The organism is Belnapia sp. F-4-1 (genome assembly GCF_000802185.1).
Classification (GTDB): domain Bacteria; phylum Pseudomonadota; class Alphaproteobacteria; order Acetobacterales; family Acetobacteraceae; genus Belnapia.
In genome coordinates this window covers 21,716-115,481 of sequence record NZ_KN676115.1, presented here as the reverse complement: position 1 = coordinate 115,481, position 93,766 = coordinate 21,716, and the positions used below count along the sequence as shown (strand labels likewise).

72 protein-coding genes, 1 rRNA gene and 21 pseudogenes are annotated in these 93,766 nt (G+C 64.8%); 48 read left to right on the top strand and 46 right to left on the bottom strand.

The window, feature by feature from the left end; translation table 11 throughout:
• The 3 genes from LH62_RS31700 to LH62_RS26830 all read right to left on the bottom strand — a co-directional run.
• Nucleotides 1-174: ribosomal RNA gene (locus LH62_RS31700) — 16S ribosomal RNA — on the bottom strand; the annotation flags it as partial.
• Between the two features lie 831 nt (nt 175-1,005).
• On the bottom strand, nt 1,006-3,327 hold the full coding sequence (locus LH62_RS26835; RefSeq protein WP_052215137.1) for a helicase-related protein: 2,322 nt from the start codon (nt 3,325-3,327) through the stop codon (nt 1,006-1,008).
• Between the two features lie 96 nt (nt 3,328-3,423).
• On the bottom strand, nt 3,424-3,636 hold the full coding sequence (locus LH62_RS26830; RefSeq protein WP_043367241.1) for a hypothetical protein: 213 nt from the start codon (nt 3,634-3,636) through the stop codon (nt 3,424-3,426).
• Nucleotides 3,637-4,483: 847 nt separating this feature from the next.
• On the opposite strand from LH62_RS26830, the gene LH62_RS26825 reads away from it, so the two are divergent.
• The 7 genes and pseudogenes from LH62_RS26825 to LH62_RS30765 form a co-directional block, all read left to right on the top strand.
• Entirely contained in the window at nt 4,484-5,833 is a 1,350-nt protein-coding gene (locus tag LH62_RS26825) for an IS1182 family transposase (RefSeq protein ID WP_043359747.1), read from the top strand.
• A gap of 75 nt (nt 5,834-5,908) precedes the next feature.
• Nucleotides 5,909-6,070 carry a hypothetical protein gene (locus tag LH62_RS31345; RefSeq protein WP_160299911.1) on the top strand — a complete coding sequence of 54 codons (162 nt, stop codon included), beginning with the start codon at nt 5,909-5,911 and terminating at the stop codon, nt 6,068-6,070.
• 77 nt (nt 6,071-6,147) lie between these two features.
• A complete protein-coding gene (locus tag LH62_RS26820) occupies nt 6,148-8,382 on the top strand; it encodes an ATP-dependent RecD-like DNA helicase (RefSeq protein ID WP_236552707.1) in 2,235 nt (744 codons plus the stop codon).
• A 433-nt stretch (nt 8,383-8,815) separates the two neighbouring features.
• Nucleotides 8,816-10,387 (top strand): class I adenylate-forming enzyme family protein, encoded by a 1,572-nt coding sequence (locus tag LH62_RS26815; RefSeq protein WP_052215136.1) that lies wholly within the window; start codon nt 8,816-8,818, stop codon nt 10,385-10,387.
• Nucleotides 10,387-11,436 carry a tripartite tricarboxylate transporter substrate binding protein gene (locus LH62_RS26810; RefSeq protein WP_082012970.1) on the top strand — a complete coding sequence of 350 codons (1,050 nt, stop codon included), beginning with the start codon at nt 10,387-10,389 and terminating at the stop codon, nt 11,434-11,436. The genes LH62_RS26815 and LH62_RS26810 overlap by 1 nt, the downstream gene beginning before the upstream one ends.
• Nucleotides 11,437-11,449: 13 nt before the next feature.
• Nucleotides 11,450-11,620 (top strand): annotated as a pseudogene (locus LH62_RS29830) (transposase domain-containing protein); the annotation flags it as partial.
• Between the two features lie 29 nt (nt 11,621-11,649).
• A pseudogene (locus LH62_RS30765) lies at nt 11,650-11,859 on the top strand (hypothetical protein); the annotation flags it as partial.
• 1,368 nt (nt 11,860-13,227) lie between these two features.
• On the opposite strand, the pseudogene LH62_RS26800 reads toward LH62_RS30765, so the two are convergent.
• The 5 genes and pseudogenes from LH62_RS26800 to LH62_RS26790 form a co-directional block, all read right to left on the bottom strand.
• A pseudogene (locus LH62_RS26800) lies at nt 13,228-14,535 on the bottom strand (IS701 family transposase).
• A 78-nt stretch (nt 14,536-14,613) separates the two neighbouring features.
• Entirely contained in the window at nt 14,614-14,973 is a 360-nt protein-coding gene (locus LH62_RS29825; protein ID WP_236552706.1) for a DUF962 domain-containing protein, read from the bottom strand.
• 261 nt (nt 14,974-15,234) lie between these two features.
• Nucleotides 15,235-16,227, bottom strand: a complete 993-nt coding sequence (locus tag LH62_RS26795) for a tripartite tricarboxylate transporter substrate binding protein (RefSeq protein WP_043367239.1) — start codon at nt 16,225-16,227, stop codon at nt 15,235-15,237.
• A 487-nt stretch (nt 16,228-16,714) separates the two neighbouring features.
• Nucleotides 16,715-17,272 (bottom strand): hypothetical protein, encoded by a 558-nt coding sequence (locus LH62_RS30760; RefSeq protein WP_144404734.1) that lies wholly within the window; start codon nt 17,270-17,272, stop codon nt 16,715-16,717.
• Between the two features lie 260 nt (nt 17,273-17,532).
• The gene (locus tag LH62_RS26790; RefSeq protein ID WP_043367238.1) at nt 17,533-18,036 is read right to left on the bottom strand and encodes a ferritin-like domain-containing protein; all 504 of its coding nucleotides are present in this window, start codon (nt 18,034-18,036) and stop codon (nt 17,533-17,535) included.
• Between the two features lie 453 nt (nt 18,037-18,489).
• Here LH62_RS26790 and LH62_RS26785 point away from each other — a divergent pair.
• The 5 genes and pseudogenes from LH62_RS26785 to LH62_RS26765 all read left to right on the top strand — a co-directional run.
• Nucleotides 18,490-19,421 (top strand): annotated as a pseudogene (locus LH62_RS26785) (IS5 family transposase).
• Nucleotides 19,422-19,853: 432 nt separating this feature from the next.
• On the top strand, nt 19,854-21,458 hold the full coding sequence (locus tag LH62_RS26775; RefSeq protein WP_043367236.1) for a GMC family oxidoreductase: 1,605 nt from the start codon (nt 19,854-19,856) through the stop codon (nt 21,456-21,458).
• Nucleotides 21,459-21,543: 85 nt separating this feature from the next.
• Nucleotides 21,544-22,512 carry a tripartite tricarboxylate transporter substrate binding protein gene (locus tag LH62_RS26770; RefSeq protein WP_043367235.1) on the top strand — a complete coding sequence of 323 codons (969 nt, stop codon included), beginning with the start codon at nt 21,544-21,546 and terminating at the stop codon, nt 22,510-22,512.
• A 329-nt stretch (nt 22,513-22,841) separates the two neighbouring features.
• Nucleotides 22,842-23,597, top strand: coding sequence for a carbonic anhydrase (locus LH62_RS29820; RefSeq protein ID WP_082012969.1), 756 nt, complete (start codon nt 22,842-22,844; stop codon nt 23,595-23,597).
• Nucleotides 23,598-23,838: 241 nt separating this feature from the next.
• Nucleotides 23,839-24,033: pseudogene (locus LH62_RS26765) on the top strand (IS630 family transposase); the annotation flags it as partial.
• Between the two features lies 1 nt (nt 24,034).
• Here LH62_RS26765 and LH62_RS29815 read toward each other — a convergent pair.
• Nucleotides 24,035-24,154, bottom strand: a pseudogene (locus LH62_RS29815) (transposase domain-containing protein); the annotation flags it as partial.
• Nucleotides 24,155-24,246: 92 nt separating this feature from the next.
• Between LH62_RS29815 and LH62_RS29810 the strand changes: the two are divergent.
• The 5 genes and pseudogenes from LH62_RS29810 to LH62_RS28800 all read left to right on the top strand — a co-directional run bounded on the left by LH62_RS29810 (nt 24,247) and on the right by LH62_RS28800 (nt 29,063).
• Nucleotides 24,247-25,227, top strand: a pseudogene (locus LH62_RS29810) (IS5 family transposase).
• Nucleotides 25,228-25,315: 88 nt separating this feature from the next.
• A complete protein-coding gene (locus LH62_RS26745) occupies nt 25,316-25,507 on the top strand; it encodes a hypothetical protein (protein ID WP_043367230.1) in 192 nt (63 codons plus the stop codon).
• Between the two features lie 104 nt (nt 25,508-25,611).
• Complete coding sequence (locus tag LH62_RS26740) at nt 25,612-25,803, top strand: hypothetical protein (RefSeq protein WP_043367229.1); 192 nt, start codon at nt 25,612-25,614, stop codon at nt 25,801-25,803.
• A 219-nt stretch (nt 25,804-26,022) separates the two neighbouring features.
• Entirely contained in the window at nt 26,023-27,762 is a 1,740-nt protein-coding gene (locus LH62_RS29805) for a PAS domain-containing methyl-accepting chemotaxis protein (RefSeq protein ID WP_236552705.1), read from the top strand.
• Between the two features lie 319 nt (nt 27,763-28,081).
• Nucleotides 28,082-29,063: pseudogene (locus LH62_RS28800) on the top strand (IS5 family transposase).
• Nucleotides 29,064-29,675: 612 nt separating this feature from the next.
• Here the strand turns inward: LH62_RS28800 and LH62_RS26720 are convergent.
• From LH62_RS26720 to LH62_RS26710, 3 genes and pseudogenes are all read right to left on the bottom strand, one after another.
• The gene (locus LH62_RS26720) at nt 29,676-30,641 is read right to left on the bottom strand and encodes an IS5 family transposase (RefSeq protein WP_043367225.1); all 966 of its coding nucleotides are present in this window, start codon (nt 30,639-30,641) and stop codon (nt 29,676-29,678) included.
• A gap of 277 nt (nt 30,642-30,918) precedes the next feature.
• Complete coding sequence (locus tag LH62_RS26715) at nt 30,919-33,600, bottom strand: histidine kinase dimerization/phosphoacceptor domain -containing protein (RefSeq protein ID WP_052215130.1); 2,682 nt, start codon at nt 33,598-33,600, stop codon at nt 30,919-30,921.
• An 870-nt stretch (nt 33,601-34,470) separates the two neighbouring features.
• Nucleotides 34,471-35,229, bottom strand: a pseudogene (locus LH62_RS26710) (IS701 family transposase); the annotation flags it as partial.
• Nucleotides 35,230-35,288: 59 nt separating this feature from the next.
• Here LH62_RS26710 and LH62_RS26700 point away from each other — a divergent pair.
• Together LH62_RS26700 and LH62_RS26695 are read left to right on the top strand one after the other, a co-directional pair.
• A pseudogene (locus LH62_RS26700) lies at nt 35,289-36,516 on the top strand (IS3 family transposase).
• Between the two features lie 20 nt (nt 36,517-36,536).
• Nucleotides 36,537-36,758 (top strand): annotated as a pseudogene (locus LH62_RS26695) (transposase); the annotation flags it as partial.
• A gap of 370 nt (nt 36,759-37,128) precedes the next feature.
• On the opposite strand, the gene LH62_RS26690 reads toward LH62_RS26695, so the two are convergent.
• The 3 genes and pseudogenes from LH62_RS26690 to LH62_RS30750 all read right to left on the bottom strand — a co-directional run.
• Nucleotides 37,129-37,740 carry a DUF4142 domain-containing protein gene (locus tag LH62_RS26690; RefSeq protein ID WP_043367222.1) on the bottom strand — a complete coding sequence of 204 codons (612 nt, stop codon included), beginning with the start codon at nt 37,738-37,740 and terminating at the stop codon, nt 37,129-37,131.
• A gap of 359 nt (nt 37,741-38,099) precedes the next feature.
• Nucleotides 38,100-38,687 (bottom strand): hypothetical protein, encoded by a 588-nt coding sequence (locus LH62_RS30755; RefSeq protein ID WP_144404733.1) that lies wholly within the window; start codon nt 38,685-38,687, stop codon nt 38,100-38,102.
• 362 nt (nt 38,688-39,049) lie between these two features.
• Nucleotides 39,050-39,211: pseudogene (locus tag LH62_RS30750) on the bottom strand (IS630 family transposase); the annotation flags it as partial.
• 124 nt (nt 39,212-39,335) lie between these two features.
• Here LH62_RS30750 and tnpA (LH62_RS26685) point away from each other — a divergent pair.
• The 3 genes from tnpA (LH62_RS26685) to tnpC (LH62_RS26675) are packed head-to-tail and all read left to right on the top strand — an operon-like array spanning nt 39,336 to nt 41,737.
• Complete coding sequence (gene tnpA / locus LH62_RS26685; protein ID WP_043361366.1) at nt 39,336-39,725, top strand: IS66-like element accessory protein TnpA; 390 nt, start codon at nt 39,336-39,338, stop codon at nt 39,723-39,725.
• Complete coding sequence (tnpB, locus tag LH62_RS26680) at nt 39,725-40,072, top strand: IS66 family insertion sequence element accessory protein TnpB (RefSeq protein WP_043366699.1); 348 nt, start codon at nt 39,725-39,727, stop codon at nt 40,070-40,072. Before tnpA (LH62_RS26685) ends, tnpB (LH62_RS26680) begins: the two co-directional genes overlap by 1 nt.
• A 48-nt stretch (nt 40,073-40,120) precedes the next feature.
• Nucleotides 40,121-41,737 carry an IS66 family transposase gene (gene tnpC / locus LH62_RS26675; protein WP_043366697.1) on the top strand — a complete coding sequence of 539 codons (1,617 nt, stop codon included), beginning with the start codon at nt 40,121-40,123 and terminating at the stop codon, nt 41,735-41,737.
• A gap of 16 nt (nt 41,738-41,753) precedes the next feature.
• Here tnpC (LH62_RS26675) and LH62_RS26670 read toward each other — a convergent pair.
• Together LH62_RS26670 and LH62_RS26665 are read right to left on the bottom strand one after the other, a co-directional pair.
• Nucleotides 41,754-42,671, bottom strand: a pseudogene (locus tag LH62_RS26670) (IS630 family transposase); the annotation flags it as partial.
• 255 nt (nt 42,672-42,926) lie between these two features.
• The gene (locus LH62_RS26665) at nt 42,927-44,234 is read right to left on the bottom strand and encodes an IS701 family transposase (RefSeq protein WP_043367221.1); all 1,308 of its coding nucleotides are present in this window, start codon (nt 44,232-44,234) and stop codon (nt 42,927-42,929) included.
• Between the two features lie 43 nt (nt 44,235-44,277).
• Between LH62_RS26665 and LH62_RS26660 the strand changes: the two are divergent.
• Nucleotides 44,278-45,117, top strand: a pseudogene (locus tag LH62_RS26660) (IS110 family transposase); the annotation flags it as partial.
• Nucleotides 45,118-45,372: 255 nt separating this feature from the next.
• On the opposite strand, the pseudogene LH62_RS26655 reads toward LH62_RS26660, so the two are convergent.
• A pseudogene (locus tag LH62_RS26655) lies at nt 45,373-45,780 on the bottom strand (transposase); the annotation flags it as partial.
• Nucleotides 45,781-46,045: 265 nt separating this feature from the next.
• On the opposite strand from LH62_RS26655, the gene LH62_RS28795 reads away from it, so the two are divergent.
• From LH62_RS28795 to LH62_RS26630, 5 genes are all read left to right on the top strand, one after another.
• Complete coding sequence (locus LH62_RS28795) at nt 46,046-46,504, top strand: curli assembly protein CsgF (RefSeq protein WP_082012967.1); 459 nt, start codon at nt 46,046-46,048, stop codon at nt 46,502-46,504.
• 87 nt (nt 46,505-46,591) lie between these two features.
• A complete protein-coding gene (locus tag LH62_RS26645; protein WP_052215127.1) occupies nt 46,592-47,443 on the top strand; it encodes a CsgG/HfaB family protein in 852 nt (283 codons plus the stop codon).
• A 33-nt stretch (nt 47,444-47,476) separates the two neighbouring features.
• On the top strand, nt 47,477-48,763 hold the full coding sequence (locus tag LH62_RS26640; RefSeq protein WP_043367219.1) for a hypothetical protein: 1,287 nt from the start codon (nt 47,477-47,479) through the stop codon (nt 48,761-48,763).
• 106 nt (nt 48,764-48,869) lie between these two features.
• Nucleotides 48,870-49,274, top strand: coding sequence for a hypothetical protein (locus tag LH62_RS28790; RefSeq protein ID WP_052215126.1), 405 nt, complete (start codon nt 48,870-48,872; stop codon nt 49,272-49,274).
• Complete coding sequence (locus LH62_RS26630) at nt 49,255-49,887, top strand: hypothetical protein (RefSeq protein ID WP_043367218.1); 633 nt, start codon at nt 49,255-49,257, stop codon at nt 49,885-49,887. Before LH62_RS28790 ends, LH62_RS26630 begins: the two co-directional genes overlap by 20 nt.
• Before the next feature lie 203 nt (nt 49,888-50,090).
• Here the strand turns inward: LH62_RS26630 and LH62_RS26625 are convergent, their stop codons facing one another.
• Nucleotides 50,091-50,498 carry a transposase gene (locus LH62_RS26625; protein WP_369796845.1) on the bottom strand — a complete coding sequence of 136 codons (408 nt, stop codon included), beginning with the start codon at nt 50,496-50,498 and terminating at the stop codon, nt 50,091-50,093.
• Nucleotides 50,383-50,850, bottom strand: a complete 468-nt coding sequence (locus LH62_RS32815; RefSeq protein ID WP_082012964.1) for a transposase — start codon at nt 50,848-50,850, stop codon at nt 50,383-50,385. The genes LH62_RS26625 and LH62_RS32815 overlap by 116 nt, the downstream gene beginning before the upstream one ends.
• Between LH62_RS32815 and LH62_RS26620 the strand changes: the two are divergent.
• Nucleotides 50,842-51,876: pseudogene (locus tag LH62_RS26620) on the top strand (IS5 family transposase); the annotation flags it as partial. The gene LH62_RS32815 and the pseudogene LH62_RS26620 sit on opposite strands and share 9 nt — an antisense overlap.
• A gap of 202 nt (nt 51,877-52,078) precedes the next feature.
• Here the strand turns inward: LH62_RS26620 and tnpC (LH62_RS26615) are convergent.
• The 3 genes and pseudogenes from tnpC (LH62_RS26615) to LH62_RS29790 form a co-directional block, all read right to left on the bottom strand.
• Nucleotides 52,079-53,525 (bottom strand): annotated as a pseudogene (gene tnpC / locus LH62_RS26615) (IS66 family transposase); the annotation flags it as partial.
• A 60-nt stretch (nt 53,526-53,585) separates the two neighbouring features.
• On the bottom strand, nt 53,586-53,933 hold the full coding sequence (gene tnpB, locus LH62_RS29795) for an IS66 family insertion sequence element accessory protein TnpB (protein WP_082012963.1): 348 nt from the start codon (nt 53,931-53,933) through the stop codon (nt 53,586-53,588).
• A gap of 254 nt (nt 53,934-54,187) precedes the next feature.
• On the bottom strand, nt 54,188-54,328 hold the full coding sequence (locus LH62_RS29790; RefSeq protein WP_082012962.1) for a transposase: 141 nt from the start codon (nt 54,326-54,328) through the stop codon (nt 54,188-54,190).
• Between the two features lie 129 nt (nt 54,329-54,457).
• Here LH62_RS29790 and LH62_RS29785 point away from each other — a divergent pair.
• Nucleotides 54,458-55,296, top strand: a protein-coding gene (locus LH62_RS29785) for an IS5 family transposase (protein WP_144404448.1) whose coding sequence is annotated in 2 segments (ribosomal slippage) — nt 54,458-54,845 and nt 54,845-55,296 — 840 coding nt in all. Because the reading frame shifts where the segments join, the coding sequence is not laid out codon by codon here.
• Between the two features lie 19 nt (nt 55,297-55,315).
• Here LH62_RS29785 and LH62_RS30745 read toward each other — a convergent pair.
• Nucleotides 55,316-55,726, bottom strand: a complete 411-nt coding sequence (locus LH62_RS30745; protein ID WP_144404732.1) for a hypothetical protein — start codon at nt 55,724-55,726, stop codon at nt 55,316-55,318.
• A gap of 69 nt (nt 55,727-55,795) precedes the next feature.
• Between LH62_RS30745 and LH62_RS26595 the strand changes: the two genes are divergently transcribed.
• Entirely contained in the window at nt 55,796-56,512 is a 717-nt protein-coding gene (locus LH62_RS26595; protein WP_043367215.1) for an IS6 family transposase, read from the top strand.
• Between the two features lie 117 nt (nt 56,513-56,629).
• On the opposite strand, the pseudogene LH62_RS32225 reads toward LH62_RS26595, so the two are convergent.
• The 4 genes and pseudogenes from LH62_RS32225 to LH62_RS28785 all read right to left on the bottom strand — a co-directional run.
• A pseudogene (locus LH62_RS32225) lies at nt 56,630-56,842 on the bottom strand (transposase); the annotation flags it as partial.
• An 824-nt stretch (nt 56,843-57,666) separates the two neighbouring features.
• The gene (locus LH62_RS26590; protein ID WP_043367216.1) at nt 57,667-57,987 is read right to left on the bottom strand and encodes a hypothetical protein; all 321 of its coding nucleotides are present in this window, start codon (nt 57,985-57,987) and stop codon (nt 57,667-57,669) included.
• Nucleotides 57,988-58,256: 269 nt separating this feature from the next.
• Entirely contained in the window at nt 58,257-58,973 is a 717-nt protein-coding gene (locus LH62_RS26585) for an IS6 family transposase (protein WP_043367215.1), read from the bottom strand.
• A gap of 326 nt (nt 58,974-59,299) precedes the next feature.
• A pseudogene (locus LH62_RS28785) lies at nt 59,300-60,265 on the bottom strand (IS5 family transposase).
• 551 nt (nt 60,266-60,816) lie between these two features.
• Between LH62_RS28785 and LH62_RS31340 the strand changes: the two are divergent.
• Both LH62_RS31340 and LH62_RS26565 read left to right on the top strand, forming a co-directional pair.
• Nucleotides 60,817-60,969 (top strand): hypothetical protein, encoded by a 153-nt coding sequence (locus LH62_RS31340; RefSeq protein WP_160299908.1) that lies wholly within the window; start codon nt 60,817-60,819, stop codon nt 60,967-60,969.
• Nucleotides 60,970-60,975: 6 nt separating this feature from the next.
• The gene (locus LH62_RS26565) at nt 60,976-61,323 is read left to right on the top strand and encodes a hypothetical protein (RefSeq protein ID WP_043367210.1); all 348 of its coding nucleotides are present in this window, start codon (nt 60,976-60,978) and stop codon (nt 61,321-61,323) included.
• A 2-nt stretch (nt 61,324-61,325) separates the two neighbouring features.
• On the opposite strand, the gene LH62_RS26560 is transcribed toward LH62_RS26565, so the two are convergent.
• Nucleotides 61,326-62,447: an MFS transporter gene (locus LH62_RS26560; RefSeq protein ID WP_201445674.1), complete on the bottom strand. Its 1,122-nt coding sequence runs from the start codon at nt 62,445-62,447 to the stop codon at nt 61,326-61,328.
• Nucleotides 62,448-62,576: 129 nt separating this feature from the next.
• Nucleotides 62,577-63,608 carry a uroporphyrinogen decarboxylase family protein gene (locus LH62_RS26555; RefSeq protein WP_043367209.1) on the bottom strand — a complete coding sequence of 344 codons (1,032 nt, stop codon included), beginning with the start codon at nt 63,606-63,608 and terminating at the stop codon, nt 62,577-62,579.
• A 187-nt stretch (nt 63,609-63,795) separates the two neighbouring features.
• Between LH62_RS26555 and LH62_RS26550 the strand changes: the two genes are divergently transcribed.
• Genes LH62_RS26550 through LH62_RS26540 form a run of 3 tightly spaced genes read left to right on the top strand, consistent with a single transcriptional unit; the run spans nt 63,796 to nt 66,802 of the window.
• The gene (locus LH62_RS26550; RefSeq protein ID WP_043367208.1) at nt 63,796-65,115 is read left to right on the top strand and encodes an MFS transporter; all 1,320 of its coding nucleotides are present in this window, start codon (nt 63,796-63,798) and stop codon (nt 65,113-65,115) included.
• Entirely contained in the window at nt 65,115-66,029 is a 915-nt protein-coding gene (locus LH62_RS28780; RefSeq protein ID WP_052215123.1) for an ABC transporter substrate-binding protein, read from the top strand. Before LH62_RS26550 ends, LH62_RS28780 begins: the two co-directional genes overlap by 1 nt.
• Nucleotides 66,026-66,802 carry a hypothetical protein gene (locus LH62_RS26540; protein ID WP_052215122.1) on the top strand — a complete coding sequence of 259 codons (777 nt, stop codon included), beginning with the start codon at nt 66,026-66,028 and terminating at the stop codon, nt 66,800-66,802. The genes LH62_RS28780 and LH62_RS26540 overlap by 4 nt, the downstream gene beginning before the upstream one ends.
• Nucleotides 66,803-67,046: 244 nt before the next feature.
• Here the strand turns inward: LH62_RS26540 and LH62_RS26535 are convergent, their stop codons facing one another.
• Nucleotides 67,047-67,805, bottom strand: a complete 759-nt coding sequence (locus LH62_RS26535) for an IS5 family transposase (protein WP_144404731.1) — start codon at nt 67,803-67,805, stop codon at nt 67,047-67,049.
• 328 nt (nt 67,806-68,133) lie between these two features.
• Here LH62_RS26535 and LH62_RS26530 point away from each other — a divergent pair, with 328 nt between their 5' ends.
• On the top strand, nt 68,134-68,976 hold the full coding sequence (locus LH62_RS26530) for an IS5 family transposase (RefSeq protein ID WP_052215121.1): 843 nt from the start codon (nt 68,134-68,136) through the stop codon (nt 68,974-68,976).
• 43 nt (nt 68,977-69,019) lie between these two features.
• On the opposite strand, the gene LH62_RS29775 is transcribed toward LH62_RS26530, so the two are convergent.
• The 5 genes and pseudogenes from LH62_RS29775 to LH62_RS30730 form a co-directional block, all read right to left on the bottom strand.
• The gene (locus LH62_RS29775) at nt 69,020-69,574 is read right to left on the bottom strand and encodes a papain-like cysteine protease family protein (RefSeq protein ID WP_082012960.1); all 555 of its coding nucleotides are present in this window, start codon (nt 69,572-69,574) and stop codon (nt 69,020-69,022) included.
• A gap of 102 nt (nt 69,575-69,676) precedes the next feature.
• Nucleotides 69,677-69,850 (bottom strand): annotated as a pseudogene (locus LH62_RS30740) (integrase core domain-containing protein); the annotation flags it as partial.
• A gap of 133 nt (nt 69,851-69,983) precedes the next feature.
• Nucleotides 69,984-70,397: a DoxX family protein gene (locus LH62_RS26525; protein WP_043367207.1), complete on the bottom strand. Its 414-nt coding sequence runs from the start codon at nt 70,395-70,397 to the stop codon at nt 69,984-69,986.
• A 358-nt stretch (nt 70,398-70,755) separates the two neighbouring features.
• Entirely contained in the window at nt 70,756-70,944 is a 189-nt protein-coding gene (locus LH62_RS30735) for a hypothetical protein (RefSeq protein ID WP_144404730.1), read from the bottom strand.
• A gap of 115 nt (nt 70,945-71,059) precedes the next feature.
• Nucleotides 71,060-71,302: a hypothetical protein gene (locus tag LH62_RS30730; protein ID WP_144404729.1), complete on the bottom strand. Its 243-nt coding sequence runs from the start codon at nt 71,300-71,302 to the stop codon at nt 71,060-71,062.
• 278 nt (nt 71,303-71,580) lie between these two features.
• Between LH62_RS30730 and LH62_RS26515 the strand changes: the two genes are divergently transcribed.
• A complete protein-coding gene (locus tag LH62_RS26515) occupies nt 71,581-72,468 on the top strand; it encodes an AraC family transcriptional regulator (RefSeq protein ID WP_052215119.1) in 888 nt (295 codons plus the stop codon).
• A 529-nt stretch (nt 72,469-72,997) separates the two neighbouring features.
• Here LH62_RS26515 and LH62_RS29765 read toward each other — a convergent pair.
• Nucleotides 72,998-73,123: a sigma-70 domain-containing protein gene (locus LH62_RS29765; RefSeq protein ID WP_082012958.1), complete on the bottom strand. Its 126-nt coding sequence runs from the start codon at nt 73,121-73,123 to the stop codon at nt 72,998-73,000.
• Nucleotides 73,124-73,261: 138 nt separating this feature from the next.
• On the opposite strand from LH62_RS29765, the gene tnpA (LH62_RS26510) reads away from it, so the two are divergent.
• Genes tnpA (LH62_RS26510) through tnpC (LH62_RS26500) form a run of 3 tightly spaced genes read left to right on the top strand, consistent with a single transcriptional unit; the run spans nt 73,262 to nt 75,663 of the window.
• The gene (gene tnpA, locus LH62_RS26510; protein WP_043361366.1) at nt 73,262-73,651 is read left to right on the top strand and encodes an IS66-like element accessory protein TnpA; all 390 of its coding nucleotides are present in this window, start codon (nt 73,262-73,264) and stop codon (nt 73,649-73,651) included.
• The gene (gene tnpB / locus LH62_RS26505) at nt 73,651-73,998 is read left to right on the top strand and encodes an IS66 family insertion sequence element accessory protein TnpB (RefSeq protein ID WP_043366699.1); all 348 of its coding nucleotides are present in this window, start codon (nt 73,651-73,653) and stop codon (nt 73,996-73,998) included. The genes tnpA (LH62_RS26510) and tnpB (LH62_RS26505) overlap by 1 nt, the downstream gene beginning before the upstream one ends.
• Nucleotides 73,999-74,046: 48 nt before the next feature.
• Nucleotides 74,047-75,663 (top strand): IS66 family transposase, encoded by a 1,617-nt coding sequence (gene tnpC / locus LH62_RS26500; protein WP_043366697.1) that lies wholly within the window; start codon nt 74,047-74,049, stop codon nt 75,661-75,663.
• A gap of 804 nt (nt 75,664-76,467) precedes the next feature.
• Here tnpC (LH62_RS26500) and LH62_RS26495 read toward each other — a convergent pair.
• Nucleotides 76,468-76,740 carry a hypothetical protein gene (locus LH62_RS26495; RefSeq protein ID WP_043367205.1) on the bottom strand — a complete coding sequence of 91 codons (273 nt, stop codon included), beginning with the start codon at nt 76,738-76,740 and terminating at the stop codon, nt 76,468-76,470.
• A gap of 654 nt (nt 76,741-77,394) precedes the next feature.
• On the opposite strand from LH62_RS26495, the gene LH62_RS26490 reads away from it, so the two are divergent.
• Nucleotides 77,395-78,480, top strand: coding sequence for a TRAP transporter substrate-binding protein (locus LH62_RS26490; protein WP_043367204.1), 1,086 nt, complete (start codon nt 77,395-77,397; stop codon nt 78,478-78,480).
• A gap of 138 nt (nt 78,481-78,618) precedes the next feature.
• On the top strand, nt 78,619-79,329 hold the full coding sequence (locus LH62_RS26485) for an IS6 family transposase (protein WP_043367203.1): 711 nt from the start codon (nt 78,619-78,621) through the stop codon (nt 79,327-79,329).
• A gap of 292 nt (nt 79,330-79,621) precedes the next feature.
• On the opposite strand, the gene LH62_RS29760 is transcribed toward LH62_RS26485, so the two are convergent.
• The 3 genes from LH62_RS29760 to LH62_RS32810 all read right to left on the bottom strand — a co-directional run bounded on the left by LH62_RS29760 (nt 79,622) and on the right by LH62_RS32810 (nt 82,548).
• Nucleotides 79,622-80,347 carry a DUF72 domain-containing protein gene (locus tag LH62_RS29760; RefSeq protein ID WP_144404736.1) on the bottom strand — a complete coding sequence of 242 codons (726 nt, stop codon included), beginning with the start codon at nt 80,345-80,347 and terminating at the stop codon, nt 79,622-79,624.
• 639 nt (nt 80,348-80,986) lie between these two features.
• Nucleotides 80,987-82,009: a hypothetical protein gene (locus LH62_RS26480; RefSeq protein WP_144404728.1), complete on the bottom strand. Its 1,023-nt coding sequence runs from the start codon at nt 82,007-82,009 to the stop codon at nt 80,987-80,989.
• A 116-nt stretch (nt 82,010-82,125) separates the two neighbouring features.
• Nucleotides 82,126-82,548 (bottom strand): chemotaxis protein CheB, encoded by a 423-nt coding sequence (locus LH62_RS32810; protein ID WP_144404727.1) that lies wholly within the window; start codon nt 82,546-82,548, stop codon nt 82,126-82,128.
• Nucleotides 82,549-82,591: 43 nt separating this feature from the next.
• Between LH62_RS32810 and LH62_RS26475 the strand changes: the two genes are divergently transcribed.
• From LH62_RS26475 to LH62_RS29755, 3 genes are all read left to right on the top strand, one after another.
• Nucleotides 82,592-82,933, top strand: coding sequence for a hypothetical protein (locus LH62_RS26475; protein ID WP_144404726.1), 342 nt, complete (start codon nt 82,592-82,594; stop codon nt 82,931-82,933).
• A complete protein-coding gene (gene mtgA / locus LH62_RS26470) occupies nt 82,930-83,658 on the top strand; it encodes a monofunctional biosynthetic peptidoglycan transglycosylase (protein ID WP_052215118.1) in 729 nt (242 codons plus the stop codon). Before LH62_RS26475 ends, mtgA begins: the two co-directional genes overlap by 4 nt.
• 237 nt (nt 83,659-83,895) lie before the next feature.
• Nucleotides 83,896-85,209, top strand: a complete 1,314-nt coding sequence (locus LH62_RS29755) for a replication protein RepA (protein WP_082012957.1) — start codon at nt 83,896-83,898, stop codon at nt 85,207-85,209.
• Between the two features lie 260 nt (nt 85,210-85,469).
• Here LH62_RS29755 and LH62_RS26465 read toward each other — a convergent pair whose 3' ends face one another.
• Nucleotides 85,470-86,819 (bottom strand): IS1182 family transposase, encoded by a 1,350-nt coding sequence (locus tag LH62_RS26465; protein ID WP_043359747.1) that lies wholly within the window; start codon nt 86,817-86,819, stop codon nt 85,470-85,472.
• Nucleotides 86,820-87,166: 347 nt separating this feature from the next.
• Between LH62_RS26465 and LH62_RS26460 the strand changes: the two genes are divergently transcribed.
• Together LH62_RS26460 and rpoD are read left to right on the top strand one after the other, a co-directional pair.
• The gene (locus LH62_RS26460; RefSeq protein WP_144404725.1) at nt 87,167-87,979 is read left to right on the top strand and encodes a hypothetical protein; all 813 of its coding nucleotides are present in this window, start codon (nt 87,167-87,169) and stop codon (nt 87,977-87,979) included.
• Between the two features lie 698 nt (nt 87,980-88,677).
• Nucleotides 88,678-90,576 carry an RNA polymerase sigma factor RpoD gene (gene rpoD / locus LH62_RS26455; protein ID WP_052215116.1) on the top strand — a complete coding sequence of 633 codons (1,899 nt, stop codon included), beginning with the start codon at nt 88,678-88,680 and terminating at the stop codon, nt 90,574-90,576.
• A gap of 41 nt (nt 90,577-90,617) precedes the next feature.
• Here the strand turns inward: rpoD and LH62_RS29750 are convergent.
• The 4 genes and pseudogenes from LH62_RS29750 to tnpA (LH62_RS26435) form a co-directional block, all read right to left on the bottom strand.
• A pseudogene (locus tag LH62_RS29750) lies at nt 90,618-91,221 on the bottom strand (IS5 family transposase); the annotation flags it as partial.
• A 17-nt stretch (nt 91,222-91,238) separates the two neighbouring features.
• A complete protein-coding gene (tnpC, locus tag LH62_RS26445) occupies nt 91,239-92,855 on the bottom strand; it encodes an IS66 family transposase (RefSeq protein ID WP_043366697.1) in 1,617 nt (538 codons plus the stop codon).
• 48 nt (nt 92,856-92,903) lie between these two features.
• Nucleotides 92,904-93,251, bottom strand: a complete 348-nt coding sequence (gene tnpB, locus LH62_RS26440) for an IS66 family insertion sequence element accessory protein TnpB (RefSeq protein ID WP_043366699.1) — start codon at nt 93,249-93,251, stop codon at nt 92,904-92,906.
• Nucleotides 93,251-93,640: an IS66-like element accessory protein TnpA gene (gene tnpA, locus LH62_RS26435; protein ID WP_043361366.1), complete on the bottom strand. Its 390-nt coding sequence runs from the start codon at nt 93,638-93,640 to the stop codon at nt 93,251-93,253. The genes tnpB (LH62_RS26440) and tnpA (LH62_RS26435) overlap by 1 nt, the downstream gene beginning before the upstream one ends.
• Nucleotides 93,641-93,766 lie beyond the last annotated feature (126 nt).

Sequence of the window (93,766 nt, the reverse complement as noted above, 5' to 3'; positions counted from 1 at the left end):
CACAGCAGATATGCGGTATTAGCGCCAGTTTCCCAGCGTTATCCCCCACCCCAAGACACGTTCCTACGCATTACTCACCCGTCCGCCACTAGAGCCCGAAAGCCCCCGTGCGACTTGCATGTGTTAAGCATTCCGCCAGCGTTCGCTCTGAGCCAGGATCAAACTCTCAGGTTCATCTTCGCAACCCAGCCAAAGCCAAGCCACGCAGATGCCTTTCGATCAGACTCCGCTCACCACTCTCGATGCAAAGCGCTCTCCAAACCTCAAGCTCCAGTACACGCCCGATGGGACAGCACTAGCAGCAAGGCCGAAAGCGCCTGCGTACTTCCAAAAGACCGATGCAACTGTCAAAGAACCCGCCTTCACCAGCCCGACGCACCATCGCTGGCGCAGCCCAGAGCCGACAAAAACCTACCCCACATCACTGCAGGGCATAAACAGTGCCCGAAGGCACAAAGATCAAAGTTTAGCAGCCGAGCGGCCCTCGATCTCCAATCGCTGCCAGCAACACCCAAAAGCGCCACCGGCCAGCCCGGAAAGAGCAACCACCCCGCTACAAGGCACCCGACTTGGCGCCCACAAGCGCCAGTTTCAGGTCCGCTCCCGGGCTACCCCCGAAGCCTCCGCCTCAACGGCAGATCACTGAAGTAGTGCCTTTCGACACCGACTTCAAGGCCCAGTCACCCGGACCTCTTGGAAGCAACCCACATTGCGGCGGATGGTCGATATGGAGCCTCTCAGCCCCAGCGTCAAGACCTAGTTGCCTAAGCCTTCCATCCAAACCGCCTTGCGGCAGACCACTAAGATGGAGCCTTTCAGTCCCTACTTCAAGATTCAGTCGCCTGGCCTCTGGGAAAGATCTGCCTTACGGCGAGTACTTGATTTAAGGCCCCCAAGACTTGGCTTCAAGCCCCAGCAAGACACCTTCTGAAAGAGCACCGCCTCACAGCGGGGCGCCTATCTGGCAGCCCAACCAATCAAGTTCAAGCCCCAAAAAGCAGCCCATCACGCTTTTCGGGCCGACCCTCCGCGCTGGCCGAACTGGCGCCGCTTGGAATGGCCGCGTGATGCACCACCGGCCTCCCCGGCAACACCGTCCGTCAAAGCCAGCACCCGCCCCGAGGGGCGCGTCGCCAGCACCGCCTCGATCCACTCGTTGAGCCGGCCACTCTCCGCCAGGGCACCGTCGATGTCCCGAAAGACCTCCGGAAAGCGCAGCGCCATCCAGCGCCAGGCGACGAGCCGCCGATGCACCTGCTCGGCCAGCTGCAGCGCTTCCTGGCTGGCCCGGCTGGGAGGCGGCAGATGCCCCGCCCTGGGCGGCCCCACCGTGCGGCCCAGCGCATGCTCCACCACCCAGCCCGCCAGCCGCTCGATGCCCTCGTCCCGCTCATCGACCGGGCACATGGCATAGGTCCAGCGGTCCAGCAGCGACAGCTCCCGTACCCCGTCCACCGCTGCGGCGATGGCGATCTGCGTCGACAGGTCACCCAGCCGGTAGTTCGGGTCATCCCGCCGCAGCACCGACCGCTCGATCCGCCGCAGCGTGCCGAACAGACTCTCGGTGCCAATCTCGGCCGCCACCACTGCCACAATGTCCGCATCGGGGGCCACCGGCGGGCGCAGATCCCCTGGCGCTGCGGGGCCCGCCGCCGGCGCATGGGCGATCGCCGCCGGGTCACCGCCGCCCTCGAGGACAGCCACGATCCCCTCCGCATGCGCGCCGCCGAACCGCCCGGCACGGCCGCCGATCTGCTTGATCTCCTGCGCCGTCAGCGGGCGGTCCTGCTGCCCGTCCCATTTGGTCAGCGCCGAGAACACCACCCGCCGCAGAGGGCCAATGTTCAGCCCCATGCCGATCGCGTCCGTCGCAACCAGCACCTCCGCCTCGCCCTCCCGGAAGCGTCGCGCCTCGGCCCGCCGCACGGTCGGGCCGAGCGCGCCATAGACCACAGCTACGCTCCGCCCGCGCCGCAGCAAGGCCGAGCGGAGCTCGAACACCTCCCGCCGCGAGAAGGCGATCACCGCATCGCCGCGGCCGATATCATCCAGCGGCACCGGATCCGGCGCCGCGATCAGCGGCCCCATCCGCTCCAGCCGCACCTCCTCGAGGGGATCGCCACAGAGCTCGGCGATGCGCCGGATCATCGGCGCCGCATCGGGTGCGCCGAGCACGATCACCGTCCGCGCCGGCACGCCCATGATAGCCGCCGTCCAGGCCGGGCCGCGCTCGGGGTCGGCCAGCATCTGCGCCTCGTCGATCACCGCCACATCGACCGGCGTGCGGAAGGGGCACATCTCCACCGTCGCCGCCGTATGGCGGCTGCCGGGGGCGAGGATGCGCTCCTCCCCGGTCGAGAGGGCGGTGGGCACGCCGCGCGCCTCCAGCGCCTCGCGGTACTCATGCGCCAGCAGCCGCAGCGGCCCGAGCGCCAGCCCGGTCTCCGCCTCTGCCAGCCGCGTCAGCCCGAAATAGGTTTTGCCCGAGTTGGTCGGGCCGAGGCAGGCGACGATCCGCCGGTTCAGCGCCCGGGCGGTGACGAAATGCGTGGCATAGCGATCGAGGCCCGCCACGCGGGCGACAGCCGCATTGGTCGCGCCCCGTGGCTCGGCCCGGGCCTCGCATGTTGCCGGCGGCGAGGCACCGGCCTCGGCCTTCCGCCACTCCGGTAGCGAGGCTCGCAGGCCCTCCAGGACGGCAGGGTCGAACTGGGGCTCCCGCGCCGTCCTGCCGCCCTCGCGGACCGCCACCCGGCGGGCAACAGGCAGGCGGCCGGCGCGGATCCAGCGCTCCGCCTCCGCCCCGCTGCAGCCCAGCAGCGCCGGCACCGCCGCAGCGCCGATTAGGGAGGCCTCCCAGGCCTCCAGGCGGCGCTCCTCCTCGGCCCGCGTCTCGCGTGCCGCCCGTGCCGCGCTGCGCCGTTCGGCCCGGCGCTGGCGCTCGGCCTCGACCGCCCGGCGGGCGAAAGCAGCGGCATCCGCAGCGGGTAGCGCAAAGGCTTCGGCGACGAAGCGGGCACAATGCCCGACCGCCTCCAGCGTGCCCTCCCCGGCTGGCCCTTTCGGCAGCTCGTCCAGGGCGGCGGCGAGCGTCGTCTCGGGCGCGCCGTAGCCGCCAAGCCGCGCCACCACCGCCTCACGCAGTGCCGCCAGCAACTCGGCATCCCCGGCATCCGGGTCGCCGATGCCAGCCACCGCCACATCCAGGTCGTCGCGCCGCACCGGCAGGGCTTCGGCACGCCTGGCCAGGGCCTCCAGCCGCCTGCGCCACTCGGCCTGCCCGCCGGCGCCGCCACTCACGGAATGGGAGAGGTGGTCTTGGCCCATGACGGTCTCCTGCCCAGGACCTGCCCGATGCCGGGGAGGTCGTGTCGGCAGGTTAGCGTCCGGGCAACCCTGGCGTTCGATCGCCCAGACCGGAGGCTATTTGCTGTCCTCGCTGTCGGGTGCCATTGGAACGCCCTGCGCATTGCCGCCGCCGTAGCGCACGTTCCCGCCCGGGGTCAGGATGGACGGGTCCGTCTCCTCGCTGGATCGGCCGCCTTCCTTCCTCCACTCCACCGCGGCCTCGGGCCGCTCCCGGCTCGTCTGGTCCTGCCCCGCCGTGCTCGTGCCGTCGGCCTTCTTCTCGGTCATCAAATCCAACTCCTGCGCATCGCCACCGGGTGACGAACACAGGCAACGCGCGAAGATCGTAGATGGCGCCAGCATTCTATTGCCAAGCACCAACGGTTGCTCACCTTCAGCCAAAGCATACGGCAGGTAGCTTGGCGCAACCGTCCTTGTTGGCAGCTAGCCAGCTTGCATTCGTCCGAGCCGTCAGGCTCGACAGGAGTTTCTGCACCAATCCTGCTGGCGGAAAGGAGTTGTACCTTCGCGGAAAGCAGGCGTTGGCCTCCAATGCTGAACGAAGACTGTCTGAATATCCGCCTTGGCGATTACCTGGATCGCCGTCGAGATCCTCGTCCTGAGGCTGCAACCGATGCGGCCGATGATGAGGGTGACGCAGCACTGGACGACACGGAGAGTGGCGGGTAGCGCGAGGCGCGCTTGGTCCTGCCCCTGATGTGGTTTGGGACTACGCAATTCGTCGGGCTTTTTCGGCCGTATCCCAAAGTGATCCAGCGCAGGGAATAGCCTTCCGGCTTTATCGGCCGCCCTCGTCATCCAAACTCTGGCCTTCTGCCGACGGCCGCCTCGACACTGCCATTAGTCGAGCGGGTGACTTCGATAGCGCCGCCCTGATCGCCGGCATCCCGCCTGCGACTGATGTGGCCAAGCGGATCGCGCTACGCCGAGGCTCCTATCGCAAGCACCTAGCGGGTGTTATGGACCTCAACCCAACCCACTGATTTCGTTCAGTTTTTGCTCAGGAGGCTGGGTCAGAAAAGCCTTGAGTCTCAATAACTTGTCCGCGGTTCATAACAGCCTCTAGCAGCTTGTCGGATTCCCATCTGGCCTGAAATGGGCGAATCTGGCGGGCATGACAGGGTTCATTCCGTTCAGCCGCGAGCAGGCCTTTCTGCTGCCGCCGGATGCCAAGGACTGGTTGCCGGCGGACGACGTGGCGCACTTCGTAGTGGCGGCGGTGGACCGGGTGCCGCTCGGCGCCTTTGCGGTGCGGCCGATCCCGGGCGGCAAGGCGCAGTATCACCCGCGCCTGCTGCTGGCGCTGCTGATCTACTGCTATGCGAACGGCATCTTCTCCTCGCGGCGGATCGAGCGGGCGACCCACCGCGACATTGGGGTGCGCTACGTGGCGGCGAACCTGCACCCCGACCACGACACCATTGCCGCCTTCCGCCGGGCCAACCGCGCTGCCTTCGAGGCGGCCTTCCTGCAGGTGCTGCTGCTGGCGCGCGAGAGCGGCCTGCTGCGGCTCGGGACGGTTTCGATCGACGGCACCAAGCTCGACGCCAACGCCTCCAAGATCCGCTCGGTGCGGTATGACCGCGCCAAGGCGCTGCGCGTCAGGCTCGCTGCCGACATCACCGACCTGACCAACCGCGCCGAGGCGGCCGACGCTGAGGCCCAGCCCGACCCGCAGGCGCTGCCCGCTGAGATCGCCAGGCGCGAGGCGCTCAAGGCCAAGCTCGATGCCGCCTGCGCCCGGCTGGAGGCCGAGGCCCGTGCCGAAGCCGAGGCCGCCCGACCCGAGTATGACGCCAAGCGCGCCGCCTACGAGGCCAAGACGGGCCGGCGGGGCCGCCCGCCCAAGCCGCCCAAGGACGATCCGCCGCCCGAGCGGCAGTCCAACCTCACCGACCCCGACAGCGCGCTGATGCGCCGCTCCGACGCCCATGAGTACCGCCAGGCCTACAACGCCCAGGCTGTGGTCTGCGCCGAGGGCTCGCAGCTGATCCTCGCCACCGGCGTCGTCGCCACCTCGGCCGATGCGCCGAGCTTTGCCGCAACCATCCTCGGCATGGAGGGCGGCATCGGCCTGCCACAGACCGTCCTCGCCGACACCGGCTTCGCCTCAGGCGAGGCAGTTGCCGCCCTCGAGGCGCACGGGATCGAGCCGCTGGTCGCCATCGGCCGGACCCAGCCGCACCGCGCCTACGACTTCCGGCCGCCACCCCAGCCCAGGACGCCACGCCGCATCACCGAGCCCTGGCGCCTCGCCATGGTGGCCAAGCTCGAAACCCCTAATGCCAAAGCCCGCTACGCCCGTCGCAAGCAGACCGTCGAGCCCGTCTTCGGCACCATCAAGTCAGCCCTCGGCTTCACCCGCTTCCACCTCCGCGGCCTCGCCAAGGTCACCAGCGAGTGGACCCTCGTCGCCCTCGCCTACAACTGCCGCAGGCTCCACAACCTGCGGCTCGCAGCCTGATCGCGCCTCAACCCTCGGCCTGACACCAAGTGCAAATCCGACAGGCTGCTAGAGCAGTACCTATGCTCTCGGCATATGCCTATCGGTATCCATATCGACGAAGTTGTCAGCATCGCTGGCTGCCGTAGCTCAAAACTTGAGAATATCTGGCCACTCCGTTGGCAGGAAGGTCCGCTGAACCACTTTGGTGATACCGGCAACTCCGTTCTGGTCGACCTGATCAGCCAGCAGTCGTGATCTTCCACTGGGTACCGTTGCAGCAGGTGGGGCTGGCCGCTCTCGCATTAGCAGCAAAACCGAACCATCTTGGAGCCGTGTCCAGCGCCATTGCATCGTCTCCGCCTGCTACTCACGGCCCGCCAACCGAGGCGCTGGCCGGCCTCGTCGAGCGGGTCACCTACCACAACGCTGAGAACGGCTTCTGCGTGCTGCGGGTCAAGGTACGAGGGCAGCGTGACCTGGTCACGGTTGTCGGGCACGCGGCGTCGATCTCGGCTGGCGAGTGGGTGCAGCTCTCTGGCACCTGGATCAACGACCGCACCCATGGCCTGCAGTTTCGGGCAGGCTTCCTCAAGGCGACGCAGCCCACCACGCTGGATGGCATCGAGAAGTATCTCGGCTCGGGTATGATCCGCGGGATCGGTCCAGTCTATGCCAAGAAGCTGGTGCGCGCCTTCGGCACGGCTGTCTTCGAGCTGATTGAGGCCGAGCCCGACCGCTTGCGCGAGGTCACCGGCATCGGTCCCAAGCGCGCGGCTCGGATCGTTGCAGGCTGGGCAGAGCAGAAGGTGATCCGCGAGATCATGCTGTTCCTGCATGCCAACGGGGTCGGGACCTCGCGGGCGGTGCGGATCTACAAGACCTATGGCGTCAACGCCGTACAGGTCATCACCGAGAACCCCTACCGGCTGGCCCACGACATCCGCGGCATCGGCTTCCGCACCGCCGACATCGTCGCCGGCAAGCTCGGCATCGAGCCCACGGCCATGATACGGGTCCGCGCCGGCATCTCCTTTGCCTTGGCCGAGGCCACCGGCGAGGGCCATTGCGGGCTGCCGGTCGGGGAGCTGACAGCGCTTGCCGGCCAACTGCTGGACGTCCCTCCCGAGTTGATCGAGACCGCGCTCAGCCTCGAGCTTGAGGCCAGCGAGGTGGTGGCCGATACGCTAGATGGTAATCGCTGCGTGTTCCTGGCCGGCCTCTACCGAGCCGAGCAGAGCATCGCCGAGCGGCTGATGCGCCTCGCCACCGGCAAGCAGCCCTGGCTGGTGATCGATGCCGCCAAGGCCATCCCTTGGGTGGAGGGACGCACCGGCCTCGCCCTGGCCACCAGCCAGCGGGAGGCGCTGCGGCTGGCGCTGTCCTCCAAGGTGCTGGTGATTACCGGCGGCCCCGGCGTGGGCAAGACCACGCTGGTCAACTCCATCCTGCAGGTGCTCCAGGCCAAGGGGGTGGAGGTGGCCCTGTGTGCCCCAACGGGCCGGGCCGCCAAGCGCCTGACCGAGAGCACGGGCCTCGAGGCCCGGACCATTCATCGCCTGCTGGAGAGCGACCCCAAGACGGGTGGGTTCAAGCGCGACGAGGTGAGCCCGCTGGCCTGCGAGCTGCTGGTGGTGGACGAGACCTCGATGGTGGACGTGCCCCTAATGCGGGCCCTGCTCCGAGCACTGCCGGACAGCGCGGCTCTGCTGCTGGTCGGCGACGTGGATCAGCTGCCGAGCGTCGGGCCTGGGCAAGTGCTGGCCGACATCATCGCCTCGGATGCCGTGCCGGTGGTGCGGCTGACGGAGGTATTTCGCCAAGCTGCCGAGAGCCAGGTCGTGGTGAACGCGCACCGCATCAACCGCGGCCAGCTGCCCGAGCTCAAGCCGGCCGCGGGCAGCGACTTCTTTTTCGTGGAGGCCGACGAGCCGGAGGACGGCGTCCGCAAGCTGCTGGCCATGGTGCGCGAGCGCATCCCGGCCCGGTTTGGGCTCGATCCGGTCCGTGACGTCCAGGTGCTGTGCCCGATGAACCGGGGCGGACTGGGCGCGCGGGCGCTCAACATCGAGCTGCAGCAGGCGCTCAACCCACCGGGCGAGCTTCGGGTCGAACGATTTGGCTGGACCTATTGCCCCGGCGACAAGGTCATGCAGGTGGCCAACAGCTATGACCGCGAAGTGTTCAACGGCGATCTCGGCGTGATCACGGGCATGGATCCGGAGGCCGGCGAGCTCACGGTCAGCTTCGACGGCCGGTCTGTTACCTACGGCTTTGGTGAACTTGATGAGCTGGTGTTGGCCTACGCCACGACCATCCACAAGGCGCAGGGGTCGGAATACCCAGCTGTGGTGATCCCGCTCACGACGCAGCACTATGCCATGCTGGCCCGCAACCTGCTCTACACCGGCGTGACCCGAGGCAAGAGGCTGGTTGTGCTGGTCGGGCAGCGCCGGGCCTTGGCCATTGCGGTCCGAAACCAGGGCGCCCGTCGGCGCTGGTCGAAGCTGCGGGAGTGGTTGGCGCCGGGCGGGACCTCATCTCGTACCCTCATTGCAGCAAAGAGTTGAGCATACTGCGGATCGGTAGTGCGGCATCAGCTTCAGCAACGGCTGGCCTTGGCGGTGGCGCAGCTAGAGAAATCTTTCCGGCGGCACGGCAGCGCAGCTCGGCCAGAATGGCGTAGATGTTAGCGGGCGTGCAACCATAGGCCGCGGTGATCCCGGCCACCTTGTGTCTTTCAAGGTCGATCCAACGGATGAGCGTCGCATGCTCCTCACGCGGTATTCCCTGTCCTCATCGCCTGACGGATCTGGGACAAAAATGGATTGATGAGGTCTGAAGGAACCTCCGAAAACAGCGGCTTCGAATTTGAATCCGAATGCAGATCCCAAGCAAGCTTGACGTGGCTTGCCATCTCGACGGCGAGTTATGATTGATGGACCGCCTCTCCGCAGGAGTGAGCGAAAAGCCGTTCTTCGGCCGAATGGGAGGGGATGTTGCATGACGGATGTTCAGGCAAGTTACGGTCAAGTCTTACCGAGGGTCGCTGGCCTGACGGTTGGTGACCTGTTCCTGCAGCAAGTTCAGCGAAGTGGCCGCAGCATAGCCCTTGAAGGCAACGGCCGTGTGCTGACCTACGCCGCACTAGGCGAGCGTGTTGATCGACTGGCGCGGGCGCTGGCGGCGCGGGGGATTGGCCGCGGCGATCGGATCGCGTTGCTCTCGGAGAACCGGCTCGAATACGCAGAGGTGCAACTCGCGGCGGCAGTGCTCGGCGCCATCCTGGCCTGCCAGAACTGGCGGCAGTCCGACCCCGAACTGCAGCACTGTGTGCGTCTGATAGCGCCATGCCTCCTCATCGCCTCCGAACGCCAAGCAGGTCGCCTGGCGAATATCGAGTACGGCGCTGGTTCGGTGCTGCAGCTCCGCGCGGAGTACGAAGCGATGCTCCATGCAGCGCCGTCCGATAAGGTGCCGGAGGTGGTGGAGCCGGAGGATGGCCTGCTCATTCTGTACACCAGCGGCACGACAGGGTTGCCAAAGGCGGCGGTCATCAGCCATCGTGCAATGATCGCGCGCAGCATGATCGCCCGCATCGATGGTAGCTTCTTCCCGGACCGCACCTTCGTGGCCTGGACACCGCTGTTCCATATGGGAGCGACAGACAGCACCCTCGCCGCGCTCATGCATGGCGCCAAGGTGGTGGTGCTAGAAAGCTTCGATCCTCCTGCCATCGCGGATCTGCTGGAGCGGGAACCGGTCGGTTGGCTGTCGCTGATGCCTGGCATGTTCGCCCGCATGATCGAGGAGTTGCAGCGCAGGCCCCGTCGCTTGCAGCCGCTCGGGCTTTGCGGTGCCATGGCGGATCTGGTGCCCCGGCGCGAGATCGCCGAGATCACCACCCTCTTGCAAGCCCCCTTCCGCAATTCCTTCGACTCAACTGAGACCGGTCCCGCTCCTTTCAGCCGCGGCCGCATCCCCATCGGCACCGCGCCGGAGCGCCTTTCCAAGCTGCAGAGTTCCTATTGCTTGGTCCGGTTGGTCGACCCGGACGGACGCGACGTGCCAGATGGCGAGCCAGGTGAGGCTGTGTTCCGCGGCCCTAGCCTGTTCAGCGGCTACTGGGGCGACCCGGCAGCGAACGCAGAGGCGTTCCGCTCCGGCTGGTACCACATGGGCGATGTGTTGCGGCGCAACCCCGACGGAACCTACGACTTTGTCGACCGCCGTAAGTACCTGATCAAATCGGGCGGCGAAAACATCTACCCTGCGGAGATCGAACAGGTGCTGCTTACCTCGCCACGCGTGGCTGAGGCGGTGGTCGTGCGCCGCCCCGATGTACGCAGGGGCGAGGTGCCCGTCGCCTTTGTCGCACCGCGTGACCTCGATCTTACAGAGGCCGAGGTGTTGACGCTCTGTCGCGGCAGGATTGCCGGCTACAAGGTTCCGAAGGCCGTCCGCTTCATGCCAGAAGCTGAGTTCCCGCGCAGCACCAGTGGCAAGATTCAGCGCCATCTGCTGGAAGCACGGCTGAATGCGGCGGCAGATGCCAGTGCGCAGGGAGAAGCGTGATGCATCGTCGCAATCTTCTCCTGTCCTCTCTCATGCTACCAGGCGCCGTTGTACAAGCCCGCGCCCAGACGGCAGGAGGCACATCGACCCGGCCCATCACCATCGTCGTGCCATTTCCGCCTGGCGGCCTTTCGGACGTCATGACGCGGGCGTTGGGGCAGCGCCTGGGCCAGGAACTCGGCCAAACCGTTGTCGTCGACAACCGACCCGGTGCTGGCACTTCGGTTGCTTCGGCCTATGTGCTGCAGTCCCGGCCGGACGGGACGACCTTGTTGATGGGCTCCAATAGCCTTGCGACGAACCCGACCGCGCTGCCGCAGCTGCCACCGCGTGATCCGGAGCGGGAGCTAGCCCCGATCGGCCTTGCCTATATGAGCGCCTTCCTCTTGGTCGTGCGTGACGACTTTCCGGTACGCGACCTCGCCGGCTTTATTGCCTACGCCAAGGCGCATCCGGGGCGGGTCAATTTCGCCAGCTCCGGTGTCGGCGCGGTCAACCATTTGGCGCTCGAGTTGCTCAACCGCTCAGCTGGCATCGCGCTGGAGCACATTCCATTCCGCGGCGGTGCACCGGCACTGATCGAGCTGCGGGCCGGGCAGGTCGCAGCCTTCCTAGCTACTCCAGCGGATGTCGCACCGCAAATGCAGGACGGCTCGCTTCGCGCTCTCGCCACCACGACGGCGCAGCGGCTGGACCAGCTGCCAGACGTGCCGGCGATTGCGGAGCTGCTGCCAGGCTATGAGGCGGTGTACTGGCAGGCCCTGTTTGCCGCAGCCGCCACGCCGGAGCCGGTCGTGCAGCGCCTGGCGCAGGCGCTGCAGGCGGTGAAGGCGGATATGGATTTCCGGGTGAGCCTCGCTGCGCGCGGCGTCGCCCTTTTGCCAGGCGGGCCACAGGAGCTGCGCGACTACCTGCGGCGGGGGCATTGTCAACTTGCGCTAAACCGAAACGGAATTTCGCAACACTGGCTATCTGACAGGTCGCGTCTCAACTGCCGCATTGCGCGTCTTGCCACCCCCACGATGGAAAATTGCGGTCATTTCGGATGACGTTCGCCAAGTTGACAATGCCGCGGCAATCGCCTCGCTGATCGCCACCGCCAAGCTCAACGGTCTCGACCCGGAGGCCTATCTCCACCACGTATTGGAGCGCATCGCCGACCATCCCGTCAGCCGCGTCGCTGAACTCCTGCCGTGGAACCTGCCAAGCAACACTGAACCTGCAGCAATTTGACGGCCGGGCGCCGCATCACCGGACGCTTACGCTTTATCCGCACTCTGAAAGAGAACTTTCTCTGGGTGCACACCTTCGACACCATCGAAGAGCTGCGCCGCGGGCTGCAGGACTTCGTTGCCCACTACAACGCCACCTGGCTCGTCGCCCGGCACAACTACCGCACCCCGAACCAGATCCGCGCCGAGCAACGCGACCTTGCTCAGTGCCTACCCGCCAACCTACCCTTGGCCGCCTGAACAGCGCAGCCAGCTGTCTCATCATCCGGACGCACTACAGTGCTCTAATGCGTGTCGCGTTTCCCAGGCAGATCTTTGTGCGCCAAGGGATGCAGCCAGGCGGGGCTGGCGGCGACACGGAGTAGGACACGCGACTGTTGGAGACGCGCCTTGACCCGCAGGGGGCATCCACGCATGCGATAAGGACCGCGTCCGCCAAGTGAATAGATCAGTTCAGATACTGCAGCTAATGGCCTGACAGCGAAAGTTTCGTCGACATGGATACCAATAACGGGAAACCACCAAATCCAAGCGCCGCGTGTCATCGCAAAGCTAACACCGAATCCAGATCGGCATTGTCAACTTGGCGAACGTCATCCGAAATGACCACAATTTTCCATCGTCGGGGTGGCAAAACGCGCAATGCGGCAGTTGAGACGCGGCCTGTCAGATAGCCAGTGTTGCGAAATTCCGTTTCGGTTTAGCGCAAGTTGACAATGCCGTCTCAGCCGAGCTCAGACAACGCAAGTCAGCCAAAACAGTGCCCAGGTAGTGCTAGAGGCTGTTATGAACCGCGGATAAGTTATTGAGACTCAAGGCTTTTCTGACCCAGCCTCCTGAGCAAAAGCTGAACGAAATCAGTGGGTTGGGTTGAGGTCCATAACACCCTCTAAGCTGCATTCGTCATTTGGGGTGGCGTAAAGCAGGCGAAAGCGTTTTGACTATCACGCCAAGCATCATCTGCGGACGAGAATACTTTTAGCGATTTCTCGCACACACCTTCTGTCACAGCGTTGCGAATGGTCCAAGACCACCGCTTCGGAAACTGGGACCGAAGCTCAACTTTCGTGTAAAAATTGATGGATACTTGGCGGGACATGGACATGTTTGCTCTCCGGCACTGCCAGATTGATAGCGAAACTGCGTCTATAAATCTAGAGTTGTGTGATAAACTAAGCGTTAGAGACCGATGAAGTTAATTATAATATCGATGAAAACGCATATCTCGCTTAACGAGAGTCATTCCCTCATGGAGCCTCGCACAGTGGAGGAACGCAGAACCTGGACTGCTGGGTGGCTAAAGATCGTCCGCTTTCGAGTGGCGATCGGTCGTGAGTTGGATGATCGCGGTCTCAAGACCCCTACGGAAATCGGCGAAGCGCTGGGGTTAGACCTCGCAGACGTTCAAATTCTTCTAACGGGTAAACGATGGCGCGACGGCGACTTGGAGCGGCTCATAAAATTGGCCGAGCGACTGGGCATCTCTGTATCTGAGGAGGAGCCGCGATGGTGACCAAGCTCCGCGCAACTGTTTCCGGCAACCCCATCGTCACGGCGTTGATGCAGGGAGCCTAGCACTACCTGGGCAGTCTGAAGTCAGGCGGTGGCCTAAGCTTGCGCTGGCAGTGCGGACATCGGATTGGCGTGACGAGGTCGGCGAACAGTCGTGTCATAATGGCGCGGCGTAGAGCTGGCAGGCTCGGCGATGGTGGCGGTCCCGGAACCTGACCTGGCATTTTTCCCCGACCCCGCCGGGCGCTGCCTGGTGAGGCAGAGGTGCTGCAGATAGGCAAAGGCGATGCAGGTCATCAGCGCGTGTCGGTGCAGCCCGGTCCAGGACCGTCCCTCGAAGTGGCCCAAGCCCAGCTCTTGCTTGAGCTGCTGGTGCGCCTGCTCGCAAACCCAGCGCGCCTTGATGGCGGCCGCCAGGGCGCGGAGCGAGGTCCGGGGCGGCAGGTTGGAGAGGTAGTATTTGCGCTCGCCGCTTGAGCGCCACTCGCCCACCAGCCAGACCTCGTCGCCCGGCAGGTGCCGGTTGTTCGCCCAGGTCTTGCCGTCACCAACCCGCACGCGCGTGGCCGCGAACCGGGCCGCGAGAGGACCCTTGGTGCCCTGCCGCCAAGTCACTCGGCGCCAGGGTAGCCCAGCCAGCACCGCCTCAGCCTCCCGGGGCTCCTGGTCCGGCACCGGGCGCCGCTTGCGGCCGCCGGGCGGAACCAGCTGAACATCGGCACCGTAGACCTTCTGGTTGCGCGGGATGCCCACCGCCCAGGTCAGGCCGCGCTCGCTCAAGCCGACCCGAAACGCCGCGCTCGCACCGTAGCCGGCATCGGCCAGCACCATGCCGAACCGCACCCGGGCGGCGATGAGCCGGTCCAGCTCGGCCAGCGCAATCGCGCCCTTGCTGCTGGCCACCACCTGGTCTTCTGGCACACCGGCCGCCGCGCAGCGCTCCGGGTCGTCCACCCACTCCTCCGGCAGGAACAGCCGCAGGGCGACAGGCACCGGCACCTCCGCGCCCGCCAGGATCAGCGAGACCAGCACCTAGCAGTGAGCCCGCTTGCCCAGCTGGCCGCAGTACTGCCGCTCAACCCCGACCGAGAGCGCGCCCTTCTTCGGCAGCGCCGTGTCGTCCCTCACCAGCGCCGCCCGCGACCTGCCCATCAGCCGATCCGCCTGCTCGGCTAGCACCTGCCAGAGCGGGGTGTCATCCCAGGCCGGATTGGCGATGAAGTGCTGCAGTTGATCGTGCCCACTCAACCCCAGAGAAGCCGCCATCGGCTGCAGGCTCTTGCGCTCGCTCGGGCCAAGCAGCCCGCGCAGGTATAGCGGCGCCCAGTGCCGCCGCTTCTTGTGCCCGAGCGCCGCCAGGAACGGCGCCAGCCAGCTGTCCAGGTCCTGCACACCACGGCCCATTGCCTGCCTCCCGGAACCTAAACTCCTCCAACAGGTTCAGCGACAACGCAGGATGGCGTCGATAGTGCCCAGGTAGTGCTAGTGCTGCTCGCCAGCCAAACCATGCCTGCGCAATTCAGGCCCTAACCGCCCTAACACCGTAAGCCAGGCAAGGCGTAGGTCGCCGCGCAGTGACCAAGCTGGGTAGCTGAAGGTGGCTGGGCGGTTTCGCTCGATGAACAAATGCGAAACCCAAGCGCAGCCGTAGCCGGTCACCGGGGCCATCAACACCAACCACCAAGGGCCTATCGACACGCCCGCCAGCAGCACGATCGCAGCAGTCCAGGTGCCTGCAACATGCACAGCACGGGTCGCTGACCGGGTATGTTCCTGCAGATAAAAAGGCCAGAACTCATCAAAGCTGTGGAAGCGATCAGTCATCAAACGAACTTGGACCATGCGCCTGACGTATCCAAGAAGCTGGGTACGTTTTCCACGGATTTTTTTGCTTTACTAGATCGGCGGTACGGCGATGCTCATTAGGGTCTGCCAGCGGCGGCACGATCGGCTTTGCCATGGCCAGCTCTGCCGAGGCAGATGCTTGGCACATCGGCTGACACGAAGACAAAAGCTTCAGAGGCAACAGCTCAAGTCACGGGATAGGCGCAGCGCCTCCTGTAATCCCACACCATGATCTGTGGCCATCTCCGCCGCGGCGTTCTACTGAATCTCTATGCCTGCGGCCTTGATGGCCATAGCATTGCGCTCGATGTCGGCGGCAATGCGCTCACGAAACTGCGTGGGGTTCAGCACGAAGATATCGCCTTGAGTTAGCAGCGGAGGGCGCGCCGTTGGCGATTCCGCAGCCGCCTGCACCATCCCATAGAGGCTCTGCACCAGCTCGGGTGGTGTGTTGGCTGGCGCGACCAAGCCGTTCCAAAAAACGGCGGTGAAGTCCGGATATCCTGCTTCCTTGACGGTTGGCACCTCCGGCAACTCGCGCCAACGAGTCTCACCAGTGGTAGCCAACGCCGAAAAGGTGCCCGCGTGAATTAACGGCCCTCCCGTGGTGGGAGTGTCCAGTAATACGTCCACCTCACCGGCCACCATCGCGTTGGTCGCCACCGAGGAGCCGCGGTAGGGCACATGCAGCATGTGGGCGTCAGCAACTGCCAGCAGCTGCTCCATATGCAGGTGCTGCAAGTTCCCTACGCCGGCCGAGGCATAGGTGATCTGCCGCGGCTGCCGCCATGCCAGCGCGATCAGATCCTGCAGCGTACGCACACCCTGGGTGCGCGGATTGCGTGGATTGATTACCAGGATGAAGGGGCTGATCGTGATCGTGGCGATGGGCACCAGGTCGCGTAGCGGGTGGTATCTCGTGTCGCGGTAAAGCAGGTGGTTCACGGTCATGGTGCTGGTGTTGCTAACCAGCAGGGTGTGGCCATCCGTTGCCGCTGCGACGTGGGCGCCGCCAAGGGAGCCGTTGGCGCCAGTGCGGTTCTCTACCACTATGGGCTGAGGGAGGCGGGTGCGGAAGTCCTCGGCCAGGATGCGGGCACAGATATCGGTGGATCCACCGGCAGGATAGCCGACGATCAGGCGTACCGGGCGGCTTGGCCAAACAGCCGTGTCGGTCTGTGCCAGCCCGGGTCTCGCCAGTGCAGAAAGTGCTGCGACGCCCAAAGCGCGTCGACCGAGGAGTGCCTGCATGGACGCCCCTTTCCTCCCTGGCTGCTCCCACTGGGACGGCGCTAGCGGCGATCAAACCAGCTTCGCCGCCAGTCGTCCAGACGAGCGCTACCAGTGCGGTGTCTCGTGCGGCAATCAGTGTCAAAGCCGTGGCCAAGCGAAGGGGGGGGCAACCTGCCGGGGTACAAGGGAGAGCACGTCGTACCTCGAATCGGCAGCCGGCATCTGACCCGTATGCCTGTCCCGCCAGTAGGTGGCGTAGTCGGCCTTCAAAGTTGAGTCAGTTCAATTCCTTCATTTACTGCCATCCAGCCAAGGTATCCCGCGGCCTCCTTTTTGGCCAAATTGTTAAGAGTCATTGATATAGCAGCGTCCGTGTGAGCCAAGATATGCGGTCGGGAACCACCAGCAGCGCAAACCTGACCTCAGCGGCGTGGAACGTAATAGCCGACGCGAGCTAGAAAGTTGTGAAAGCACTGAAGATTTGTGTGGGCGCGGCAAAATAGTGCTATGCCAGCCAACATAGGAGAATAAGTTCAATGGCGAAATTAGAGACATCCGCTCCACGCGGCACTAACAAGGTCATCAAAGCTTTCTTCGAAACCTTGGACTCTACGCCCGACGCTGGCCGGTCGCAGGTCGCAAAGGCGGCGCTGGCCGCAATTCGGGAAAAGCTGACAGCCCGAAAGGACAAGGCAAAGGCCATCCGGGAAAAAGAAAAGGCCAAGTCTGCCCGCGGCAAGGCAGCACCCACGGCTCGCAAAGCAGCTTCGTCGCCGCGCACTGCAAACGCCCGCAAGGCCACGGCCGCTGCTACTAAACCGGCAGGGTCGGCGAAGGCACCTAAGGCTTCTGCACCAGAGGCCACAAGGCGTCCGGCGTCACGTCGTGTCGTACCTAAAGCTGCTGCGGAAGCCCCGCCGCCACGGAAGGCAGCCGCGCGTCGGCCCAGCGCTCGGAAAAAGCCTGCGCCGGAAGCCTCTCCGGCGCTCAGCCAAACAGCGCCCGATAGCGGTTCGATGAATGGTGCTTCGTCTGAGGGCACCGGCAGCGCCGAGTAAAACATGCCAGTGCGGCTTTAGGTGCCGCGCTGGCGTGGCGCAGGACGACCGCTCCTGCGGCAGGTGGGCCGGCAGGGATGTATCCTCGCCGGTTGCGCCTTTGACCCTGGCGGCGATTCCGCACCTTGCCTACAAATGCTTCTGGCGACTTGGCTTGAATGCCCTTTGTGCCGAATCACTTCACTTTCTTCAAGAGAAGCCGCAGAAGGCTTCGTAACTGCGGCAATCTCTGACACGCGCCCAGGAAGAACGCGTATTAGCAGCGTTACGCAGCTTGGCGGTTGACCCGGCTCTCGGCAAGCGCGGTGAGCTTTTGGTCGGTGGCCTTTTCCTCGTCGAGCGTCTGCTGCAACACGCTCGCGCAATCCTGCCGACCTAGCTGCTTGGCGAAGGCGATAAGCGTGCCATAGCGGGTGATCTCGTAATGCTCGACAGCTTGCGCTGAGGCCAACATCGCGGCGTCAAGTACGTCCTTGTCGTCCACGTCGCTCATGGTTTCGGTCGCCTCTTCGAGGATGCCGTCCATCGCAGCGCAGGTGACGCCCTTCGCCTCCTGGCCGTGCATTTGGAATACCTGCTCCAGGCGCTGGATTTGATTCTTCGTTTCCTCAAGGTGGGTCTCGAAGCCCTGTTTCAGCTGCGGGTCGGTCGCCTTGTTGATCATCTTGGGCAGCGACTTCGCAATCTGCTTCTCAGCGTAATAGATGTCCTGGAGGGTGTGGACGAATAGGTCGTCGAGCGTCTTGATGGGTTTCGACAGTAAGCCCATGGCCTGACTCCTGGTTTAGGAAAGTGATCGCCTGACCGAAAATACATGGGCCCTAAGCTGGCGATCTGCTTCCCGAACGCATGTCCCATCGTTAGGTTTTTAGCGGCTGGCAGGCTCGGTTTGAGCGTCATTTTTCGCAGTTGAAGTGTTGGAGCAAGAATAAAATAGACTCGAAGAACACATAAGAAACAATAACTATCGAATACGAATAAAAGCTTGCCGTAATCGGTTGACAAGGCGGCCATAACTATGCCGCGGACAGGATAATGAAGGTTGCTGGTGGCTGCGACACCTCACTAAGTATCACGACTTCTTCAGATAGCAGATCTGACAGTGGCAACTCGTACCCTGTTACCAGCCACTGGTTCCAGTCGGTTTGCCATTGAGCAGGGCTCTGTTGCGCAAATGGCCTGAGGGGACTCATCTCGTGATCCAGCGTGATAGCTGGACGGCATGAGCAGATCGATACGACCGACCTACAAGACCAGGAACTGGCACGTCTACAACGAGGGCTCAAGCGACGCGGCTCGCTGACGAGCTGGTTCGATCGAGACATGACCTGGGAAGCCGCGCCGACCGGCAAGCGGGGCCGACAGCTCATCTATAGCAATGCTGCTGTCCAGACCTGCCTGACCATGAAGGTGCTGTTCGGCCTGGCGCTGCGCCAGACGGCTGGCTTCGTCGAGAGCCTCTTGCGGCTGATCGGCCTCGATTGGACCGCGCCAAACTTCAGTACCCTGAGCCGACGCCAGAAGACCCTGAAGGTCAAAATCTCCTATCGCAGGTCGCAGGGCCCGCTGCACCTGCTGATCGGCAGCGCCGGCGTTAAGGTCGAGGGCGAAGGGGAGTGGAGCGCGCGCAAACACGGCGCCGCCAAGCGCCGGCTCTGGCGGAAGATACACATCGGAATTGACAAGCAGACGCTGGAAATCCGGGCAGCGGAGTTCACCACCAGCGATGTGGGGGACGCACCGATGTTGCCCGAGCTTCTCGGCCAGATCCCGCCTGACCAGGAGATCGCAAGCGTCACCGCTGACGGCGCCTTCGACACCCGCAAGTGCCACGGTGCCATCGCCGCCCGCGGCGCAGCCGCGATCATACCGCCCCGAAAGAACGCCAAACCCTGGAAGGCCGATAGCGCCGGGGCGATCGCACGAAATGAAGCCCTCCGTGCATCGCGGCGCTTTGGTCGGACCATCTGGCGACGATGGAGCGGCTATCACCGCCGCAGCCGCGCAGAGACCAAAATGCACTGCGTCAAACTCTTGGGCCAACGCCTGTCAGTGAGGGAGCTCGACCGTCAGGTCGCCGAGTTCCAGGTTCGAGTGGCCGTCCTGAACGGCTTCACCGCGCTCGGCATACGCGTCACTGAAGCCGAAGGATGAGGCTGTCCGGGGAAAGGGGAACCCTGACCGTCAACTCATTTGTGCAACAGAGCCTAGACATGCCGGCAGCTTGGCCACACCGAAGCCCCGTCAAAAGCCTCTAGGTGGCGCGGTCGGCCTGCCTCTTGAAGAAGTGGTCATGCAACATGCCGCTGCGGTGAAAGATGGCAGTCCCGGCAAGCGCGCTGCAGGCCTCGCTGTTGTCCCGCCCAGCATTGTCGAGGCGGCACAGGTCACGGCTTGAAGCCGGTAGGGGGTGCGGAGCATCCGCCCGCTCCATTCGTCGTCCGAAGCGCGACAGATATGCCGTCCGGAGTATGACGAAGCAGGATGACTTGACCCCTTGAATTCAAGTGACAGGATCTGTCTGCCTTGGGGGGAACAATAATGCCAGAAGGTATCGGGCCTCAGCCGGAAGCCGGAGTTGCTGCTGTGCACACCACCGATGTGCTGGTGCTCGGCGCCGGCTCGGCAGGCTCCGTCATTGCGGCACGGCTCTCAGAGCAGGCAGCCACGCAGGTGGCGCTCACCGAAGCCGGCCCCGCTGCCTGGAATGACCCCTGGATCCGCATTCCCGCCGGCTTCGCCCGGCTTTACGCGTCCGGACGCTACGACTGGCGCTTCCATACCGAGGCTGAGCCGGGCCTTGCGGGTCGTAGCATCCACTGGCCACGCGGCAAGGTGGTGGGCGGTTCCGGCGCAGTGAACGGCCTGGTCTTCCTGCGTGGCTCCCCCCGCGACTATGACCGCTGGGCCCAATCCGGCGCCCGCGGCTGGTCCCATGACGAAGTGCTGCCCTTCTTCCGTCGCATGGAGACCTGGACAGGCGAGCCCTCGGCCGAGCGCGGCACCGAGGGGCCAATCCATGCCGCCGAGGCGCGCCACACCTCGCCCGGTGCCCAGGCCTTCATCGCAGCCGCCCTTGAGATGGGCCACCAGCGAGTACGCGACTTCAACGGCGCCTGGCACGAGGGCGTCGGCCCGATGCAGATGAATGTTCGCCGCGGCTTCCGCAGCCACTCCGGCGATATGTACCTCCGCCCGGCCCGCCACCGGCCGAACCTGCGCATCATGCCGGAGCGCGCCGTGCGGCGCCTGCTCTTCGAAGGGCGACGCTGCATCGGCGCCTTGGTCCGCGGCCCGATGGGGTTTGAGCGATGGGAGGCACGGCGGCAGGTGGTGCTGTCCGCAGGCGCCATCGGCACGCCGCAGATCCTGATGCTCTCCGGCATCGGTGAAGGCGCCCATCTGCAGGAGATGAGCATACCGGTGCTCGTGGAGCAGCGCGGCGTTGGGCAGAATCTGCAGGATCATTTCCTGCAACGCATGCGCTATCGCGTACGGCCCTGTGCCACGGTGAACGAGTTGGTGCGCGGCCCCCTCGGGAAACTGCGCATGGCGGCACGCTATGCCTTCGACCGACGCGGGCCGATGAGCATTGGGGCCGCAGAGGCCAACCTGTTCGCCCGGGTGCTGCCTGGTGCCGAGGAACCGGACATGCAGTACCTCTTCGTCAACTTCACGGTGACGAGCTACGACCAGGGCCCCGACCCCTGGCCTGGCTTCATGTTCAGCGCCTGCCAGTGCCGTCCATACAGCCGCGGCACGGTCACCCTGCGCAGCCCTGACCCCGACGCCAAGCCGGTGATCCGCGCCAACTACCTCGAGCCGCCGCACGATCAGCGGCTGATGGTGGAAGGCGTTAAGTATGCCCGCCGCCTGGCGGCCCAGGGCCCCTTGGCAGCACTGATCGAGGAGGAACTCACTCCAGGGCCCAAGGAGCAGACGGACGAGCAGATCCTGGAGCACATCCGCCGTGACGGCGGCACCGTGTACCACCCCTGCGGTACAGCCCGTATGGGCGAGGATGCGCTTGCTCCGGTGGACAGCCGGCTGCGCGTGAAGGGCTTGGAGGGACTGATGGTGGCGGATGCCAGCGTCATGTCGCTGGTGCCTTCGTCCAACATCCAGCCCGCGGCCTTGATGATTGGCGAGCGGGCAGCGGATTTCCTGCGTGCGGAAGCGAAGGGCGCATGACCCGTCGCGGCCGCCTTCTCGTCGGAAACAATGCTGGAGCCTGTGGGACCATGCCGGCCAGTCGCAGAAGCAAGGGGATAGGCCCATGATGCTCCATCGCCGCGCCCTGTGGGGCCTCGCCGCGGCCGGCCTGACGGCGCGGCGGGTTGATGCTCAGGAGATGGCTTTCCCGCGCCAGCAGGTGCGCATCGTGGCGCCCTTCGCGGCCGGCGGTTCCTCCGACCTCGTGGCGCGGCTGATGGCACAGCAGATGCAGATCGCCACCGGCAAGCCCTTCGTGGTGGAGAACCTGCCCGGCGGCAACGGCGTGGTCGGCACGCTCGCTGTACTCAACGCGGCGCCGGATGGGCATACCCTCCTGCTGGGGACGACTACCACCCTCTCCGCCAATCCGCATCTGCTGAAGCAGCCCCCCTATGACGCGGCGCGCGACTTCACCCTGGCCTGCGCGATCGGCATTTCGGCTGGCTGCCTGATGGTAGCGACCGCGAGCCCATACCGCAGCTACCAAGACTTGGTTGCGGATCTCCGCGCCCATCCCGGCCGACGCAATTCAGGATGCTTCAACGCCTCCTCGCGCATCCCGGCGGCGCTGTTCAAGCGCATCGGCGGCCTGGATTTCGAGGAGGTGTCGTACAAGAATTTCGGCAACGCTATCGGTGACCTGCGCACCGGCCTGATCCACTTCGTCTTCCTAGACATGGTCGCAGCCGACCAGTACCTCGCCTCAGGAGAGTTCCGTGCACTCGCCGTGACCATGCCGCGGCGGGTTTCGCGCTGGCTTAACATCCCGGCAATGACCGAAGTGATGCAGGGTTTCGAGACGGGCGGCTACTGGGGCATCGCGGCTCGCAGCGCGACGCCCCCGGCCCTGCTGCGGCAGATCAACGGCCTGGCGACCGCCGCGGTGCAGTCAGAGGCGGTGGCGCCGCGATTGCGGGCGATGCTGGTTGAGCCGGTGGCGATGGATCTCGAGCAGACGGCCGACTATGCCACCGCCGAACGGGAGAAATGGGGCCGTCTCATCCGGCTTGCTGGGATCGAGCCGGAATAGTTGTTGTCTGCTGCTCGGGTTTCTGCGGTCGTTGCAGCTGCCGCGCGATGTAGCGCTGGCAAAAGCGTCACGCCGAGCCGAGCGCCGCTGGCTAGGGCGATGAAAGGCAGGGTGATGGCCCCAACCTGTGCGAAGCCGTCCGGTGCCGTCACCTACTGGATTGGCCAGGCGACGGTCAAGAGAGTGCCTGAGTGCAGTGCAGCGGATCTGGAGCCAGAACTCGTCTCAAATATCTCAGGCGTTGCGACCATCGAGCAACCAACGTGGCATCGTCCTGAGACACATCAGAGGCATATACGCGCCAAGTCATCATACGAAGGAGCCGCGCGATGTTTGAACGCCTCTGCCTCTGCTGTGGCAACGCATCTCACCCTGCCAAGTCTCAAAGTCGGCGCGGAATCCTAGCGAGCGGGATGGCAGCTACGTTTGCTGCTATCAGCTTGAATTGCTCAAGCTCGCAAGCAGCCCAGCCTACGACACAAACCTCACTAACGCCCGATCAGGCCTTGGCTGTGCTGAAGACCGGCAACGCCGAGTACCAGCACGGCACGCACTACATTCTTGCACACGGTCGCCAACGTCGAGCCGAGCTGGCCAAAGGCCAGGCGCCGTTTGCTGTACTGGTTGGTTGCTCCGACAGCCGTGTCCCGCCCGAGCTGCTGTTCAGTCGTGGTCTCGGAGAGCTATTTATCGTGCGCAATGCCGGAAACACGGTTGATACCACAGCACTGGGCAGCATCGAATACGGCGTTGGCGTGCTGGGCTGCCCGCTGGTGGTCGTGCTGGGTCATGAGGGTTGCGGCGCCGTCGCTGCCGCAATGCAAGTTGTCGAAGGCAACGGCACCTTTCCCGGTGTGATCGGTGAACTGGTCCAACCCATTGTCCCTGCTGTGTTGGCAGCCCGCCATGAGGATGGGAAGATATCTTTGGATGATGCGGTGGTCGCCAACGCCCGCAGGGTCGCACGCCGTTTGCACACACAAAGTCCGGTGTTGCAGGCAGCAATCAGTCAGCAAAGGCTGAAAATTGTCGCGGCGCGCTATGATCTCGACGATGGCGACGTCAAGTGGTTCGAAGACGTTTAGTCGAAGGCGGTGATGTGGTCGGAACGGCAAAATAGTCCAGTTCAGGCGTAAGTTTTGCGGACTTTCGAGGTGGCGCAGCGAAAGTGATCTGGAGGCATTGTCAACTTGCGCTAAACCGAAACGGAATTTCGCAACACTGGCTATCTGACAGGCCGCGTCTCAACTGCCGCATTGCGCGTTTTGCCACCCCGACGATGGAAAATTGTGGTCATTTCGGATGACGTTCGCCAAGTTGACAATGCCCGTCGAGGGCTTCTTCTCAGCGTTGAGCCGAAGGCGCCTGCGACAAGGCGTATTCCAATCCGTCGCCGATCTCGAGCAGGCCATCGCCCGCTACATCCGTGAGCACAACGCCACGTCGAGCCCATTCGTCTGGACCAAGCCCGCCGACCGCATCCTCGCCAAGCTCGCGCGGCTGCCTCCACCTTCCGAATGAGTCACCGCACTAGCTCGTGCAGGCGGGATGCTGGGTGGTCGGCGATGCGGGCCAGCACGTCGGCGAGCCAGGCGCGCGGGTCGACGTCGTTCAGCTTGGCAGTGGCGATCAGCGAGTACATGGCGGGGCCTTGGTGCACAAATTGCGATCTGTGGCTCCAGCGAAGCCTGGGACGGGAGTAAGGGGTCGGTTTCCCCATCTTTTGGATGATCGATGTCCTACAAGGCCAATGAAGCGCGCCGCCACAAGATCCCCCGAGCGCGCTACCGAGTGACCAACTGGCCAGAGTACGACAGGGCGCTCCAGCAACGCGGCAGCCTGACGGTGTGGGTCACGCCGGAGGTCTTGGCAGCTTGGCATCCGCCCAAAACGGGCCGGCGGGGCCGGTCGCGCACGTACTCGGATCTCGCGATTGAGACCGGGCACCTGCTGCGCCTGGCGTTTAGCCGGCCCTGGCGACAGACCGAAGGGCTGCTGCGCTCGCTGGCTACCCTGCTCGGCCTGGACGTCGGCGTTCCCGACCACACCACGTTCTCGCGGCGCAGCCCCGGCCTGTCACTCGCCAGGTCGCTTGCGGAGGCCCAGAGGAGCGGTCCTGTTTACGTCGTCATAGACGCGACGGGGCTGAAGGTGTACGGCGCCGGCGAGTGGCTGACCGAGAAGCATGGCGAGCGTAGCTAGCGAACCTGGCGCAAGTTCCATCTCGCGGTCGATCCCAACAGCGGTGAGATCCTCGCCTCCGAGCTGACCACCACCGAGGAGGGCGATGCCGCCTTGGTCGGCCCGTTGCTTGGGCAGATCACCGGCCCCATCGCCTCGGTCATCGCTGACGGTGCGTACGATGGCGAACCCATCTACCGCGCCGTGGCCGGGCACCAGCCTGACACGCCCGCGGCGGTGATCATCCCACCACGTGCCAACGCGGTGCCGAGCCAAACCGCCGGCACCACGCCCACTCAGCGCGACCAGCATATCTGGATGATCCAGAACAAGGGACGCTTGGGCTGGCAGAAGTCGGTCGGCTACAGCAGGCGCTCGCTCGGGGAAACCGCCATGTTCCGTTACAGGACCATCATCGGTCGTAGTCTTCGCGCCCGCACTCTGCCTGCCCAGAAGACCGAGAGCCTGGTCGCCTGTTCGGTGCTCAACCGAATGACACGGCTCGGCATGCCGGTATCGCAGCGGATCGCCTGACAGATGGCGAAAGCTGCCGCCCCACGGCCTTCAGTCGATTTGTGCACCAAAGCCTCTTGCCAGAGCTTACCGACGCTGCCCTCGCTCGGTGCTGATCGGGATCGAGGCGGCGATCAGGATGGCAGGCTCGGGCGCAGCGACCGTCGGCGAGCTGGAGCGGCGGCTGAAATGCCGGTGCGGCGGCCGCACTACACTGCGCATTGCAGTGGGTAACCGGATGCCGGAGTGGATCCAGCGCGAGGGCCGGTTGCCGCAGACGATGGGTGTCGTGGTCAGCTAACTCTTGCCTGCTGCCCGATTGCGATAACGCCCGTGCCGCGCCCGTCCTTGCTATCAAGGGGCAGACGTTTGTTCGGGCGGAGGGGGACTTGGATGGATAAAGGCATGGACTACCCCGACGAAGCCGCTTTTGACGCCGAACTAAACCGGCTCACAAGCATCTGCATCCGCATCGTAGTCGCTGCGAAGAAGGAGGGCATCGAGGTTGGGATGATGGCGATGCGCGCAGCCGAAACGGGGCTTTTAGCTCCTGAGGACTATGAGATCGTCAGTCGGGTGTTCCTGGCGAAGGATTGAGCCGATAACCCCCGGCAGCGACAGGTTTCTTGTAGTAGGTGGCCGAACAATCCTCACAAGGAATGGGCGCACACCCATGGGCCGGGACGGGCATTGGCCATGCACTCGAATTGAGTTTCAGAAACTCAGGCCGGTTGTTCCCCCAGGGCAGCCGGCCTTTTCCTTGCCCGCAGCCCAATTGCGGCAGCGCCAGCTCCCTTGCGGTAAACGGGATCAGGCGTGTCGGTCGAGAAATTCCATCACCAAGAGGACTGGATCAGCGCCGCCGTCCCGCCTCAATCAACTTTTTCGATAGAACCCGCCAAGCGCAACAATAGCCCTAAGCATGCCAGGATCGAATCAACCAACTCACTTCTGAGCAGAAGTGTGTATTTATTTTTGTTACTTAACGAAAAACTATTTGGTTGTCAACAATACGTAAACGAAATTGCGCCACACTGTACACCCCAGCATTTTCTGAAAATCGAGGATTTGGTTAGTATGTTTGGAGTTAAAAATAAGCGCGGTAGCTTAGAAAGCAAGCTCATGGCATTGGACATGGTGCGCGCAAAAATCATGATAGCAGATGATGATCTGAACATCATTTATATGAATTCCTCCGTCTTCGCGCTCATGCGTGAAGCTGAAGCCGACCTTAAAAAAGAACTGCCGCGCTTCAACGTCGACACTCTTATCGGCAGCAATATCGACATCTTTCACAAAGATCCCACACATCAGCGTCGCATGCTGGCGGGTTTAGAGAAGCAGCATAGTGCCACCATTAGTGTGGGCACTCACATGTTTGACCTACTTGTCAGCCCTCTTCGTGATGGAAACACACGCCTCGGCTATGTTGTAGAATGGGCAGATGCAAAAGAGCGTTTGCTTAATTTCGACTATGCGGCTCAGTTGAAAGCAATCGCTCGCTCCCAGGCCGTGATTTCGTTTAAGCCCGACGGCACCATCTTGGATGCCAATGAAAACTTTCTTCAGACAATGGGGTACTCACTCGACGAAGTCGTTGGGCAAAACCACAGCGTATTTGTTACGGCTGAACACCGTAACAGTGGTGAGTATCGTGCATTCTGGGACAAACTGAGGAAAGGTGAATATCAGGCGGCACAATTCAGGCGAGTAGCCAAAAGTGGCAAATCAGTATGGATTGAAGGCTCCTATAATCCCATCTTCGATGAGCGGGGCCGGGTTATGAAAGTGATAAAATTTGCGACCGATGTAACAGATCAAATTTCTTTGCTGGCTGACCTCAAATCTCTGATCGACATTAACTTTGGAGAGATTGATGGCGCTATCGAATCGTCAACTAGTGAAGCATCATCAGCTGCACGAGCTGCTGAAGAGACCTCCGGCAATCTTCAAATGGTTGCCGCAAGCGCGGAACAGCTTGCTGCATCGATAGCAGAAATATCCCAAAATATGGCTAAATCTCGTACAGCGACAGTGGCTGCGTCTACTCAAGCAGCGGAGAGCAGCGAAAGCACGCAACGCTTAACTGCTGCAGCCCATGCTATGACCGGCATCGTAGGCATCATTCAAAACATCGCTGGCCAAATCAATCTTCTCGCTTTGAATGCAACCATTGAAGCAGCGCGGGCAGGCGATGCGGGGAGAGGGTTCGCTGTGGTAGCCTCCGAAGTGAAAAATCTTGCTAATCAAGCAGCGAAAGCGACAGATCAAATTTCCAAAGAAATTGAGGACATACAAGCCACCTCGACGGCTGTGGCCGAGGCACTGACTGCAATTCGATCTGCGATCGACGGTGTGTGCGAACATGTCAATGTTACTGCCTCTGCAGTTGAGGAGCAGAGCGCCGTCACTTTAAGCATGTCGACAAACATGCAAAGTGCCTCAAATGCCGTTCGGACCGTCACCATGAACATGACGGGAATTGTCTCGGCTGTTTCTCAAGCCGCTGGGGCGGTTGCAAAAACAAAGGATGCAGCAGTGGTACTTGCGCGATAAGCCTCCTGACTTTACCTTCAAAGAACCCATTTAGGCAGCTTCGCCCTAAAAGTCTGAATGCGGATAAGCCGGCCTCTTCGGGTCGGCTTCGGTACGTAAGGCAGTGCGTCGGCTGAGCCTCACCATGTTGGGCCGATGTTTCGCACCGGCCTACGTGGCAGTGTCGACCTGCCTCTGCCTTCGGCTTGCCGTGCTCCCCGCCCCAGCCGTGGTGACGGCTGGAATGCCTTGGCATTTTTGTTGCGGGGTCGGCGGCTTGGGCCTCTTCGGGTAGGATAAGGCCGGGGCGCGTCCCCTTTACCCTCCGGGGGCCGGCCTCTTGCCTTTCAAAACGAACGCCGCTCGGCGCCACCATACTCCCAAGCAGAAGCACCGGGTCACCAGCTGGGCCGAGTACGATGCCGGCCTGCGCGCCCGCGGCAGTCTCACCGTCTGGTTCACGCCGGAGGCGATCGAGGCCTGGAAGGCCGAGCCACGCACCGGCCGGGGCAGGCAGCCCACCTACTCCGCGCTGGCGATCGCAACCGCCCTGACGCTGCGGGCTGTGTTCCGCCTGGCGCTGCGCCAAACCGAAGGCCTGATCGGCGTCCGGGGCAGTGCCCCGAACTCTGCAGTTGCTTGGCCTCGACCTTACCGTGCCGGACCACTCGACCCTGAGCCGTCGGGCTGAGACGCTCGAGGTAATGCGGCCGCGCTGCGGGCGTAAGCCGGTGGGCCTGTTGGTCGACAGCACCGGACTACGGCTGTGCGGTCCCGGCAGCTGGCTGGAGAAGAAGCATGGCAGCAAGCGGCGCCGAGCCTGGAAGATGCTGCACCTCGCCACCGATGCCGACACGGGCCAGATCGTCGCCTCGGTGCTGACCGACAAGGATGCTGACGACGGCTCGCAAGTCGGTCCCTTGCTCGACTAGGTCGATGGTTCGGTGGCGGCCTTCATCGGCGATGGTGCCTACGACCGGGACGATGTCTATGCCGAAGTCGCGGCGCACCATCCCGACGCGGCCGTGGTGGTCCCGCCACGCTCGAGCGCGGTGCCGAGCGTTGCGGCCGAAACCGCGCCGACGCAGAGGGATGCGCACCTGCAATGTATTGCCGAGCGCGGCCGTATGGGTTGGCAGCGCGCATCGGGCTATAACTGGCGTGCCCTGGTAGAGGCCGACATCTCCCGGTGGAAACGCGTCATCGGCGACGGGCTTCGCTTGCGAACGGATGGGCGACAGGCAACCGAGGTGGCCATCGCCAACAACGTGCTGAACCGAATGCTCGAGCTTGGGCAGCGGGAATACGTCCGCGTCGCTTGATCGCAAGCGCGGGCAGGGACGAATGCGTCCAGGCCCCTGACCCATGCAAAACGCTACCGCAGGTACGAAAAAGCCCGCCTTCCCCAAAGGCGAAGGCGGGCTTGAACGAGACCATACCGGCAAGAGTGTTCTACTTCCCCCACGTTATTCAACCTAAAATAGGGCGCGCGGTTGCATGGCTCTGCTGGTTGATTTTGCCGAACAAGAAGATGCCCGCCCCCTGATGGCAGGGGACGGGCACAAGGCATTGTGGATCCAAGGGCGTGAGGTCGCTGCCTAGACCTCACAATCATACAACTCAAAATAATCCATTGCGTTTCATGTACCCGTTTAAGTTGCAAGAAAATGCAATGTCTTGCTTGTCGCGGGTGAGCCAGCGGCATCGTCACCGAGCTGCGTCAGTAGCCTCCTCCTTGTTGTGCAAGGTGCGGGAGCTGGTCAGTCCGGATAGGTCGGGGTGGGCACCGGTAGCCTAACAGGGCGCCAAGCTGGCGGAGGATCAGGGCTGCGGCTTCCAGCCCGCAGTACTGATCCTCTGCCAATGCCGCACCTGCACCATCTTGTTGCATGGGTCAGCGGCCTGAACACACTGAGCCCTGCTTGCACTTGCGATCATGCGATCCGGATGTACTCCGGCCGCCCGAGCTCGAGCATGTGGTTCAGCACCTTGGCAGCGATGGCCACCTCGGTCGCTTGCCGCCCATCCGTCTGAGAGCGCAGCCCGTCACCGATGACCCGCTTCCATCTCGAGATGTCTGCCTCCACCAGAGCGCGCCAGTTGTATCCCGACGCACGCTGCCAGCCTATGCGCCCGCCCGCCGCAATACATCGTAGATGTGCATCCCTTTGCGTTGGCGCGGTTTCGACGGTGCCGCTCGGCACCGCATTCGCGCGCGGCGGGACGATAACAGCGGCATCGGGATGTCGCGCCGCGACCTCGGCGTAGACGTCGTCCCGGTCAAAGGCACCATCGCCGATGAGGGATGCAACGGGACCGTCAACCCGCTCAAGCAAGGGGCCGACCTGCGAGCCGTCATCGGCATCCCTGCTGGTCAACACCGAGGCGACAACTTGGCCTGTGTCAGCGTCCGTGGCGAGGTGCAGCATCTTCCAGGCTCGGCGCCGCTTGCTGCCGTGCTTCTCCTCCAGCCATCCGCCGGGACCGCACAGCCGCAGCCCGGTGCTGTCCACCAGCAGGTGCATAGGCTCGCGCCAGCAGCGCGGCCGCGCCACCTCCAGCGTCTCGGCTCGACGGCTGAGGGCGGAGTGGTCCGGCACCGCGAGGTCGAGGCCCAGCAGCTGCAGAATGGAGCCGATCAACCCTTCGGTCTGGCGCAGCGCCAGGCGGAATACGACACGCAGCGTCAGCGCAGTTGCAATCGCAAGGTCCGAATACTTCGCTTGGCCACCCCGGCCAATGCGTGCTTCGGCGCGCCACCCGTCGATCGCCTCGGCCGTGAACCACACCGTGAGACTGCCGCGGGCGCGCAGGCCGGCGTCGTACTCAGCCCAGTTGATGACCTTTTGGCGCTGTTTGGGGATGTGGTGCCGGCGATCGGCATTGGCCTTGAACGGCATGGCAGGCGTCCCTCACGGCTCGAGGGCTCGCCTCTACGTCAGCCTACTCCAAGGCACCCGACCCGACGACACATGCAACAAGATGGACCGGCTACGCGACGGATGCGGCGGAGCTCGCGATGGGCGGTGCGCTCAGCGGCACCTTCTCGCTTTTACGCAAGCCGATCGACGCGAGAGCGCTGTCTGATCGGGTGGCAGTGCTGCTGGAAGCGAGGCAGGCAGATAGGAAGGTGCGAAACGTCGTGCCTGAGTGACGCTGCTGGACAAGCAAAACTACCTAGACGAGCACGGTGAAGCACGTTCCGGGTCCCTTGGCGGAGCCCACCTCCAGCTCGGCCCCGATCCGCTCGAGCATGGCCCGGATCACTCGCATCCCGAGCCCGCCATCGCCGCTCCGCGGCCGAGTGGCCCAATCCGATGGCAGCCCGCGCCCGAAGTCGCACACTCGTACCGCCACCCCCCCGTTCGGGCGCGACCTCGCGCTTACCTCAACCCGGCCCGGCTCGCCAGGCCCGTAGGCGTACTTGAGTGCGTTCGTGACGAGCTCGGTCGCCACCAGCGACAGCGCCACCGCCGTCTGGCTCGGGACAGTCAGCCCGGGTTCAGCCTCGACCTCCAATCGCTGCGCCGCGCCGGCCACGCCGGCTTCAAGGTCGCCGCAGAGCCGGCGCAGCGTCTCGCCAAGGTCGACGCTCTCGATGTCCGCCGATTGCTGCAGGCTGTCGTGCACGCGCGCTACGCTCATCACCCGCGCGTAGGTGTCCTCGAAAGCGGTTCGAGCCGCCGGATCAGTGACGGTGCGCCCCTGTAGCCGCATCACCCCCGCGACGATCTGCAGCGAGTTCTTAACCCGGTGGTCGATCTCGCGGGCCAGCACCTTCTGCTGCTCCAGCGCCCGCGTCAGCGCTTCACGCTCCGCGCCGAGCTCGGCGATGCGCCGGACCTGGCGCAGCACGACGCCTTCCATCGTTGCGGCGAACACCCTGGCCGTGCCGACCTGCCATGGCGCCCATGGCTCGGCCCGGCCGCGGCGTTCCTCGATCCAGCGCTCGAAGGAGCGCCGCGGCAACACGGTGCCGGTCGCGGCATCGGCCAGTACCGGCTTGCGAGGATCGCCGCCCCACACCACGGTCGAGGCCACCTCCGGACGGAACCACAGCAGGGCGTGGTCGGGCTCCTCCGCCTCCCCGTCGACCAGAACTGCGAGCAACCCGCTGGCCTTCGCACGCCAAGCGGCGGCTGAGGCGTAATGTTCCGACAGCTGACCCGTGGCGAACACCCGCTCCCCGGCGGGTAGGGACTGGCGTAGCCAGTCCACTAGGCCAAGGATGGCGTCTGGCGGCGGCGTGGCGCCTACGGAGGCAACCCGTCCACCGGCTACTATCGCTGCCCCGCCAGCGCCGAAGAGGTCCGCAAGCGTTACCCCACCACCCCGACCGTCGCCGGAGGTGAGCGCCACAACCAGGTCCTCCGAGGCCGCCACCCTGGCCAGCAGCGCGTTCCGCGCGCTGAGGGAGTGCTGCTGCTCCGCCCACAGCCGTTGGCTCTCGAGTTCGTGGATCCGCAGTGCGAAGCCGTCCGTGACCAAGCCGGCGAGTGCTCGGGTCTCGGGTGTGACATAGTGCGGTCTGCGGTGGTGCCCGATGACGAGCCCCCAAAGTGCGCCCTCCACCAGGATGGAAAGCGACATTGAGCCGTTCACGCCAAGGTTCCGCTGGTACTCGAGGTGGACGGGCGAGAGGGCACGTGACTGGGCGAAGCTGAGGTCGACCGACTCATTGGCCATGGTCGGCTGCCCTCGCACGGCCGCGGGAACGGCGTCTCGGTCGACCACGAAGCGGGCCGGGCTCTTGGTGTAAAGCGCTCGCGCCTGCGCCGGGATGTCGGAAGCAGGGAACCGCAGCCCGAGCAGCGACTGCTCCCAGTCGGCCACCTTGTCCTCCGCGATCGCCTCGCCGTTCCACTCCGGGTCAAAGCGATAGACCAGCACCCGCTCAAAGCCGGTCATCGCGCGGACCTCGCGCGCAACCACTGCCGCCGCCTGGGCCAGGGAGCCCGCCGCGCGCAGGCGAGAGACGGCGTCCTGCGCTTGGAGCGGGGTGACGGCGCCGAAATCCTCAGGGCGCTCGGGCACACGCTCCAGCTCGACGACGAGCCGGCCGTCGTACAAGTGCACCGCCACCAGGAACGGCGCCTCCCACGGGCCAAGCCTCACCGAGCGCCGCAGCGGACGGGCGGGGTCCGCAAGAGCGTCAGCGGCGAGCGCCTCCCGGATTGCGGCCGCCAAGCCCTCTGGCAGTACCCCGGCGAGCGGACGCCCGACAATCGAACCCGGCCCAGCACCGCCGAGGGCATCGGCGGCGTTGTCGCTGCAGGCCCTGACGGGAAGGTCCGGCTGCCCTGGATCGCAGGCCAGCATGACGGCATGCGGCTGCACCGCGCCGGCAAGGTGGATCGGCTCCCGCTCGCAAAGGCTCGAGTCAACGGGCTCAGCCCGGGCACGTCGGGCGACGGCCTCGAAAGCCGCCTCGGCAGCCAAGCGGTGCCGGCTTGGTGGCACAGTGCCAACTGGGCGGATCACGATCCAATAACGGTCTGGCTTGCGCGCCTGGAGCAGCCGCACTTCGACTTGGATGGGGCGCGGCTCGAAGCCGAAGGTAAAGTGGAGGCACCCATCGAGCGCTCCGCGCCGCACGCCCTCGAGAAAGCGGCCGCGGAAGGCGGGTAGGTTGGTGCAGGGCGCGACGTCCCGGAAGAAGTCGCGCCCGACAACCGCCTCGGCGGATCGGCCCGAGATGCGGCTCTCGGCGGCGCTGTAGAAGACCACCCGCCCCGTCCCGTCCACCTGAACCACGCCGAAAGAGAGCGCGTCGAGCTCGTCATGGCTTAGGTCATCGAGCCGCGCGACGACGTCCTCGTGGTCGGGTTTGGCATCAATTCCGTCCTGCTGCAGGGGCATACACACACCGTCCCACTATCACTTCGAGTTCTGTCGCCGTTCTGTTTGCTGGACCGGGCCCATGCCATGCGTGCTTTCGGCTATCCGCCGTCAACCGGGTTGTCCCGCATCGTTGCGGCTCTTCAATGGAGCGTGTGATCATGCTGCTGCCTTTAACTCCCAAATAGGGAGGAAAGCGGTTATAAAAGGCTTACCGCCTTTGGGGCTGGCTCACCTCCGTGAACGTACATGACGATCGAAGCTACGGCTGAACTGGGTCGACTGCAGCTGTAGCGCTAACTGGGTAGAAGCGAACGGCGGCTGACGGGGCTAACCTGTCCCACGCGGGTCTCATCAGAGATGAGGCTGCGCTTCGGGATGACAGCCGAACTTCCGTGATGGGAGGGAAGCGGGCTTAAAGGGCAGTCTCTTCTGCTACCGCTTTGCGCCTATGGCGAACCTCCGGTGGTGGTGCCTGCCCCTTTGAAAGCGCACGTCATGCGGTTCGGGCCTGGTGCCCAGCCTCGATAGAACGCGGTTCCTTGCCATTCGGGACCCAGTTCCATGACGCTGCTGACCGGCGATCCCGTCTCCCACCGGATGCGGCACGTCGCCAGGAACTGCGGCAGGCGCGGCCGGTTGTCTCGCTTGCCTATTGAGGACCGCATCCCATGGCCCCTCCCGGCTACAGGAGCCTTGGCCCCGCCTACCTTCCCCGGTGACGCTCTGACGGCCGCCGATGCCACCCAGGCACAGTCAACTTGCTGCCTTTGGCCGCTGCGCTGGCATGCCGAAGGCGCCGCACAGCAGAGTTCAGGCCGCGGCGGCGACCCCGCTGATATCCGCCCACACTTCTAGCACTACCTGGGCAGTCTGAAGTCAGGTGGGGGCCTAAGCTTGCGCCGGCAGTGCGGACATCGGATAGGGGTGACGAGGTCGGCGAACAGCCGCGTCATGATGGCGCGACGCACTGCTGGCAGGCTCGGCGATGGTGGCGGTCCCGGAACCTGACCTGGCATTTTTCCCCGGCCCCGCCGAGCGCTGCCCGGCGAGGCGGAGGTGCTGCAGCCAAGCAAAGGCGATGCAGGTCATCAGCGCGTGTCGGTGCAGCCCAGTCCAGGACCGCCCTTCGAAGTGGCCCAAGCCCAGCTCTTGCTTCAGCTGCTGGTGCGCCTGCTCGCAAACCCAGCGCGCCTTGATGGCGGCCGCCAGGGCGCGGAGCGAGGTCCGGGGCGGCAGGTTGGAGAGGTAGTATTTGCGCTCGCCGCTTGAGCGCCACTCGCCCACCAGCCAGACCTCGTCGCCCGGCAGGTGCCGGTTGTTCGCCCAGGTCTTGCCGTCACCAACCCGCACGCGCGTGGCCGCGAACCGGGCCGCGAGTGGGCCCTTGGTGCCGTGCCGCCAGGTCACCCGGCGCCGGGGCAGCCCAGCCAGCACCGCCTCCGTGTCCCGGGGCTCCTGATCCGGCACCAAGCGCCGTTTGCGTCCGCCGGGCGGGACCAGCCGGACGTCGGCACCGTAGACCTTCTGGTTGGGCAGGATGCCCACCGCCCAGGTCAGGCCCCGCTCGCTCAAGCCGGCCCGGAACGCCGCGCTCGCGCCATAGCCCGCATCCGCCAGCACCATGCCGAACCGCACCCGGGCGACAAGTTGGCCCTGCCCCGCTCTCACGGACACCCCAGATAGGCTGAAGGGCCTGAGAGGTGTCGATGGCGGAGAGCAACAAACAGCGTCGGTTGTTTCCGGAGGCGTTCAAGCTCGAAGCGGTGGCCGCAATCCGTGGTGGCCGCTCGGTTTCGGCGGTGGCGGCCGAGCTTGGCTTGCCGGACCGGCTGGTACGGACTTGGCTGCGCTGGGCAGAGGGCCGCACAGCGACAGAGAGCGGCGCGCCGGCGCCGACGCCCCCCAAAGAGCAGGCTGCGCCGGCGCGCCGCGTGGGCCCGAGCCCGGCCGACCAGGCGGCGGAGATCGGGCGGCTGCGACGTGAGCTCGATCGGGTCCGGATGGAGCGCGACATTTTGGGAAAAGCTGCGCTCATCTTCGGCCGGGCGACGGGCCGGAGATGAGCTATGCCTTCATCCGCGAGCATGTCGCCGACTTCCCCATCCAGATCATGTGCGAGGTGCTGGGGGTGAGCCGGAGTGGCTACTACGCCTGGGCCAGCCGGCCGGAGAGTGCGCGGGCGGCCGAGGACCGGGCGGTGGCGGCCGAGATCCGCACCGCGCACGAGCCAGCCGGGGTCGCTACGGTAGCCCGCGCGTGCATGCCACCCTGCGCAGCCATGGCCGGCGGGTTGGCCGCAAGCGGGTGGTGCGCCTGATGCGCGGCATGGGCCTGTCGGCCAGGCGCCGGCGGCGGTTCCGCCGCACCACCGACAGCGCGCATGCCTATCCGGTGGCGCCGAACCTGCTCGGGCGCGATTTCACTGCCAGCGCGCCGGATCGGGTCTGGCTGGCTGATTTGACGTATATCTGGACTGCTGAAGGCTGGTTGTACCTGGCCGTGGTGCTCGACCTGTTCTCCCGCCGCGTCGTGGGCTGGGCTATGACCGACCATCTCGGCCACGAGCTCGCGCTCGCCGCGCTCGACATGGCCATTGCGCGTCAGCGCCCTGCACCCGGCCTGACCCATCACTCGGATCGTGGGGTGCAATTCGCAGCTTACGAGTACCGCAAGCGATTGCAGCAGCACGGCATGCTCTGCTCCATGAGCCGCAAGGGAGATTGCTGGGACAATGCGCCAATGGAGAGCTTCTATGCCACGCTGAAAGGCGAACTCGTCGAACAGTGCGACTACCTGACGCGCGATGAAGCTACTGCTGATGTGTTCCTGTTCTTGGAAGGCTGGTACAACCGACGCCGCTTGCATTCGGCTCTGGGCTATCTCACACCAGAGCAGAAGGTCGCGGCGTTCCATGCGGCTGCTTCAGTCGCGTAACGCTGTCCGTGAAGGCGGGGCAAGGCCACCTCGACCAGGTGCCGCAAGCCATGATCCTACGGCGGCAAACGGTTGAGCACCCGTTCGGGACCATCAAGGCTTGGATGGGCGCCACGCACTTCCTGACCCGGACGCTGAAACGGGTCGGCACGGAGATGAGCCTGCAGGTTCTGGCCTACAACATGAAGCGGGTCATCGCGATCCTGGGTGTGAGGCCACTGATGGCGGCCATCCGAGCCTGATAGGCTCGGCACCACGCCCGGCTAACCCTCGGCGAACCCGGCGCGATCACACGCAGACTGACGAAATGCTCGTTTCCACACGGGCTCCACCCAGAGCAGCGGTAGGCCTGGGTGGGGAGGCTACCGCGGGACGCGACCTCAAGCGGACCTACGAGGCCGGCGACCTCGGCCCATCGGGCTCCGCTTGCAGCAACGCGACGTAGTTGCGCAGCCCGTCTCCGTATTCTTGGTGGGGATCGCGGCCAGCACCATGCCCTCCGGCGCCATCGCCACGTGCCACGGCCGTCGCGCAGCTTCCCTGACGGGAGCTGACCGCGGCGTACATGTCGCCAAGTATGACTGCAACGTCGCGGCCTAGACCGTTACGAACCTACTGCGCGGGCATCGGCTGAGGCGGCTGCCCCTGCCTGTACTGTGCGATTTCGCGATGAGCACGCAGCACAGGCAAGGTCACACGGGCGTACTGTGCGACCTTCCGATCGGACACCTGCCCAGCACGCTCAAAGAGGTTGATGGCGCGCTGATGGGCTTCGAGCTGGTAAGCGAAGTAGGCCTGATCGAACTGCGTGCCAGAAAGCTCGCGCAGCCGCTGCAGACTGGTGCTCTGCTCACTGCTCAGCTCAGTCGGCAGCGAGGCCGCGCCTTCGCTCAACGCCTCGGCCAGTTCGCCCATGGCGCGCGAGTGATGATCCAGCATCGTCCAGGCGCTATCCTGAACACGCTTGTCGTTCGACCTTTGCAGAGCCATGGACGAGAGCAGGACCTGGCTCAGGTTGTTCTCGGCGGCGGCACGCGCAAACCCATCGACTTCGATCGGCGCAGCGGCTTGCGTGGCCTGCTGAGCCTGGGCAAGGGCAGGCGAACAGGCGAGAGAGACCACAATCGCGGCATGTGTCAGAAAACGCATGATCGGCACCTCCATCAGCAACAGCTTTTCAACAAGCGCCATCGCATGGCGTTGCATCGCCGGGGTGCGGTGCATGGATCCTGCCGGAGAACGGTCGGGGCAGGCGCCGCACCGAACGGTGCTGCCCCAGCACCCGGCAGGCAAACCGCTCCGAGACCTCCAGCCCCGCCGTGACGTGCCCGACGCCGCGCGCCTCACGATCGACAGGGCCAACAGCCAAGTTTGCGTCGCCGGCACGGTCGCGTTGACACCCGGTCATTCAAGATCAGAACCGGGGGCAGCGATCGCCGGCCGGCCGGATGGCTCACGGGATCACGCCAATGGCCATGAATGGCTGAACCGGCACCGCCGCCCCCGACCCAAACCAGACTCGCAATCAAGGACACTTGTCACGTCGTGTGTGCGCGGTGCTCGAAACCCTGAACTGCTCGGACTCAGGTTCGAGGACAGGTGGCCGGCAAAGGAGTGCTCGATCGGTACAGCGTCCAGGCGGTGTTGGCCTCGGCGTCGGGATGTCCGGCGCGAATGGATGAGCGATTAACGCCGTTCTCGTCCGTCCAGAGACGCGTTGTGACGGGCCCCGGAGCGTGAAGGCGACCCTCGAGCCGAAGAGTGTCGCTGCTGCGGCTGCCGGTGAGGCTACTAATATTATGGACTCCGTTCGCTGTTTCTGGCGCTCCGCTCAGTTCGACCCGGATGCGGGTCTCGTCGCCCTTGGGGACGGAGACTGTCATCCGATAGCTGCGGAAGGTGCCACGCTCATCGCAGGTTACGGCGAGGCCCTCACCGTAGGGAGGGCAGGATCCGGTCCGAAGTTTGCAACTGCGCAAGGTGATCTGCAGCCAGAGGCGGAGAGGGCGACCGGTCGGGGTATAGGCGGTGCTGGCCCACTCACCGGTAAGGGTGCCAGTCGAGGAGAAGGGGTTGGCCCAAGGCGTAGTCAGCTGATCAATGAGCTTCGAGCCGGCTGCGAAGAGGGCGATGACGCCGATGGCAAGGACGGGGCGGAAGCGGGTGGCCATAAAGCTCTTCCTCCGAGGAGCACCTTGCCATCCGTCTCAACCCGCAACGAGTCCTGCGATGTTTTAGTGAGCTTGCGGCGGCATTGATGGGAGAGGTCGTACATTAGCAAGAAGCGCCAAGCTCCACCCGCACCCCGATCGACCGCTGGACTCCAGAGCGGCCGCCGAGGATCCTACGCTAAGTCCGCTCAGCGCCCATCTTGAACGTTTGACGGTCATCCCAGAGTGCAGCCACACATGCGATAATTCTCCCTCACCGTATGTCAGCGCGTCCTCAGATCGAAGTGCCCCTGACATCAAGTACGGCTTAGCGCCGCTGGAGGCAGCGCCTCACGCCCCCGCACCGTGCCTAGTGCAGTGACTCATTCGGATGATGCAGGCAGCCGGTCGAGCTTGGCGAGGATGGTACCGGCGGGCTTGGTCCAAACGAATGGGCTCGACGTGGCGTTGTGCTCGCGGATGTAGCGGGCGATGGCCTGCTCGAGATCGGCGACGGATTGGAATACGCCTTGTCGCAGGCGCCGTAAGCGTCAGCCGTCAGCGGCCTTGAGATGACGGGGCGTGCCTGCCGAGATGGTGGGCATGACGGACGCAGCTGAAGTGGCGGAACCGCTCGGAGCGGGTTCTTACGACGGTCGGAATGGCACGATGCGAGCGCGCCCGGAGCGGGGCGTTCGGGTCGAGGTCCACTCGGTGCGGCGGCGAGAGTGGCCGGACGAGGACAAGCTGCGAGTAGTGCGCGAGAGCCTGCAGCCGGGTGCGGTGGTGCAGGCGGTGGCGGACCGGAACGGGGTGAGCACGGGGCAGATCTATACCTGGCGCAAGGAGATACTAGCGGCGGCGGTGTCGGGGTTCATGCCGGTGGCGGTGGTGCCGGAGGCGCCGCGTGTGGAAGGACCGAGGCCGGCGCGGGAGGGTGTGGTTGAGGCGCCTGGCGTGATTGAGATTGGCTTTGCCTCCGGTGTGACGGTGCGTGCCAGCGGCCGGGTGGACATGGTGGTACTGCGGGGCGTGCTGGCCGAACTGGGTGGCCGGTGATGTTTGGCCCGCCGCCTGGCACGCGCGTCTACTTGGCTTGCGGCGCGACGGATATGCGGAAGGGCTTCGATGGTTTGGCAGCCCAGGTGCAGACGGTGCTGGCGCAGGATCCGTACAGCGGCGCGGTATTTTGCTTTCGTGGGCGCCGCGGTGACCTGCTGAAGATTTTGGTTTGGGACGGCCAAGGCCTGGTTCTCGTGGCCAAGAGGTTAGAGAAAGGTCGCTTCGTGTGGCCGCAGGCGACGAGCGGTGTTGTTTCACTCACGCCAGCCATGCTCTCGATGCTTTTGGAGGGGATTGACTGGCGCATGCCGGCCTGGACGGCTCGGCCCGAGGTTGTGGGGTAACGCTCCTCTTATTTGCGGCGACGCGCTGCGGTCAGCGACGCTGTACGCGTGACCTCCGACCTCGACACCGCGGCATTCCCGGACGATGTGGAGACGCTGCGCGCCCTGCTGGCGCAGCGCGATACGCTCCTTGCCGAGCGCGACGCTGCCCTGGCTGAACGTGACGCCGAGCTGCGCAATGCAGGCTTTGAGATCGAGAAGCTGAAGGTCCAGCTGGCGGCATTGCGGCACGATCGTTATGGCCGGTCCTCCGAGAAGCTGGCGGCCGAGGCCGACCAGCTTGAGATGCTGATCGGCGACCTCGAGGAGAACCAGGCTGAGCGCGAGGCTGCGGCGGAGAAGGAGCGCCAAACCAAAGGCAGGTCCGGCAATCAGCGCAAGCCTGCCACGCGCCGGCCACTGCCCGAGCACCTGCCGCGCGAAATAGTAGTGCACGAGCCCGTCCTGGCCTGCCGCTGCGGCTGCACCGATCCCGCCCGCCTGACGCGGCTCGGCGAGAGTATCACGGAGGTGCTGGAGAAGCTTCCGGCCAGGCTGAAGGTGATCCGGCATATCCGGCCGCGCTATGCCTGCCGGGCCTGCGAGGCCATGCTGCAGGCACCTGCGCCAGCCCTGCCCATTGAACGGGGCCGGCCCGGGCCCGGCTTGGTGGCCCATGTGCTGGTCTCGAAGTATCTCGACGGCCTGCCCCTCTACCGTCTCTCAGGCATCCTGGCGCGCGAGGGGGTGGAGGTCGAGCGCCAAACCTTGGCCGACTGGGTGGGCCACGGCGCCTGGTGGCTGCGGCCGCTGGCCGAGGCGATCGGCACCTATGCTCTGGCGCAGGGCGTGATCTGGACCGATGACACCACCATTCGCGTCCTCGCCCCGGGGCGCGGCCGAACCCGCATCGGTCGGTTTTGGGTCTATGCCTTTGACCCCAGACCCTGGGGCGGCACTGGCCCGCCGGCGGCGATCTACTACTACTCGCCGGACCGCAAGGGCGAGCGGCCCCGCGAACACCTGGCCGGCTATCAGGGCTGGCTACATGCCGATGCGTACGCCGGCTACGACGCGCTGACCGGGGCCAAGGGCGGCAGGCCGCCGCAGATCACGCATGTCGCCTGCATGGCCCATGCGCGGCGCGAGCTGTTCAAGGTCTACGAGAGCACCAGGTCACCGATCGCCGAGGAGGCCTTGCGTCGGATCGGCGAGCTCTACGCCATCGAGGCGGCGCTCAACGGCCAGTCGCCCGAGCAGCGCCGCGCGGCGCGCCAGATACAATGCAAGCCGCTGCTGGATACCCTACATGCCTGGATGCTGGAGCAGCGGCGCCGGCTGTCGGGCAAGTCAACGATCGGCAAGGCGCTGCAGTATGCGCTGAACCGTTGGGATGCGCTGTCGCGCTATGTCGAAGATGGCAAGCTCTCGATCGATAACAACCTCGCCGAGCGGCAGCTGAGAGGCATTGCCGTGACGCGGAAAAACTATCTATTCGTCGGTAGCGACGCAGGTGGGCAACGCGCCGCGATTATCTACACCATCGCCGAAACCGCAAAGCTGAACGGTCTGGATCCAGAGGCCTACATCGCCGCCGTTCTCGACCGCCTGGCGCATGGTCATCCCATCAGCCGTCTTGACGAACTCCTGCCCTGGAACTTCACGGCGCAGCGTCAACCTGCCTGAATGGGCTGACGCTTACCAGGCGCCTTCGGCTCAACGCTGAGAAGAAGCCCTCGACGGCATTGATCCAGGAGGCCGAGGTTGGCGTGAAATGGAACACCCAGCGCGGGTGCCGCTCCAGCCAGGCGCGCACCTTGGGATGCTTGTGGGTGGCGTAGTTGTCGGCGATGGCGTGGATCAGCTTGCCCGCGGGCACGGCGCGCTCCACGGCGTTAAGGAAGCGGACGAACTCCTGGTGCCGATGCTGCGGCATGCAGCGGCCCAGCACGGTGCCATCCTGGACATTGAGCGCGGCGAACAGGGTGGTGACGCCGTTGCGTTTGTAGTCGTGGGTCATGGTGCCGCATTTGCCGGGCTTGAGGGGTAGGCCAGGCTGGGTACGGTCAAGCGCCTGGATCTGCGACTTCTCATCAATGGACAGCACCACGGTGTGCATCGGCGGATCCATGGTGAGGCCGACGATGTCCTCGACCTTCTCGGCGAAAGCCGGATCGTTGGAGCGCTTGAAGCTGCGCAGGCGGTGCGGCTGCAGCCGGTGGGTATCCCAGATGCGCTGCACTGAGCGCAGGCTGATGCCGCTGGCCTGCGCCATCGCCCGACCGGTCCAGTGGGTAGCCTGGCCCTGCGGCTCGGAGCAGGTGAGCGCCAGCACCTTCGCCACGGTTGCGGTCGGCACCGGCGCCCTGCCAGGTGGGCGGGTCTTGTCGCGCAGCAGGCCGTCCACACCGGCCAACGCGTAGCGCGCCTGCCAGCGCCATACCGCCGGTCGGCTTGCCGCAGCCTGACGGGCAATCTCAGCAACGGAGAGCCGGTCGGCGGACAGCAGGATGATCCGAGCACGTTGGACGTGCTTCTGCGGGCGGTTCCGGTCAGAGGTGATCGCCGCCAGTCGCGCACGATCACCAGCGTCGACAATGACGCATACTTCCTGGGCCATCTGCCCAGCTTGGCATGCCTCAGTAGGCGCGTGAATCGTCCGTCTGTGTCACTGCACTAGAGAGCGCCCAGGGAGGGCCACTAGGCCGCCACCGGTGGGAGACACCCAGCGCGCCTGGAAGGCGCTCTAGTACTACTGTGTCATATAGTGCGACGCTGAGTGAGGCGTTGGCAGCATGGGCATCGTGGCAAGGTGCGGGCGAGTTCGCGCGCGATACGAGCGCGCATGGTGGTGATGGAGTTGGCGACATGCCGCTCAGGGCGGATTGGCGGCTCCCCGTGGTCGGTAGCTCTTGGGAACGGCAGGCGCTTGGATGAGTGGGGTGCCTGGTTCGGCTGAGGGGGGGAATGCCGCCCGTTCGGCGACCAGAAAGCCGTAGGCGGCGATGCAGAGGCTGGCATGATGGTGGAAGCCGCGCCAGCCGCGGCCCTCATAGTGGCCAAGGCCAATTTCCTGTTTCAGCTCCTGGTAGTCCCGCTCGATCCGCCAGCGCTGCATGGCGTGGCGGACCAGCGCGGTGCGGCTGATATGGGCGGGCAGCGTCGAGAGCCAGAACTTGCAGGGCTCGGCGTCTCCGGGCGGCCATTCGATCAGGCACCATTCCTCGGGCCGTGCCGTGGCGGCCTTGTAGTCACGATGGGCAGGGCGCACGCGGACGGCGGCAAAGCGGGAGGCAAGGGGTTCATTCGTGCCCTCGCGCCAAGTCACCCGGCGCCAGGCGCTCTGGGGCAGCGCCGCGGCGAGGTCGCTGGCCGAGACGGGCTTGTGCTCGGCCGTGCGGCGGACGCGGGTCGATGGCCGGCCACGCCCGCCACGAGGTTTGACCGGCAGCGGCGCCTGGCCGGGCGGCCAGAGGCTGGTGGAGGACTGGATGCCGACGACATAGGCCAAGCCGAGGGCGGTGATGCCGTCGCGGAAGGCGGTATCCACGCCGTAGCCGGCATCGGCCAGCACCACGCCGGGCGGGGTGCCGTCGGCCAGGGCAGTGCGGATCTGCTCGAGCGCGATCTGCGGCTTGGTGGCAAAGCGCAGGTCGTCGGGCACACCGGCCTGGGCGCGGCGGGCGGCGTCCTCGGCCCAGGCCTGCGGCAGGTAAAGCCGATAGGCGACCGGCAGGCTGGCATGGTCGTTGGCGACCGACAGGCTGACGGCGACCTGGCAGTTCTCCTGCTTGTCGAGCTGGCCGCAATACTGCCGCGCGACGCCGACGGAGTGCTGGCCCTTCTTGGGGAAAGCAGTGTCGTCGATGATCCAGGCCTGGATGGGACCATGCTGCTCGATTAGGGGCAGCACCCTGGACCGGACCACGCCGAGCACGGCCGCGTCGGACCAGTCGGCCTTGGCGACCAGATGATGCAGGGACTGGTGGGTGGCCTGCACCCGCCCGGGCTCAACCCGAGCCGCCATCGGCTCGATGCTCTTGCGCTCGCCCGGCAGCAGCAGGCCAGCGCAGTAGCGCCGGGCCGGGGCAACGCGGTCGGCATGGCCGAGAGCTGCGCCCAGCGCCTCGACATAGGCCGAGAACCGCGATTCGCTGTCCCTCGTCGACGATGAGAAAGCCACGCATCGCCTCCATGCGTGAAAGCTCCACACCTACAAAGACAACCTCGTCCAAGCAAGATTTTATGACACAGTGCTCCTAGAGACGCGCCACGTAAGAGCGGTGCTCCGGTCGGCGGCGGTCAAGACGGACCGCAATGACGCCCGCGGCATGGCGCAGATGGTCCGCATGGGCTGGTTCCGTCCCGTCCACGCCAAGACGATACCTGCTCAGGAAGTCCGCGCCCTGCTGGTTGCGCGCAAGCAGCTGCAGGCCCGGCTGAACGACCTGGAGCGCTGCCTGCGCGGCATTCTGCGCGGCTTCGGCCTGAAGCTCGGCGAGGTAGCCAAGGGGCGTTTCGAGGCGCGGGGCCGCGAGCTGGTTGCCGGCCAGAGGACGTTGGAGGGCTTGGCCGGGCCCATGCTCCGCGCCCGGACTGCTTTGCGTGCCGAGTACTCGGCCCTGCACCGGGAGGTACTCCGGACGGTGCGGACCGACACGGATTGCCAGCGCATGATGACCGTCCCCGGTGTCGGCGCGATCGTGGCCATGACCTTCAAGGCGGCGGTCGATGACCCGAACCGGTTCAAGCACTCCAGAGATGTTGGCGCGCACTTCGGGCTGACGCCAAGACGCTACCAATCCGGCGAGGTCGACCGCTCCGGCCACATCAGCAAGTCTGGAGACGGGGACGTCCGGACGGCGCTGTTCGAGGCGGCCCATGTCATGCTCCTCCGCGTCCAGCGGTTCTCCGCTCTGAGGGCCTGGGCGCTCCGGGTGGCCAAGGCACGGGGCCTCAAGCGGGCGAAGGTTGCACTCGCCAGGAAGCTCGCCGTCGTGCTCCACCGCCTCTGGGTGGACGGGACCGAGTTCCGCTGGAGCCGCGAGGCTGCTGCAAGCGCCTGAGGGAAGAAAAGCTCGACGCACGGCTGCTCAGGAGCGCCGTTCGTCCTCGAGGTCCCGTCACGGGGACGCGGGATCGGGTGAAGCCGCAGCACCGGGCGTCGGCCATGCCTACCGGCATGAACCACGTGCTTCAGATTGGCTCGCCCGCTCCTTCCGACAGCATCTTGTGCGCGGCCCCGTGCCGACGACGGACAGAAGCCAGAGCTCCGTGACGAGACACCAAGGACGGACTTGACCTCCGAAGCCCCATTACAGAAGGCCGGTGCTGTCGATCACCAAGTGCAGTGCGCCGTTCGGCACCATCCTGGGCTGCCGCCCGGCAAAGTTGCGGCTGCGCCGGCTCAAGGTGGTGTGGTCCGGAACGCGCAGCGCCTGCCCGAACAGCCGCAGCACACTCGCGGCGAAACCCTCCGCCTGGCGCAGGGCGAGGTGAAAGACGAGCCGCAGCATCAGCACCAACTCGATCGCCGCATCCGAGTACCAGGCCTGGCCGCCGGGTGTGCTTCGCCGCGGTGCCTGCCACCCGCTCAATGCATCCTCATCGAGCCAGAGCGTCAGGTCGCCACGCCGCTTCAGGCCAGCCTCGTAGACCGGCCAGTTCTGGACCCGGTAGCGGACCTTCGGGATGCGATGGCGGCGGTCGGCGTTGTGTTTGAAGGGCATACCCGAGAACGTAACGGCGCGGCCGCAGCCGGGCTACTTGCCCCCGCTCCATGCACCAATGCCGCAAGCCGCGTGATCCGCAGCGAGTTCGCATGCTTTGCTCGTGTACAAATGCCTAAGGGTTCCATCTATCAATCATGACAGGTCCGTTATTCTCATCTGTGTGAGCGGATTTATTTTTTTTAGACGTTACGTTGACGCCTGCATCGGCTGCTGCCGTTCCTTAACTTGGAATGAACGCGCCACTCAGAGGCAGGAAGCATCCATGAAAATAGGCACGATGGCGCTGTTGGGATTCACGCTGCTGCAGTCATTCCTCGCAGTTGCCCCGGCGTCCTCAAGGGACCTCGTCTACCAGCCCGTCAGCCCGAGCTTCGGTGGCAGCCCGCTGAACGGCAGCTACATCCTTGGCCTCGCCGGGGCGAACAACTTCAACCACACCGAGAACCCCCGGGCTCGTGCCGAGCGCCGCGCCCAGGATGCTTTGTCGGGTGCCAACGACCCGGTGCAGCAGTTCTCCCGGCAGATCACCAGCAGCCTCCTCTCGCAGATCGCCACCACGATCGGTCAGCAGATCATCGGCGAGAATGCCCGTGATCGCGGCACCTTCAATCTCAACGGCACCGTGGTGAACTTCAACCGCGTCGGCGGCCAGATCAACATCGACATCGCCGAGCCGACGGGGGGGCGGACCAACATCCAAATTCCCGTCCCGCAATACTGACCGGCGGGCATCGGCATGATCTATCGCGCTGCCCTTCTGGCGGCGAGCCTGCTCGGCTTGTCCGCTTGTGGGACTGCTCCGGCCCGAATGATGGCCGAACGTCCCACGCTCGGTGTTCGCACCGAGACGACGGATGATCTCCGCGCCCTGCCGCCGCCGCAGCGGCGCCTCGATGTGGCGGTCTTCGCCTTTCAGGACCAGACCGGCCAGTACCGCCCCAACAACAACTTCGCCGAGTACAGCTTCGCCGTCACGCAGGGTGGTGCGTCCATCCTCGTGAATGCCCTGAAGGACGCGGGGCGCTCGCAGTGGTTCTCCGTGCTGGAACGGAACCGTCTCGCCGATCTCTTTCAGGAGCGGCAGATCATCCGTGCCAACCGGGCCGAGCATACCGGGCCGGATGGCCGCCCCCTGGCGCCGCTCGCTCCGCTGCGCAACGCCGGTATCCTCGTCACCGGAGGGATCATCGGCTACGACAGCAACGTTCTCACGGGCGGCGCGGGTGCCAACTTCCTCGGCATCGGCGCTTCGACGGAATACCGACGCGACAACGTGTCGGTCTACCTCCGCGCCGTCAGCGTGGCGACGGGCGAGGTCCTCGTCAGCGTCACCACCGACAAGACCATCTACAGCGTCGGGGTCAACGGCTCGCTCCACCGCTATGTCGGCTTCAACAAGCTCCTGCAAATCGAGGGCGGTGTGACGACGAACGAGCCCCGGCAGCTTGCCGTGCGGCAGGCGATCGAGAAAGCCGTGCACGCCATGGTCCTCGACGGTGCCGAGCGCGGCTACTGGGCCTTCGCCAGTGAGGCTGAGGGCCAGAAACTCATCCGCGACTATCGAGCGTCGCGTGATGGCGAGATTCCAGCGGAAGCCACCGCGCAAGGTTCCCCGCGCGAGCAAACGGCCTCGGCTGGTAGGGAACAGGGGGGAACCTGAGTGCCAACCAACCATCCTTCGAAGGGACCACACATGCGTAAACTTCTTCTCGCCTCTGCCGCCCTGTCGGCGCTGTCGTTCGGCGCCATGGCGCAGAACAACAACTCGGCCTTCATCGACCAGGTCGGCGGCTCGGGCAACTCGTCCGTGCAGGATCAGACGGGCAACAACTTCATCGCCCGGTCCACGCAGACCCGCGGGTCGCTCAACAGCGTCAGCCAGAAGCAATCGGGCGGCACCACCGTCGAGTACAGCAACCGCGGCGCCTTCGCCACGCAGACCGATGGCTTCGGCAACCGCATCTCCCAGACCCAGGTCGGCGGCATCACGCTGCCGGACGGCTCCAACCGGGCCGAGGCGAACCAGACCCGCGGCGTCGGCACCCGCGCCACGCAGGTCCAGAACGGCAGCGGCAACAATGCCCTGTCCAACCAGACCGGCGGCATCGGCAACCGCGTGACGCAGGACCAGACCGGCCTCAGCAGCGTGGCCCGGGCCACCCAGACCAACGGCGTGCTCGGCGGCGGCAACACCATCGACCAGACGCAGGCGGGTAGCTGGAACGTCGGTCAGGCCGTGCAGAGCAACGGCGTGGGCAACTTGATCACGCAGCGCCAGAGCGGTTCTGGTTCCTACAACGCCGACGAGACCAAGCGCGGCCATTATGCGACGGCTTCGCAGACCGGCGGCGTGCTGAACGTTGTGTATCAGGATCAGGTCGGGTCCCGCAACTCGGCGGACGCCAGCCAGACCGACGGCACCGTCAACCTGGTCGATCAGCGGCAGAGCGGCAACCGCAACTCGGCGGTCGGCACCCAGACCAGCGGCGCGGGCAACCGCATCTACCAGGCGCAGGGTGGCGATGATGGCAAGGTGACTGCGACGCAGCTTGCTGGTTCGGGTAACACCATCACGCAGAACCAGACCGGCAGCCGCAACACGGCGACGGCAACGCAGGACAACAATCAGGACGGCAAGATCACCCAGACCCAGAGTGGCAGCCGCAACGAGGCGACCGCCCACCAGGGTTATGGTCAGCGCAACGTGATCGAGCAGACCCAGAGCAGCAGCCGCAACACGGCGGTTGCCTATCAAGATGGCGGCGCCGACAGCAGGATCATGCAGACGCAGAGCGGCAGCAGCAACTATGCCGAGAGCAGCATGATCCGGCAGGTCGGCGGCGAGCAGATGATCATGCAGACCGGCTCCTTCGGTCGTGCCACGCAGAGCGCGGACGGCGGCCTCGGCGGCGGCTACAACAATGTCCAGCGCATCACCCAGGGCGGCTTCGGCAACGTCGCCTCTCAGGTGGTGAAGTAAGCTGGGAGACGGGGAGGGGAGGGCTTTGCCCTCCCCCTTTCCAATTTCTAGATCAAGGCTTTAGACCCGTAACGGCTTCTCCGATAGCGACATGAGAGGTAGGTCGATGATGCGTAGAACCCTTGCCGCACTCCTGGCCTGCATCGCCGGTCCGGCCGCAGCTCAGGACAGCGCCGCCTACACGGATCAAGCCAGCCAACAGCGCCTCGTCGCGCGCACCGGAGGGAATGTGGCAGACACCACCCAGGACGGCTCGGGCAACATCGCCGAGACCTACCAGAGCGGCACCGGCAACTCGGCCATCATCCGCCAGAGCGGCACCGGCAACTCCTCGGTGATCCGCCAAGGTGGGTCGAGCCTCGGCGCCGAGAGCCTACAGTCGGGTACCGGCCTCGGCGTCACCATCACACAAAGCGGCCCGGCGGGCAGCATCAGCGTCACCCAGACAGCCCCCAGCGCGGCGGGCACCATCGTCCAGCGGAGCGGCCCCGGTGCGGTCACTGTCCGCTAGCCTCGCCCTGGTAGCCTTCCTGGCCACCCCAGCAATCGCCCAGCAGGCCCTTCCAGGGCAGCGCGGCGTCCCGGCGGTATCCTGCGGCCCGAGCAACAGCAGCCCGGCCTGCCAGGACATCCGTCAGGCCATTCCAGGCGGTGCCATCCCGGGAGTAGTGGAACGGTCGATCGATCGGCCGCCGCCGACCCCGCTGCCCCGGCCGGACATGGATGACGTGCGCGCCCAGCGCTTGGTCCCGCCGGGCGTCCGGCAGTTCCTCAACGATCCCCGGATCGACCCGGTGAGCCGCGCCTTCCTGACCGGCATCGCTGGGAAGGACCGCGACGCCTGGACGATGCACGACTACCAAATGATTTCCGCGCTGATCCCCACCCTGACGGAGATGCGGATCAGCACCGCGACGCTCAGCGCCTTCTACGAGTTCATGGGCCTCGACCCCGCCAACCTGTTTGAGCCACAGCTTGGCGACGGCTGGCAGACCTCCTCCACCCCCTTCGACCCGCGGACCCGGTTCCGTCGCAACTCCCGCTGCGCAATGCTATCGCAGGCGGCGCGGGCCGACCCCACGGTCGTGAGGGTGAGGGACTTGCTGACCTGTGCGGACGAGTAGTCGTCCTGCCATGTGGGTCATCGTGTTGCACCGGTCAGCGGCATGGACGCATTTGTCCCTGTCCGCGTTTGAGATCATGCGGTGCGGACGTATTTCGGCCGCCCAAGCTCGAGCATTCGGTTCAGCACCCTGGCAGCGATGGTCACCTCGGTCGCCTGTCGCCCAGCCGTTTGCGAGCGCAAGCTGTCGCCGATAACGCGCTTTCACCGGGAGATGTCGGCCTCCACCAGGGCGCGCCAGTTGTACCCCGACGCACGCTGCCAGCCGATGCGGCCGCGCTCGGCAATGCATCGCAAGTGCTCGTCGCGCTGCGTCGGCGCGGTCTCGGCCGCGGCGCTCGGCACCGCATTCGCACGCGGCGGAACCACAACGGCGGCACCGGGGTGCCGGGCCGCCATTGCGACATAGACGTCGTCCCGATCGTAGGCACCGTCGCCGCTCAATGACGCCACAGACCCGTCGACCCGGTCAAGCAAGGGGCCGACCTGCGAGCCATCATCGGCATCCCTGCCGGTCAGCACCGAGGCGACGATCTGGCCCGTGTCGGCGTCGGTGGCGAGGTGGAGCATTCGCCACGCCCGCCGCCGCTTGCTGCCATGCTTCTCCTCCAGCCATACCACCGGGGCCGCGTAGCTGCAAACCCGTGCTGTCCACCAGCAGGTGCACCGGCTCACGCCCGCAGCGCGGTCGCGCCACCTCCAGCGTCTCGCCCCGGCGGCTCAGGGTCGAGTGGTCCGGCACGGCGAGGTCAAGGCCCAACAACTGCAGAATGGAGCCGATCAGGCCTTCGGTTTGGCGCAGCGCCAGGGCGGTGGCGATCGCCAGCGCGGAGTAGGTGGTCGGCCCTGAACAACTCCCAACCCACTGATCTGGCTGGGAGCTTCGCCGGTTTGGGCGCTGTGGAATTGCAAGGTTTGATTGGAATGAGGCGTTAATCCTGCGATTCTGGTGGGCATGAAGCATCGCCCGCGCCCGCCGGAACAGGCCGACCTTCTACGGCCGCGCCTCGTCGAGATCATCGATGGGCGGCATGAGCTGGTTCGACTGGCGGCGCTGATCGACTGGGACTGGTTCGAGCGGGAATGGGCCGGCTTCTTCCCCGCTGGGGAGGGGCGGCCCGCCACTCATCCGCGCCTGGTCGCCGGGCTGCTTTATCTGCAGCACGCCTATGGCCTGTCCGATGAGGCGGTGCTCGCCCGCTGGGTCGAGAACCCGTACTTCCAGCATTTCACCGGCGAGGTCTTCTTCCAGCACCGCTCGCCCATCCACCCCTCGTCGCTCAGCCGCTGGCGTGGCCGCATCGGCGAGGAGGGGGTGGAGTGGCTGCTGACCAAGACGATCGAGGCGGGCCGGGCCGCGGGTGCCGTGACGCCGCGCAGCCTGGCCGAGATCGCGGTGGACACCACGGTGATGGAGAAGGCCATCGCGCATCCGACCGACAGCCGCCTCTACGAGAGGGCGCGCCGCTCCCTGGTGGCGCTGGCCAGCAAAGCTGGGATCACCTTGCGGCAGAACTACAACCGCAAGGCTCCGCGCCTGGCGGCGCAGGCCGGGCGGCACGCCCATGCCCGGCAGTTCCGCCGCATGCGCCAGGTGCTGCGCACGCTCAAGGGCTACACCGGGCGTGTCCTGCGTGACATCGGCCGCAAGCTGGGCGCCGTCACCGAAGAGGGGCTGCGGACACGGATCGAGCAGCGTATCGCGCTCGTCACCCGCCTGCTGCGGCAGACGCCGAAAAGCAAGGACAAGATCTACGCCCTGCATGAGCCGGAGGTGGACTGCATCTCCAAGGGCAAGGCACGGGTGCGCTACGAGTTCGACACCAAGGTGGGCATCGCCACCACACTCGCCGGCGGCTTTGTCGTCGGCATGCGCTCCATGCCTGGCAATCCGTATGACGAGCACACCCTTCCCGAGGCCCTCCAGCAGGTGGAGACCCTCACCGGATCCTGCCCAAGCCTCGCCGTGGTCGACCGTGGCTACCGCGGTTCTGTCAGCACTCGCGCCAAAACTGACGACGCAAGACGATGGGCGGTTCCGGTCACGCCGCTTCTAGGATACCGAGCGCAGTGGTGGCGCGGCGGTGGTAAAGCAGACGGCGGCGGTTGGCGGGGTTCTGTTGCATCGTTTGCGGGCCAAGGCGACCGCAGCCATGCTGGGACATGGCTAGACGGCGACTGGCGACACTTCGGATGAGCGAGAGCATGGCGGCAGCTCGGTCACCGCCGCGGTCGCTGCCGGCGAATAGCCACGCCTTTCTCCCGAGAGCTATACCCCTCAGCGCCCGTTCGGCCGCGTTGTTGGTGAGGCAAATCCGGCCGTCGCCGAGAAACCGGGCGAACGCCTCCCACCGCACCAGCATGTAGTCCATGGCCTTGGCGACCGGCGCGTGCCGGGACAGCTTGCCGCGGCTCTCACGCATCCAGCCTTCGAGCTCGGTGACCAGCGGTGCGACGTGCTGCCGGCGGACGGCCAGGCGCGTCTCGGGGGGCAAACCCGTTGATCGCGCGCTCGGCGTCAAAGATGGCGTCGATCCGCCGCACCGCCTCGATGGCCAGCGGCGCCCGCGACAGCTCGGCCAACTCGAATAGTTTGCGCCTGCTATGCGCCCAGCATGTAGCCTCGGTGATCGGCCCGGGTTGTCGATCGGCCTCGTAGAGCGCGTTGTACCCGGCATAGGCATCGGCCTGCAGGATACCGGCATAGCCGGCCAGGTGCCGGTTGGGATGCTCAGCCGTTCGGTCCCGCGAGTAGCGGAACATGGCCGCCGGAGGTGCCGGCCCGCCAAAGGGTCGGTCGTCGCGGACATAGGTCCAAACCCGGCCGGTGATGGTCTTGCCCCGGGCCAGCACCGGGACGGTGGTGTCGTCACCGTGCAGCCGCTCGGCGGCCTGCACATGCTCGTCGATCATGGCATTGAGCGGGGCCAGGTTGGCGGTGCAGGCGCCGACCCAGTCGGCGATGGTCGAGACGCTCAGCTCGATACCCTGGCGGGCATAGGTGTCACTCTGGCGGTTCAGCGGCAGGTGCTGGCCGAACTTGGCTTCCAAAATCATGGCCAGCAGGTTCGGCCCGGCGCGGCCGCAGGCGATAGGGTGGAAGGGTGCTGGTGGCTGGGTGATGGTCTCGCAGCTGCGGCAGGAGAACTTCTCCCGCACGGTCTGGATGACCCTCCACCGGATTGGCTCGACCTCGAGCGTCTCCGTCACATCCTCGCCCAGCTTGGACAGTTTGCCGCCGCAGCAGGGGCAGGCGGTCGGCGACGGCACCACGACCCGCTCGCGCGGCAGATGGGCCGGCAGGGGCGCGCGAACCGGCTGGCCGCGAGGCGGGCTGTCGGGGCGGCGGGTGCGGCCCTGCTGGTCGGCGGCCTTCTCTGCCTGGGCGGCATCCTCGCTGGCGGCCGACACCAACTCGCCGAGCTCGAGCTCCAGCTGATCGATCAGCTTGCGGCCGCGCTCGGAGGAGGCGCCGTACTTGTCACGCTTGAGCCGGGCGATCAGCAGCTTGAGATGGGCCACCATCGCCTCGGCGCCGGAGGCGCGCGCCTCAGCCTCGCGCCGCGCCAGCTGCTCGGCCGCAAGCGCGGCGCGCAGCGCATCGATGTCGTCGGGCAGGGTGTTCGGCGCGGCTGTCACGCCGGAGATGGAATCACAACACTCGCACAGCAGGTAGCGCTGATGCAGTAGCGCTGTACACTATCCCGCCAGCTCCGGTCTGTAGGTTCTTACTGGGTTTCTCCAGTCTATTCCGTCGAGCATATAAGCGAGTTGGGAACCTGAGATTTGCAGACAGCCGTCCGCTGGCGAAGGCCAGATGAAGCGTCCTTTCTCCAACTTCTTGGCATATAGCGACATGCCAAGCCCATCGTGCCAGACGATCTTGACCATGTCCGCCCTGCGCCCGCGAAAGACGTAGAGATCGCCGCAATGCGGATCACGGCCGAGCGTCTGCTGCACCTGTAGCGCCAGGGAGTGCATCCCGCGGCGCATGTCCGTGTGGCCAACCGCCAGCCACACCCGAACACCAGACGGCGTCGGGATCATGCGCGTAGCGCCGCCAGCAGGCGGCGTAAACTCGCCGCGCTGATCGTCGCCGCAACGCGCACCGCAGTCCCGTCCGGTAGCACAATCTCGACCCGCTCACCCGCCGCGTCCTCCACCGCGGGAGGATTAGCACAGGGTGGCGGACCCGACCCACCCCGCAGCGCCGGCGCGGCCATCTCCGGCACGATCTGCAGCGGCAGGAAGCCCGGTACCTCGGCCACCAACCTGCCGCGCCGATGCGCATCTCGCCACTGCTAGAGCAGGCCGCGGCTCACATCATGCCGACGGGCAACCTCACTGAGCTTGACCCCGGGCTGGTTCAGCTCGGCCAGGATCCGCAACTTCTCCTCAGCCCGCCACGGCCGGCGGCGTTCTACCCCGGTGATGATCTCCATCCCGCACCCCACCGCTTGCCCTTACTGGCGCTCCAAAGAACGTCCGTAAGTGTCCATCCGGGAACAGATTGAATGATCTGAATCGGTTGTGATTGGCTCTTAACGGCGATGGCCGGAAGAAGAGCGTGCATGTGGACACCCGAGAACCGGCCGAAATACGACCGCAGCAAGCTCCGCTACCCGAGTGATCTGACCGACGAGGAGTGGTCGATGATCAGCCCTTTGATCCCGGGTGCGAAGGGCGGCGGCAACAAGCGGACGATCGACGTGCGCGCGGTGCTGAATGGGGTGATGTACATCCTGAGCACCGGCTGCCAATGGGCGGCGCTGCCGAAAGACCTGCCGCCGCGGAGCACGGTGAACGACTACCTCCGGCGCTGGGATGAGGACCGGACGCTCGACCGCATCCACTACGCGCTCTACGTGCTGTGCCGGGAGCAGGCTGGACGCGAGGCCAGCCCGACGGCGGCAATCATCGATAGCCAGAGCGTGAAGAGTGCGGAAAAAGGGGGCGCTGCATCGACCCCTCGGGCTACGACGCGGGCAAGAAGATCAAAGGCAAGAAGCGGCACGTCCTGGTCGACACCCAAGGTCTGCTGATGCAGGCCATCATCCACGCCGCCGACATCCAGGACCGCGATGGTGGCGTGCTGCTGATGGGCTCGCTGTTCGGCCTCTACCCCTTCCTGCTGAAGCTCTACGCCGACGGCGGGTACCAGGGCGCCAACTTCCAGGCCGGACTGCGCACGACTTGTCGCCAGATCAACCTCGAGATCGTCAAGCGGTCCGAGTTGCGCAAGTTCGTCGTGCTGCCGAAGCGGTGGATTGTCGAGCGCTCCATCGCCTGGCTCAATCGCTGCCGACGATTGGCCAAGGATTGGGAGTGCCTGAACCGTCGCGCGCTTGCCTTCCTGCGCTGGGCTTCCGTCCGTCGCATGCTCCGAAGGCTATGTCAGAAAACCACATGATCCCGGACGGACTCTAAGATCAAAGGCAGGTCACGGGCAGTTCCGGTAGGCGTCCCTCGGCGGATGCATACTCTGAGAAGGTTGCACCCAGATGTTCCAGGGCTTGCCGAGCGGGCAACGCGCCGAGCACCACAGAGTACCAGGGCCGGGGCTGGTCGAGATTCAGAGTAACCTGCTCGGGGAGGAGGGAGGCTTGTGCCTCATCCTTCAGCGACCGCTCGGTCAAGAGCGGCCAGGGTGTGGCATCATCGTCGCTTGGCGCTTCCCACCGCCCGGGATCGTCGTAGTCCGCCAGGCGCCGATTGCGCTGCTGTCCTTGCTTCTCGGCGGCAATACCGCTCCAGCCATTCTTGGTGATCTGAGGCGTCAATACCTCGATCGCCAGCCAGGACCGGAGAACGCCTTGAACCGCTTCGGGGGTCGTGATCATGCCATCTGGTCGGCACCGTCAGGTTGAGCGGGGCTTGGCTGGCCGGGTTCGGTCCGGTAGACGGCCGGAATGAGCCCGCCAGCCATCAAGTCCCTATATGCCGGCTATCGCTTCCCGGCCGAGGTCATCAGCCAGGCGGTGTGGCTGTATTTCCGCTTCCCACTCAGCCTGCGCATGGTCGAGGAGATGTTGGCAGCGCGCGGCATCGTGGTCAGCCACGAGACGGTGCGGCAGTGGGCGCTCAAGTTCGGCCGGGAGTTCGCCTGTCGCATCCGGCGGCGGCTGCCCCGTGCCGGAGACAAGTGGCACCTTGACGAGGTAGCGGCCAAGATCGCTGGGGTGCAGCACTGGCTCTGGCGTGCCGTGGACCAAACCGGGGTGGTGCTCGACGTGCTGGTGCAGAGCCGACGCGACAAGCGTTCCGCCAAGCGCCTGCTGCGCAAGCTGCTGAAGCGGCAATGTCGGGCGCCACGCGTCATGGTCACTGACAAGCTCCCAAGCTACGGGGCAGCCAAACGGGAGGTGATGCCTGGGGTCGAGCATCGCCAGCACAAGGGCCTTAATAACCGGGCCGAGAATTCACATCAGCCGACGCGACGACGAGAACGGCAGATGAAGCGCTTCAAGTCGCCTCGGCAAGCACAGCGCTTCCTCTCCACGCACGACCAGATCGCCAACCTCTTCCGTCTCCGCCGCGACCATGTCTCCGCCGTCCAGTATCGTGCCGCAAGGGCGCGGGCGTTTGAGGTGTGGGCGGGTATCAGCGGGGTCGCCGCCGCGGCCTGAACTCTGTTGTGCGTCGCCTTCGGCATGCCAGCGCGGCGGCAAAGGCCGGCAAGTTGACGGTGCCCGCCCAGCGCCTTCGCGCAGCATGACGACGAAGTGGTGGCGAATGCTCTCCCACACACCGCCATGTAGGAAAGCGCGCATGTAACCATAAACCGTGCGCCACGGCGGGAAGGCCGGAGGAGGAGGCAGGTGCCGCCACTGGCAGCCGGTGCGCACGACGTAGAAGAGGCCGTCCAGCAGGTTCCGAATGTCTGTCGTGCGCGGCCGCCCACCGGGCTTGGCGGGCGGCATCAGCGGCTCAAGCAACCGGAACTGCTCATCTGTCATGGCTTGGCCGGAGCCGAAATCTCCAACCAGCACGCGATCAGCGGGCGTCCACATGGCGGTCCCCAGGCAGGAGACCGCTTGCAACGCCGTCCGAGAGGCCAGGATCAGCCCGTCAGGCCGGTGCCCTCACCACTTTGCAAACGGGGTCTCAGTTCGCTAACCTTCCCCGAAGCCGCCCTGTGGGCGAGAGCCTGGCTATCCCAGCGTCTTCCAAGTAGCCCCGCAAGGCCAATCCAGACCCCGTAACTGGCCGCTTTGAACTCAAGCCGAACCTGCTCTTCTTCGCGCAGATGGGCACGACCGGCAGCACCTCCGCCAGATGCATCATGCGTCATGGAATTCGCCCCAATGCCAAAGCTCTCCACAGTTTGCCGAGATGCGATGTGCCGTCCAGCACCATGTTGAATTCAAATCACAGCATGGGATTGGCTGTCGGCATTGCGGTTCACCATCTTCTATCAGTCCTGGCGCCATCCCCGCGTGAAGAAGGGCCGGAACATAACCGCTTTTAGATAGAAAACGGTTCTACGAAGCCGCGCCGCGTTCCAACCACGAGGAACCGGCCGGGAGTCCTCCTCATCACGTTCCACGATGATCTCGAGGGTCAAGAACGGCACACGGTGCTTCGCAAAAGGCGCAGGAAAGATGTCGTCGACGCGGGGCGCTGTTCCCGACCGAAACGCATCTGGATCTCGCGGCCGGATCGTCCGCACCATCCGCCGAAGCAGGGCTGGAAAGCCTGGGTTGGGAATAGGCACTGGCAGGCGGCGGCTCCGCCGGTGCTCTTGCCAATCCTTCCTTGCCCGCTGGAACCGCGCATAGCGCTAGGCCGATTGCGGGAGCGCAGTGATGATGGCGTTCTGACGTGGGAGCCAGACGATGTAGAGAAGCCGCTCTGCTAGGCCGTCAGGAACGTATACGCCCCAGACCTCCCGCCCAGTGAGGATGTTCCGACCGATCCGCAAGGCGTCCTTGCTTGGGCCAGCCTGCAGGCGTCGAAGCATTTTCGAGAAGGCGCCGGGCGGAAGAACCATCCGGTACCGCTCGAAAATGCGGCGGTGGAAATGCCAATGCTTGATGGGAATGCATGCGCCATCCCAGGCGCCCAGATCCTCGCCGAAGCGGTCCGCTGTCTGATCAAGCATGGGTTCTGCTCGGTTCGCACATGATGGCGTAACGGTACGAGACTGCCCAGTGCCGGAAAAGCTGCGTTCGCGTCGAACTCCCCAAGGTTTGTCCAAACCGCAAGCTGATGGTTCAGAGCTTTATGAGGCTTGTGCACGGATCAGGGGAGGCACAGGCTGCAGTGATGATGGGGGTTGTCCTCTTCCACTGCTGCAGCGACCAGATGGCACCGTCAACTTGCCGGCCTTTGCCGCCGCGCTGGCATGCCGAAGGCGACGCACAACAGAGTTCAGGCCGCGGCGGCGACCCCGCTGATACCCGCCCACACCTCAAACGCCCGCGCCCTTGCGGCACGATACTGGACGGCGGAGACATGGTCGCGGCGGAGACGGAAGAGGTTGGCGATCTGGTCGTGCGTGGAGAGGAAGCGCTGTGCTTGCCGAGGCGACTTGAAGCGCTTCATCTGCCGTTCTCGTCGTCGCGTCGGCTGATGTGAATTCTCGGCCCGGTTATTAAGGCCCTTGTGCTGGCGATGCTCGACCCCAGGCATCACCTCCCGTTTGGCTGCCCCGTAGCTTGGGAGCTTGTCAGTGACCATGACGCGTGGCGCCCGACATTGCCGCTTCAGCAGCTTGCGCAGCAGGCGCTTGGCGGAACGCTTGTCGCGTCGGCTCTGCACCAGCACGTCGAGCACCACCCCGGTTTGGTCCACGGCACGCCAGAGCCAGTGCTGCACCCCAGCGATCTTGGCCGCTACCTCGTCAAGGTGCCACTTGTCTCCGGCACGGGGCAGCCGCCGCCGGATGCGACAGGCGAACTCCCGGCCGAACTTGAGCGCCCACTGCCGCACCGTCTCGTGGCTGACCACGATGCCGCGCGCTGCCAACATCTCCTCGACCATGCGCAGGCTGAGTGGGAAGCGGAAATACAGCCACACCGCCTGGCTGATGACCTCGGCCGGGAAGCGATAGCCGGCATATAGGGACTTGATGGCTGGCGGGCTCATTCCGGCCGTCTACCGGACCGAACCCGGCCAGCCAAGCCCCGCTCAACCTGACGGTGCCGGCGCCGGACCGCTTGGGCGGCACTGCCCAAGCGCTGCTGGCTTCCCTAGGGACTGGCCTCTGCACCGCGGTCTTGCTGCTCGCCTCGGGGGCTTTGTATGACCAGGTCGGGCAGGCCGGCTTCTGGGTCATGGCAGCGCTCTGCGCCCTGGCGCTTCCGCTCGCCCTGCGGCTCGAGGCAGCAACATCAGAGCGCTGATTCCATCATCAGGGAACTCTGTTGCATGGGTCGGCGGATTAGGCACATTGAGCTCCACTCGATTCCAGGTCATGCGGTCCGGACGTACTCCGGGCGTCCGAGGTCCAGCATTCGGTTCAGCATGTTCCCCGCGATCGCCACTTCGGTCGCTTGGCGCCCGTCTGTCTGAAAGCGCAGCCCTTCGCCGACGACCCGCTTCCAGCGCGAGATGTCAGGCTCCACCAAGGCGCGCCAGCCGTAACCCGACGCCCGCTGCCAGCCCATCCTGCCGCGCTGGGCAATACATCGCAGATGCGCATCGCGCCGCGTCGGTGCAGTCTCCGCGGCTGCACTCGGCACTGCGTTGGCGCGCGGCGGCACGATGACGGCCGCCTCGGGATGCCGTGCCCCGACCTGGGCATAGACATCGTCGCGGTCGTAGGCGCCGTCGCCGGTCAAGGCTGCCACCGGCCCATCCACCTGGTCGAGCAAGGGACCGACCTGGGAGCCATCGTCGGCATCCCGGTCGGTCAGCACTGAGGCGACGATTTCGCCGGTATCGGCGTCGGTGGCGAGGTGGAGCACCCGCTAAGCCCGGCGCCGCTTGGTGCCGTGCTTCTCCTCCAGCCAGCCGCCGGGCCCGCACAGCCGCAGCCCGGTGCTGTCCACCAACAGGTGCACTGGCTCGCCGCCGCAACGCGGCCGCGCCACTTCCAGCGCCTCGGCCCGGCGGCTCAGGGTCGAATGGTCCGGCACCGCGAGATCGAGGCCGAGCAACTGCAAGATGGAGCCAATCAGGCCCTCAGTTTGGCGCAACGCTAGGCGGAACACGGCCCGCAGCGTCAAGGCGGTTGCGATCGCCAGGGCCGAGTACTTCGGCTGGCCGCCCCGACCGGTACGCGCTTCGGCGCGCCAGCCCTCGACCGCCGCCTCGGAGAACCACACGGTCAGACTGCCGCGGGCGCGCAGGCCGGCATCATACGCCGCCCAGTTCGTCACCTTGTGGCGCTGCTTGGGGATGTGGTGCCGGCGATCGGCGTTCGTCTTGAATGGCAAGTGGGGCCCTTCAGGTTGGAGGGGACGGGCCCCAGCCTCACCCTACCCGAAGCCATCCAGGCCGGCGACCGATGCAACAAAGTGGCTTCAGGCTACAGACCGCTCCTCCTTCGGATTGGACGCGGCTTGGGCAGTACGCGAGGCCTGCATCGCTGCGCTCAGCGTAGAAGCGCCAAAACCCTCATTGGCGCTTCCGGCCTCTTGAGGTGGACGCGGGGCTAGGGCAGCCCGCCCGAAAGTCCGTTTCGGGTCGAATGCAGCGGTAGCCCGATGATCTGCTCCGCCGTGTGACGCTTCCTCGGCATCCCTGCCTCCTTCCAAAGAGGCCAACTCTCTCATCCAGGCCGGATCCCAGTCAGGGGGGAAGATCATATACCGAGATCGCGGCACGTCATCCTGACGCGACCGTGGTCGTCCCGCCACGCTCAAGCGCGGTGCCAAGTGCGGTGGCCGAGACCACGCCGACCCAGCGGGATGAGCCCCTCCGATGTATCGCAGAACGCGGCCGCATGGGTTGGCAGCGGGCATCGAGGTACAGTTGGCGTGCCCTGGTGAAGTCCGATATTTCGCGCTGGAAGCGCGTCATCGGCAAGGGGCTATGTTCGCAAACGGATGGGCGCCAGACGGCGGAGGTGGCCATCGCCTTCAACGTGCCGAATCGAATGCTCGACCTTGGACGCCCGGAATACGTTCGTGTTGCTTGATCCGAGATGCAGGAAGGGGGCAGTCCGCCCAGGCCGCTGATCCCTGCAACACGGTCGTTCGACACCGTAGTGATGCGGCTGCTGCGGGAGGAGCCCGGCCGGGTTCAGGCGTCGGGGGCACAAGTGTTCCTTGTCGGCGACGATGCCAAGGCCAAGGCGATGGTCGCCGCTTTGGTGGCGAATGGGTTGGGCGCGGTGGATCTTGGAGCGCTGGCGGCGACATGGATGGCGGAGGCCTTGGCGGACGCGTTCCGTCAGGGGATGGCGACGAGCCCTGCAGGCTGGTGGCAGGCGCTGCTGGTCGCCGGTCTCACCACCACCTCAGCCCGCCTTAATCCACCGATACGAGGATAGCATCAGCGTCCTGGTCTTGCTGCCTCAAGCCGCATGGCGAGCGGAAGCGCCAGGGCGCAGAGCGCGGCCATGGCCCAGAAGCCCGCCAGCCCGGCTTGGTCGTACAAAACACCCGAGACGAGTAGAAGCAACGCGGTGAAGAGGCCGGTCCCCAGGGAGGCCAGCAGTGCTTGGGCCGTGCCGCCCAGGCGATCCGGCACCAGCCGCGCCAGCATGGCCATCGCCGCCATGTGCTGCGCAGCGAAGGTCAGACCGTGCAGTGCCTGCATCGCCACCAGCACCGCCACCGGGACGTCCAGCGCGATGAGCGACCAACGCAGAACGCCGGCCGCCGCCGCCAGACCACAGGTTCCACCCACCCCCAGCCAAGCCACCAGCCGCCGGCCCAGCAGGAAGAACACAACGACCTCGGCCGTGACCGACAGGGACCAGAGCAGGCCGATGCTGCCCGGCCCGATCCCAGCCGCTTGCCAGCCCAGCACGGCGAAGCCGGCATAGAAGGCGTGGCTGCCCTGGATCAACCCCGAGACCAACACAAGTCGACAAAAGGCCGTAAGGCGCAGCAGTGCCAGCACCGGCCCGGATCCAGGCGCCCCCTCCTGCCGTGGCGCTGCGGGCCGCGGCAACAGCAGAGCTGACCCAGCTGCCAGAGTGAAGAACCCCGCATTGAGCCAAACCACGACGAGCGGCGACCCCGCTGCGGTCACCGCCCACCCCGCTGCCGTACTGGCCAGGATGAAGGCCGCTGCCCCGGCGCCCCGCACCACCCCGTAGTCCAGTCGCCGCCGCGGCTCGGCTGCTGCGCGCACCGCCAGAGCATCGGGCAACGGCGCGACCGGCGCGGTTGCCAACGCATGGGCCACGCCGACAAGCACCAACATGATGCCACCCTGCGCCCGGCCATAGCAGATCACGGACAACGCCGCGCCGAGCAGGGCCACGGCCAATACCTCCCGTGGGGTGCCGGTGCGGTCGGCTATCACACCCGCCACCGGCATGGCCAATAGCCGCAGTGCCGTCCCCATCCCGAGCAACAGCCCGACCTCGACCGGCGTGGCACCCTGCAGCGTCAGCACCGCCGGCAGGAAGGGACTCAGCACGCCCCAGCCGAGGAATATCAGCACGAACAGTAGCAGGTAGCGCGGCAGGGCCTTTGGCTCACCTGTCGCATTTAGCAGCGGCAATCGATGGCCAGAAGCGACGGCGCCAGGCGGCTGTCTCCACCGATAGCGCCTGGCCTTCCACACCTAAAGTTAGCCGTCCAGCTCACTTCGCACCATCGCCGCGCCTTCCACCATGGCCCTCATTTTGCCAAGCGCGACGTCGCGTGGCAGGTACTTCAGGCCGCAGTCTGGCGCCACAATCACCTTGTCCGCGTCCACATGGGGTAATGCCCGCCGGATGCGTCCCGCAACAGTGTCCGGGGTTTCCACAGCCATGTCGGACAGGTCAAGGACGCCCAGGATGATCGTCTTTCCGCGCAACTTCTCTAACACCGAGGTGTCGAGCGAGCTCTGAGCCGTCTCGATGGAGATCTGCCGCACATGGCAGTTGCATAGTTCCGGCAGAAAGGAATACCCGGCCGGGCGGGCATGAATCACTGCGGCGTAACCGAAGCAAATGTGTAGCGCCGTACGGCCTTCGATCCCCTCCAGGGCCCGATTAACCACCCGTAGTCCGTACTCACGTGCTTTCTCTGGCCGTGCCTGCATGTAGGGCTCGTCGATCTGCACCACGTCGGCGCCGGCGGTGAAGAGATCGCGGATCTCGGCATTCACCGCCTCCGCGTAATCCATCGCCATCTCCTCTTCAGACTTGTAGAAGTCGTTCTGTGCCTGCTGCGCCATGGTGAAAGGGCCGGGCACGGTGATCTTGATCATCCGGTCCGTATTCGCGCGCAGGAACTGCACATCGCGGACCTCCACCGGATGACGCCGGCGAATGCGACCCACGACACGCGGCACCGGGTTGGGGTGGCCGCTGCGGTCTAATGCGCTTCCTGGATTATCAAGATCTACGCCGTCCAATGCAGTGGCGAAGCGGTTCGAGTAGCTCTCGCGGCGCATTTCCCCATCAGTGATGATATCGAGTCCAGCGTCCTCCTGCGCACGGATCGCAAGAATGGTTGCGTCGTCCTGTGCCTGATCGAGGTGCTCAGGCGAAACACGCCATAGCTCCTTCGCTCGGACCCTTGGTGGGAACCGACCGGCGAGCTTGTCGCGATCAATCAGCCAATCCGGCTGCGGATAGGACCCCACCAACGATGTGGGCAGTAGCTTATGCATCTTGGGCCTCCACGGCGCGGAAGGCCTCATGCCCACCCCTCGCCTTCATCTATCAGGAGGCTTTGCCGAGGCATGCTTCGCTGTCAACGCCGCAAGCTTGACGCCATGCCGGTGGCCCGCCACACCCGCGGCAACGAAGTCTTAACAGGTCCCCGCCGAGTCGCAGGGGCTGCCGGAGGAACATGTCATGGCGCAGCATCGGCGCTACTGGGTCTATGCCGGCATCTTCCTGATAATGGCGCTTTGTTACATCGATCGCATCAACCTCTCGGTTGCAGCACGGCCGATCGCAGCCGCCTACGACCTCTCACCCTTCCAGATGGGGATGATGTTCTCCTCCTTCCTCTGGACCTATCTGGTCTGCTTGGTTCCGATGGGCATGGTGGTGGATCGCTTCGGAGCCCGCGGCGTTACCGCCGGCAGCCTCTTCGTCTGGTCGGTTGCCGGCGTGCTGACGGGCGTTGCCACTACCTATCCCGGCCTCTTCGCCAGTCGGCTGGCCCTTGGCGTGGGCGAGGCCGCGAGCTACCCTGCAGGAGGCCGCGTCATCCGAGAATGGGCTCCCAGGTCAGAGCGTGGCATGGCGGCGGCGCTGCTGAACTCAGGCGCCTATTTCGGATTGGCCATCGGCGCACCGGCGGTAGGCTGGCTGGTGGCCGCCTATGGCTGGCGCGAGTCGTTCTACGTCACCGGCGCGGCCGGCGTGGTGTTGGCAGTTGCGTGGTTTGCACTGTACCGCACGCCTGAACGGGCTAGCTGGCTGGGAGCGGACGAGCGCGCGAAGATCCTGGCGGAACGAGGCGAGGTGGCGAAGCATGCCAATAGCACGGCCAAGGTCGCTACGCTCCTGCGCAGTCGCTCCATGTGGGGTGTGGCACTGACCCAGGGTTGCGCTGGATACACGCTCTACCTGTTCATGACTTGGCTGCCGACCTACCTGGCCGACACCCGTGGGCTTGACGTCATCAAGAGCGGCGCCTTCGCCGCGGTGCCTTACGCGGCAGCCGTGCCGCTCGGCCTGCTGCTGGGCGTCTTCAGCGACAAGCTCCTGCGGCGTAGCAATACCGCTGCGGGCGGCCGACGCAAGCTGATCGCTACCGCGCTTCTGGTCTCCTCCGTCATCCTGCTCACGCCCCTCGTCAACGACATTTGGCTGATCCTGATTCTCTTCAGCGTTTCCCTCACCTGCGTCTCCACCGCCATGGGGATGAACATCGCCTTGACCAGTGACCTGCTGGCTGATGGGTCTCAGGCGGGGGCGGCCACGAGCATGCTGATCTTCGGCGGCAACAGCTTCGGCATCGCCGCGCCCATCGCCACCGGCGCCATCGTCGGGTCGTCGGTCGGCTATGCTGGCGCTTTCATTGTGGCGGGAGTGTTGCTGCTGATTGGCGTGATCACCGCGTTGACCCTAACGCATCAGCCAATCGGAACGGCGCCGGACGTGGTCCCTGCCGAAGCAGCCACCCCCCCTAACCTGAAAGATGCCGCAGGGAACGTCCTCTGATGACACCGATCAAATTTGCCGCCGTCTCCCGCAACTACTTCAACATGCCCCTCTGGATCGGGGTGCATGAGGGCATGTTTGCCGCGGAGGGGATCGACCTTGCGGTGGAACTGCATGAAGGTGTGGATGAGGTTACTAATCGTCTCGCAGACGGCCGGGTACAGCTTGCCTACGGCATCACCGAGCATGTGGTGCTCGATGCGGAGAAGGGGGGAAGCAGCGAAATCATCGGCGGTAATGTCAACCGTCTGCCTTTCTCGCTCATGGCGGGGAAGAGCATTCGCACCTTCCAGGACATGCGCGGCAAGGTCGTGGGCGTCTCGTCCCTAGAGGCGGGGAGCTCCTCGCTCGTCATGAAGCTTTTCGAAGCTCATGGGCTGCATTACCCGGCTGATTATCAAATCACGGCCTGCGGGCCGATCCTGGCACGTTGGGAGAAGTTGCAGAGCGGCGAGATCGATGCCGGATTGCAGGGCGCGCCGCTGAACTACATTGCGGCGGACCAGGGTTATCGTATCCTGGCTGACCCAAGGACGGATTTTCCGGACTTCCAGTTCACCTCCCTGCACACGCTCGCGCCCTGGGCTTCTGCCAATCACGAGCTGGTGGTGCGCTTCCTGAAGGCCTTCCTGCGCGCCCATGCATGGTTCTACGCCAACAAGGAGGGCTGCACGGCGATCGCCATGGCCGAGACCGGCGTCGAGCGCCACTACGCCGGCCGCGCCTGGGACGAGTACGTGCAGGACGAGATTTTTCCGCGTGATGGCGACGCCTCGGATGCTGCCGTGCAGGCGCTGATCGACATCAGCGGGCTGATCCGCGCCTTGCCGAGCCGCACCCGCACCCACGCCGCCGACTATATCAATCGTGCCTATCTGCGGGAGGCGCAGGAGAGCCTGCGGGGCGCAGCGTGAGCAGGGCCGTGGTACGCTCGCCATACTCCATCGACTACGGCGATGCGCTGCGGCTCGGCTTCATCGTGCCCTCTGGCAACGTGATCGCCGAGCCGCAGATCCGTGCCATGCTGCCGGCAGGCGTCTTGCCGCTCTTTACCCGTCTGGCCTTGCGCGGCAGCTCGGAGGCGGAGCTGATGCGCATGATGGAGGGGGTGGAGGCGGCCGCCGAGCTCCTGGCGGATGCGCGGGTCGACCGCATCGTCTTTCACTGCACGGCGGTGACCACCTTCTCCCCGCAATCCGGCCCGGAGATCCGCCGGCGGATCGAGGCGAAGACTGGTATTCCCGGCATGGTGACATCTGATGCTCTGGCAGCCGCCTTCGCTGGATTGGGCTGGCGGCGGCTGGTGCTGCTCTCCCCCTACATCGCATCGGTGCATCAGCGGGAGATCACCTTCGTCGAGCAGCTCGGGTTGTCCGTGGTGCGGGACGCCTTTCTTGATATCGACACCAATGACGAGATGGCGCGGCTGTCGCCTGAAGCCCTGCGCGACTGGGTGCTGAATCACCGCGATGCCCAGGCAGACGGGTATTTCCTGAGCTGTACCGCACTACGCACAGCGGAGTTGATCGCCCCGCTGGAAGCAGAGTTGGGACATCCAGTGCTGACCAGCAACCAGGTGATGGTCTGGCATGCCTTGCGCAGTGCTGGCATGTCTCAGCCCATCCCAGGCTGGGGTGAGCTGCTAGAGCAGGTCTTGGACCTCCGGTCTGTCAGACGGCTCCCTTAAGCATAAGGCAGGCGCAGAGAGTGAGGTTTAAGCTAACAGATTTGTTGGTATGTCCTTTTTAGTCTTCGATAGTCGGCGATCAAGGTGACACGGCGAAAGTGGTCCGAAGGTGGATTAGCTTTTTGCCGAACTGACGTGCTTGAACTTGTTGCGCGTCTGATTGTTGGAATCAGCTTTTCTGCGATAGAAAAACTGAGCAGGCATTGCTAATTTGCGCCGCGCGGGTCTTAGAAGCTGTACGCGATTAAACTCCTTGCTGCGCCTGGGTTTGGGCGACGAGACGGCGTGCGATGATGGAGATCATCGCAATCCAGATGTGCCCGGCAAAGAGATCCGCGGCGCGGTCGTACACGATATTGAGCCTGCGGTAGCGGCTGAGCCAGGCGAACAACCGCTCCACAACCCATCTGATCCCGTTCGGCAGGAAGCGCCCGTCGCGCGTGCCGCCGGGCGAGACCGAGACATGGATGTCATGCTCGAGCGCTGCCGCGGCGAAGGGCGCGCCTTTGAAGCCACTATCGCCGAGTAGGTCACCTTCGAAGCCGAGCGCGGCCAGCCGCGGCAGCATCGGCAGAACGCCCGCGCGGTCGTCTGTGTTGGCCGGCTGCAGTTCGAGATCGAGCAGCGATCCATGCTTGTCGCAGACCGCGAACAGCTTCACGCCTTTGACCAGCTTGCCACCATCGATGCCGCGTACCCAGGCGGTCGGGGCTGACCGCAGGGAGCGGCTGTCGGCCACCACCGCCGAGGGCAGCACCTCGTCGCCGCAGGCCAGTCGCCAATCGAGCGCGAGACGTTGGCCCAGCCGTCGCCACAGGCCCAGGCGGGTCCAGCGCGCGAAGCTGCTGTGCAGGGTGGTGAAGGGAACACCAGAGAGCCAGCCGGCGATGCGCCACTGCAGGCCGCCGAAGGTCAGGGTCCAGATCAGCCCGATCAGGCGCCGCCGCAGCGTCAGGTCCGGCTTACGGCCGCGGCGATGCACGCCGACCCGCTCGCGATCCATGGCCTCCAGTTCCGCCTCGACCGCGAAGACGAAGACTTCGATGTCGGCCAGGGCGTTCCAGCCGTCGCCACGGCTGGGTCGGGGAACACGGCGAGCCGAAGGCGGAGGCAGGTCGACATTGCTGCGTAGGCTAGTGCGAGACATCGGCCCAACATGGTGAGGCGATGCCGACGCACTGCCCTACGTATCGAAGCCGCCCCGAAGCGCCCGGCTTATTTCGCGTTCAGACTCTAAGACCCCGTTTGCAAAGTGGTGAGGGCACCGGCCTGACGGGCTGATCCTGGCCTCTCGGACGGCGTTGCAAGCGGTCTCCTGCCTGGGGACCGCCATGTGGACGCCCGCTGATCGCGTGCTGGTTGGAGATTTCGGCTCCGGCCAAGCCATGACAGATGAGCAGTTCCGGTTGCTTGAGCCGCTGATGCCGCCCGCCAAGCCCGGTGGGCGGCCGCGCACGACAGACATTCGGAACCTGCTGGACGGCCTCTTCTACGTCGTGCGCACCGGCTGCCAGTGGCGGCACCTGCCTCCTCCTCCGGCCTTCCCGCCGTGGCGCACGGTTTATGGTTACATGCGCGCTTTCCTACATGGCGGTGTGTGGGAGAGCATTCGCCACCACTTCGTCGTCATGCTGCGCGAAGGCGCTGGGCGAGAGGCGAGCCCCACGGCGGCGATCGTCGACACCCAGAGCGTAAAGACCACGGAGAGCGGTGGTCCACGCGGCTGGGATGCCGCCAAGCGCCTGAAAGGGCGCAAGCGTCACATCGCGGTGGACACGGACGGGCTGCTGCTCGGCATCCTCGTGCACGCGGCCGACATCCAGGATGCCGACGGTCTCGGCGATCTACTGAAGCGCGTGAAGCCACTCTATGCCTGGCTCCGGGTCGTGTTCGCCGACAGCATCTACAATCGCCTTGCTGCCCTGCTCGCCTGCTTTCTGGCGGGTCTCGTGCTGATCATCGTCCGCCGCGCCGCAGGCAGCATCGGCTTCGTCGTGCAGCCGCGCCGTTGGGTGATCGAGAGATCGCTCGGCTGGTTCGGCCGTTGGCGGCGGCTGTCCAAGGACTACGAGGCGTTGCCCGAGGTCGCTGAGGCCATGGTCACACTGGCCGCGATCCGCCTGATGTTGCACCGCCTCGCCCATCCCAATCGCAGGCGGCTACCTGCACCATGACTTCACAAACGGGGTCTAAGGCGCTAATAGAACTAATGGGTCTCTAAACTAAGGATCTGGCACCGGATGTAAATTCTGGCGCGTCTCGGCGGAGCACGGGCCACCACTGATCTTTATCGCCTGCCATCTTCCTATTCATCGGCAAAAAATCCTCAAGTGGGATGCGGCTGCGCGGGGCGTTCTCAGGATCGTGGATAATGAGGGTGCCGCTATCAATGCCGATCAGCACAGAAGCGTGCCCGTAGGATTTACCTTGTGCGTTCGTCTTTTCCCAGTACACGATCAGCGGGCCGTATTTTTTTAGCGTAACAAGCACGGTAACAGCTACTTGTGGAAAACCACCTTCTAGCCTCATCAGTTTCTCGTTCTGCATGAACGTAGGGAGCCATCCGAAATCCATTGGCCAGTGTCCGAGGCCGGGAGTGCCGTTTGCATGGTTTATCGGCCTGCTGTGGAGCGCTGGCACTCCGAGCCTTGGTCCGGTCTCGAAGGAGTAGTTCACCATGCAGGCGCTAGCGTACCAGCAGCCGGTCGGATCCATCTGGATGTTATCTTTTCCGAAATTAAGCTGCGAAACAAACGGTACGTCGAGATACATTGCGGATCTCCATGAGAAGCGACAATTGCAATACGGAACGCTAAGGCTTTACCAAACCGGAAAATCAAATGACCAGTCCTCCGGAGCGGTCCAGGCAGATTTTTAGTGGAGCATGGTGGCGGCTTGGCCTGAGTTGGGGGATGGTGGACCACCTGGAGACGGCGGAGTTTCTGTCAGGACGACCTCTGGCGCTGGCGGTCGGTAGCGGAGCGAGGAGTGTGGGCGGACGGTATTGTAGTGCCGTCGCCACTGCTCGATGAGGGATTCTGTCAGGCTTCGCGCCAACCTGCCCGTAACCCGGCAGGACATGAATGTCTGACACCACAGACCTTACAGGGCGTTGTGCAGGCGCATTGTCTCCAAGCGTGCGTCGTGGTCGACCATCCGGTGCAGGTGGAATCGTAGTCCGTCAGACTTCTGCAGACCAGTAGCCGTCGACACCTCGGCGTGGCGCCAGCAGCGCACGGACACGATAATCGGACAGTACGAGCCCGCCCCATAGCGCCGCGCCGAGGATAAGGCAGAGGAGCTGCGGCGGTGAGCCTATCTCCCCGATGCGGACATGCGCGCAGATCGCGCCGCCAAGGAAGGCCGTCGTGAGCAGTGCCCCGAACGGCGCCGTGACGCGAGCAGCGAGGAGCAGGGCGCAGGTCAAAGTGACAACTGCGATGGCTGGGCCCGCCTGCGGCGGAAAGCCGATATGGGTCAGCGCAGTAACAAGGAAGGGCGGCGAGGCAATCTGGATGAACCCGTCCGTTATAAGGAAGGTTGACACAAGAAGCACGAGGGCACGGCCGATACGCTCGGCGCTACGGTTTGTCATTGTAAAGCTCTTTAGTTGAGAGAGGAAAAGTCGGTGTCGTACGTCGGCGCTCAAAGGCGAACCGGGGCTGGAGAATGCGTTACGCTGGTTCCGCCTCGATCATTGGACCCACAAACTCGATGCTGTAACGCCGTGCGACCTCGGGCAACACTGACGGCGGTTGGCCCTCCATCGCGCCGAAGAACCCATCCATGGCGCTCGGGCTGAAAACACCAAGCATCCGGGCCGGCCGGTTCCCAAAGTTGCGGAAGGCGTGGGTGCTGCCCCGCGGGATGAACAGCACTCCGCCCGGGCCGCTGCGGAAGCGTCACTCCTCAAGGGTGAGGATAATCTCGCCTCGAGAACGTAGAGCAGTTTCTCAATCGTGTGATGGATATGGAGCCGGCTGGCCGAACCCGGGCTCGATTACATCCTCGGCGCAGGAGAAGTTCTGCGCGGTCTGCTGGCCGTTGACGTAGTGAGCAACGAGCTCGCCGGGGAAGGGCGAAAGCCAGCGATGGGCCGCCGGATCTCGAAAGAAAGCGTGTGAGTAGGCCATCGTGGTCACGGGGAACTCCTGATCTGCGCCATGGACGGCGCGTTAAGGGGAGGATTTTAGCGTGGTGGGGGATGCGGCGCTTGACGTGTCACGCCGTAGATCGTCGAAAACCACCGAGACGGGATCAGTCTGCGGGGTGACCGAAGGTGTTCGATCTGATGCGGACGACGTCGAGGTGAGTCAGATCAACGTTGTGCAGCATGCGATCCTCCAACCGGGCAAGTTTGGCTGCACCGCGCGCGATCTGGTGGCGGCGCTCCCAAACGGTCCAGCCGCGCCAGAGCAGACCCGCGACGAGTTTGCCCAGGCTCGGACGGAGCGGGCTTCGCATGGGGCGCGGGGGATAATTGGTGAAAACAAGTGTCATTGCGGCTGTCCTGAACTCGGGGCTGGCGTATGGCTACGCGCGTCAATGGTGCGGTTGTCGGCGTTGGGCCGAGCGGAGGGAGCAGAAATATTGATCCGATATCGCATCGATTATATAGAAGCGCCTTGTTTCTCCTGTTTCGCCCGGCGCGCACTGCTGAGCCTTGCGCAGCGTGGCCGCTGGCCTCAACTAGCGGCGGTCTGCGCTTGACGGCGGACAATCGAGACCATCAGAAACGGTGTCCGTGGAGCGCGGAGCCCATGAGGGGGCCTTCGGAAATGCAGCAGCAGCTTCTCTTTGACGGCTCGTCACGAGCGCGCTGTCCCATCAGCACGGCGACCCGACACGCGCGCATCGGCGTGTTCCGGCATCGCCTCGACGGCTCGAGGCAGGCGCTTGCGACGGCCCCGGCACAGGATGCACATCTACTCATCGTGCAGCTCAAGGAGCATGCGCCGCATGATCTCTGGGTGGATGGCCAGCACCTGCCAGCTCCGCAGGTCGGGCGAGGCGCATTGGCGATTCTCGATCTGCGCCGCGAAACGCGGGCGCTCCTGAGCGCGGAAGTCGACAGCCTCCACGTCCACCTGCCGCGCCCCGCGCTCGACGACCTCGCCGCAGAAGCCGGCGCGCCGCCGGTGACGAGCTTTTCCACAGGGAAGGAATGGACGTCTGGCGACCTGATCGCGCAGCAGCTCTCCACGTTGCTCGCGCCGGTCGTAGACGATCCGAACCAGGTGGCGCAGGCCTATCTCGATCACGTCGTGCTCGCGCTGGCCTCGCACATCGCGGCAACTTACGGTGCGATGCGGCCACGGGAGACCCGCCCCGGAGGTCTCGCGCCTTGGCAGCTCAAGCGCGCTCAGGACATGCTTGCGTCCGATCCCACGAACGACGTCTCGCTTCATGACGTTGCAGACACCTGCGGCCTCTCCGTCTCGTACTTCTCCCGGGCCTTCAAGGTGGCTACGGGAACCACCCCGCACACTTGGCTCCAGTCATGCCGGGTCAACCATGCCAGGGGGTTGCTGCTCGACCAGTCGCTTCCGCTCGCCGAGATCGCCCAGCGCAGCGGGTTTGCTGACCAAAGTCATTTCACTCGAGTGTTTCGTCAGTCCATGGGTTCCACCCCGGGCGCGTGGCGGCGGTTGAAACGGGAAAGGTGAGTAGCGGGACGGTGCATCGGGCGAACTTCTGAAATCCGGCTCGAAGGACACGACGACGTAAAGTCCGCTCCCGAGAACAGCGGCAACCGCTCATAGGGTCCACGATGGACACGGAGCGGCCGTTGCGGCGATTGGATGGTTAGGCCTGCTACCCACCTGTCATGGCGGAAGCCCAGACCGGTCTGCTACCGCCCAAATCCTCCCGATTCAGCCATGGACCCGAAATCAATTGGCGACACAAATGCTCCGCACCCGGAGCTTGGGCGTCTCTGTCACATGCGGTAAGGACCGCTTGTCGCAAGAGGTGCGGAGCTTGCCATAATCCAGAAGGGCCGTGCCTCAGGCGTCACGTTGGAGCGCCGATGCCTATCCCAATGCAGAATCGAGCGACGACCGCGCTCCCGGCGCAGCGCATCTCCGTAGCGCGTCAACTCAAGCAAGCAATCATAGCGAAAAGAGGCTCCGATCCCGCCATCCGTGCAGGCTATTCAATGGCCTACTAGGCCACGGCAAACCCAAGGGTTGGGGTTCACTCAATCGCCGGCGGCGGCGTTCCTTTGGCAGTAGCCAGCCACAACCTTACGAACTCCAACGGGCTCGCCATCCTTTCCGCAAGCTCGTCCGGCGTCGCTTCCCGTCCAAGCTCCTGCAGCATCTGGCGGCTGGTCGTAAGCGTCAGCCGTCAGCGGCCTTGAGATGACGGGGCGTGCCTGCCGAGATGGTGGGCATGACGGACGCAGCTGAAGTGGCGGAACCGCTCGGAGCGGGTTCTTACGACGGTCGGAATGGCACGATGCGAGCGCGCCCGGAGCGGGGCGTTCGGGTCGAGGTCCACTCGGTGCGGCGGCGAGAGTGGCCGGACGAGGACAAGCTGCGAGTAGTGCGCGAGAGCCTGCAGCCGGGTGCGGTGGTGCAGGCGGTGGCGGACCGGAACGGGGTGAGCACGGGGCAGATCTATACCTGGCGCAAGGAGATACTAGCGGCGGCGGTGTCGGGGTTCATGCCGGTGGCGGTGGTGCCGGAGGCGCCGCGTGTGGAAGGACCGAGGCCGGCGCGGGAGGGTGTGGTTGAGGCGCCTGGCGTGATTGAGATTGGCTTTGCCTCCGGTGTGACGGTGCGTGCCAGCGGCCGGGTGGACATGGTGGTACTGCGGGGCGTGCTGGCCGAACTGGGTGGCCGGTGATGTTTGGCCCGCCGCCTGGCACGCGCGTCTACTTGGCTTGCGGCGCGACGGATATGCGGAAGGGCTTCGATGGTTTGGCAGCCCAGGTGCAGACGGTGCTGGCGCAGGATCCGTACAGCGGCGCGGTATTTTGCTTTCGTGGGCGCCGCGGTGACCTGCTGAAGATTTTGGTTTGGGACGGCCAAGGCCTGGTTCTCGTGGCCAAGAGGTTAGAGAAAGGTCGCTTCGTGTGGCCGCAGGCGACGAGCGGTGTTGTTTCACTCACGCCAGCCATGCTCTCGATGCTTTTGGAGGGGATTGACTGGCGCATGCCGGCCTGGACGGCTCGGCCCGAGGTTGTGGGGTAACGCTCCTCTTATTTGCGGCGACGCGCTGCGGTCAGCGACGCTGTACGCGTGACCTCCGACCTCGACACCGCGGCATTCCCGGACGATGTGGAGACGCTGCGCGCCCTGCTGGCGCAGCGCGATACGCTCCTTGCCGAGCGCGACGCTGCCCTGGCTGAACGTGACGCCGAGCTGCGCAATGCAGGCTTTGAGATCGAGAAGCTGAAGGTCCAGCTGGCGGCATTGCGGCACGATCGTTATGGCCGGTCCTCCGAGAAGCTGGCGGCCGAGGCCGACCAGCTTGAGATGCTGATCGGCGACCTCGAGGAGAACCAGGCTGAGCGCGAGGCTGCGGCGGAGAAGGAGCGCCAAACCAAAGGCAGGTCCGGCAATCAGCGCAAGCCTGCCACGCGCCGGCCACTGCCCGAGCACCTGCCGCGCGAAATAGTAGTGCACGAGCCCGTCCTGGCCTGCCGCTGCGGCTGCACCGATCCCGCCCGCCTGACGCGGCTCGGCGAGAGTATCACGGAGGTGCTGGAGAAGCTTCCGGCCAGGCTGAAGGTGATCCGGCATATCCGGCCGCGCTATGCCTGCCGGGCCTGCGAGGCCATGCTGCAGGCACCTGCGCCAGCCCTGCCCATTGAACGGGGCCGGCCCGGGCCCGGCTTGGTGGCCCATGTGCTGGTCTCGAAGTATCTCGACGGCCTGCCCCTCTACCGTCTCTCAGGCATCCTGGCGCGCGAGGGGGTGGAGGTCGAGCGCCAAACCTTGGCCGACTGGGTGGGCCACGGCGCCTGGTGGCTGCGGCCGCTGGCCGAGGCGATCGGCACCTATGCTCTGGCGCAGGGCGTGATCTGGACCGATGACACCACCATTCGCGTCCTCGCCCCGGGGCGCGGCCGAACCCGCATCGGTCGGTTTTGGGTCTATGCCTTTGACCCCAGACCCTGGGGCGGCACTGGCCCGCCGGCGGCGATCTACTACTACTCGCCGGACCGCAAGGGCGAGCGGCCCCGCGAACACCTGGCCGGCTATCAGGGCTGGCTACATGCCGATGCGTACGCCGGCTACGACGCGCTGACCGGGGCCAAGGGCGGCAGGCCGCCGCAGATCACGCATGTCGCCTGCATGGCCCATGCGCGGCGCGAGCTGTTCAAGGTCTACGAGAGCACCAGGTCACCGATCGCCGAGGAGGCCTTGCGTCGGATCGGCGAGCTCTACGCCATCGAGGCGGCGCTCAACGGCCAGTCGCCCGAGCAGCGCCGCGCGGCGCGCCAGATACAATGCAAGCCGCTGCTGGATACCCTACATGCCTGGATGCTGGAGCAGCGGCGCCGGCTGTCGGGCAAGTCAACGATCGGCAAGGCGCTGCAGTATGCGCTGAACCGTTGGGATGCGCTGTCGCGCTATGTCGAAGATGGCAAGCTCTCGATCGATAACAACCTCGCCGAGCGGCAGCTGAGAGGCATTGCCGTGACGCGGAAAAACTATCTATTCGTCGGTAGCGACGCAGGTGGGCAACGCGCCGCGATTATCTACACCATCGCCGAAACCGCAAAGCTGAACGGTCTGGATCCAGAGGCCTACATCGCCGCCGTTCTCGACCGCCTGGCGCATGGTCATCCCATCAGCCGTCTCGACGAACTCCTGCCCTGGAACTTCACGGCGCAGCGTCAACCTGCCTGAATGGGCTGACGCTTACGGCTGGTCCGCACCAGACGGTGGATCTCCCTCGCCATCTCATCCGGTAGATTGTGTGGAAAGCCATTCACCGCCGAAAACCTCCGTCCGAACTAAAGTCCCGTGAAAGTTGTCCTGCCTCACTGCAACACCACAGCCATGAGCCTGCATCTAGGGTTGTCGGTTTCAGCAAACCAACCCTAGCCAGGACCGTCACGATGGCCGCCACCATTACGGTTTCGGCCTCCTACACCACCTCAGGGGGCACGACCTCGTCTTGGCCTATGAAATTACTCACGGCCATCGGGCGCCACAGTGCTGCCTCTGCTTTCGGTCGGCGTTGTAGTCCTAAGTGGTAGAGCGGCTGAGGGGTCCATTGTGAGGGGCAGCGTCGCATCGAGAACACGCTGAACGCAGTTCTCAGAAGCTTCAGGACGCACGTAGAGAGCTTGGCATACTTGTTCGACGTGCGGGCGGAACACTGCGATAGCTTGCACCTGCTGAGGTGTTGCCGAACCGGGAGCGGCCGAAGGTGGTGCAACAGTTTGCGCAAGCGATTGGCCTAGTGCCGCGACCATTGGAATCAGTAGAGCCACATATTTTGCGAGCGCTATCGAGAACGATTGCATCTGAAATCCTTAGTGAGGGTAAGCATCCACCGCCCAACCAAGCAACTTGGCCTCGGCCCGCAGGGCGACAAGGTCATTCATAGACATGCACCATTTGGCGGCAATGTCACCATGAGCCGTACTGCCAGGGTCCAGGGCATGCGGGTCCGGGTGCGGTCGGTCATCTCGCGCCCTCTGCTAACTACCGCTGGGCTTCGGTGACGCGGTGCCGGTCCTCGGCATTGGCGACCAGCCCTGCTTTGGAGAACACGCGGAACGCCTCAACCAGCTCCACCGCGGTGCCCCGGACATGCCGCTCAAGCCGCGCGCCAGGTCCTGCCCAGAAGGCTTCAACCTCCCCTGCCGGCAGGCCTTTCATCTGCCGGTGGGCTTTCAGGAGAAGACCCTGACCACCTTGAAACGTTAGCAGCGCCCGTCGCAGCCGGTCGACAGCCGCGACCTGATCCTCGACCATCACGCCGCCTCCCAGATTCCAAGTGATGTCATGAGCCGAGAACCTCGCGCATAGGGCGCTCGATCTCTGACCACTTCTGCACCCCTCGCCAGCCATACTCCGTCAACCGTGTCAGGGCGTCCTCAGCCTCGTCTTGCGCAAATTTCAATAAGTCAGAAGACTCCGCTTCGGACGTCGCGGTGAAGCGCTGATGCTTATCCCACTGTGGAATCAAGCGACGACTACGCTTCCGGCGCAGCGCATCTCCATATCCCGCCTTATTCTACACCAAAGCTAGCCGAAGCCGTTCTTACCTCAGGCCTTTGCCGCGGCGCGATTGGCGAAGAAGGGCATGCCGTCCGCCAGTATTCGGCGCCTGACCACCGCCAGCTTCCTGACCAGCGCCACCTTCGCCTTGCGCACGTTCGAGCAAGCGGTGATCCACGTTGCCCAGATTACTGCGGGTGAGGAGGTGTTGTGTTCGCAGCAACGAAGGTACCATCGAGAATGGCATACTCTTCCGCGGCACCGACAGCGCCTGGCTGAACCCAAGCCGCTCTTGGCAGGAAGCTAAATTAAGGTGTCTACTGGACATTGACAGCTCAGATGGAACCATCGGCCACAGCATAAACGGGTTGCGCGACGACTGCCCGAAAAGCTTGGAGGAAAATTCAAATGAACAGACGCACGATGCTGACAGCTGGCGCTGTTCCCACCGCGCTTGGCATCGCCGCACCAGCCCTAGCGCAGACCCGCCCCAAAGTGGTTTGGCGGCTCACCTCCAGCTTTCCTCGCACCCTGGATACGCTTTACGGCGCCGCTGCTACTTTTGCGAAAATGGTTAGCGATGCCACTGACGGCGACTTCACCATTCGCGTTTTCTCGCCGGGCGAAATCGTTCCCGCTCTTGAAGCGCGGGAGGCAACCTCCAAGGGCTTCGTGGAAAGCTGCTTCACTGCCTCTTCCTATTCTATTGGCACTGATCCAGCGTTCATGTTCGCCACGGTACTGCTGTTCGGGCTAAATAGCCGACAGCAGATGGCTTACCTCTACGAGCTGGGCGGCAACGAGAAGCTGAACCGCCTGCTCTATCAAAAGCACGATGTGCTCTGCTGGCCTCTGATTAGCACCGGCGCGCAGATGGGTGGCTGGTTTCGCAAAGAAATCCGCTCCGTCGAGGACCTGAAAGGACTAAAATTCCGTATCGGCGGTCTGGCAGGGCATGTCTTCCAGCGCCTCGGCAGCGTCCCGCAGCAGATCGCGGCCGGCGACATCTACCCATCGCTCGAGCGCGGGACCATCGATGCGGCCGAGTGGATCGGACCTTATGACGACGAGAAGCTTGGCCTCTATAAGGTCGCGCCCTACTATTACTATCCTGGCTGGTGGGAGGGGACGGGTATCCTCTCGCTTATCGTTAACAAGCAGAAATACGAGGAGCTGCCGCCAACCTATCGCAGCATCGTCCAAACTGCGGCTGCCGCCACCACCTCTTTGGGATTGGCCAAGTATGATGCGCTCAATCCCCAAGCATTGAAGCGCCTGGTGGCCGCAGGCGCGCAACTCCGTCCCTTCCCCCAGACGGTGTTGGAGGCTTGCTTTGATGAAACGACAAAGATGCATGAGGAGTACTCACGGGCGGACCCGGTCTATGCCGAAGTCTACCGAGAAATGGCAGCTTTCCGGCAGGATGCTTATCAGTGGCTCCAGCTTTCGGAATACGCCTTCGACAGTTACCAGATCCGGCGTCTGCGGAGGTAATCGATTTGACCTGTTTACAAGTTGAGGTGACTTTCCGATAGTCGCTACAGCCCACGAACCAGGCGACGGACTGGAACGGCATTGTCACATTGGGGACCGCTAGCCGGGGCGGAGCATCTGAGCCAGGATGGCGGCGAGATGACGTCCGAGCCCAGCACCTACCCCGGCTACCGTTTTCCGGCCGAGGTCGTCCGGCATGCGGTCTGGCTCTACCACCTCTTCAGCCTGAGCTTTCGAGACGTTGAGCTACTTCTTGCTGAGCGGGGCGTGGTGGTCAGCTACGAGAGCATCCGCCGGTGGTGCCTCCGCTTCGGCACGGATTTTTCGGCCAGGCTGCGCAAGCGTCGCCCCAAGCCCGGTGATACTTTGCACATGGATGAAGTGTACCTAAAGATCAACGGCGAGCTCTTCTATCTCTGGCGCGCAGTGGACCAGCACGGTGTCGTGCTCGACATCCTCGTGCAGAAGCGGCGGAACGGCACGGCGGCTAAACGCTTCTTCAAGCGCCTGCTGGCTAGCCTCAAGTACAAGCCCCGCAAGATCGTCACGGATGGGCTCCGCAGCTATGGCGTCGCCCAGCGCGAGGTTCTGCCCGGTGTGAAGCACCGGACCAGCCGCTACCTGAACAACCGTGCCGAGAACTCCCATAGGCCAACGCGGCGCCGAGAACGCGGGATGCAACGTTTCAAGTCATGCGAGCAAGCACAGCGGTTCCTCTCGGCGCACGCGATGATCTACGGCCACTTCCGTCCGCGGCGGCACCTGATGACCGCGGGCGGGTACCGCCGTGCTCGTGACAACGCCTTCCGGGTCTGGGAGCGGGCGACGTGCGTCCAAGTGGCAGCATAAGGCTGGCTAAGCTCTGCCGCTCGGTTCAACGCGCCTCTTGGCCAAACAACGTGACAATGCCGGCCCAACCATTCCCGCGTTTGAATGGCGGTAGCTTCAGGCTCACCGAAGCACCGGGTATCGGGGTAGAGCCTGATTTGGAGGCTGTAGCACCCTTTCTTGTTGCCAAGCACGAGGCAAGCTAGCGAATGGCATGTTTGGCTTTGTAAGCCACGGGGCGCCATTTCATTTGCCGAAATAGCCGGTCCGGATAGCCCATGGCCGTTCAGGAATGGTGTGCGGCGCCCCGCCCTCACTGTAACTGCTGGAGGAGGTCCAGCGCCTGCCCTGTAGCTTCGCCGAGGGCGGTGTTGTCGAAGATGCACCAGCGATGCTCGGCTTCCGGTGGAGCGGCACGTAGGCGTTGGGCTGTGGCTGCGACAGCCTCAGGGGAGTAGGCAGAGTAGTAGACCTTTGGTGAGCCATGCAGGCGGATGTAGACGAGTCCTAGCCAGCCGCCTAGTTGTGCAGCTTGCGGCACCACAGCCGGATCAGCAGCGACCCGCGCCACATGGTGGTTCCTGAGCATTGCTTCCGCAACATCGCTGAACCAAGTCTCGTGCCGCGGCTCGCAGGCGAGTTGCCCGCCGAACTTTTCGCGGAGACTGCCAAAGAACCGCCCGGCTGTAGCCTGCTCAAAGCGCAGGCTGGGCGGAAGCTGCACTAACAAGGGACCTAATGCGGGGCCGAGCGCTCGTACCTCCCCGAGGAAGCGGTCCAAGGGCTCTACCACGTCGACAAGCCGACGAGTGTGTGTGATTTCCTGGGGCAGTTTCACCGAGAACCGGAAGCCGGTCGGCACACTTGCAGCCCAGCGCTCGTAGGTCGACGGGCGATGGGGACGGTAAAAAGACGAGTTGATCTCCACGGCTCGCAGGGTCCGGGCATAGCGCTCAAGGTGGCTCCCCTCTCCGGGGAAGGCTCCCGCATGCTGTTTTGGGATGCTCCAGCCAGCCGTGCCCACACAGAAGGGTTCCAGCGCGTGCCTCCTTCCTGACAGATGTGAAAGCAACGTCTGGTATGTTGGCAGGGCTGCCAATCAGCACCCAATCTTTTTTGCGAAGGCAGTTCATTTCGCAATTCATCCCAACGTTCACTTAAGGCACGCTGTTCTCTATCTACGTGCTTGGGCTCCCCTTCGCCCTTGGTTGTACACTCTGTATCGGCTTGGCGCCGTCCTGACCTTGACCGCGGTCAGCGACATCAATGACCTCGGCGTCGTGCTCCTGGTCACCTACGTGGTCGTGCTGGTGTCCCTTCCTGTTGGCCCTAGCGCTGGTGGGACCGAAGCACGCCTTCGCTCGGCTCAGGCGATGTTCGCTGTGACGAAGGTCACTGCTCCAACGCCATTCGTGGCATTCCGACTGAGCGCCACTGGGGCACCGCGCCGCCCACATGGGGTCAAAGCCGACCACGGCCTGCATCGTCGCCAGGGCGAGCAGGTAGGTGGTGACGAACTCGGACCCAGCCTGCGGCCGCTTCGGTGAGGGCTTGGCCATGGAAAAGTCCAACCACACGGAAGCGGGCACGGGCCGACCTTCGCCTGATGGGGAGCAAGGCTTGGGAGCCGCCTTCTTGATCACTTAGGAGGGCAGCATGGCGGTCCTGTCTTACCGGCTCACCGCGTGTCGGCCACAATCGGCACACAGTCCTCGACGAGTCGTCTGACGTCGTCAGCCGTAGGACCGCTTTCCACCAGGTCAAAGACCCTGCTGTCCAGTTCCTTGCCCGAGCGGGTAAGCACAGTTAGTTGCACGCTATCTTCGTGGGTAACCAGGCGCGCCACCACCTCCTCACCGCCAGCCTCGTCCCGCGCCGTGCCAATGAAGTCGATGATCTCCTCAAGTGTCGGGTCTTCAGTGTCGGCCCCCGCCAGGAATGCATTGACCTCATCCATCAGCTGCGAGGGCGAGCAAAAGGACAGCACGACCACATCCTTTAGGATGTTGGGGTCCAGTGAGGCGCGCCAGAGGTCGAAGGCGTCGGACGCGTCGCTCTCCTCCGCTTCATCTGCGGCGGTGAGCACTTCAGCGTCAACGTCAGCGTCGGAGTCGTCCTCAGATGGTTCCGTATCGAAAGCTACGGCACTGACCAGCAGCACGATTCCCCCGTCTGTCAGGCCTCCGGGGTCCAGCGGCGGCATGTCCGCAGGCGGCCGCCCGTTAGCGATGTCGAGCAGCACGCGCCGGAGGGCGGAGGGGCCGAGGGACTTGACACTCTCGACCGACCTCCATCCCTCAGCAAATACTACCTTGGCCTTTGGAGGGAAGACGCCTGAGCTGGTCAAACTGTCGGTGAACAATGCTGGACTCGGTAACGAAGCGGGAATCACGACCGGCAACAACACCAGCTCGGCAATGTCGCACGCGTCCTGGCCGTCGGTTGCCTCGGCCATCTCCGTCAAGGCAGCTGCGAAGTCGTCAACCTCGTCGTCCTCATACTTTTCGGACAGCTTCCGCTTAGCTGCCAGAAGAACGCCGTCCCTTCCGCCTGCGATGAGCTCTTCAGCGAGGTCTTCAAAGGTATCGTAGTCCTCATCCAACCAAGCCCGGACCAGGCGGTCGGCCGGGGTGGTGCCGCCTTGGTTTTTTCTGTTGGCATTGAGGCGGCGCGGCGGCTGCTGAGGCGTCTTGCGTGGCATGGTCAAATGCCTCTTCGGTCTCGGATTCGGTATCCCTCACCGGACGTGGCTGCAAGCAGGAAGTCGGAGAGCGGAGCCCAGGCAGCATCCGAGCCAATCTTCGCCTGCAATCCCTTCTACGCATGGGGCAGCGGCAGCGGGCCGGAGCGAGGCAGCAGCTCTTGCGAAAGGCTGTGGGCACTGTGTGCGACATGCTGCACGATGAGCACGGTCGCGGGCAGGTCCAGCGGCAGCCCGGGGCAAGGCTGGCGAAGCGCCTCGACGCCGCCTGCTGAGGTTCCCCACGCAGACCCGAGCTCCTGTGCCTTCAAAGCAACGGTCAGGATGTTCCTCGCACCGCGAAGAACAGAACGGGAAGGCTCCTGGCCTCCCAAGTGGGAAAGGGCTTGGGTACAAGCTGTCCGCTGGATATCCACCGGGGTTTCCACAAGTCTGGGGATAACTGATGGCTTGACCTCTGGCTCCAGCGGGCCCGCATAGGCCGACGCGCAGCTAGAGGTTCCTATGTCACGCACGCACACCCCCACTCCGCCCTCCATTGACGCTCTCGCCACGGAGTCCGCGCGGCAGCTTCCGCTCGGGATGGCCCACGTCGTGCGGGTCAGCCTCGAAGGGAGCGACCTGGGTGCGGTCGAAGCTGCAGCGGCGGAGTTGAAAGTTCGGCTTGGGGTACGCTTCGCCATTACCGGGCGGCGCCTGACAGCTACGCGCAATACACTCCGGATCTCCGCATGCATGACGGCGAACTTGGACACCGTGCTTGATGCCGAGGGTGTTCGCCAGTGGGTCATGCCAGAGACGTGGGACACCCACGTCGTAGAGGGCCGCGCCACCAAGGCGGCAGTGGACGGCGAGGATGAGCGCAGGACGGGTGGTACCGATGTCGGCGCGCCTGCCGCCCTCGTCAGCATTCCCCAGCCCTGAGCCGGTACGGCCCGGGAGCCGAGACCCCGGCCAGCCCACAGCTCGCTGGAAGGCGTCGTCGGTGGCTGCGCCATCTGGTACGCGGCCTATTGCTGGCCGTCCTGGCTCCCTTGGCCTTGATAGGCGCCTTCCGCTTCGTGCCACCTCCGGCAACGCCCTTGATGGCGATCCGCCTCGTCCAAGGCTACGGCATTGAGCACCAGTGGACACCCTACGAGGGCATCGCACCGGCACTTGCGCGTGCCGTCATCGCTTCAGAGGACAATCTCTTCTGCGAGCAGGCGCTCGGCTTCGACTTCGCTGCCCTCGGGAGACAGATCCGGGCATGGCGGGATGGCCAGCGGCCCCGTGGCGCAAGCACTATTACCATGCAAACTGCCAAGAACCTGCTGCTGTGGCCGGGGCGGGACCCCGTCCGCAAGGCGCTGGAGGCGTGGCTTACGCCGCAGGTGGCGCTGCTCTGGTCGAAGCGGCGGGTACTTGAGGTCTACCTGAATATTGTCGAGTTCGGCCCTGGCATTTACGGTGTTGAGGCAGCCGCTCGCGCCCATTTTGGCAAGCGGTCTTCACAGATTACGACTCGTGAGGCTGCACTGCTCGCTGCCGTGCTGCCGCTTCCCCTGCATTGGTCAGCAGCATCGCCGTCAGCCCATGTTCGACAGCGGGCCGCCATCATCGAGCATCGCATGGACCAGATCCAGCCGTTGCTCGGGTGCGCACGGTAACCATGCCGTCGACACTGTCCCTGAGCTGCCACAACGGCCCGCCCCAGGTGCCGTCGGGTGTCGTCCAGGGCGTGAGGACAAGCGAGACCGATGCCTCCCTATCGGCCACCAACATGCTTGCAGAAGCACAGATGAGCCGCCATTTGGTGGGACGATGACTGCGCTCCCCTACCCTCTGTCTTGGTGTGTAGCGGGAACGCATCTAATCATCCCAGCGCAATCCGAGTTACAACAAGCATGACGCAAATTACCAAGCCGCGCTCGCTGGCGGCCAATGTCGCAGCCATACCTCCCGACGAGCATGTGTTGTGGTATCACGCCGCATTCTGTCAGCTCGCGTTACCGCTTGGCGTTGCGGAGGATACCTGGCATCGCGCTGTCGGGACGGCGGCGGTTACCATTATTCCCGGCCCCGATGGCCCCGCGGGACCGAGCGGAACCTATCTTCGGCTGCTTGCTATGTGCATTTGCGATGCTGCCGTAAGAAGCCGTGACCCTGTGATAAGCCTCGGGCCGAGCGCCGCTGTGCTGGCATCCGAGATTGGGATTGGTACCGACCAGACAACCGTGGATGAGATTAGCAAGCAGCTCGCACGCCTCGCCTCAGCGAAGGTCATGGTATCCCTCAACGGCGGACCAGAGCTGACTCTTTTCGATGCGCGGAGTAAGCCGCGCACCCCCAAGAAAGATTGGCGTTCCAGCCTTCGGCTGAATGCTCGTTTTCACTCGAGCTTAATCGAGAGCGCGATTCCGCTGAACCGCCGCATCGTAAGGGAGCTGGCGAACTCCCCGACAGCGCTGGACGCTTATGCGTGGATCAGGCATGCCCTGACCCATGTGACAGCGGGTCAAATCGCCTCAACCACCTGGCAAGACCTGCAGGACAGGTTCGGTGAGGCCGAGCAGGACAGCAGCGCTTTCAGGTCTGTTTTTGAAGAAGCTTTGCGGCAAGTCTTCGCGGCGGATCTCTCGATTGCCGTCGCGGTGGGTGATGAGGGAGTCAGCCTTCGCCCGGTTGAAGCGGAGGTTGCTGAAGCCGCTCCCAACCCAACTCCGCAGAAGGACCAAACAACAGCTCCCGTCCAATCGCCCCGCATTGAATCCTCGGACCCACCGGATCGGCCGCCGACAGCGCCGGATGCTGAGAACCGAGCGGGACGAGAGGCTGACCCAAAGCCGCAGGCGCCCCCGGTCGTCAGCCATACCGCAACCGGCACTCCTACTCAATCTGCACTGGGGCCGGTCAGTCTCCGTCCTCATCTGACTGGGTTGAACCAGGTTATCTGGCTTCGGCAAGCCAATGGTGACCGTGATGTCGTGGTCGGTATTACCCCTGATGCGCGCTTTCATCCCGACCGGCTGACCGTCCTGGCATTAGAACCCGTCGTCATGCAGGTAATCGGCGGTATTCCCGAGCGGGAGTTCGAGCGTGTCTCGGCCTGGGTCATGGCAAACCGCGACCTCATCGACGATGTTTGGGAGGGGAACATCGCCTCCCCGGAGGGTATTTACCGGCGCGTTCGCAAGGTTCCGGCGGTCGGCTGGCGCTGAGCACCGCTCGCTTCACCAGCGTTACCGCGGGCGGTAGACCACATTGGTCAGCGGCGAGAACACAGAGCTATAGCCGAGCGTGGTCCGCCGCCTCCTGCTACGTTACCCGCAACCGCAAGCAACGTTACGGATGCCTCTGGCTATGGCAACAAGCCGCTAAAATACATTGCCTGCTCTCGCACCTGTTCTCGAGAGCGACCGGCTCCCCCTAGCAGCCTGTCGGATTTGCACTTGGTGTCAGGCCGAGGGTTGAGGCGCGATCAGGCTGCGAGCCGCAGGTTGTGGAGCCTGCGGCAGTTGTAGGCGAGGGCGACGAGGGTCCACTCGCTGGTGACCTTGGCGAGGCCGCGGAGGTGGAAGCGGGTGAAGCCGAGGGCTGACTTGATGGTGCCGAAGACGGGCTCGACGGTCTGCTTGCGACGGGCGTAGCGGGCTTTGGCATTAGGGGTTTCGAGCTTGGCCACCATGGCGAGGCGCCAGGGCTCGGTGATGCGGCGTGGCGTCCTGGGCTGGGGTGGCGGCCGGAAGTCGTAGGCGCGGTGCGGCTGGGTCCGGCCGATGGCGACCAGCGGCTCGATCCCGTGCGCCTCGAGGGCGGCAACTGCCTCGCCTGAGGCGAAGCCGGTGTCGGCGAGGACGGTCTGTGGCAGGCCGATGCCGCCCTCCATGCCGAGGATGGTTGCGGCAAAGCTCGGCGCATCGGCCGAGGTGGCGACGACGCCGGTGGCGAGGATCAGCTGCGAGCCCTCGGCGCAGACCACAGCCTGGGCGTTGTAGGCCTGGCGGTACTCATGGGCGTCGGAGCGGCGCATCAGCGCGCTGTCGGGGTCGGTGAGGTTGGACTGCCGCTCGGGCGGCGGATCGTCCTTGGGCGGCTTGGGCGGGCGGCCCCGCCGGCCCGTCTTGGCCTCGTAGGCGGCGCGCTTGGCGTCATACTCGGGTCGGGCGGCCTCGGCTTCGGCACGGGCCTCGGCCTCCAGCCGGGCGCAGGCGGCATCGAGCTTGGCCTTGAGCGCCTCGCGCCTGGCGATCTCAGCGGGCAGCGCCTGCGGGTCGGGCTGGGCCTCAGCGTCGGCCGCCTCGGCGCGGTTGGTCAGGTCGGTGATGTCGGCAGCGAGCCTGACGCGCAGCGCCTTGGCGCGGTCATACCGCACCGAGCGGATCTTGGAGGCGTTGGCGTCGAGCTTGGTGCCGTCGATCGAAACCGTCCCGAGCCGCAGCAGGCCGCTCTCGCGCGCCAGCAGCAGCACCTGCAGGAAGGCCGCCTCGAAGGCAGCGCGGTTGGCCCGGCGGAAGGCGGCAATGGTGTCGTGGTCGGGGTGCAGGTTCGCCGCCACGTAGCGCACCCCAATGTCGCGGTGGGTCGCCCGCTCGATCCGCCGCGAGGAGAAGATGCCGTTCGCATAGCAGTAGATCAGCAGCGCCAGCAGCAGGCGCGGGTGATACTGCGCCTTGCCGCCCGGGATCGGCCGCACCGCAAAGGCGCCGAGCGGCACCCGGTCCACCGCCGCCACTACGAAGTGCGCCACGTCGTCCGCCGGCAACCAGTCCTTGGCATCCGGCGGCAGCAGAAAGGCCTGCTCGCGGCTGAACGGAATGAACCCTGTCATGCCCGCCAGATTCGCCCATTTCAGGCCAGATGGGAATCCGACAAGCTGCTAGAGGGTGTTATGGACCTTAACCCAACCCACTGATTTCGTTCAACTTTTGCTCAGGAGGCTGGGCCAGAAAAGCCTTGAGTCTCAATAACTTATCCGCGGTTCATAACAGCCTCTAGGATGGATACCCACACTTACTGGGCGTGGCGGTTTATTGTGAACCTTGCCACCATCGAGACGTTTCCTCAGCCAGATTGACGGCGCATGCTAGATATCTAGCTCCCAAGTTCAGAACTCAGGTGCCGCATGTGGAAAAGGCCCGAGGGTCATCCCCGAACTGTAAGGATGTAGAACCCTCGGTGCTGGCGAGCGAGGGGCTGTTCATCGAGACAGTTGAGGCGGTGGCAGCCCTCATGAGCAGTGACCATGCCGCACGGCCAGCAGGCCGCCGACGCCAGCATACCCGACCCAGCAGGGGCAGATGCGACGAGTGGTATGCAAAGTTGATGCATACTGCGGACATTCGGCTGGCTGAGGTGATTGCGGTGTTACGGGCACCAGCGGGAGCGGGTTTCTTTGATGCTCCGACGCAGAAGCGTGCATTTGATATGCTGATGGGGTTGTTGCCCAACCACGAGCGTCTGCTTTTCGCGGCGGAGCAGGACCTCGGGGAGGCCATTCGTGGGATGACTCTGAAACTGGAGATGCTTGGTCAGACTATGGCGGCCAACGCCAACCATGAGCTGGGTGATGTCATACTGACAGCAGACTGCGACGGGAAGTTCGCCAAGTTGTCCCGCGCACTGATCCGCAAGGCGGGCGGCGTCCTCAAGCTGATCGATGCGGCTGAAGCCTTGCAGATTACCGAGCGGGCCATGCAGCAACAGCTCCTGGCTGGCATGGCACTGGGGGTGATGTCGGACCGCGAAATGCTCCTCCCGAAGCTCCAGTTCACCAAAGCTGATGATACCGGAAGGCTCAGCGTGTTGCCTGGTATCGACCGAGTAATACATGCCTTCGAAACGGCCAAAGCCGGACCGTGGTCTGCTCTTCAGTTCCTGCTCGAACCCGATCCCAATCTGGCGACGACGCCCACTGAGGCGTTGCGCGCCGGGCGGTTGGACGAGGTCGAGCACGCCGCGCGGGCCCGTCTCGGGATGGACGAGGGATAATTAGACCTCGTGGGCTGTTGGAAGCCGAACTGCACCAAGCCCGAGCCTTTTAGGCGACATCCGGTTGGAGACGCTGGAGTGCAGCCATATCGTCTGCGTCCATCAGAACGGCTTGCTCGGGTTGGACCGAACTGGAGGCTTTCCAAGCGGCCGGTCCGATGCGCTTGGCGGTTCTGACAACTGCATTTGCTGCAGCATCCTGCATGGCAGGTCGGCAAGACCGTGTTCGCGCTCGATTGGGAACGGAAGTCTGTTCCATCCTGTAATGACCCGCGACTTGTAGTTCGCCTAGAGGGTGTTATGGACCTCAACCCAACCCACTGATTTCGTTCAGCTTTTGCTTAGGAGGCTGGGTCAGAAAAGCCTTGATTCTCAATAACTTATCCGCGGTTCATAACAGCCTCTAGCTGCATGGTGGCGGGAAACCGATGCCCGGATCAGCGAAGTGTTAGTTTAGGTCAAAAAACTGTGGCAATCAAACAGCCGATTTTCGACCTTAGCCAATACTGCCACCGGCCCAGCTCCTGCGCGCCACTCCCGTCCAGTCGGACGCAGCCCAGCATAGCAGCCGCGCGGCTAAAGAGGTTTTCAGCGGACCCCAAGTCACCCATGTCACTCATCCTGAATTTACGCTGGACTGGTGCGGCCTCCCTCGGCTGCGCCGGATGCGGCGCAGCACGGGTTGGTAGATGACAGATATGGCGGACATCGTGGTGGACGAGCGCGAACCTGCCTTGCAGATGGCGCTGCCCGAGGCGGAAATCTCGGCCCTGCGACAGTTGCTAGCCCTGGCTCACGAGCGCGGGCATGTCACTCAGGCCGAAGTGACGGCGGCCCTGCCGCCCGACCGAACCTCTTCCGACCTCATTGAGGAGGCCATGGGCACGCTGTCCCGGCTTGGGATTGAGGTGCTCGATGACGAGGAGGACGCGGCCGTAGCTGGTGCTCCGGCCGCGGATGGTGCCGCCGAGGACGCTGACGCCGATGCGAACAGCAACCTGCGCGCCGATGCCGGGCACACGGACGATCCGACCCGGCTCTACATCCGGGAGATCGGCGCCCACGGCCTGCTGACCCGGGAAGGCGAGGTGGCTATCGCCAAGCGCATCGAGGCCGGGCGCGCCCTGATGATTGGCGGTCTCTACCAGCTGCCGATGACCGCCGCAGCCGTGCTGCGCTGGGCGGCCGCGCTGGAAGCCGGGCAGCTACTGCTGCGTGATTTCATCGACCTGAGCAAGACCCTTGGCGCTGAGGACGAGGTGACGGAGGGCGAGGCGGCGGCCGAGCCTGAGCCGGACGATGCTGGGGACGGGAGCGAAGCGGGCGGCTCCGCCATGTCCGTTACCGCCAGCGAAGAAAAAGCGCGGCCCGAAGTGCTCGCGCTGTTGGCCGAGATTGCGGCAGCCGAGGCGGCCCTTCGGCCTTTGCGGGAGCGCCGCATGGGAGCCACACCCGCGGGCAGCAGCCTGTCGCCGAACGAGGAGGCCGCCTATGCAGCAGGCCACCAAGCCCTGACTGGTCTGCTCGGGCGCCTCTACCTGCATCCCAGCCGGATCGCGGAGCTCATCGAAGGCGCGCGGGGCCTCAACAAGCGCTTGACCACGACCGAGGGACGCCTGCTACGGCTGGCCGAGGGTGCTGGGGTGCAGCGGGAAGAGTTCCTTGCTGCCTATCGTGGGGCGGAGGCAACGCAGGCTTGGCTGGATCAAGCGCGGACACCCCGCGGCAAAGGATGGAAAACCTTTCTCGGCCGCCATGCTGCGGAGGCCGAGACGCTGCGGCTGGAGATTGCCGGGCTTGCCGAAGAGGCCGCGCTGCCGCTGGCCATGTTCCGCGAAATCTATGCCACGGTGTCTCGGAATGAGCGGGAGATGACGCGGGCCAAGACCGAAATGGTCCAGGCCAACCTCCGGCTGGTGATGTCGATTGCCAAGAAGTACCGCAACCGCGGCCTGCAGTTCCTCGATCTCATTCAGGAGGGCAATATCGGCCTGATGCGTGCCGTCGATAAGTTCGAGTACCGGCGCGGCTTCAAGTTCTCGACCTATGCCTCCTGGTGGATCCGCCAGGCTGTGACCCGAAGCATCTCCGACCAGGCCCGCACCATTCGCGTCCCCGTCCATATGACGGAGACGGTTAACAAGCTGAACCGAGTCAGCCGCCAGATGCTGAACGAGATGGGCCGTGAGCCAACGCCTGAGGAACTGGCCGAGCGGATCGGAATGCCGGTGCAGAAGGTTCAACAGGTACAGAAGATTGCCCGCGAGCCGGTCAGCCTGGAGACCCCGGTGGGGGATGAGGAGGACGCCCACCTCGGCGACTTCATTCAAGACCCGAATGCGATTGCCCCGCTCGATGTTGCGGTGCAGTCGAAGCTTCGCGAGAGCACGACCCGGATGCTGGCGACGCTGACGCCCCGCGAGGAACGGGTGCTGCGGATGCGCTTCGGCATTGGCATGAACACCGACCACACGCTGGAGGAGGTCGGTCAACAGTTTAGCGTAACCCGCGAGCGCATCCGCCAGATCGAGGCCAAGGCATTGCGGAAGCTGAAGCACCCATCGCGCTCGCGCGAACTTCGCAGCTTCCTCGAGTGAACGAGTTTGCGGCGGATGCGCCTAGGGCGTGTCTGCAAAGGTTAGAGCCACAGTAGAAGCATGCCGATGTGAACCATGCCGAGGTAGTTGGCCGCGCGCGTCTCGTAGCGTGTGGCGATGCGGCGGAACTGCTTGAGGCGGTTGATCAGGCGCTCGACCAGATTGCGACGGCGGTACGCGGTGCGGTCGAAGTGGGGCTGCCGGCGCTGGTTGCTCTTGCTCGGGATCACGGCCCGGATGTGACGCCGACGCAGTCGACCGCGCGCGGTCGGGCTGCTGTAGCCCTTGTCGCCGGCGGCGCACCGTGGCCGCAGACGAGGCCGGCCCCCGCCAGGGCGGCGGATCGCCCCCTGATCCAGCAGCGCCTCAAGCGCCATCTGCTCGTGCCGCTCGCCGCCGGTCAGCACCGCCGTGATCGGCCGGCCGTTGCCCTCGGCTCGCAGGTGCAGCTTGGTCGAGAACCCGCCCTGACTGCGGCCCAGCGCCTCCTTGGCCTGCGCCTCACCCCCCGACGGCGCCGTCTCGGCGAGCGCCGGCGGCGTGCTGATGAGCGCGGATCACGGTTGCGTCCACGAAGTGCAGGTCCCAGTCGATCTGGCCTGCCGCCTCCGCCTCGGCCTGCAGCGCCGCCAGGATGCGGTCCCACGTAAGCGTCAGCCCATTCAGGCAGGTTGACGCTGCGCCGTGAAGTTCCAGGGCAGGAGTTCGTCGAGACGGCTGATGGGATGACCATGCGCCAGGCGGTCGAGAACGGCGGCGATGTAGGCCTCTGGATCCAGACCGTTCAGCTTTGCGGTTTCGGCGATGGTGTAGATAATCGCGGCGCGTTGCCCACCTGCGTCGCTACCGACGAATAGATAGTTTTTCCGCGTCACGGCAATGCCTCTCAGCTGCCGCTCGGCGAGGTTGTTATCGATCGAGAGCTTGCCATCTTCGACATAGCGCGACAGCGCATCCCAACGGTTCAGCGCATACTGCAGCGCCTTGCCGATCGTTGACTTGCCCGACAGCCGGCGCCGCTGCTCCAGCATCCAGGCATGTAGGGTATCCAGCAGCGGCTTGCATTGTATCTGGCGCGCCGCGCGGCGCTGCTCGGGCGACTGGCCGTTGAGCGCCGCCTCGATGGCGTAGAGCTCGCCGATCCGACGCAAGGCCTCCTCGGCGATCGGTGACCTGGTGCTCTCGTAGACCTTGAACAGCTCGCGCCGCGCATGGGCCATGCAGGCGACATGCGTGATCTGCGGCGGCCTGCCGCCCTTGGCCCCGGTCAGCGCGTCGTAGCCGGCGTACGCATCGGCATGTAGCCAGCCCTGATAGCCGGCCAGGTGTTCGCGGGGCCGCTCGCCCTTGCGGTCCGGCGAGTAGTAGTAGATCGCCGCCGGCGGGCCAGTGCCGCCCCAGGGTCTGGGGTCAAAGGCATAGACCCAAAACCGACCGATGCGGGTTCGGCCGCGCCCCGGGGCGAGGACGCGAATGGTGGTGTCATCGGTCCAGATCACGCCCTGCGCCAGAGCATAGGTGCCGATCGCCTCGGCCAGCGGCCGCAGCCACCAGGCGCCGTGGCCCACCCAGTCGGCCAAGGTTTGGCGCTCGACCTCCACCCCCTCGCGCGCCAGGATGCCTGAGAGACGGTAGAGGGGCAGGCCGTCGAGATACTTCGAGACCAGCACATGGGCCACCAAGCCGGGCCCGGGCCGGCCCCGTTCAATGGGCAGGGCTGGCGCAGGTGCCTGCAGCATGGCCTCGCAGGCCCGGCAGGCATAGCGCGGCCGGATATGCCGGATCACCTTCAGCCTGGCCGGAAGCTTCTCCAGCACCTCCGTGATACTCTCGCCGAGCCGCGTCAGGCGGGCGGGATCGGTGCAGCCGCAGCGGCAGGCCAGGACGGGCTCGTGCACTACTATTTCGCGCGGCAGGTGCTCGGGCAGTGGCCGGCGCGTGGCAGGCTTGCGCTGATTGCCGGACCTGCCTTTGGTTTGGCGCTCCTTCTCCGCCGCAGCCTCGCGCTCAGCCTGGTTCTCCTCGAGGTCGCCGATCAGCATCTCAAGCTGGTCGGCCTCGGCCGCCAGCTTCTCGGAGGACCGGCCATAACGATCGTGCCGCAATGCCGCCAGCTGGACCTTCAGCTTCTCGATCTCAAAGCCTGCATTGCGCAGCTCGGCGTCACGTTCAGCCAGGGCAGCGTCGCGCTCGGCAAGGAGCGTATCGCGCTGCGCCAGCAGGGCGCGCAGCGTCTCCACATCGTCCGGGAATGCCGCGGTGTCGAGGTCGGAGGTCACGCGTACAGCGTCGCTGACCGCAGCGCGTCGCCGCAAATAAGAGGAGCGTTACCCCACAACCTCGGGCCGAGCCGTCCAGGCCGGCATGCGCCAGTCAATCCCCTCCAAAAGCATCGAGAGCATGGCTGGCGTGAGTGAAACAACACCGCTCGTCGCCTGCGGCCACACGAAGCGACCTTTCTCTAACCTCTTGGCCACGAGAACCAGGCCTTGGCCGTCCCAAACCAAAATCTTCAGCAGGTCACCGCGGCGCCCACGAAAGCAAAATACCGCGCCGCTGTACGGATCCTGCGCCAGCACCGTCTGCACCTGGGCTGCCAAACCATCGAAGCCCTTCCGCATATCCGTCGCGCCGCAAGCCAAGTAGACGCGCGTGCCAGGCGGCGGGCCAAACATCACCGGCCACCCAGTTCGGCCAGCACGCCCCGCAGTACCACCATGTCCACCCGGCCGCTGGCACGCACCGTCACACCGGAGGCAAAGCCAATCTCAATCACGCCAGGCGCCTCAACCACACCCTCCCGCGCCGGCCTCGGTCCTTCCACACGCGGCGCCTCCGGCACCACCGCCACCGGCATGAACCCCGACACCGCCGCCGCTAGTATCTCCTTGCGCCAGGTATAGATCTGCCCCGTGCTCACCCCGTTCCGGTCCGCCACCGCCTGCACCACCGCACCCGGCTGCAGGCTCTCGCGCACTACTCGCAGCTTGTCCTCGTCCGGCCACTCTCGCCGCCGCACCGAGTGGACCTCGACCCGAACGCCCCGCTCCGGGCGCGCTCGCATCGTGCCATTCCGACCGTCGTAAGAACCCGCTCCGAGCGGTTCCGCCACTTCAGCTGCGTCCGTCATGCCCACCATCTCGGCAGGCACGCCCCGTCATCTCAAGGCCGCTGACGGCTGACGCTTACG

What these genes read in the sequence shown, in the direction of transcription:
- LH62_RS26835 (WP_052215137.1), bottom strand. Translation starts at nt 3,327, where the DNA reads ATGGGCCAAGACCACCTCTCCCATTCCGTGAGTGGCGGCGCCGGCGGG.
- LH62_RS26830 (WP_043367241.1), bottom strand. Translation starts at nt 3,636, where the DNA reads ATGACCGAGAAGAAGGCCGACGGCACGAGCACGGCGGGGCAGGACCAG.
- LH62_RS26825 (WP_043359747.1), top strand. Translation starts at nt 4,484, where the DNA reads ATGACAGGGTTCATTCCGTTCAGCCGCGAGCAGGCCTTTCTGCTGCCG.
- LH62_RS31345 (WP_160299911.1), top strand. Translation starts at nt 5,909, where the DNA reads ATGCCTATCGGTATCCATATCGACGAAGTTGTCAGCATCGCTGGCTGC.
- LH62_RS26815 (WP_052215136.1), top strand. Translation starts at nt 8,816, where the DNA reads ATGACGGATGTTCAGGCAAGTTACGGTCAAGTCTTACCGAGGGTCGCT.
- LH62_RS26810 (WP_082012970.1), top strand. Translation starts at nt 10,387, where the DNA reads ATGCATCGTCGCAATCTTCTCCTGTCCTCTCTCATGCTACCAGGCGCC.
- LH62_RS29825 (WP_236552706.1), bottom strand. Translation starts at nt 14,973, where the DNA reads ATGGTCCAAGTTCGTTTGATGACTGATCGCTTCCACAGCTTTGATGAG.
- LH62_RS26795 (WP_043367239.1), bottom strand. Translation starts at nt 16,227, where the DNA reads ATGCAGGCACTCCTCGGTCGACGCGCTTTGGGCGTCGCAGCACTTTCT.
- LH62_RS30760 (WP_144404734.1), bottom strand. Translation starts at nt 17,272, where the DNA reads ATGTTTTACTCGGCGCTGCCGGTGCCCTCAGACGAAGCACCATTCATC.
- LH62_RS26790 (WP_043367238.1), bottom strand. Translation starts at nt 18,036, where the DNA reads ATGGGCTTACTGTCGAAACCCATCAAGACGCTCGACGACCTATTCGTC.
- LH62_RS26770 (WP_043367235.1), top strand. Translation starts at nt 21,544, where the DNA reads ATGATGCTCCATCGCCGCGCCCTGTGGGGCCTCGCCGCGGCCGGCCTG.
- LH62_RS29820 (WP_082012969.1), top strand. Translation starts at nt 22,842, where the DNA reads ATGTTTGAACGCCTCTGCCTCTGCTGTGGCAACGCATCTCACCCTGCC.
- LH62_RS26740 (WP_043367229.1), top strand. Translation starts at nt 25,612, where the DNA reads ATGGACTACCCCGACGAAGCCGCTTTTGACGCCGAACTAAACCGGCTC.
- LH62_RS26720 (WP_043367225.1), bottom strand. Translation starts at nt 30,641, where the DNA reads ATGCCGTTCAAGGCCAATGCCGATCGCCGGCACCACATCCCCAAACAG.
- LH62_RS26715 (WP_052215130.1), bottom strand. Translation starts at nt 33,600, where the DNA reads ATGCCCCTGCAGCAGGACGGAATTGATGCCAAACCCGACCACGAGGAC.
- LH62_RS26690 (WP_043367222.1), bottom strand. Translation starts at nt 37,740, where the DNA reads ATGCACCGCACCCCGGCGATGCAACGCCATGCGATGGCGCTTGTTGAA.
- LH62_RS30755 (WP_144404733.1), bottom strand. Translation starts at nt 38,687, where the DNA reads ATGGCCACCCGCTTCCGCCCCGTCCTTGCCATCGGCGTCATCGCCCTC.
- tnpA (WP_043361366.1), top strand. Translation starts at nt 39,336, where the DNA reads ATGCGAGCGCGCCCGGAGCGGGGCGTTCGGGTCGAGGTCCACTCGGTG.
- tnpB (WP_043366699.1), top strand. Translation starts at nt 39,725, where the DNA reads ATGTTTGGCCCGCCGCCTGGCACGCGCGTCTACTTGGCTTGCGGCGCG.
- LH62_RS28795 (WP_082012967.1), top strand. Translation starts at nt 46,046, where the DNA reads ATGAAAATAGGCACGATGGCGCTGTTGGGATTCACGCTGCTGCAGTCA.
- LH62_RS26645 (WP_052215127.1), top strand. Translation starts at nt 46,592, where the DNA reads ATGATGGCCGAACGTCCCACGCTCGGTGTTCGCACCGAGACGACGGAT.
- LH62_RS26640 (WP_043367219.1), top strand. Translation starts at nt 47,477, where the DNA reads ATGCGTAAACTTCTTCTCGCCTCTGCCGCCCTGTCGGCGCTGTCGTTC.
- LH62_RS28790 (WP_052215126.1), top strand. Translation starts at nt 48,870, where the DNA reads ATGATGCGTAGAACCCTTGCCGCACTCCTGGCCTGCATCGCCGGTCCG.
- LH62_RS32815 (WP_082012964.1), bottom strand. Translation starts at nt 50,850, where the DNA reads ATGCTTCATGCCCACCAGAATCGCAGGATTAACGCCTCATTCCAATCA.
- tnpB (WP_082012963.1), bottom strand. Translation starts at nt 53,933, where the DNA reads ATGATCCCGACGCCGTCTGGTGTTCGGGTGTGGCTGGCGGTTGGCCAC.
- LH62_RS29790 (WP_082012962.1), bottom strand. Translation starts at nt 54,328, where the DNA reads ATGGAGATCATCACCGGGGTAGAACGCCGCCGGCCGTGGCGGGCTGAG.
- LH62_RS30745 (WP_144404732.1), bottom strand. Translation starts at nt 55,726, where the DNA reads ATGATCACGACCCCCGAAGCGGTTCAAGGCGTTCTCCGGTCCTGGCTG.
- LH62_RS26595 (WP_043367215.1), top strand. Translation starts at nt 55,796, where the DNA reads ATGAGCCCGCCAGCCATCAAGTCCCTATATGCCGGCTATCGCTTCCCG.
- LH62_RS26590 (WP_043367216.1), bottom strand. Translation starts at nt 57,987, where the DNA reads ATGCTTGATCAGACAGCGGACCGCTTCGGCGAGGATCTGGGCGCCTGG.
- LH62_RS26585 (WP_043367215.1), bottom strand. Translation starts at nt 58,973, where the DNA reads ATGAGCCCGCCAGCCATCAAGTCCCTATATGCCGGCTATCGCTTCCCG.
- LH62_RS26565 (WP_043367210.1), top strand. Translation starts at nt 60,976, where the DNA reads ATGCAGGAAGGGGGCAGTCCGCCCAGGCCGCTGATCCCTGCAACACGG.
- LH62_RS26555 (WP_043367209.1), bottom strand. Translation starts at nt 63,608, where the DNA reads ATGCATAAGCTACTGCCCACATCGTTGGTGGGGTCCTATCCGCAGCCG.
- LH62_RS26550 (WP_043367208.1), top strand. Translation starts at nt 63,796, where the DNA reads ATGGCGCAGCATCGGCGCTACTGGGTCTATGCCGGCATCTTCCTGATA.
- LH62_RS28780 (WP_052215123.1), top strand. Translation starts at nt 65,115, where the DNA reads ATGACACCGATCAAATTTGCCGCCGTCTCCCGCAACTACTTCAACATG.
- LH62_RS26535 (WP_144404731.1), bottom strand. Translation starts at nt 67,805, where the DNA reads ATGGATCGCGAGCGGGTCGGCGTGCATCGCCGCGGCCGTAAGCCGGAC.
- LH62_RS26530 (WP_052215121.1), top strand. Translation starts at nt 68,134, where the DNA reads ATGTGGACGCCCGCTGATCGCGTGCTGGTTGGAGATTTCGGCTCCGGC.
- LH62_RS29775 (WP_082012960.1), bottom strand. Translation starts at nt 69,574, where the DNA reads ATGTATCTCGACGTACCGTTTGTTTCGCAGCTTAATTTCGGAAAAGAT.
- LH62_RS26525 (WP_043367207.1), bottom strand. Translation starts at nt 70,397, where the DNA reads ATGACAAACCGTAGCGCCGAGCGTATCGGCCGTGCCCTCGTGCTTCTT.
- LH62_RS30730 (WP_144404729.1), bottom strand. Translation starts at nt 71,302, where the DNA reads ATGACACTTGTTTTCACCAATTATCCCCCGCGCCCCATGCGAAGCCCG.
- LH62_RS26515 (WP_052215119.1), top strand. Translation starts at nt 71,581, where the DNA reads ATGCAGCAGCAGCTTCTCTTTGACGGCTCGTCACGAGCGCGCTGTCCC.
- LH62_RS29765 (WP_082012958.1), bottom strand. Translation starts at nt 73,123, where the DNA reads ATGCTGCAGGAGCTTGGACGGGAAGCGACGCCGGACGAGCTTGCGGAA.
- tnpA (WP_043361366.1), top strand. Translation starts at nt 73,262, where the DNA reads ATGCGAGCGCGCCCGGAGCGGGGCGTTCGGGTCGAGGTCCACTCGGTG.
- tnpB (WP_043366699.1), top strand. Translation starts at nt 73,651, where the DNA reads ATGTTTGGCCCGCCGCCTGGCACGCGCGTCTACTTGGCTTGCGGCGCG.
- LH62_RS26495 (WP_043367205.1), bottom strand. Translation starts at nt 76,740, where the DNA reads ATGGTCGAGGATCAGGTCGCGGCTGTCGACCGGCTGCGACGGGCGCTG.
- LH62_RS26490 (WP_043367204.1), top strand. Translation starts at nt 77,395, where the DNA reads ATGAACAGACGCACGATGCTGACAGCTGGCGCTGTTCCCACCGCGCTT.
- LH62_RS26485 (WP_043367203.1), top strand. Translation starts at nt 78,619, where the DNA reads ATGACGTCCGAGCCCAGCACCTACCCCGGCTACCGTTTTCCGGCCGAG.
- LH62_RS26480 (WP_144404728.1), bottom strand. Translation starts at nt 82,009, where the DNA reads ATGCCACGCAAGACGCCTCAGCAGCCGCCGCGCCGCCTCAATGCCAAC.
- LH62_RS32810 (WP_144404727.1), bottom strand. Translation starts at nt 82,548, where the DNA reads ATGGAGGGCGGAGTGGGGGTGTGCGTGCGTGACATAGGAACCTCTAGC.
- LH62_RS26475 (WP_144404726.1), top strand. Translation starts at nt 82,592, where the DNA reads ATGGCCCACGTCGTGCGGGTCAGCCTCGAAGGGAGCGACCTGGGTGCG.
- LH62_RS29755 (WP_082012957.1), top strand. Translation starts at nt 83,896, where the DNA reads ATGACGCAAATTACCAAGCCGCGCTCGCTGGCGGCCAATGTCGCAGCC.
- LH62_RS26465 (WP_043359747.1), bottom strand. Translation starts at nt 86,819, where the DNA reads ATGACAGGGTTCATTCCGTTCAGCCGCGAGCAGGCCTTTCTGCTGCCG.
- rpoD (WP_052215116.1), top strand. Translation starts at nt 88,678, where the DNA reads ATGGCGGACATCGTGGTGGACGAGCGCGAACCTGCCTTGCAGATGGCG.
- tnpB (WP_043366699.1), bottom strand. Translation starts at nt 93,251, where the DNA reads ATGTTTGGCCCGCCGCCTGGCACGCGCGTCTACTTGGCTTGCGGCGCG.
- tnpA (WP_043361366.1), bottom strand. Translation starts at nt 93,640, where the DNA reads ATGCGAGCGCGCCCGGAGCGGGGCGTTCGGGTCGAGGTCCACTCGGTG.